100 protein-coding genes (2 of these 100 running past the window's edge) are annotated in these 115343 nt (G+C 35.0%); 44 read left to right on the top strand and 56 right to left on the bottom strand.

The genetic code is table 11. The features are described 5' to 3' along the window. The 22 genes from KCG49_RS09440 to KCG49_RS09335 form a co-directional block, all read left to right on the top strand. Positions 1-223 carry the 3' portion of a glycerol-3-phosphate dehydrogenase/oxidase gene (locus KCG49_RS09440; RefSeq protein WP_218546110.1) on the top strand. The gene continues 1343 nt to the left of window position 1, outside the view, so the window shows 223 of its 1566 coding nt (coding positions 1344-1566); its start codon lies off the left edge, out of view; it ends in the stop codon at positions 221-223. Between the two features lie 11 nt (positions 224-234). After that, on the top strand, positions 235-1731 hold the full coding sequence (gene glpK, locus KCG49_RS09435; RefSeq protein WP_218546109.1) for a glycerol kinase GlpK: 1497 nt from the start codon (positions 235-237) through the stop codon (positions 1729-1731). A 12-nt stretch (positions 1732-1743) separates the two neighbouring features. Then, complete coding sequence (locus tag KCG49_RS09430; protein WP_218546108.1) at positions 1744-2472, top strand: MIP/aquaporin family protein; 729 nt, start codon at positions 1744-1746, stop codon at positions 2470-2472. 127 nt (positions 2473-2599) lie between these two features. After that, positions 2600-5365, top strand: coding sequence for a LuxR C-terminal-related transcriptional regulator (locus KCG49_RS09425; RefSeq protein ID WP_218546107.1), 2766 nt, complete (start codon positions 2600-2602; stop codon positions 5363-5365). 299 nt (positions 5366-5664) lie between these two features. Beyond that, complete coding sequence (locus KCG49_RS09420; RefSeq protein WP_218546105.1) at positions 5665-8736, top strand: SusC/RagA family TonB-linked outer membrane protein; 3072 nt, start codon at positions 5665-5667, stop codon at positions 8734-8736. A gap of 23 nt (positions 8737-8759) precedes the next feature. Next, positions 8760-10370, top strand: a complete 1611-nt coding sequence (locus KCG49_RS09415; protein ID WP_218546103.1) for a RagB/SusD family nutrient uptake outer membrane protein — start codon at positions 8760-8762, stop codon at positions 10368-10370. A gap of 98 nt (positions 10371-10468) precedes the next feature. Continuing rightward, positions 10469-12043, top strand: a complete 1575-nt coding sequence (locus KCG49_RS09410; protein WP_218546101.1) for a glycerophosphodiester phosphodiesterase family protein — start codon at positions 10469-10471, stop codon at positions 12041-12043. Beyond that, entirely contained in the window at positions 12040-12912 is an 873-nt protein-coding gene (locus KCG49_RS09405; RefSeq protein ID WP_218546100.1) for an endonuclease/exonuclease/phosphatase family protein, read from the top strand. Before KCG49_RS09410 ends, KCG49_RS09405 begins: the two co-directional genes overlap by 4 nt. 13 nt (positions 12913-12925) lie before the next feature. Further along, a complete protein-coding gene (gene bglX, locus KCG49_RS09400; RefSeq protein ID WP_218546098.1) occupies positions 12926-15286 on the top strand; it encodes a beta-glucosidase BglX in 2361 nt (786 codons plus the stop codon). 236 nt (positions 15287-15522) lie between these two features. After that, on the top strand, positions 15523-18330 hold the full coding sequence (locus tag KCG49_RS09395; protein ID WP_218546097.1) for a triple tyrosine motif-containing protein: 2808 nt from the start codon (positions 15523-15525) through the stop codon (positions 18328-18330). 269 nt (positions 18331-18599) lie between these two features. After that, a complete protein-coding gene (locus KCG49_RS09390; RefSeq protein WP_218546095.1) occupies positions 18600-21770 on the top strand; it encodes a glycoside hydrolase family 2 TIM barrel-domain containing protein in 3171 nt (1056 codons plus the stop codon). A 9-nt stretch (positions 21771-21779) separates the two neighbouring features. Continuing rightward, positions 21780-23249 (top strand): carbohydrate-binding protein, encoded by a 1470-nt coding sequence (locus KCG49_RS09385; RefSeq protein ID WP_256259935.1) that lies wholly within the window; start codon positions 21780-21782, stop codon positions 23247-23249. Positions 23250-23270: 21 nt separating this feature from the next. After that, entirely contained in the window at positions 23271-24146 is an 876-nt protein-coding gene (locus KCG49_RS09380; RefSeq protein ID WP_218546094.1) for a glycoside hydrolase family 16 protein, read from the top strand. An 18-nt stretch (positions 24147-24164) separates the two neighbouring features. Then, positions 24165-24992 carry a PKD domain-containing protein gene (locus tag KCG49_RS09375; protein ID WP_218546093.1) on the top strand — a complete coding sequence of 276 codons (828 nt, stop codon included), beginning with the start codon at positions 24165-24167 and terminating at the stop codon, positions 24990-24992. A 123-nt stretch (positions 24993-25115) separates the two neighbouring features. Next, on the top strand, positions 25116-28562 hold the full coding sequence (locus KCG49_RS09370) for a 1,3-beta-D-glucan phosphorylase, GH149 family (RefSeq protein ID WP_218546091.1): 3447 nt from the start codon (positions 25116-25118) through the stop codon (positions 28560-28562). A 9-nt stretch (positions 28563-28571) separates the two neighbouring features. After that, a complete protein-coding gene (locus KCG49_RS09365; RefSeq protein ID WP_218546089.1) occupies positions 28572-29864 on the top strand; it encodes a glycosyl hydrolase family 17 protein in 1293 nt (430 codons plus the stop codon). 80 nt (positions 29865-29944) lie between these two features. Then, on the top strand, positions 29945-31396 hold the full coding sequence (locus tag KCG49_RS09360; protein ID WP_256259934.1) for a glycoside hydrolase family 30 protein: 1452 nt from the start codon (positions 29945-29947) through the stop codon (positions 31394-31396). Between the two features lie 13 nt (positions 31397-31409). Next, positions 31410-32828: an MFS transporter gene (locus KCG49_RS09355; RefSeq protein WP_218546086.1), complete on the top strand. Its 1419-nt coding sequence runs from the start codon at positions 31410-31412 to the stop codon at positions 32826-32828. A 14-nt stretch (positions 32829-32842) separates the two neighbouring features. Further along, positions 32843-33760 (top strand): glycoside hydrolase family 17 protein, encoded by a 918-nt coding sequence (locus KCG49_RS09350; protein ID WP_218546085.1) that lies wholly within the window; start codon positions 32843-32845, stop codon positions 33758-33760. Between the two features lie 8 nt (positions 33761-33768). Continuing rightward, entirely contained in the window at positions 33769-34659 is an 891-nt protein-coding gene (locus tag KCG49_RS09345; RefSeq protein ID WP_218546084.1) for a glycoside hydrolase family 17 protein, read from the top strand. A 273-nt stretch (positions 34660-34932) separates the two neighbouring features. Then, entirely contained in the window at positions 34933-36498 is a 1566-nt protein-coding gene (locus KCG49_RS09340) for a T9SS type A sorting domain-containing protein (RefSeq protein ID WP_218546082.1), read from the top strand. A 287-nt stretch (positions 36499-36785) separates the two neighbouring features. Continuing rightward, positions 36786-37793, top strand: coding sequence for a LacI family DNA-binding transcriptional regulator (locus KCG49_RS09335; RefSeq protein WP_218546081.1), 1008 nt, complete (start codon positions 36786-36788; stop codon positions 37791-37793). A 48-nt stretch (positions 37794-37841) separates the two neighbouring features. On the opposite strand, the gene KCG49_RS09330 is transcribed toward KCG49_RS09335, so the two are convergent. The 3 genes from KCG49_RS09330 to KCG49_RS09320 form a co-directional block, all read right to left on the bottom strand. Further along, positions 37842-38297: a hypothetical protein gene (locus tag KCG49_RS09330; RefSeq protein WP_218546079.1), complete on the bottom strand. Its 456-nt coding sequence runs from the start codon at positions 38295-38297 to the stop codon at positions 37842-37844. Between the two features lie 35 nt (positions 38298-38332). Beyond that, a complete protein-coding gene (locus tag KCG49_RS09325) occupies positions 38333-38566 on the bottom strand; it encodes a hypothetical protein (RefSeq protein WP_218546076.1) in 234 nt (77 codons plus the stop codon). Positions 38567-38663: 97 nt separating this feature from the next. After that, on the bottom strand, positions 38664-39899 hold the full coding sequence (locus tag KCG49_RS09320) for a 3-deoxy-D-manno-octulosonic acid transferase (RefSeq protein ID WP_218546074.1): 1236 nt from the start codon (positions 39897-39899) through the stop codon (positions 38664-38666). A 121-nt stretch (positions 39900-40020) separates the two neighbouring features. On the opposite strand from KCG49_RS09320, the gene KCG49_RS09315 reads away from it, so the two are divergent. The 4 genes from KCG49_RS09315 (at position 40021) to KCG49_RS09300 (ending at position 43859) form a co-directional block, all read left to right on the top strand. After that, positions 40021-41181 (top strand): DegT/DnrJ/EryC1/StrS family aminotransferase, encoded by a 1161-nt coding sequence (locus KCG49_RS09315; RefSeq protein ID WP_218546073.1) that lies wholly within the window; start codon positions 40021-40023, stop codon positions 41179-41181. Between the two features lies 1 nt (position 41182). Next, positions 41183-42202, top strand: coding sequence for a UDP-glucose 4-epimerase GalE (gene galE / locus KCG49_RS09310; RefSeq protein WP_218546071.1), 1020 nt, complete (start codon positions 41183-41185; stop codon positions 42200-42202). A gap of 7 nt (positions 42203-42209) precedes the next feature. Then, positions 42210-43490: a metal-dependent hydrolase family protein gene (locus KCG49_RS09305; RefSeq protein WP_218546069.1), complete on the top strand. Its 1281-nt coding sequence runs from the start codon at positions 42210-42212 to the stop codon at positions 43488-43490. A gap of 177 nt (positions 43491-43667) precedes the next feature. Beyond that, on the top strand, positions 43668-43859 hold the full coding sequence (locus KCG49_RS09300; protein ID WP_218546068.1) for a hypothetical protein: 192 nt from the start codon (positions 43668-43670) through the stop codon (positions 43857-43859). On the opposite strand, the gene lspA is transcribed toward KCG49_RS09300, so the two are convergent. Genes lspA through KCG49_RS09285 form a run of 3 tightly spaced genes read right to left on the bottom strand, consistent with a single transcriptional unit; the run spans position 43856 to position 46227 of the window. After that, positions 43856-44353 carry a signal peptidase II gene (gene lspA, locus KCG49_RS09295; RefSeq protein ID WP_218546065.1) on the bottom strand — a complete coding sequence of 166 codons (498 nt, stop codon included), beginning with the start codon at positions 44351-44353 and terminating at the stop codon, positions 43856-43858. The two genes, KCG49_RS09300 and lspA, sit on opposite strands and share 4 nt — an antisense overlap. A gap of 11 nt (positions 44354-44364) precedes the next feature. Then, complete coding sequence (gene fabD, locus KCG49_RS09290; RefSeq protein WP_218546064.1) at positions 44365-45258, bottom strand: ACP S-malonyltransferase; 894 nt, start codon at positions 45256-45258, stop codon at positions 44365-44367. Positions 45259-45294: 36 nt separating this feature from the next. Next, positions 45295-46227 carry a dihydrofolate reductase gene (locus KCG49_RS09285; protein ID WP_218546062.1) on the bottom strand — a complete coding sequence of 311 codons (933 nt, stop codon included), beginning with the start codon at positions 46225-46227 and terminating at the stop codon, positions 45295-45297. A 299-nt stretch (positions 46228-46526) separates the two neighbouring features. On the opposite strand from KCG49_RS09285, the gene KCG49_RS09280 reads away from it, so the two are divergent. Next, on the top strand, positions 46527-46823 hold the full coding sequence (locus KCG49_RS09280) for an isoamylase early set domain-containing protein (RefSeq protein ID WP_218546060.1): 297 nt from the start codon (positions 46527-46529) through the stop codon (positions 46821-46823). Positions 46824-46873: 50 nt separating this feature from the next. On the opposite strand, the gene KCG49_RS09275 is transcribed toward KCG49_RS09280, so the two are convergent. The 8 genes from KCG49_RS09275 to KCG49_RS09240 form a co-directional block, all read right to left on the bottom strand. Then, a complete protein-coding gene (locus KCG49_RS09275; RefSeq protein WP_218546059.1) occupies positions 46874-47713 on the bottom strand; it encodes an energy transducer TonB in 840 nt (279 codons plus the stop codon). A gap of 9 nt (positions 47714-47722) precedes the next feature. Further along, positions 47723-48589: an energy transducer TonB gene (locus tag KCG49_RS09270; protein ID WP_218546057.1), complete on the bottom strand. Its 867-nt coding sequence runs from the start codon at positions 48587-48589 to the stop codon at positions 47723-47725. Positions 48590-48595: 6 nt separating this feature from the next. After that, positions 48596-49420 (bottom strand): thymidylate synthase, encoded by an 825-nt coding sequence (locus tag KCG49_RS09265; RefSeq protein WP_218546055.1) that lies wholly within the window; start codon positions 49418-49420, stop codon positions 48596-48598. Between the two features lie 204 nt (positions 49421-49624). Further along, complete coding sequence (locus KCG49_RS09260) at positions 49625-51343, bottom strand: nucleoside transporter C-terminal domain-containing protein (protein WP_218546053.1); 1719 nt, start codon at positions 51341-51343, stop codon at positions 49625-49627. Between the two features lie 15 nt (positions 51344-51358). Then, positions 51359-51973 carry a bifunctional nuclease family protein gene (locus tag KCG49_RS09255; protein ID WP_218546051.1) on the bottom strand — a complete coding sequence of 205 codons (615 nt, stop codon included), beginning with the start codon at positions 51971-51973 and terminating at the stop codon, positions 51359-51361. A 151-nt stretch (positions 51974-52124) separates the two neighbouring features. Then, the gene (locus KCG49_RS09250; RefSeq protein ID WP_218546049.1) at positions 52125-53087 is read right to left on the bottom strand and encodes an electron transfer flavoprotein subunit alpha/FixB family protein; all 963 of its coding nucleotides are present in this window, start codon (positions 53085-53087) and stop codon (positions 52125-52127) included. Between the two features lie 91 nt (positions 53088-53178). Next, positions 53179-53925 (bottom strand): electron transfer flavoprotein subunit beta/FixA family protein, encoded by a 747-nt coding sequence (locus KCG49_RS09245; protein WP_218546048.1) that lies wholly within the window; start codon positions 53923-53925, stop codon positions 53179-53181. A 199-nt stretch (positions 53926-54124) separates the two neighbouring features. Continuing rightward, complete coding sequence (locus tag KCG49_RS09240) at positions 54125-55252, bottom strand: T9SS type A sorting domain-containing protein (RefSeq protein ID WP_218546046.1); 1128 nt, start codon at positions 55250-55252, stop codon at positions 54125-54127. A gap of 119 nt (positions 55253-55371) precedes the next feature. Between KCG49_RS09240 and KCG49_RS09235 the strand changes: the two genes are divergently transcribed. From KCG49_RS09235 to KCG49_RS09225, 3 genes are all read left to right on the top strand, one after another. Beyond that, positions 55372-56349, top strand: coding sequence for a pyruvate dehydrogenase complex E1 component subunit beta (locus tag KCG49_RS09235; RefSeq protein ID WP_218546044.1), 978 nt, complete (start codon positions 55372-55374; stop codon positions 56347-56349). Between the two features lie 78 nt (positions 56350-56427). Next, positions 56428-58938, top strand: a complete 2511-nt coding sequence (locus KCG49_RS09230) for a DUF5686 and carboxypeptidase-like regulatory domain-containing protein (protein ID WP_218546043.1) — start codon at positions 56428-56430, stop codon at positions 58936-58938. Between the two features lie 204 nt (positions 58939-59142). Next, the gene (locus KCG49_RS09225; RefSeq protein WP_218546041.1) at positions 59143-59448 is read left to right on the top strand and encodes a hypothetical protein; all 306 of its coding nucleotides are present in this window, start codon (positions 59143-59145) and stop codon (positions 59446-59448) included. Here the strand turns inward: KCG49_RS09225 and KCG49_RS09220 are convergent. Then, positions 59445-60851, bottom strand: a complete 1407-nt coding sequence (locus KCG49_RS09220) for an MptA/MptB family glycosyltransferase (protein ID WP_218546039.1) — start codon at positions 60849-60851, stop codon at positions 59445-59447. The two genes, KCG49_RS09225 and KCG49_RS09220, sit on opposite strands and share 4 nt — an antisense overlap. Before the next feature lie 84 nt (positions 60852-60935). Between KCG49_RS09220 and KCG49_RS09215 the strand changes: the two genes are divergently transcribed. After that, a complete protein-coding gene (locus KCG49_RS09215) occupies positions 60936-61364 on the top strand; it encodes an SRPBCC family protein (RefSeq protein WP_218546038.1) in 429 nt (142 codons plus the stop codon). On the opposite strand, the gene KCG49_RS09210 is transcribed toward KCG49_RS09215, so the two are convergent. From KCG49_RS09210 to KCG49_RS09190, 5 genes are read right to left on the bottom strand one after another with little or no spacing between them, the layout of a single operon-like run. Further along, complete coding sequence (locus tag KCG49_RS09210; RefSeq protein ID WP_218546165.1) at positions 61361-62794, bottom strand: cellulose synthase family protein; 1434 nt, start codon at positions 62792-62794, stop codon at positions 61361-61363. The genes KCG49_RS09215 and KCG49_RS09210 overlap by 4 nt on opposite strands. 56 nt (positions 62795-62850) lie before the next feature. Further along, positions 62851-63546 (bottom strand): glycosyltransferase family 2 protein, encoded by a 696-nt coding sequence (locus KCG49_RS09205; RefSeq protein WP_218546037.1) that lies wholly within the window; start codon positions 63544-63546, stop codon positions 62851-62853. Beyond that, positions 63543-64376 carry a toxin-antitoxin system YwqK family antitoxin gene (locus KCG49_RS09200; protein ID WP_218546036.1) on the bottom strand — a complete coding sequence of 278 codons (834 nt, stop codon included), beginning with the start codon at positions 64374-64376 and terminating at the stop codon, positions 63543-63545. The genes KCG49_RS09205 and KCG49_RS09200 overlap by 4 nt, the downstream gene beginning before the upstream one ends. Beyond that, positions 64376-65998, bottom strand: coding sequence for a 4Fe-4S binding protein (locus KCG49_RS09195; protein WP_218546035.1), 1623 nt, complete (start codon positions 65996-65998; stop codon positions 64376-64378). The genes KCG49_RS09200 and KCG49_RS09195 overlap by 1 nt, the downstream gene beginning before the upstream one ends. A 13-nt stretch (positions 65999-66011) precedes the next feature. After that, complete coding sequence (locus tag KCG49_RS09190) at positions 66012-67355, bottom strand: NAD(P)/FAD-dependent oxidoreductase (RefSeq protein WP_218546033.1); 1344 nt, start codon at positions 67353-67355, stop codon at positions 66012-66014. A 230-nt stretch (positions 67356-67585) separates the two neighbouring features. Here KCG49_RS09190 and KCG49_RS09185 point away from each other — a divergent pair, with 230 nt between their 5' ends. The 5 genes from KCG49_RS09185 (at position 67586) to KCG49_RS09165 (ending at position 72514) form a co-directional block, all read left to right on the top strand. After that, on the top strand, positions 67586-68296 hold the full coding sequence (locus tag KCG49_RS09185; RefSeq protein WP_218546031.1) for a DUF547 domain-containing protein: 711 nt from the start codon (positions 67586-67588) through the stop codon (positions 68294-68296). Between the two features lie 110 nt (positions 68297-68406). Next, positions 68407-69303, top strand: coding sequence for a transporter (locus KCG49_RS09180; RefSeq protein ID WP_218546029.1), 897 nt, complete (start codon positions 68407-68409; stop codon positions 69301-69303). Positions 69304-69337: 34 nt separating this feature from the next. Next, positions 69338-70345: a glycoside hydrolase family 113 gene (locus KCG49_RS09175; RefSeq protein ID WP_218546027.1), complete on the top strand. Its 1008-nt coding sequence runs from the start codon at positions 69338-69340 to the stop codon at positions 70343-70345. A 62-nt stretch (positions 70346-70407) separates the two neighbouring features. Then, complete coding sequence (locus KCG49_RS09170; RefSeq protein ID WP_218546025.1) at positions 70408-71670, top strand: POTRA domain-containing protein; 1263 nt, start codon at positions 70408-70410, stop codon at positions 71668-71670. A 115-nt stretch (positions 71671-71785) separates the two neighbouring features. After that, entirely contained in the window at positions 71786-72514 is a 729-nt protein-coding gene (locus KCG49_RS09165; protein WP_218546024.1) for a metallophosphoesterase family protein, read from the top strand. A gap of 4 nt (positions 72515-72518) precedes the next feature. Here the strand turns inward: KCG49_RS09165 and KCG49_RS09160 are convergent, their stop codons facing one another. The 18 genes from KCG49_RS09160 to KCG49_RS09075 all read right to left on the bottom strand — a co-directional run bounded on the left by KCG49_RS09160 (position 72519) and on the right by KCG49_RS09075 (position 87330). Then, positions 72519-73214 (bottom strand): TIGR04283 family arsenosugar biosynthesis glycosyltransferase, encoded by a 696-nt coding sequence (locus tag KCG49_RS09160; protein WP_218546022.1) that lies wholly within the window; start codon positions 73212-73214, stop codon positions 72519-72521. Positions 73215-73264: 50 nt separating this feature from the next. After that, positions 73265-74233, bottom strand: a complete 969-nt coding sequence (locus KCG49_RS09155) for a DUF547 domain-containing protein (protein WP_218546021.1) — start codon at positions 74231-74233, stop codon at positions 73265-73267. An 11-nt stretch (positions 74234-74244) separates the two neighbouring features. Continuing rightward, positions 74245-75147, bottom strand: coding sequence for a sterol desaturase family protein (locus KCG49_RS09150; RefSeq protein ID WP_218546020.1), 903 nt, complete (start codon positions 75145-75147; stop codon positions 74245-74247). A 48-nt stretch (positions 75148-75195) separates the two neighbouring features. After that, positions 75196-75744 (bottom strand): transposase, encoded by a 549-nt coding sequence (locus KCG49_RS09145; protein WP_256259933.1) that lies wholly within the window; start codon positions 75742-75744, stop codon positions 75196-75198. A gap of 53 nt (positions 75745-75797) precedes the next feature. Then, a complete protein-coding gene (arsM, locus tag KCG49_RS09140; RefSeq protein WP_218546019.1) occupies positions 75798-76766 on the bottom strand; it encodes an arsenosugar biosynthesis arsenite methyltransferase ArsM in 969 nt (322 codons plus the stop codon). A 75-nt stretch (positions 76767-76841) separates the two neighbouring features. Continuing rightward, positions 76842-77654, bottom strand: coding sequence for a purine-nucleoside phosphorylase (locus tag KCG49_RS09135; RefSeq protein ID WP_218546018.1), 813 nt, complete (start codon positions 77652-77654; stop codon positions 76842-76844). Next, positions 77647-78276, bottom strand: a complete 630-nt coding sequence (locus tag KCG49_RS09130) for a TIGR04282 family arsenosugar biosynthesis glycosyltransferase (RefSeq protein WP_218546017.1) — start codon at positions 78274-78276, stop codon at positions 77647-77649. Before KCG49_RS09130 ends, KCG49_RS09135 begins: the two co-directional genes overlap by 8 nt. Further along, the gene (locus KCG49_RS09125; RefSeq protein ID WP_218546164.1) at positions 78269-78760 is read right to left on the bottom strand and encodes a rhodanese-like domain-containing protein; all 492 of its coding nucleotides are present in this window, start codon (positions 78758-78760) and stop codon (positions 78269-78271) included. The genes KCG49_RS09130 and KCG49_RS09125 overlap by 8 nt, the downstream gene beginning before the upstream one ends. Positions 78761-78827: 67 nt before the next feature. Next, complete coding sequence (gene arsS, locus KCG49_RS09120) at positions 78828-79883, bottom strand: arsenosugar biosynthesis radical SAM (seleno)protein ArsS (protein ID WP_218546015.1); 1056 nt, start codon at positions 79881-79883, stop codon at positions 78828-78830. A gap of 78 nt (positions 79884-79961) precedes the next feature. Further along, positions 79962-80297 carry an arsenosugar biosynthesis-associated peroxidase-like protein gene (locus KCG49_RS09115; protein ID WP_218546014.1) on the bottom strand — a complete coding sequence of 112 codons (336 nt, stop codon included), beginning with the start codon at positions 80295-80297 and terminating at the stop codon, positions 79962-79964. Between the two features lie 372 nt (positions 80298-80669). After that, entirely contained in the window at positions 80670-81284 is a 615-nt protein-coding gene (locus KCG49_RS09110; protein WP_218546013.1) for a hypothetical protein, read from the bottom strand. A 254-nt stretch (positions 81285-81538) separates the two neighbouring features. Next, positions 81539-82330, bottom strand: coding sequence for a PoNe immunity protein domain-containing protein (locus tag KCG49_RS09105; RefSeq protein WP_218546012.1), 792 nt, complete (start codon positions 82328-82330; stop codon positions 81539-81541). Between the two features lie 13 nt (positions 82331-82343). Further along, the gene (locus tag KCG49_RS09100) at positions 82344-82523 is read right to left on the bottom strand and encodes a hypothetical protein (protein ID WP_256259932.1); all 180 of its coding nucleotides are present in this window, start codon (positions 82521-82523) and stop codon (positions 82344-82346) included. 84 nt (positions 82524-82607) lie between these two features. Then, entirely contained in the window at positions 82608-83420 is an 813-nt protein-coding gene (locus tag KCG49_RS09095) for a DUF1963 domain-containing protein (protein WP_218546011.1), read from the bottom strand. A gap of 162 nt (positions 83421-83582) precedes the next feature. Then, positions 83583-84329, bottom strand: coding sequence for a hypothetical protein (locus KCG49_RS09090; RefSeq protein WP_218546010.1), 747 nt, complete (start codon positions 84327-84329; stop codon positions 83583-83585). A 1-nt stretch (position 84330) separates the two neighbouring features. Beyond that, positions 84331-85110: a PoNe immunity protein domain-containing protein gene (locus KCG49_RS09085; protein ID WP_218546009.1), complete on the bottom strand. Its 780-nt coding sequence runs from the start codon at positions 85108-85110 to the stop codon at positions 84331-84333. A 70-nt stretch (positions 85111-85180) separates the two neighbouring features. Next, complete coding sequence (locus KCG49_RS09080; protein WP_218546008.1) at positions 85181-85657, bottom strand: hypothetical protein; 477 nt, start codon at positions 85655-85657, stop codon at positions 85181-85183. 5 nt (positions 85658-85662) lie between these two features. Beyond that, positions 85663-87330: a hypothetical protein gene (locus KCG49_RS09075; protein ID WP_218546006.1), complete on the bottom strand. Its 1668-nt coding sequence runs from the start codon at positions 87328-87330 to the stop codon at positions 85663-85665. 428 nt (positions 87331-87758) lie between these two features. Here KCG49_RS09075 and KCG49_RS09070 point away from each other — a divergent pair, with 428 nt between their 5' ends. After that, positions 87759-88175, top strand: a complete 417-nt coding sequence (locus KCG49_RS09070) for a DUF4890 domain-containing protein (RefSeq protein WP_218546004.1) — start codon at positions 87759-87761, stop codon at positions 88173-88175. Positions 88176-88256: 81 nt separating this feature from the next. After that, positions 88257-88583 (top strand): hypothetical protein, encoded by a 327-nt coding sequence (locus KCG49_RS09065; RefSeq protein ID WP_218546003.1) that lies wholly within the window; start codon positions 88257-88259, stop codon positions 88581-88583. Positions 88584-88625: 42 nt separating this feature from the next. Here the strand turns inward: KCG49_RS09065 and hemL are convergent, their stop codons facing one another. The 3 genes from hemL to KCG49_RS09050 are packed head-to-tail and all read right to left on the bottom strand — an operon-like array spanning position 88626 to position 91609. Next, positions 88626-89912, bottom strand: a complete 1287-nt coding sequence (hemL, locus tag KCG49_RS09060) for a glutamate-1-semialdehyde 2,1-aminomutase (RefSeq protein WP_218546002.1) — start codon at positions 89910-89912, stop codon at positions 88626-88628. Between the two features lie 3 nt (positions 89913-89915). Then, positions 89916-90731: a glucosaminidase domain-containing protein gene (locus KCG49_RS09055; RefSeq protein ID WP_218546001.1), complete on the bottom strand. Its 816-nt coding sequence runs from the start codon at positions 90729-90731 to the stop codon at positions 89916-89918. Beyond that, on the bottom strand, positions 90728-91609 hold the full coding sequence (locus KCG49_RS09050) for a 1-aminocyclopropane-1-carboxylate deaminase/D-cysteine desulfhydrase (RefSeq protein WP_218546000.1): 882 nt from the start codon (positions 91607-91609) through the stop codon (positions 90728-90730). Before KCG49_RS09050 ends, KCG49_RS09055 begins: the two co-directional genes overlap by 4 nt. Positions 91610-91719: 110 nt before the next feature. Between KCG49_RS09050 and KCG49_RS09045 the strand changes: the two genes are divergently transcribed. Next, positions 91720-95379 carry a RemA C-terminal-like gliding motility protein gene (locus KCG49_RS09045; protein WP_218545999.1) on the top strand — a complete coding sequence of 1220 codons (3660 nt, stop codon included), beginning with the start codon at positions 91720-91722 and terminating at the stop codon, positions 95377-95379. Here the strand turns inward: KCG49_RS09045 and KCG49_RS09040 are convergent. Next, positions 95369-95698 (bottom strand): hypothetical protein, encoded by a 330-nt coding sequence (locus tag KCG49_RS09040; protein ID WP_218545998.1) that lies wholly within the window; start codon positions 95696-95698, stop codon positions 95369-95371. The two genes, KCG49_RS09045 and KCG49_RS09040, sit on opposite strands and share 11 nt — an antisense overlap. 49 nt (positions 95699-95747) lie before the next feature. Between KCG49_RS09040 and KCG49_RS09035 the strand changes: the two genes are divergently transcribed. The 4 genes from KCG49_RS09035 to KCG49_RS09020 all read left to right on the top strand — a co-directional run bounded on the left by KCG49_RS09035 (position 95748) and on the right by KCG49_RS09020 (position 100311). After that, positions 95748-95933 (top strand): C1orf53 family protein, encoded by a 186-nt coding sequence (locus KCG49_RS09035; RefSeq protein ID WP_218545997.1) that lies wholly within the window; start codon positions 95748-95750, stop codon positions 95931-95933. Further along, positions 95933-97942, top strand: a complete 2010-nt coding sequence (gene hutU / locus KCG49_RS09030) for a urocanate hydratase (RefSeq protein ID WP_218545996.1) — start codon at positions 95933-95935, stop codon at positions 97940-97942. Before KCG49_RS09035 ends, hutU begins: the two co-directional genes overlap by 1 nt. Before the next feature lie 10 nt (positions 97943-97952). Beyond that, complete coding sequence (locus tag KCG49_RS09025; RefSeq protein WP_218545995.1) at positions 97953-98513, top strand: DUF4136 domain-containing protein; 561 nt, start codon at positions 97953-97955, stop codon at positions 98511-98513. A 118-nt stretch (positions 98514-98631) separates the two neighbouring features. Next, positions 98632-100311 carry a SulP family inorganic anion transporter gene (locus KCG49_RS09020; protein ID WP_218545993.1) on the top strand — a complete coding sequence of 560 codons (1680 nt, stop codon included), beginning with the start codon at positions 98632-98634 and terminating at the stop codon, positions 100309-100311. Between the two features lie 7 nt (positions 100312-100318). On the opposite strand, the gene KCG49_RS09015 is transcribed toward KCG49_RS09020, so the two are convergent. From KCG49_RS09015 to KCG49_RS08990, 6 genes are all read right to left on the bottom strand, one after another. Further along, positions 100319-101380 carry a bestrophin family protein gene (locus KCG49_RS09015; protein WP_256259930.1) on the bottom strand — a complete coding sequence of 354 codons (1062 nt, stop codon included), beginning with the start codon at positions 101378-101380 and terminating at the stop codon, positions 100319-100321. A gap of 15 nt (positions 101381-101395) precedes the next feature. Continuing rightward, the gene (locus KCG49_RS09010; RefSeq protein ID WP_218545991.1) at positions 101396-102499 is read right to left on the bottom strand and encodes a bestrophin family protein; all 1104 of its coding nucleotides are present in this window, start codon (positions 102497-102499) and stop codon (positions 101396-101398) included. A gap of 32 nt (positions 102500-102531) precedes the next feature. Further along, on the bottom strand, positions 102532-104580 hold the full coding sequence (locus KCG49_RS09005; RefSeq protein ID WP_439901099.1) for an alpha-ketoacid dehydrogenase subunit alpha/beta: 2049 nt from the start codon (positions 104578-104580) through the stop codon (positions 102532-102534). 202 nt (positions 104581-104782) lie between these two features. Continuing rightward, positions 104783-105850, bottom strand: a complete 1068-nt coding sequence (locus KCG49_RS09000) for a branched-chain amino acid aminotransferase (protein WP_218545988.1) — start codon at positions 105848-105850, stop codon at positions 104783-104785. 47 nt (positions 105851-105897) lie between these two features. After that, positions 105898-106263 (bottom strand): four helix bundle protein, encoded by a 366-nt coding sequence (locus KCG49_RS08995; RefSeq protein ID WP_218545986.1) that lies wholly within the window; start codon positions 106261-106263, stop codon positions 105898-105900. Positions 106264-106283: 20 nt separating this feature from the next. Beyond that, positions 106284-107609, bottom strand: coding sequence for a dihydrolipoamide acetyltransferase family protein (locus KCG49_RS08990; RefSeq protein WP_218546160.1), 1326 nt, complete (start codon positions 107607-107609; stop codon positions 106284-106286). A gap of 191 nt (positions 107610-107800) precedes the next feature. Here KCG49_RS08990 and KCG49_RS08985 point away from each other — a divergent pair, with 191 nt between their 5' ends. Beyond that, entirely contained in the window at positions 107801-108274 is a 474-nt protein-coding gene (locus tag KCG49_RS08985; RefSeq protein WP_218545984.1) for an Lrp/AsnC family transcriptional regulator, read from the top strand. A 106-nt stretch (positions 108275-108380) separates the two neighbouring features. Here the strand turns inward: KCG49_RS08985 and KCG49_RS08980 are convergent, their stop codons facing one another. From KCG49_RS08980 to KCG49_RS08945, 8 genes are all read right to left on the bottom strand, one after another. Further along, positions 108381-108977 (bottom strand): acyltransferase, encoded by a 597-nt coding sequence (locus tag KCG49_RS08980; protein WP_218545982.1) that lies wholly within the window; start codon positions 108975-108977, stop codon positions 108381-108383. A gap of 82 nt (positions 108978-109059) precedes the next feature. Continuing rightward, positions 109060-109812, bottom strand: a complete 753-nt coding sequence (locus KCG49_RS08975; RefSeq protein ID WP_218545980.1) for an enoyl-CoA hydratase/isomerase family protein — start codon at positions 109810-109812, stop codon at positions 109060-109062. Between the two features lie 39 nt (positions 109813-109851). Next, positions 109852-110169, bottom strand: a complete 318-nt coding sequence (locus KCG49_RS08970; RefSeq protein ID WP_218545977.1) for a GIY-YIG nuclease family protein — start codon at positions 110167-110169, stop codon at positions 109852-109854. A gap of 43 nt (positions 110170-110212) precedes the next feature. Beyond that, complete coding sequence (gene paaZ, locus KCG49_RS08965; RefSeq protein ID WP_218545976.1) at positions 110213-112711, bottom strand: phenylacetic acid degradation bifunctional protein PaaZ; 2499 nt, start codon at positions 112709-112711, stop codon at positions 110213-110215. Between the two features lie 25 nt (positions 112712-112736). Then, positions 112737-113150, bottom strand: coding sequence for a lipocalin family protein (locus KCG49_RS08960; protein WP_218545975.1), 414 nt, complete (start codon positions 113148-113150; stop codon positions 112737-112739). A gap of 62 nt (positions 113151-113212) precedes the next feature. Beyond that, complete coding sequence (locus KCG49_RS08955) at positions 113213-113815, bottom strand: short chain dehydrogenase (RefSeq protein ID WP_218545974.1); 603 nt, start codon at positions 113813-113815, stop codon at positions 113213-113215. Positions 113816-113828: 13 nt separating this feature from the next. Then, positions 113829-115064, bottom strand: coding sequence for a 3-oxoadipyl-CoA thiolase (gene pcaF / locus KCG49_RS08950; RefSeq protein ID WP_218545973.1), 1236 nt, complete (start codon positions 115062-115064; stop codon positions 113829-113831). A gap of 94 nt (positions 115065-115158) precedes the next feature. Next, a protein-coding gene (locus KCG49_RS08945; protein WP_256259929.1) for a four helix bundle protein crosses the window boundary here: on the bottom strand, positions 115159-115343 show its 3' portion. It continues 103 nt past the right edge of the window; 185 of the gene's 288 nt are visible here — the last part of the coding sequence; its start codon lies beyond the right edge, outside the window; it ends in the stop codon at positions 115159-115161.

The following is a 115343-nucleotide window of genomic DNA, read 5'->3' as shown; positions in this document are numbered from 1 at the left end:
AAAAGCTGAAGTCATTTGGGCAATAAGACACGAAATGGCAAGAACAATAGAAGATGTGTTAGCGAGACGTGTTAGGGTTCTATTCTTAGATGCCAAAGCAGCCATGGAAATTGCACCTATAGTTGGTGAATTGCTTCGAGCTGAACTAGATAAATCTAAGGATTGGAGAGCAGAGCAAATTTCAGAATTTATAAGCATTGCAGACCATTATGTATTAAAATAATATTAAAAAATATGGGAAAATATATTTTATCATTAGACCAGGGGACTACGAGCTCTAGGGCTATAGTGTTTGATAAAAAAGGCCATATAGTGTCCATGGCACAAAAGGAATTTACACAATATTTTCCCAAACCAGGTTGGGTGGAGCATGACCCTACGGAAATTTGGTCAACCCAAGCAGGTGTAGCCGCCGAAGCCATAGCTAAAAAGGGGTTAAATGTTGAAAATATTGCTGCTATAGGGATAACTAATCAACGTGAAACCATTGTGGTTTGGGATAAAACTACAGGGAAGCCAATTTACAATGCTATTGTTTGGCAAGATAAAAGAACAGCTACTTACTGTGATGAGTTAAAAAAAGATGGCAAAATAGAATTGTTTAAAACAAAAACAGGTCTTGTTATTGACTCTTATTTTTCTGGAACCAAAGTAAAATGGATTCTGGATAATGTTGAAGGAGCTAGAGCAAAAGCTGAAGCAGGCAATTTAATTTTAGGAACTATTGACACTTGGTTGGTTTGGAATTTCACAAAAGGCAAACAGCACATTACAGATGTGACCAATGCGTCAAGAACATTGATGTTTAATATCAATACAATGGAATGGGATGAAGAACTCCTAAAGTTGCTCACAATTCCTAAAAATATGTTGCCAAAAGTGAAGCAGTCTAGTGAGGTTTATGGTCATACCGAATCAACATTTTATGATACCAAAATTCCAATTTCAGGAATTGCAGGAGACCAGCAAGCTGCATTGTTTGGGCAAATGTGTACTAAGCCTGGTATGGTTAAAAATACGTATGGTACAGGTTGTTTTATGTTGATGAACATTGGAGATAAGCCAATTGTATCTAAAAATAACCTATTAACAACAGTGGCGTGGAAAATAGATGGAAAGACCACCTATGCGCTAGAAGGTAGTGTTTTTATAGCTGGTGCCGTGGTGCAATGGCTACGAGACAGTTTAAAAATTATTCGAAATTCTTCAGATGTTGAAGCTTTGGCATCATCTGTAGAGAGCTCAGATGGTGTTTATTTAGTACCAGCGTTTGCAGGTTTGGGAGCACCCCATTGGAATCAACATGCTAAAGGTACATTGTTCGGTTTAACCAGAGGAAGTACAGATGCGCACATTGCAAGAGCCGCTCTAGAATCTATTGCGTTTCAAACTATGGACATTTTAAAAGCCATGGAAGCCGATGCCGATATTTCTATAAAAGAGCTTCGGGTAGATGGCGGAGCTACAATAAATAATATGCTTATGCAATGTCAAGCAGATGTGCTAAATACCGTGACTGTACGACCAAAAGTTGTCGAAACTACAGCAATGGGAGCAGCTTTTTTAGCTGGTTTAGCTGTAGGGTATTGGGAAAACTCTAAAGAAATCCAAGATATTTGGCAAACTGATAAAACCTTTAAACCGGTAGAAGATAGAACCCAGACAGAAGTAAACATCAAGGGTTGGTACAAAGCAATAGGCGCTTTGGAGTATTGGACAAAAACAAACTAAAACAGAATTAACATGACACCATTTATAGCAGAAATCATTGGAACGGCACTATTAATTTTATTAGGTGGTGGAGTTGTCGCTAATGTTGTTCTCAAAAAGACTATTGGAAATAATAGTGGTTGGATTGTAATTACGACAGGCTGGGCACTTGCAGTTTATGTTGCTGTTGTAGTTGCTGGTCCTCACAGTGGTGCACACATTAATCCAGCAGTAACAGTTGCTTTGGCGGTTGCAGGTAAATTTCCTTGGGTAGACGTACCAATTTATATTTTAGCACAAATGTTAGGAGCAATGATAGGAGCATTAACGGTTTGGTTAATGTATAAAAGTCATTTTGAGGTTACGGAAGATGGAGATGCTAAAAAGGCGGTGTTCTGTACAGCGCCAGCAATTAGAAATACATTCACCAATTTTTTTAGTGAAATGGTAGGCACTTTTGTGTTGCTGTTTACAATCCTATATTTTACCGATGCTACCATAAACACTACCGAAACTGTTATAGGTTTGGGGTCTTTAGGAGCTTTACCGGTTGCATTTTTAGTTTGGTCAATAGGCCTATCTTTAGGAGGTACAACGGGTTATGCTATAAATCCGGCTCGTGATTTAGGGCCTAGGATTATGCATGCCTTACTGCCCATTAAAGATAAAGCTTCAAATGATTGGTCTTATGCATGGATTCCAATTGTCGGGCCTTTAATTGGTGGGGTTTTGGCGGCATTTTTAATGATGTTACTTTCTTAAAAATAGTGTTGTACATTATATAAATGTTAAATGCTAATACAAGTAGTATTGGCACTTTGTATACTCATGTTCAAGAATTATATTTACAAATAGCTGTAATACTATGCACTATCTGCTGAAATTTAAAATGAAAATTATCCTTCCTATTTTTATGTTATTCGTTGGCTTGATGTCTCATGGTCAAGAATTACCACCTATTGAAACTTTTACGACTTCCGATTATGGTGCTGAAAATCAAAATTGGATGATTTCACAAGATTCCAGGAATTTTATCTATGTGGCCAATAACTCAGGATTATTGGAATTCAATGGATATGAATGGAAAACTTATCCATCTCCAAACAATACTATTCTAAGGGCTGTAAAAATTATTGATGATGTAATATACACAGGTGCTTATGAAGAATTTGGGTATTGGGAGCATAATGAATTTGGGCAATTAAATTACAGATCCCTTATTCCTAAATTGGATGATGAAGTTTTGTATGATGACCAGATATGGAATATTATAGAATACGACAATCGGGTTGTTTTTCAGTCTGGACACAGATTGTTTTTTTATGATAATTCTACTGAGAGTTTTAGGTCAATAACTTCAGAAAATATTATATACAAGGTATTCAACATTAACAATAAGCTATATTATCATGTAGCTAATGAAGGCATCTATATTCTTGAACAAGGTAAGCCTAAATTATTGATAGATGATGACATAATTTTGGAGGATCGTGTAATAAACATGTTTAGCAATAAAGGATCTGTGGTGCTTCTTACACGTCATTCTGGTTTGTTTCAATTCAAAGAGAATAAGCTGCAACAATGGGATGTGCCCTCCAACCCAAGGCTAAGATCACTAAACATATTCAGTAGTATTCAGCTTAAAGACGGTAGCTTGGCTATTGGAACTATTTCTAATGGATTGATTAAAATTACAGAGAATGGTGAAATTGAGTACGAAATAAATCAAACCAAAGGGTTGGCGAATAATACCGTATTATCCTTATTTGAGGATAGAGATAAGAATGTTTGGCTCGGTTTAGATAATGGTATTAATTGCGTAAATGTTAATTCACCGATTAAAACATTCATTGATTATAATGGGGTTATAGGCACGGTTTACACCACTCTAATTTTCAATAATATATTGTATGTAGGGACAAATCAAGGTTTGTTCTATAGGCCATTAAAAGCTGATGAAGATTTTAAATTCATTAATGGTACGGCTGGTCAGGTCTGGAGCCTTTTTAGTGACAATGATAGAACCTTATTTTGTGGTCATCATTTAGGTACGTTTTTAATACAAGGAGGGGTAGCGAAAAAAATCAGTCCTATTTTAGGAGCGTGGAATTTTAGAACAGTTCCAAACCACAACAATCTTTTACTTCAGGGCAATTACGACGGCTTATACATTTTAGAAAAAAATAAGGATGTCTGGAGGGTGAGAAATAAAATAGAAGCCTTTAAAAATTCCTCACGCTTTTTTGAGATTAACGACTTAAATCAAATTTTAGTTAACCACGAATATAAAGGTGTTTATAAAATACAGCTAGATAGTACTTTGCGACATGTAACGGATGCCAAACGGCAATCTGAATTGGAGCTTGGAAAAAATTCCAGTCTAATCACTTACAAAGATAATATTTGGTACGCCTCAGGAGATGGTGTCTTTAAATACCTTAAAAGTAAAGAAGAGTTTGTTAAGGACAGCATATTAACCAAAATGGTTTTGTCGCACAAAGCCGTAAAGGTCGTAGTAGACCAAACCGATAAATTATGGCTGTTCTCTCAGGATAATATTAGTTTTATTGAAAACGATAATCTCACTAACCTGCCAGAATTGCATAATGTAGCCATTCCTTCAAACCTGAGAAAAGGCGTTCAAGGTTTTGAAAACATACAGCATATAAACAAAAGGCGTTATATTTTGGGAACTTCTAATGGGTATTTAACTATAAACTTATCTGAGGTTGAAAACAAATCGTCTGCTTACACTATTTATTTAAACGCAGTCAAGCTTAAAGATTTAAATAATGATACGAGGTTTTTGCATTTGGGTGAAATGGGGGATTTTAAGTATAAATATGGAACTATAATTTTTAGCAGTTCGGTACCAGAGTATAGCAGATTTACAGATGTTAATTACCAGTATAAGCTCAATGGTCAAACGGACCGTTGGAGCACATGGCAAAAATCTCCGACTATGCAGTTTGAAAACTTACCTTATGGAGATTATTCTATAGACATTAGAGCAAAAATTGAGAATCAACTTTCTGATAATGTCGTAAATTATCAATTTACCATTAATAGACCTTGGTACATATCTAATTTAGCAATTCTATTATATCTTCTTTTGCTTTTAGGTATTGGCTTTTTGATTCATAGAGCTTACAAGTTTTACTACGAAAGAATATTACGGCATGAGCAAATAAAAAATGAAAGACAGATCATACAAGTAAAGAATGATAAGCTAAGTCAAGATATTGATAGTAAGAACAGAGAGTTGGCAACATCTACCATGAGTATTGTAAAAAAGAATGAGTTATTGCGTAAAATAAAAAAAGAGCTAAAGACCAGTACAGATAAAAAAGGAGTAAAAAGTGCCATAGACTTAATAGATGCTAACCTAAAAAACAACAAAGATTGGAGATTTTTTAAACAGGCATTCAATAATGTGGATAAAGACTTTTTAGATAAAATTAAAACAGAACATCCTGATTTAACTCCTAATGATTTAAAGTTTTGTGCCTACCTAAGGCTTAATTTATCATCAAAAGAAATAGCGCCATTACTTAATATTTCAACAAAAAGTGTAGAGACAAAGCGTTACAGGCTAAGAAAAAGACTCAATTTGAGCCATGATGAAAGCTTAGTTAATTATATCTTAAAATTTTAGTCTCACTACGCCACTCTTTTTTACCTAGACTTTACCACGACAAGTATAATTTTATCACCATTTTCAGTGAGTTTACAGAAAATTAACATGCGAATGTATATGTTAGTCTTTTAAGGTTGTTTCGTTTATTTAAATCATGTATTTTTTATATCAATTTTGCAATGTCTGTTTTTTGTCGTGGTTATAATTGAGAATATGATAATGATTTGAGCTTAAATTTACGATAGCATAATGCGCTAAACTCAGTTTAATTGTTCAAGCCATTTTTTGCGACCTAACTTTAATCAAATCAATTATCCATGAAATTAAAATTTCAAAAATCAAGAATTAAGCAATGCCTATTTCTTTTTCTACTTTTTGGCTCGTTGTCATTGGCAGCACAAATAACGGTAAATGGAAAAGTGTTAACAGCATCAGATAAGATGCCGCTACCAGGAGCATCTGTATTAGAAAAAGGAACAGCAAATGGAACGTCAACAGATTTTGATGGTAATTTTACACTTTCGGTAGAAGATCCTAATGCAATATTGGTAATTTCTTACGTAGGTTATAAAACTCAAGAAATTACCGTAACTGATGGAACGATAACCGTAAGTTTAATAGAAGATGCAGAAGCTCTTAACGAAGTTGTTGTCATAGGTTATGGTACACAAAAGAAAAGTGATCTCGTTAATGCTGTGGCTTCAACCGATATGGAAAAAGCCATATTAACACCAACCTCAGATGTAAACGAAATGCTTAGAGGTAGAATTGCGGGTCTGCAAGTTGATGTAGGAGGTGGTACGCTAAGACCAGGAGGGACATCAGATATTATTTTTAGAGGACAAGGCTCTATTGAAGGTAACGTCAGTGCAATTTATGTTGTGGATGGTATCATTAGAGATGAAGGAATAGAAGATATTGATGCAGATGATATAGAATCTATAGAATTCCTAAAAGATGCATCTGCTCAGGCCATTTACGGGTCTAGAGGTGCTAATGGCGTAGTTTTAATTACTACGAAACGTGGTAAAATAGGAAAAGTAACTATCAGTTATCATGGGTTTTTAAGTACAAAAAAGATAGAGCGTAATTTTGATGTTTATAATGGACAAGAGTTTGCGCAATTAAGACGTGAAGCTGTGAGAACAAATAGAGATGACGATACATATCCCGATGATGTAGACATTTTTTCTGAGGTAGAATTAGAAAATATAGCTAATAATAATTTTGTAGACTGGGAAGATGAATTGGTAAGAAACGGTTTTGTAAATAGTCAAGCCATTAGTGTTAGTGGAGGTACTGAAAAAACTAAGGTTTTTGGAAGTTTAAATTACTTTAAGGAAGATGGGCTTATCCCAACCTCTAGTTATACAAGAAGAACATTGCGTCTTAACGTAGATCAAAAAATAAGTAACAAATTCTCAGTGAATTTCGATATCAATATTTTAAATGATGATGTTGCAAGAGCCGCAAATGTTAATGTGATTACAACTTCACCGTTAGGAAGCGCTTTTGATGAAAATGGAAATATTACGCGTTTCCCAAGTGGAGAAGAAGATACAGCAGTTAATCCATTGTGGAATTTAAGGGAACAAGATCATGATGAAAAAGGAAATGATTTTGTCGTTAATGTAACTCCAATTTGGAATATAACAAACGATCTTCAATACCAGTTAAAAGCCAATTTAACAAGACGAAATTCAGAAAGAGGTCAATACTTATCATCTCTAAGTTCTGCTGGTGACGATGTAATGGGAATCGCAAGAATTGATAATCAATTGCGCGAATCGTATTTAGTTGAGAATATTTTAAAATATAATAAGCAATTGGCAGACAATCATAGATTAGATGTCACTTTAGTGCAATCGGCACAAGAGAATAAATTTTCTCGCACATTTACAGAAGGGCAAGGGTTCTCTAACGAAGACTTAGGTTATAATGGAATTACAAGTGCTTTAAACAATGTGTTTGTAGAACGTGATGAAACTACCATTAGATATTTGGGTTACATGGCAAGGGTAAACTATACTTTAATGGATAGATATACATTTGAAGCTACCATGAGGGCAGATGGTGCATCTGTAAATGGCGAAGGTAATAAATGGAGTTACAACCCTGCAGCATCTTTTGGTTGGAAAATCCACAGAGAAAGCTTTTTAGAAGATGTAGGATATATTGAAGAATTAAAGCTTAGAGCAAGTTACGGATCGTTAGTTAATGATTTAGGACGTCCATATACATCACTTTTTACAGCAGATCCTCAACCTTATATTTTTGATAGTGAATCTGCTTCGGGTTTTTCACCTTCAACTATATTACCTAACCCAGATTTACAATTCGAAAGAATAACAACCTTAAACCTAGGTTTAGATTTTTCAGTGTTCAATAGAACTTTAGTAGGTAGTATTAACTGGTATGATGCAAGAACAACAGATTTGATATTAAGAAGAGGAGTACCTTCAATTACAGGATTTAACTCTACGTTTTTTAACGCTGGGGAATTACAGAATACAGGCTTGGAACTTGGTTTAACGGCAAACATCATTAATACTGAAGACTTTAGATGGTCAGTTTCTACAAATTGGTCTAATAACAGAAATGAGATTTTGGACCTTTACAATGATGGTGATGGTAATTCAATTACAGAAGATAACACTTTTAATTACTACGTGGGTCAGCCAGTCGGTGTTATTTACCAATATCAGTTTGATGGCATTTGGCAAGAAGGTGATGATTTTGCAAATGCACCACAAGCCAACCCAGATTCGGCATTTCCACAAGAAAATTTGGCACCAGGGGATATTAGAGTTAGAGATACAAATGGAGTAGATGAAGAAGGAAATCTTACAGGACGACCAGATGGAAGAATTACACAAGAAGACCGTATATTTATAGACCCAAATCCAGATTGGTTTGGTTCTTTATCTACGACTATTGCGTATAAAGGATTCGATCTCCTTTTGGATTTCTACGCTGTAGAAGGAGCTACTAAAATTAACCCATTCTTATCAGATTTTAACAATGGTGGAACATTGTCCGGAAAATTAAATGGAGTAAAGGTAGATTACTATACGCCAGAAAACCCTTCAAACTCCTTTCCAAGACCAAATTTTGATGCGACACCTCAGTATTTAAATGCTTTAGCTGTTAAAGATGCATCGTATATAAGGTTAAGAACGGTAAGTTTAGGCTATACACTTCCAGATAAAACATCATCCAAATTGAGTTTTGATCAAATTAGGTTTTATATTACAGCAACAAACGTATTTACAAATACAGATTATCTAGGCTATAGTCCTGAGGTTAACATTAGACCAACCTTTTCTAACGCAGATACTGGTTATCCAGATGCAAGCGCATTTACCTTTGGGGTAAGAGTTAAATTTTAAAAATTAAAAAAAAGAGCAATATTATGAAAACGACATTTTTTTATTCAAAATTAAAAGTGAGTCTGCTTTTTTCATTGATGTTAGTCTTTGTGCTAGCGTCTTGTAATGATTATTTAGACGAACAACCAAGTACATTAATTGATTCAGATTATATATTCACAACAGAAGAAGGTTTAAAGTCTGGAGTTGTGAGTTTATATAAGTTTGAAAGAGACCGTTATGATAACGCTACAGAAGATTACATGGGTGCAGTTCTTATGTCGTCTCGAAGCGATTTAGCGTTTAGTAGAACAGGCTATACAGGTTTAATGGGGCGTTATCAAAGGGGTATTTCCCCAGTAGATCAAGGTGCCAATTTTGTATCTACTTTATTTTGGAAGCATTTCTATAATATATCTAACAAAGCAACTGCCATTATTAATGCAGCAGAAGATATTGACGGTATAGATGAAGATGTGAGATTAAAAGTTATTGCTGAAGCCAAATATTTTAGAGCACATTCTTATTTCTACTTATATAGAATGTTTAATAACATTTATATAAATACAGAAACTGTGACTGTGGAAAATGCATTCGATGTCATCAATGACAAATCTTCAGAAGAAGATGTTTTTGCACTTATTAATAGTGATCTTAATTTTGCCATTGAGAATTTAGATTGGGTAGATACATTTGGTCGTGTTACCAAAGGTACAGCAAAGCATGTTAAGGCTAAGGTTGCGATGTGGCAAGGTAACTGGCAAGAAGCAAAAGATCAAGCATTAGACGTTATTGAAGATCCAGATAGCCCACACAGTTTAGTGCCTACTACAGCAGGTGTTTTTGCAGGCAATAAGGATAATTCTGAAGCTTTATTTGTCATTCAGTCAGAAGATGATTTGTTAGGAGGTGGAGATGTAACCATGATGAATGCTAATTACGTAACGCAATATTTTCAAATTCCAGGTATAGAGGAAGACATTGATCAAGGCGGAAGAGGGTTTTCTAGAGTTTTACCAAACTTATATTTATTGAACCTTTTAGAAGAAGATCCAAATGATGACAGAGATGATAATACGTATTTTAGAAGAAAGTTTTTTTATAATGAAGGTGACAATATAGGTCAAGAAATTGATATCTATAAACCTATCAGTGATGAATATCCGGAGGGTGTTCAGTACCAACGTTATTACCAAAGACTACACCCTTCTTGTATAAAATTTGCTGAAGATGATGACAATGAAGACTCTTATAGAAATAGAAGTAATATTATGGTTTACCGATTGGCTGAAACATATTTAATCGCAGCTGAAGCTATGATGATGTCATCTGGTGATCCATTACCATATATCAACGCCGTAAGATTAAGGGCTAACGCTGCGCCATTAACAAGTGTTGATCAACAAGCCATTTTAGACGAGCGCGCAAGAGAACTTGCTTTTGAGGGTCAACGTTGGTTTACGTTAAAGAGAATGGGTCAAGAAGTTATAGATTTTCAGATTACCAGTTATGCAGGGGATGGTGAATTTTTCCCAGCAAATTTAGGAGCTAAAGATCCTAGAACCAATTGGCAATCACATTATATTAATTGGCCAATAGCACAAAGAGATTTAGATTTGTTGGGTTCTGGTTACCCACAGAATGACGGTTATTAAAATTGATTGAGTTAGCAGTTTTTTTAAAGATATATAGGGCAAGTAAATCTTGCCCTTATATTTTTAGGATTACCAATCATAAACTTAAAATTGTATATATGCGCTGTTTTTTATTCTTATTCATCTGTGCCCTGTTTAGTTCTTGCAATACAGGTCAAAATTCGGAAACTATTGTTTTTGCTAATAATCCAGTTATTGCTCATCGTGGCGCATGGAAAGCGAAAGGATTTCCAGAAAACTCTATTGCAGCATTAAGATATGCCATAGAATTGAATTGCACAGGATCTGAATTTGATGTGCGCATGACAAAAGATAATATTTTAATTGTAACTCACGATGCAGACTATAAAGGTCTTATCATAGAAGAAAATACTTATGATGAATTAGCTAAGCATAAGTTATCTAATGGCGAAAAATTACCAACCTTAAGAGATTACATTGAGGCTGGTATGAAAGATAATGATTCTACAGGTATGGTCTGTGAAATCAAACCCTCTAGAATAAAAGAAAGAAGCAAGTTAATGGCAGAGAAAACCCTTGCTATAGTAAAGGAGTTAGGGGCAGAATCTTACATGTCCTACTACATTAGTTTTGGTTATGGAATTATTCAGAGGATCAAAGAGATAGACCCAAAAGCAAAAGTTCTTTATTTAAATGGCTCTAAAAACCCACAAAAATTAAAAACAGATAATATAGATGGTCTAGATTACTATCATTCGATTTTTAAAAAACATCCAAACTATATTGAAGATTCTAAGGAATTAGGACTTAAGCTCAATGCTTGGACAGTCAATAAAGCAGAGGATATAGATTGGTTGCTTGCCAATGGTTTTGACTACATTACTACCAATGAACCCGAATTGGTGTTCGAGAGGATGAAAAAGAGCCCAACCACGAAAGGATATAAATTGGTATGGAGTGATGAATTTAGTTACAGTGGGAAACCTGATTCTCTAAAGTGGAATTATGAAATTGGCTTCAAAAGAAACCAAGAAAAACAGTACTACACTAATCGTCTTGAGAATGCAAGAGTAGAAAAAGGATATCTTGTAATTGAGTCGCGCAAAGAAACGATTGAAAATACAGATTACCTTAACCAAACCCGACCTAATTGGATTAGCAAAAAACCCTACGCAGATTATACTTCAGCAAGTCTTACTACAAAAGATTTGGCAGATTGGACCTATGGGCGTATAGATATCAATGCAAAACTGCCCGAGGGGATTGGTCTATGGCCTGCATTCTGGATGCTTGGCCAAAATTGGGAAGAGATTGGCTGGCCAAAATGTGGCGAAATTGATATTATGGAACACGTTGGTTTCGATCCAGATTCTATTTTTGGCACTATACATAGCAAAGCATATAATCATATGAAAGGTACCCAAAAAGGCAAACGTGTTTATATTGAGAAACCTTATGATAAGTTTCATACCTACAGCTTAGTCTGGACGCCAGCTGATATGAGTTTTCTTTTAGATGGTAAGGTCTATAATCGTATTGAAAATGAAAATACAACTACAGACGAATGGCCTTTTAATCAAGATTTTCATCTCAAAATAAATGTAGCTGTTGGTGGCATGTTAGGAGGGAGAAAAGGTATAGACGATACAGCTTTCCCTAACAAAATGCTAGTGAATTACGTGAGAGTTTTTCAAAAACAAAACGAATCATGAAATTAAAGGGTCTATTTACAATGCTATTACTATTTACCGTTTTTACTTGTGAGAATAGTAAAACTCTAACTACTAAGGTTGGATCAAATACTGTAACGGTCAAGGTTATGACTTACAATATTCGATTAGATACTGAAAATGATAAAGAAAATGCCTGGTCTCACAGAAAAGCATTCTTAAGCTCACAAATACGTTTTTTAAGCCCTGATGTTTTAGGCGTTCAAGAGGCCTTGCCAAATCAAATAGAAGATCTTAACAAAGCTTTAATGGATTACAAGTCTTTTGGAGAAGGTAGAGATGGAGGTAGTAATGGAGAACATTCTGCTATCTATTATAATAGTAAAACATTAAAAGTTGATGTGTATGATACATTTTGGTTGTCAGAAACTCCAGATACAATGTCCAAAGGTTGGGACGCTGCCTTGCCTAGAATTTGTACCTATGGGTTGTTTTCTTCCTTAAGTAATGGGAAAAAATTTTGGGTCTTCAATACGCATTTTGACCATGTAGGGGCTAAAGCAAGAAAAGAAAGTGTAAAGCTCATTCTAAAAAAAATAGAAGATTTAAACAAAAATAATCATCCTGTAGTTTTAATGGGTGACCTTAATGTTGAGCCTGATAGCGACGTTATAAAAGCGACAAAAGAAGCACTCGTTGATGCCAAGGATATTGCAAAAATCAGTTTTGGCAATGATGGAACTTTTAATGGCTTTAGATATAATGAACCATCCAATAGACGTATTGATTATATCTTGCTTTCAAAATCTGCTATGCCTAAAGTAGAGAAATATGCAGTTTTTACGACTGCTGTAGATTTTAAATTTCCATCAGATCACTTTCCTGTTTTTGTAGAATTAATACTTAAATGATTCATTTATTATCATGAATTCATCGTCATTTTTCTTTTTCAAAATTGTAATTGCTATAAAACTCATTATAATCTTACTGATAAGTCATACGACTTTCTGCGCCCAAAATAGTGTGGTTGAAAATAAATCAAAATCTGGCACTAAAGAAAATATAACATTAATAGACAGTGTAATAGAGCGAAAAGTAGACTCCGTATTAGCCCTAATGCAACCTAATGAAAAGATAGGGCAATTAGTTCAATATAGTGGTAGCAGGGATATCACTGGCCCATCTTCATCTAAAAAGGATCAATACAAATTAGAGAAATTGAAAAAAGGAGAGGTCGGCTCAATGTTAAATATAACCTCGGTTGCATCCATTCGTGAGACTCAAAAAATTGTAATGGAGCATTCTAGATTAAAAATACCATTAATCTTTGCTTACGATGTTATACATGGTTATAAAACTATATTTCCCATTCCGTTGGGTGAAAGTGCAAGCTGGGATTTAGAAATGATAGAACGATCTGCGTCAATAGCCGCTAAAGAAGCTGCAGCATCAGGTTTAAACTGGACATTTGCACCAGTTCTAGATATTTCAAGAGATGCACGCTGGGGAAGAGTCATGGAAGGAGCTGGTGAGGATACTTACTTAACAACTCAAATTGGAGTAGCAAGAATAAATGGCTATCAAGGAAAAGACTTATCTGATGTTAGTACCGTTGCGGCTTGTGCAAAGCATTTTGCAGGTTATGGATTTGCAGAAGGAGGTAGAGAATATAATACAGCTAACATTGGTGAGTTTGAGCTGCACAATACCATATTGCCACCTTTTGAGGCTGCTGCAAAAACTGGCGTAGCAACCTTTATGAATGCTTTTAATGATATTGACGGGATTCCAGCAACTGGCCATAAAATGTTACAAAGGGATCTTTTAAAAGGTAAATGGAACTGGAAAGGGTTTGTAGTTTCAGATTGGGGAAGTATCCATGAAATGATGACCCATGGATATGCTGAAGATAAAATGCATGCAGCAGAACTTGCCATAAATGCCGGTAGCGATATGGATATGGAGTCTTATACCTACGAGGCCGCATTAAAACCCTTGATAGCTAAAAAAAAGGTGTCAATTAAAACTATTGATGATGCGGTAAGGCGTGTGTTGAGAATAAAGTTTCAATTGGGATTGTTTGATGACCCATACAAATACTGTAATAACCAAAGAGAGCAAGAAGCAATTTATACACCAGAACATTTATCCATAGCAAGAGAAGTTGCAAAAAGGTCTATCGTCTTACTTAAAAATGATAATGATTTATTGCCATTATCCAAAAACATTAAAAGTATTGCAGTAATTGGACCATTGGCAAACGATAAAAATTCCCCGTTGGGAAATTGGAGAGCCAAAGGCAAATACAACAGCGCAGTGTCGTTATTGGAGGGTGTAAAACAAGCTGTAGGTAAAAGCACAAAAATTTATTATGAAAAAGGAGTTGACCTAACTATTCCAACCGTTGAAGCTGGGGAAAATCAATTTTCACGTCCGTTGAAATTTAATAAAGATGATCGTTCGGGTATTCTTGAAGCTGTAGAAGTCGCAAAGAAAGCAGATTTTGTATTACTGGCTATAGGTGAAGATGCATACCAAACAGGCGAAGGTAGAAGCCAGACATCTATTGGTTTCTTTGGACTTCAATTAGAATTATTAAAAGCGATTAAAAAAGTTAATGATAATATCATTATTATTTTAATGAACGGTCGCCCAATGGATCTTAGTGAGCCCTCAGAGATTGTTCCTTCTATTCTCGAATGCTGGCATTTAGGTTCGGAATCTGGTAATGCCATAGCAGATGTGGTTTTTGGTGACTATAATCCCTCAGGAAAGTTGCCTATATCATTTCCACACAATGTTGGTCAAGAACCAATTTACTACAATCATAAAAATACGGGAAGACCGCCGGTAAAAAATAGAGTGACATCTTCAGGTTATAGAGATGCTCCCTCAACAGCACTTTATCCATTTGGATTTGGCTTAAGTTATACAGAATTTAAGTATAGTAATTTAAATTTGGATCAAGCGGAAATACCAATTGATGGAGAAATAAATCTATCTGTAAAGGTTACCAATATAGGTGGTAGAGAAGGACATGAAGTAGTGCAATTATATATAAGGGATTTAGTAGGGAGTCTCATTAGGCCAGTAAAGGAATTAAGAGGTTTCAAAAAAATAAATTTGAAAGCTGGAGAATCTAAAGTTGTTAACTTTAAAATAAATGCCAAAATGCTTCAATTTTATACGGCTAACAAAAAATGGGAAGTAGAACCAGGCATATTTAATGTTTGGGTTGGTGGAAGCTCACTTGCAGAGTTAAAAGAAACGTTTACAGTTTTTTGATAATAGCATTGACTAGCTGTGCAACTTTAACAGATATAAAGGTCAATTTCAAGCATATTAATAAGTAGTTTGTATTTAACCTGTTCATATTTCTCTATGTTTAGTTACTACACGACCTCTACAAATATGGGTTAATCCTTTTATTTACTTATATTAGTACCTTAACATTGTACAATAAACCGTGTTTTGTCAAAATACTAAGGCATAGGTAGAGGTTATTAACATCGTATTGATTGATGCGCTTAATCAGAAAGATCCTTCGTTTTTCATTATGTTTAATAGCACTGAATATTCAGTCGCAAGAGGTGCCTCCTATTCAGGTTTTCACTCCTCAAGATTATAATGCAGAAGACCAAAATTGGAGTGTATCACAAAGTGAAAACGATTTTATTTATGTGGCTAACAATAAAGGACTTTTAGAATATAATGGTGCTTATTGGCAATTGTACGAATCTCCTAATAATGATATTTTAAGATCAGTACACGTCGTTGAGGGTAGAATCTATTCTGGAGGTTATATGGATTTTGGATTTTGGACAAAAAATGAATACGGGGGTCTTTTTTATAAATCTTTAACTAAGAACAAAACCTTTAAAATTAAGGAAGATGAAGAATTTTGGGGTATTATAGATATAGAAGGATTCATCTTATTTCAATCTCTAGATAGAATATACATTTATAATGCATTAGATGAAAGTGTTAGGGTCATTGAGTCCGAGTCTAGAATCAACAAAATGTACAAAGTGAATGAAACCATCTATTTTCAAAAAAATGGAGTTGGCGTTTTTAAGATAGAAAATGGAAAAGAAGTCTTTGTTACCTCGTACTTAAGCACTGATAATATTGAGATTATAAATATATTCGATAATCAGAACACACTATTATTTTTAACCAAAGAGGATGGGTTTTATGAGTTTCAGAACAACAAGGTTAAAAAGTGCAATTATGCCGAAAATGATTTATCTAACGTAAGTTTATATAGTAGCACAAAACTTAGGGACGGAAGCTTTATGCTTGGTACGATATCTAATGGCATCATTCAATTAGATAATAAAGGCAATACTATTCTAAAAATCAATAAATCTTCTGGCTTAAGTAACAATACAGTACTATCGATTAAAGAAGATGCCGATGGCAATGTTTGGCTGGGCTTAGATAATGGGGTGAATGTCATAAATTTAAATTCACCTTATAAAGTTTATAAAGACAAACAAGGGACGTTGGGTACAATTTACGCCTCTGTAAAAACAAATGAAAATCTGTATTTAGGAACTAACCAAGGGTTGTTTTACAAAACGTTGGATTCACAGTCAAGTTTTAAGTTTGTTTCTGGTACAGAAGGTCAAGTATGGTTCTTAAAAATTTTGCAAGGCACATTGTTTTGTGGTCATGACAAGGGAACTTTTATAATCAATAAAGATAGAGCCCAAAAAATTTCAGAAGAAAAAGGGACTTGGAAAATAAAGGAAATTGAAGGTAAACCTAACCTTTTAATACAAGGCAATTATAGAGGTTTAAGCATTTTAGAAAAGATAACTAATAATGAATGGCAATATCGAAATAAAATAAATGGTTTTGATATTTCTTCGCGATATATTGAATTTTCAGGTGTAAATGAAGTGTTGGTAAGTCATGAGCATAAAGGGGTTTACAAAATAGAAATTGACAGTACTTATACTAACGTGTTGAATTATAAAAAAATAGCAGTAAAACAAGGTGTAAAATCAAGTATAGCAAAGTTTAACAATTCAATTTATTATAGCTATAAGGAGGGTGTTTATCGCTATAACGAAGATAAACAGTGGTTTGAAAAAGATAGTCTATTGAGTACATTTTTGAGTCAAGAAAAATACTTGTCGGGTAAACTCATTAACGATAAAAAAGGTGACAGACTTTGGGGATTCAATAATAACGAAATTATATATATCGAAACGGGTAAGTTGTCAAATAAGCCCGATGTAAACACCATATCCATTCCGAGCAAACTAAGAAGTAATAAGACCGGATTTGAGGACCTGCTCAATCTAGGTGATGGAAACTATTTATTTGGTACCACTGATGGTTATTTCATTATTAACTTGAATAAACTTCAGCAAAATTCTGATAAAATTTATTTAAACGAGGTGTCTTATGGTTCGTTTCACAGCGAATTGGTACCAATAGATTTGAATAAGGAGGATTTAGAATTATCAAACAAAAATAACAGCCTTAAGTTTAAGTATAGTGTTACCGATTATGATAAACTCTCATCTTCAAAATACCAATATAGATTATTGGGTATTTATGACGAATGGAGTGCCTGGTCAACAGATTCAGAAGTGTTTTTCGAAAACCTGCCTTATGGGAGTTATAGTTTTGAAGCAAGGGCAATAACTGGTGGTGTTGTTACTAACAATGTGCTATCTTATACTTTTTCTATTGATAAACCCTGGTACCTAAAGCCATTGGCTATTACATTATATGTTTTGTCATTCTTGTTCTTGGCACTAATTACACAGTATTTAAACATACGTTATTACAAAAAGCAAAAACATAAGCTTATTGAGAAAAAGGGACGAGAGTTAGAGTTAAAGCAGTTGGAAAATCAACGGCAATTAATGGAATTTAAGAACGAGAACTTGCAGCTGGATATTGAAAACAAAAACAGAGAGTTAGGAATTGCAACAATGAATTTAGTAAAGCGTAATGAGTTCCTTAATACTATTAAAGAAGAATTATCCAGGGGTAAATCGTTAGATGATTTTAAAAAGGTGATTAAGCTCATTAATTCAAATTTAAACGACACCAACGACTGGAAGCTATTTGAAGAGGCTTTTAATAATGTGGATAAGGACTTTATGAAAAAAGTTAAATCGCTCCATCCGTCAATTACTCCAAATGATTTAAGATTATGTGCTTATCTGCGCTTAAATTTATCTTCAAAAGAAATCGCGCCATTACTTAATATTTCACATAAAAGTGTAGAAGTTAAACGCTATCGTTTGCGTAAAAAGATGGGATTAGACCACGAACAAAGCCTCACAAACTACATTTTAGAGATTTAAGACCCATACAAAATTAATTTAGGACTATACATAACCTATACAAATTGCTTTTTCGGCAATATAATCGTGTAATTCTCAACTAAATATTAATAAGTTAGAGTCGCAAATTAAAAGGTAAATAACTAAATTATTATCAAATTTCACCTCATTTCATTGCATTGTATATTTTTTGTATAGGATAAAATTAAGAAATTGATAATTTTTAATTATATGTTTATATCCACCTACACGATATAACTAATTAACTAAACTTTTTTAAAAACAAGATTATGAAAAATTACTTTCTTAGGTTAATACTAATATGTCTTGCGCTTCCTGTCTTTGGACAAGCTGATAAAATATCGGTTCAAAAAAGTAGCGAAGGAATGAAATTGACTGTAAATGGAGAAGACTTTATAGTCAATGGAATCAATTGGGATTATGTTCCTATTGGTAATGGAATACTCGATAAAGGCATTTGGGATAAATCAGACGATGTAATCAAAGCTGCCCTAGATTCTGAAATGCTTCTTTTTAAAAATATGGGAGTCAATGCAATTCGTACGTATGGTTTGGAGCCAAAATGGATTTCTTACATCTATGAAAATTATGGTATTTATACTATGCTAAATACACAGTTTGGAGCATATGGACTAACAATTAATGGAGCATGGGTACCACAAACAGATTACACCAATCCTGCAACTCGAAAAGTATTAATGAAAGAAGTAAAAGACATGGCTAAAAAATACAAGGATACGCCAGGTCTATTAATATATATGATTGGTAATGAAAACAATTACCACCTTTCTTGGACAGGAGCTGAGACTGAGGCCATACCAATTGATGGTGTAGACCCAGGCATACGTTTAGCAGCTGAAGGACTCTACAAAGCCTTCAACGATGCCGCATTAGAAATCAAGGCTATAGATAATTCAGTGCCAGTAGCCATTTGTAATGGTGACTTACTGTATTTAGATATTGTTAAGGAATATTGTAAAGATATTGATATTTATGGCACCAATATGTACCGTGGTATATCGTTTGGCGATGCGTTTCAAAGAGTAAAAGATGAATTAAACAAACCTATTTTATTTGCTGAGTTTGGGTCAGATGCTTTTAATGCCATTGAAAATGAAGAAGACCAACTGATGCAAGCATATTATAATGTCGGTAACTGGAAAGATATTTATCAAAACGTTGCAGGTTTAGGGAAAGCAGGAAATTCTATCGGCGGATTCACATTTCAATCTAGTGATGGATGGTGGAAATGGAACCAGACCAAGGATTTTGATGTACATAATACTGTTGCAACTTGGCCAAATGGTGGTTACGAAAAGGATCTTCCCCCTGGTGGCAATAACATGAACGAAGAATGGTTTGGTATTTGTGCAAAAGGACCAACAAATGAACGAGGACTATATAAATTATATCCGCGTGCTGCATATTATGCACTTAAAGAGGTGCATCAGCTTAATCCTTATGATGAAGGTGTAGATGCAGATTTTGTTAAAAATTATTTTGACAACATCCAGTTAATGGATGCAGTACTTCGCGCAAGAGGGGATAAAGCTGCACTAGGCGGAAATGAATCACAAAAGATTAGATTGAGCCAACTAACTGCAAGGTTTACTACTTTTAATACAGGTGGTAGTTTAATTGACACACCAGAAAATGTAGATGCAACTAATCCAGAACAAAGACCAAATCAATTGGGCTTTGATCACATGCAATCTTTCTTTATTGGAGTAGAGGGCAATCCTGCATCAAATGTAAGAGCTTCAGCAAATTTCAATATTGTGGGCAATGTAGCCCAAAACCCCATTGATGAGATTTTCTATGAAACTATTACACGGCAACAGGTTGTTGACCCTACTGATAATACTACCATTGTAGATGATGGTGGAAGAGTTAACCTATATCAAGCAGAGTTTGAATGGAAAGCAAAAGAATTTGATTTAAGAGGGTTTTACCGTACAGGCCATTACCATTGGCAATACGAAGGAGATTTCTTTGGCCTCTACCCAGAAGCTAACTACGGCCCTAACTTAGATATATATGGAGGTGAAATATTAGGTTTGGAAATTGATGGTAAAGGATCCCTAGATGGTTTAAAAGCTGCTTTTGGCCCTCAATTATGGTGGGGAGCAAACCCAACGGCACTATTGAAGTACCATCGCAAGATTGGAAAATTTGATGTTACCGGTATTTATCACAGAGATTTAGAAACAGATGTAGAATTTGATGCCAATGGAAGACGTGTTTTAGACCCCAATCAGGTTCGAAGTGGTGTAATTCCACCATGGCCAATGGAAAGAGCGTCTATAGCTATTGAGAGAGAATTTGGAAAGTTTGGTGTTACAGTTGGTGGTATTTGGGGTGGTAGCCCCCTAAACGGTAGTTCCTTTCAAGATGTTGATGAAGGCCAAGTATTCGTAGATAAAATTTCTGGTAAAGATAATTGGGGCGGAAAGGTAAAAGTGACTTACGAAGGTGGTAAGTTTAATATGTATGCACAAGGTTCTGTAATGGGATTAGTTGCTAATGGTGGCGCAGATGCAACACAAACTTTTACAGGTTGGAGGCTTAAAGATTCAGGTAGTGGTAATATGACCAATTTCTTAACAGGATTTACATACTCTTTCGATAATTTTCAGGTCGCTCCAAATTTTATGTGGCAAAAACCTTTGGTTGATGCTATGCCAAATGATGTAAATGCACCTGGTAGACTTAGAAACTTTATTGACGATCCTTTTGCGGTCAGAGATGGTAATAGGGAAACTATGGGAAGTGAAATATTATTTACTTACGATCCTACACCTGGCACGTGGATGTATCAATGGGACAACGATAGAGCTGAAGATGCTAAATTTGCAATGAACTTAGGTTTTGTTTATCGTCATTTACCAACGGCAATGGATGCTCATATTGGTTTTCAGGCTGACCGTTCTCTTTTGATCTTCCCAAATTCAGCACCAGCAGAAGATTTATGGGAAATTCATACAAGAATGGTATCTAAGGTAAGTTCAGACTTAGGTCTAATAGGTAACTTTTATTATGGAAATGGACAAGCAAATGGTAGTAGTGATCGATTGATTAAACGCTTTGGTGGTGATATAAGAGCCATTTATAAAAAGATGAAGTTCGAAACGCACGTAAAAGTAAATGATTGGGGGCCTTTTGATTATCATAGAGACTTTAACTTAACGTTTCCGCTACAGTTAATGTTAGACGTATCCACTTCCTTAGGTAAACCAGACTGGTTTATTTTACCAAGCACAACAGTTGGTATAAGAGGAACATGGAGATCTTTAGATGAGTTTTCACCTAGGTATTCTCCACTTGCTACGCCAGCTAATGCGACTAATCCTAACCAACCACCAATTCTTAGTCCAGTAGGATTTCCTGATGGTACCGAATGGGAAATAAGAACTTATGTACATATCAATATTGGAAAATAAAAATAGTAAATGATGAAGACTATAAAATCAATAAAATTAAAAAGTATTTGTATTCTAGGCTTAGTTTTAATCCTGGCGTATGGATGCGAAAGAGATCTTACGGATGATGCTGTATTGGCAACATTCCCCACAGAAGGTGATATTTTTACGGATGCACCAGTTGGTTTAACCGATCAGTTTTTTAGATCTTTTGATCCAGCAGCTGGAGCTAACGTAAATGGCTTTGGGGTTGATGATGGTGTGGCTTATGAGGGTACAAGTTCTATACGTATAGATGTACCTGTGCCCAATGACCCAGAAGGAGGATTTATCGGAGGAGTATTTGAAGATCGCGGTGATGGAAGAGATCTAACAGGGTATGATGCTTTAACGTTTTGGGCTAAAGGTTCTACTACAGCTTTGATTGGCACGGTAGGCTTTGGTGATAATCTTGAAGAAAATGATTATGTAGTCACCTTAAATGATTTACAGCTCTCTACAGACTGGAGAAAATATATTATACCAATGCCAGATCCTTCAAAATTGACTCAAGAGAAAGGTATGTTTTTGTTTTCAGCAGGAACAAATAGCACTGGGGGCATGGGCTTTACCTTTTGGATAGATGAATTAAGGTTTGAAAATCTAGGAACAATAGGCCAAGAGCGACCACAAATATTCAATGGTGAAGATATTGTGCAAGAGGCCTTCATCGGTTCTAGTATTGCGATATCTGATATTGGGTACAAGGTTAACCTACCATCGGGTACAAATCAAACAGTAAATGCCTCGTCAAATTATTTTTCATTTATAACATCAGACCCCGCAGTGGCTATAATATCAGAGGAAGGTGTGGTAAATATCGTTGGTGAAGGAACAGCAACAATTACAGCTAGGATAGGAGATTTACCTGCAGAAGGCTCTTTAGAGGTGACAGCTAGTGGTCCTTTTCCTAACGCCCCAGTTCCAATGAGAGATGCTGCAAACGTAGTGTCACTTTTCAGCGATGCTTATTCTAATGTGTCGGTAAGACATTACAATGGCTTTTTTGGTGGGTCAACAACACAAGGTGGTGCAGGTTCAGATCCTAATAATGTAGATATCCAAGCCCAATTTTCTGATGGTACACCAGATAATATTATTAATTATACTTCATTAAATTTTGTGAGTATTGGAACCTATGAAACCGTTCCTTTAGTCAATATAAGTGCTATGACACATCTTCATGTAGATATAAATGTGAGAGAAACAGTAGATCCTTCAGATTTTATTAGACTTTCACTAGAAAGTGGAACAGGAATAGGCAGCACATCCTTTGGGTCATTCATTGTAAACTCGACTGCCTTAAACAACATAGACGCTAACGGTTGGGTCAGTCTTGATGTACCACTATCTAGTTTTAGCGGATTTTCAGATCCTGCAAATTTAGGACAACTGTTCTTTGTTTCAGATAACACAATAGCAGACATTTGGGTAGATAATGTCTACTTCTATAACGAATAATGATTTAACACACAGAGATTTATGAAAAATATAAAGTCAAATACATTGTTTAGAGTTAAGTGTTTAGTGGCACTAATGATTTTCACTACTATGTTTACAAATTGTGATCCAGATGAAACTCAAGAAGTGGCAAAACTAAATAATTTAGTAATGCAAGACGAGTTTGATGTAGATGGTGTTCCAAATCCATCAATGTGGACTTATGATATTGGTGATGGAACTGCAGAAGGTATTCCTGGATGGGGAAATAACGAGTTACAGTACTATACAGCCAGGCCAGAAAACGTAAATGTTGAAAACGGTGTGCTGGTGATTACGGCACGCGAAGAATCATTTGAAGGCGCAAGCTATACTTCAGCCAGATTAACCACCCAAAATTTATTTGAGCGACAATATGGGCGTTTCGAAGCGCGCATAAAATTACCTTGGGGAAAAGGGCTTTGGCCAGCGTTTTGGTTATTGGGTAATGACTGTGATCAAAACCCATGGCCACAATGTGGAGAAATAGACATCATGGAATATCTCGGGGATTCACCAACTATAGTATTTGGCAGTGCTCATGGGCCAGGTTATAATGCAGGTGATGCCATTACTAAAGAATATGAATTAGAGAATGATCGCTTCGATACAGGCTTTCACGTTTTTGGAATAGAGTGGAGTCCGAACCGTATTAACTATTACGTAGACGATGTATTATACCAAAGTATTACGCCATCAGTTGTGGAAGAAGAAGCTGTCGTCGATGGTGGTCCTGAAAATGCTGGGGAATGGGTGTTTAATCGTCCATTTTACATCATCATGAATATAGCTGTTGGTGGTAACCTGCCTGGTGCACCAAATGCCGAAACCGTATTTCCACAAAGAATGTTGGTGGACTATGTTAGAGTTTATAATTAATTTAAAAAGTAATAAACAATGAAATTATTAAAATATAAAATAACATTACTTTCCATTATCATTCTATCGTGTTCAATCATATCTTGTGAGGATAGTGACAGTGGTGTGTCTTTAATAGGCTTAGAATCGAGATTTTTGAGCGATGTTCAATTCAGCACAATAACATTTACAAATGCATCAAATGATGCCACAAGTTATTTGTGGGATTTTGGAAATGGCGATACCGATGTCATTGCAAACCCTACGGTAACCTTTGATAATGGTACATACACAGTAACCCTAACAGCATTTGATGACAACGGAAATTCAGATACATTTTCTGAAACATTTACAATAAATTGTGAAACATCAGAAAACATTGACCCTGCTAATGGGAATCTTAATTGGACGTTTTTTACAATATCGGACGATACTACATTTGATGCGTTTGGTAATACTGCAGGATTTATTGTTGAAAACCCAGTTGTAGATGCGGTTAATCCAAGCTGTAAAGTACAACGTTTCGAAAAAACAACTGGATGTTTCACTTTTGCTGGTTTGGGAGTAGCGCTAGACACACCTCTAGATTTTTCATTACCGGAAACAGGAAAAACATTCACTATAAAAGTTCTTGCAGAAACTCAGCTAACAGACGTGACATTACGTTTGGAGTTTATGCCATTTCCTAATACAGAGCCATCTCAAGATAGAGTGGCGAGTATTACACAGTTGGGAGAATGGCAAGAATTGACTTTTGATTTTACTGATGTTGCTACAGGTACATTTCAGAGTATGATTATCTATTTTGAAAGAAATGCACCTTGTGATGGTGACATATACTATTTTGATGACATAATTCAACAGTAAATACATATCAAGTTTTGTTTTAAGTCCTTAGTGACTTCTGAATTAGAAAAATAAATCACTATAATTTTCAAGATTTTGGTTGTAACTGTAATAAGTTTAATTGAAATTTTAAGTAGCTAGCTAATGCCTAACACACAAATATTAGATAATAAAGTGAAATTAGAACAGGTTTCGATTGACAATAAAGCTTATTTCAAAATTTCTAACAGTAATGAGATGCGTCCATTTTTTATGAGCATTGTCAGTGATTCTAATCATTGGATGTTTATATCGAGTAATGGAGGACTAACCGCTGGGCGAAAGAATTCTGAGTTTGCTTTATTTCCTTATTATTCAGATGATAAGATTACAGAGTCTTCAGAAATAACAGGTGCAAAATCTATTTTTCAGGTCATAAAAAATGGTGAGATATTTATTTGGGAACCTTTCTCAATACGTTTTCAAGATAATTATAACGTAAGAAGCAATCTTTATAAAAGTGTTTACGGTAACTCAATTATTTTTGAAGAAGAGAATCTAGACCTAGAACTTACATTTAGGTACGAATGGTGTTCTAGTAATGCTTATGGTTTTGTGAAAAAATCAACCCTAAGTAACAATTCAGATTTACCGGTTGGGATAAATGTTTTAGATGGTATTCAAAATGTAATACCATATGGTGTTAGCAGTGCATTGCAAAATGCGAGCAGCAATTTAGTTGATGCATACAAACGCACGGAATTAGTTGAACAAACAGGTATTGGGATTTTTGCATTAAGTGCCATTATTGTAGATAAGGCTGAGCCAAGTGAAGCTCTAAAAGCAAATATCGCTTGGTCTCTAGGCTTAGATAATCCCCAATACCTTTTGTCATCACTGCAGTTAGACGATTTTAGGAATTTTGAAAAAGTGAGCCAAGAAACAGATATAAAAGCAGAAAAGGGTGCTTACTTTATTAATTCTAAAATTCAATTGTCTTCTCAAGAGCATAAAAATTGGGTTATTATAGCCAATGTTAATCAAGATACTTCCGACATAGTTCAGATTTCTAAACAGATAAGTGAGGATAATCAATTATTAAGCAAACTTGAAAACAACATTGCATTAGGTACAAAACGACTTATTAAATTAAATGCAGCTTCAGATGGATTGCAATTAACTTCAGATAGCTTCAGAGATACGAGACATTTCTCGAATACACTTTTCAATATTATGAGAGGTGGTATTTTTGATGACGGTTATAGTATTGAGAAATGGGACTTTAAAAAATATTTGTTTAATGCCAATGCCAATGTTGCAAATCAAAATGAAGCTATTGTTGAAGCCTTACCAGAAAAATTTACCATAAGTGAGTTAAAGCAAATTGCAGAAGATAGCTCTGACAAAGATTTTTCACGTCTTTGTTTAGAATATATGCCTTTAAAATTTAGCCGCCGACACGGTGACCCAAGCCGTCCTTGGAATAAATTTTCCATTAATACAAGAAGTGAAATAGATGGCTCTAAAATATTAGATTACGAAGGCAATTGGCGCGATATTTTCCAAAACTGGGAAGCATTAGCATATTCTTATCCAGAGTTTATTGAGAGTATGATTCATAAGTTTCTAAACGCCACAACTTTTGATGGTTATAACCCTTACCGTGTAACAAAAGGTGGTTTTGATTGGGAAATTAGCGAACCAGATGATCCTTGGTCCTATATTGGGTATTGGGGAGATCATCAAATTATATATCTGCTCAAATTTTTAGAGTTTATAGAAGATTATCAGCCGGGTAAATTAAAAAGTTTACTCAATAAAGATTTATTTGTATATGCCAATGTACCGTACAGAATTAAATCTTATCAAGATGTATTAAAAAACCCAAAAGATACCATTGAGTTTGATGAAGCCTCGGATGAAGAAATTAGAGCAAAACGAGATAAAATAGGGGCTGATGGTGCATTGCTTCAATATGCAAATGGAGATGTAGTGAGGGCTAATTTTATGGAAAAAATACTGGCGACAACGCTAGCTAAACTTTCCAATTTTATACCAGAAGGTGGTATTTGGATGAATACACAGCGCCCTGAATGGAATGATGCCAACAATGCATTAGTGGGCAACGGTATCTCTATGGTAACCTTATACTATTTGCGACAGTTCTTAAAGTTCTTTGAAGGAGTGTTCAAAAATAATTCTACTTATACCATAGAAGTCGCATCAGAAATTGCAGATTTTTTCGATGCTGTTAAATCTACTTTTGTACAAAACGAAAATCTGTTAAACAATAACATCGATGATAAAAGCAGAAAACAGATTTTAGATGCTGTAGGTAATGCAGGTAGTATTTTTAGAGCAACCATTTATGAAAATTCATTTTCTGGTAATAAATCTAAACTTCGACTTGAGGATATAAAAACATTCACGCATTCGGCATTAAAGCACTTAGAGCATTCAATTGAAGCGAACAAGCGTGACGATGCTATGTATCATGCCTATAATTTAATGTCTATTGAAAATGAAAACTCAATTTCTGTTGCTTATTTAGATGAAATGTTAGAAGGACAAGTTGCCGTTTTAAGTTCAGGATATTTGAGTTCTAAAGAAAATTTAGCAGTGCTTGATGGACTTAAGCAAAGTAAGTTATTTAGAGAAGACCAATACAGTTACATATTGTATCCATATAAGAACCTAAAAGGATTTATGGATAGAAACACTATACCTGCAAATGCGGTTGAGAGTTCAGATTTATTAAAAACTTTAGTTGCGGACAATAATACACATGTAGTACAGAAAGATATAAATGGCGATTACCATTTTAATGGCAACTTTAAAAATGCCAATGACCTTAAGCTAGCATTGAAAAATTTATCAGGAACGGAATATGAAAGTCTGGCTAATAAAGAGGAATCTAAAATACTTCAAATTTTTGAAGATGTCTTTAATCATAAGGCATTTACAGGTCGCTCAGGTACATTTTATGGTTATGAAGGTTTGGGCTCTATTTACTGGCACATGGTATCCAAACTTTTGTTGGCAGTTATGGAATGTTGCCAAAAAGCAATAGAAGAAAACGAAAATGATGAAATCGTTGGTAGATTATTAGAGCACTACTACGAGATTAACGAAGGTATTGGTGTACATAAGTCGCCAGAACTATACGGAGCTTTCCCAACTGACCCCTATTCCCATACACCAGCGGGTAAAGGTGCGCAACAACCAGGTATGACTGGGCAGGTAAAAGAAGATATTCTAAGTCGTTTTGGTGAACTAGGTGTTTTTATGAAAGATGGGAGATTGGTGTTTAATCCATGTATGCTTCGTAAAGAGGAATTTTTAAATGAAACAAAAGCATTCGATTATATCGATCTTGATGGTAATACATCTCAACTAGAAATTAATAAGGGAGAATTAGTTTTTACCTATTGTCAGGTTCCTGTAATTTATAGCCTTTCAGATACTTTTAAGTCTGAAGTTAAACTAAAGCAGGGTTCAACACAGACTTTTAACAGTTTAAATCTTGATGAGGCAATAAGCCAAAAAGTGTTTAATCGTTCAGGTGAAGTAGAGCTTATCAAAATATATATTAAAGAAGATTATTTAAAATAGTATAACGTCATGAAAAAAGGAGTAATTGTAGTTTTTGTTTTATCTCTAGTATTCATGATGTCTTGTAATGAAAAGAAAAAAGACAAGTCGTCTTCAACCCAAATTAAGAAAAAAGTGACAGCAAAAGATATATTAGGTAACCCAAAGTATTTGGCCATTTCTTATGGTGGTTACCGCAAAAAATCAAGAGACAGTCAGCCTACATTATCAGAGCTAAAAGAGGATTTAAAAATCTTGTCAGCTATGGGTATTAAGATGTTAAGAACTTACAATGTTCAGCCTAAGTTACCACATGCTTCAAATGTACTAAAAGCAATTTCAGAACTTAAAAAAGAAGATCCAAATTTTGAAATGTACGTTATGTTAGGTGCATGGATTGATTGTTTAAATGCATGGACAAATAAAGAACCAAATCATAATATAGAAAGCCCAAATAATGCTGGTGAGATACAAAGAGCTGTTAAATTGGCAAATCAATACCCAGATATTGTAAAGATCATAGCCGTTGGCAATGAAGCTATGGTAAAATGGGCTACTGAATATTACGTTCAACCAGATGTTATTTTAAAATGGGTCAATCATCTTCAAAATTTAAAAAAGGGAGGTAAGCTACCAAAGGATTTATGGATTACCAGCTCAGATGACTTCGCATCTTGGGGAGGTGGGGAAGATCGATATCATGTCGAAGGTTTAAATATGTTGATAAAGGCTGTAGATTATATATCAATGCACACGTATCCGTATCACAACACACATTACAATCCAGAATTTTGGGGAGTGCCAGAAGCACATGCAGATATGCCAGATACAACAAAAATAGAAATGGCTATGGAGCGGGCTATAAAGTTTTCCCAGAAGCAGTATGATAGTGTTACCAATTACATGAAAAGTGTTGGAGTCAATAAACCCGTACATATAGGTGAGACCGGTTGGGCAACGGTCTCTAACGGTCAATATGGTGATGATGGATCTCGTGCAACGGATGAATATAAACAAGGTTTATACCATGAGCAAATACGAAAATGGACCAATAGGGCCAGAATTTCTTGCTTTTATTTTGAAGCATTTAATGAGCAATGGAAAGATGCGAATAATGCTAAAGGATCAGAAAATCATTTTGGGTTATTTACTATAGATGGTAAAGCTAAATACCCAATTTGGGACTTGGTGGATAAAGGAATTTTCGATGGACTAACCAGAAACGGCAATACGATTACAAAAACCTACAATGGTAATAAAGAAGCACTTTTAAAAGAAGTGTTGGTGCCACCATCAGAAGAAGAGATCATGGCAAAAAGATAGTGATATACTGCCTTACTACCGTTAACAATAAAAAAATGAAAACACTAAAACTGTGCATTTATTGTCTTTTAATAACGACTATGAGTTGTAATAAAGAAGAAAAAAAAGAACTGGTATTAGAAGTTTTTGAAACTTCTGCAAGTGGTAATAAGTTAACTAAACTTAACGAATTCAAAACAGTAGATTCTACTTTGGTAATTAAAATAAATCCGAATAAAAAATTTCAAACAATAACAGGCTTCGGTGGTGCTTTTACTGAGTCCTCAGCTTATCTTCTTAATAAACTAAGTAAGAAAAATAGAGATACTATCATGCGGGCCTACTTTACTGAAAATGGTGCCAATTACTCATTATGTAGAACACACATGAATTCTTGTGATTTTTCCTTATCTCAATATTCTTATGCACCAACTGAAGATAAAGCATTAAAGGATTTTTCGGTTAAGGAAGATATGGATGATCTAATTCCAATGATAAAAGAAGCCAATCGCATTTCAAAAGATGGTTTCAAATTGTTTGCTTCACCTTGGACGGCACCGCCGTGGATGAAGGACAATAAAGAATGGGTTGGTGGTAAACTATTGCCAGAACATTATCCGACCTGGGCATTGTTCTTCTCAAAATATATTGACGCTTATAAAGAACAAGGTATAGAACTTTGGGGTTTTACTGTTGAAAACGAACCGCATGGTAATGGCAATAACTGGGAGAGTATGCACTTTTCACCTGAGGAAATGACCGATTTTGTTCAAAATCATTTAGGGCCAAAGCTAGAAGCCGATGGTCATGGGGATAAAATTATTCTTGGATATGACCAAAACAGAGCTGGACTAAAAGAATGGGTAGATGTAATGTATGCTACTGAAGCATCATCAAAGTATTATGACGGAACTGCTATACATTGGTACGAAAGCACTTATGATTTCTTTCCTGAAGCCTTGCAATATGCACACCACAAAGCACCAGACAAATACCTAATAGAAACTGAAGGTTGTGTAGATTCTGAAGTGCCTAAGTGGAAAGATGATGCATGGTACTGGAAAAAAGAAGCCACAGATTGGGGCTGGGATTGGGCTTCTGAAGAAGATAAACATTTACATCCAAAATATGCGCCAGTTAACAGATACGCTAGAGATATTATAGGATGCTTAAACAATTGGGTAGACGGTTGGGTTGACTGGAATATGGTTTTAGACCGACAAGGTGGTCCAAATTGGTTTAAAAATTGGTGTGTAGCACCAGTGATTGTACATCCCGATGCTGATGAGGTGTACTTTACTCCATTATATTATACAATGGCACATTTTAGTAAATACATAAGACCGGGAGCAGAAGTACTTGGAGTAGAAAACACAGATGAAGATTTAATGGTTACTGCGTGCAAGAATCCAGATGGTTCTATTGTTGTTGTCATTTTTAATGAAGGAAAAGAAGTTAAGAATTATGCATTAAGCCTAAATGATGAAATAAAAAACATCGGTATAAAGGGACAAGCCATACAGACTATAGTGATACCAAAAGAAACTAACTAAATCAAATATAACTATGAGTTCTACTAGAGTTCCAATAGGTCAAAAAGCTGCTTTCGGAGCAGGCCATTTAATAAATAATTTAATTCCTGGCATATTAGGTGTTTTTGTTGTCATACTAAAATCTGCTGACGGTTTTGGAATGGATACAGTATTAGCAGGTCTTATAGTTGGTATACCTCGTTTATTTGATGCTATAACAGATCCGGTAATGGGGTACGTGTCAGATAATACAAGTTCAAGATTTGGAAGAAGGAGACCCTATATTTTTATTGGCGCAATATTATCAGGTGCCATATTTGCAATATTATGGCAAGTACATGATACAAATCCTGAAATGTATAATTTTTGGTACTTACTCATCTTTTCAATTTTGCTGATTTTTGGAAACACAATTTTTTCAACTCCGTTGATTGCTTTAGGATATGAGATGACCTCAGATTATAAAGAACGAACACGGTTGATGAGTTTTGCAAACATTATTGGACAAGTAGCTTGGATGTTAGTTCCATTTTTATATGTGTTAATACCTGATGGGGATCTTTTTGCTAGCCAACCAGAAGGAGTTAGAATTGTCGCTTTAATAGCTGGATTTGTAATTATCATCTTAGGAATACTTCCTGCTATCTTTTGCCGTGGGATTGATTCTAGTAAAATGGAAGGCAGAGAAGAAATTACACCTAAAGCACTTCTAAAGAGTATGGGCAAAATATTCACGGGTATAAAGCTTGTTCTTAAAAACAAACCTTTTGTTAAATTATGTTTAGCCACCTTCTTGGTATTTAATGGTTTTCAAATTGTTGCTGAATTTGGTGTCTTTATAATTAATTTTTACATGTTTGATGGCGATTGGGGTGCATCAAAATGGTGGGTAGCCCTTTTTCCAGCAGTTACAGCTGCCTATACAGCTTTTATTGCCATTCCCATAATCAATTGGATGGCTAATAAAATGGGAAAACGTAAAGCATTCATATATGCTACTTTAATTTCAATGTTTGGATATGCCTTAAAATGGTGGGGTTTTGATCCTGATAATTACTACATGATATTCTTGCCAATTCCTTTAATGGCCTTTGGAATGGGGTGTTTATTTACTTTAATGATGAGTATGACCGCTGATGTCTGTGATTTAGATGAATTAGAAAATGGTATGCCAAGAAAAGAAGGAACTTTTGGTGCTATCTATTGGTGGATGATTAAGGTTGGACAAGGTCTTGCTTTGGTGTTTTCTGGAATAATTTTAAAACTATTAGGTTATGACCCTACTGCTACAACACAAACTGCTGAAGCACTTACAGGTATGCGAATTACAGATATTGCTTTACCTGTACTGACTGCAGGACTTGCAATATGGGTAATGTGGAAATACAGTCTTACCGAAGAAAGGGCTAGAGAAATAAAAGACGAACTTGTAGAACGTCGAGGCGAATTATAAACTAAACTCATAAAATGTCATACAGAGAAGCATCATATTACAAAACTAAGGGCTATAGCCAAATAGCAACTCAAGGTTTAGACCTGTCAAAATATTCATCAGAAGACATGAAGCGTCTTTGGCGTAAAACTATCGAAGAAGGGTTTCATGGTATATGTTTTAGTATGTATGAAGATGGCCAAAAGCCCGGTGACGATATTAGTTTCGAACAGGTAGAGCGACGTGTAAAAATTTTAAGACCATATGTGGAGGCTATTCGTTCATTTTCATGTATTGAAGGTAATGAGCATGTGCCAGTAGCGGCAAAAAAACAAGGGTTAAAAACGCTTGTGGGAGCTTGGTTAAGTGACAACAAGGAAGACAACGAAAGGGAAATCGAAGGTTTAATAAGATTAGCCAAGGATGGTCATGTAGATGTGGCTGCCGTAGGGAACGAAGTCTTGTACCGTAATGATCTAACGTTAGAAGAATTGTTAGGGTATATAAAACGTGTTAAGGATGCTTTAAGAGGTTTAGACATACCTGTAGGTTATGTAGATGCTTATTACGAATTTTCACGTCATCCAGAACTGGTAGAACATTCCGATATAGTGTTGGCAAACTTATATCCGTATTGGGAAGGGTGTCCAATTGAATATGCTTTAGGGCATATGCAAGCCATGTATGGTCAGGTTGTAGATGCTGCCCAAGGTAAGCCAATCATTATCACAGAAACAGGTTGGCCAAGTGAAGGAGGGAGTCTTAAAGGTGCTGTTGCTGGCGATGTTGCTGCTATGAAATATTTTATAGACACTATAAGTTGGACTAAAGAAAATGATATTCCAATTTTCTATTTCTCTTCATTTGATGAATCTTGGAAAACAGGTGATGAAGGTGATGTTGGTGCCTATTGGGGGCTCTGGGATAAAACCGAAAAGCTCAAATATAATTAGAGGTTGTTATGTCTGTCAGAGAGGAAAAGTTTTTAGCATTAGCATCTATTGATTACGATGGAATGTCTATTGAAGATTTGCAAAAATTATTTAGAAAAACTTTAAAATCTGGTATGCATGGTTTGTGCTCTAGCCCTTATGAAGAAGGTCAAGAACCTGGTGACCAATTAACCGAGGATCAAATAAGGAGACGGTTAAAAATTATACAACCTTATACAAACTGGATTCGCTCTTTTTCTTGTACAGACGGCAATGAGCTTATTCCTAAAATCGCCAAGGAGATGGGTATGAAAACCTTGGTTGGTGCTTGGTTAGGTGATGATCCAGAAATAAATGAAAGAGAACTACAAGGTCTTATTAATTTAGTTAATGATGGCTTTGTTGATCTTGCTGCTGTTGGTAACGAAGTCATGTACAGAGGGGATTTAACTGAGGACGAGCTGTTACAGAAAATCTACTTTGTTAAAGATGCTATTAAGGCTTCCAATATTCCTGTTGGTTATGTAGATGCTTATTACGAATTCCAAGAACGACCAGCGATAACTGAGGCTTGCGATATTATTTTGGCAAACTGTTATCCTTTTTGGGAAGGATGTGATTTAGATTATTCCTTACTTTATATGAAAGATATGTACCATAAAGCTGAGCGTGCTGGTAAAGGTAAAAGAGTAGTCATTACCGAAACAGGCTGGCCAAGCCAAGGAACAAATTTACATGGGGCCTATCCATCAGAAGAGAATGCCATAAAATATTTCATAAATATACAAAAATGGTCTAAAGAAGAGGATATAGAAATTTTCTATTTTTCATCTTTTGACGAATCTTGGAAAGTCGGATCAGAAGGTGATGTAGGTGCCTATTGGGGTATTTGGGATAAAAATGAAAAATTGAAGTATTAAAAAGACCACAAGTTTTATGTATGGTTGATATTTAACAACACAACATAACCACTACAAACTATTTTATCCAAAATTTAAAATGTTGTCTAGCCTAATAATATCAAGGCTTTGGGCACACATTGTAAATCGTTAACTATAACGATGTCGTTGTATGTTTTTTGTTAAGGTGGAATTGAAAAATATTCAATATGTAATTAATACATTTATAAAACTGATAATTAATAGCATTATAAATTATCAATTACCTATAAATAACTAAAATAAATAACGATTATGAAAAAAATTACCTTTCTTTATTTTTTACTCACATCTTGCATGATGTTTGGGCAATCATTGCCAACGAATTTTGAAAATCCCTCAACAACTGCATCATTTGAATTTGGTGGTCTAGGTTTTAATAACATTGAAAACCCTGATATTAGTGCAGGTAATATGTCTGCACGAGTTCTTGAGGTTAATAAACCTGATACTGCTGATTGGGGTGGAGGTTTTGGTTTTGAAACTCCTGGAAATCCATTAATTGATTTAGCAAATGGTACTGTTTTTACTATGAAAGTTTGGGCTCCAATTGCAAATCAAAATATTAGGTTTCAAATTCAAATTGGTCTAAGTGGAGAACCAACTTATAATAGAGATGTTACCATAACTACGGCTGGTGTTTGGACTGAAGTGACTTTTGATTTCACGGGTCAACCAGGATTAACAGGAATGGAACAATATACCGTGTTAGTGATACAGCCAAATTATGAAGTTGCCTGCGAAGGTGGCGGATGTGGAACTGTGGGAGCAGGAAATGGTGGTATATGGTACATTGATGATATAGTACAAGTAGGAGCACCAGATCCAACGTGTATGGATGGTGTGCAAAATGGTGATGAAACAGGTGTTGACTGTGGTGGTCCAGATTGTCCAGCTTGTCCAGAATCATGTGATGATGGTATTTTAAATAATGGTGAAGAGCAAATCGATTGTGGTGGCCCTAACTGTGCACCATGTCCTGCGACTGATCCTACTGATGGCCCAACGGATTCGCCTTCTACCGGATTGGATTTTTATGTTTACAGTGATTTGAGTGGTAATGCAAATCAATCAGATTTTACAGATTTTATTTTTGACTCTTTTGGCGGAGGTGTTACTCGTACTCAAGAAAATTTAAATGGAAATACTGTTATTAAGTTAGAGAACTTAGATTTCTTTGGTAATGCTTTCGGCCCAGATGCAGGAGGTACACCTTTTACATTTGATGCGACTACAACATACGATTTTGTACATATAAACTATTATGCTACAACGTCAACAGCGTTTAATTTCTCTTTGGTTGATGATTCTTTAAGTGCAACTGTTTGTTGTGGTAGTGCGGAGGAGCCATTCTATAGGTTTGGTTCAGCAGCTGACGTAGGTGCTGGAAATGCAGATGCTGAGCTAATTACGGGTCAATGGGTAAGTGTATTCATTCCTTTTACACATTTTGTAAATTACCCTCCTTTAGTAAGTGGTACATGGGATGGTACAGATCTTAAGCAAACATTGTTTACCGGAAATGGTACTGTATATGTTGATAATATATTTTTCAGTACAACGAATGTTCTAAGTACAAATACTTTTGAAACAACTGAGTTTAAAGTATTCCCTAATCCAACAAATGGAAACTGGAATCTTTTAAGTTCTAATACAATAAATAATGTAGCTGTTTATGATATTTTAGGAAAACAAGTATTGACATTATCACCAAATTCTAGTGAAGTTGCTATAGATGCGTCATCATTAATAACTGGTGTTTATTTTGCTAGAATTGAAGGAGTAAGCGGTTCTAAGACCATTAAGTTGGTAAAAGAATAGAATATTATCATATATAGAATTGAGCGAAAAGAAGCGTGTTTAAAATGTAAACATGCTTCTTTTTTTGCTATACGCTTTCAGGATATATTTTATATGAAAAACTGAATGCTCAAAAGAGATGTGATGCTATGTGGCATGCACTATTTTTTTATTGAGACAACTTCAAAGAAATGCATCAATAAATAAAAAATGAACAAAGGGTTAGCGACTTAATTAATGAAACAAATGTGTTTTATTTTACTTTTACGAGACGTAAAGCTATAATCTTAATACTAAAATAGTATCAAATGACAACTCTAAAAGAATTATCTAAGCTTCTTAATATTTCTGTATCAACAGTTTCAAAAGCATTAAATGACAGTCACGAAATAAGTGATACTACTAAAAAACGTGTTAATGAACTGGCCGAAAAATTAAATTATAAGCCTAACCGAATAGCACAACAATTAAAAACCAATAAGACAAGAACTATTGGTGTTATCCTGCCAACGGTAACCAATCCTTTTTTTGCAGAAGTATTACATGGTATTGAAATGGCAGCTACCAACAATGATTATGATATAATCGTTTGTCTCTCTAACGAAACTTTGAACAAAGAAAAACGAAGTCTTGAGCTATTATCTAATGGTAGTGTTGATGGATTTATTATGGCTGTGGCAAGAGAAGGTCAGGTAAAACAGGAGATAAATCATATTCAAACAATTTTAGACAGTAAAATTCCTGTTTTAATGTTTGATAGGGTTGTAGATGAGATAAAGTGCGATAAAGTTATTGTTGATGACTTTCAATCTGTTTATGAAGTTACAGAACATTTAATTGAAAAAGAAGGTAGAAAACACATTCTTTTAGTGAGTAATATTGAAGAACTCAGTGTCGGAAAACTAAGAATTAAAGGATATACTAAAGCACTCGAAAAGTATAACTTAAAACCAAATATTTTAAAACTCGATAATGCTCTTGATGTTGAAAAAAGCATCCATACTTACTTGAGTAAAAACTCAGAAATTGATGCCATAATATCTATAGATCATATTACAGGGATTGTAGCTATCAACATGGCTAAAAAATTGGGTAGGGAGATTCCAAATAATATATCTATTGTAGGATTTGGTTACGAGCATACAGAACTATTGTCTAGCCCTAAAATCTCAATTATACATCAAAAAGCATACGACATTGGTGAAATGTCTGTAAAACTTTTATTGGAAAGGTTAAATACAGAAAATCATAAGGCACAGACTGTTATTGTGCCAAGTGAGTTGAAGCTTAGTGAGTCGTCAAAAAATTCATTATAAAAAAAGCCTGATTTTTCATCAGGCTTTTTTTATAACAAAAAGGTAAAATTAGTTCCCTTTCATTTTTTTAGCAGCTTCATCGATAGCATCATTCTTTGCTTCTTCAGCATTTTCCTTTGCATCTTTGATGTCCTCACGAGCATCACCAACAAATTCATCAGCTTTCTTCTTTGCAGCTTCTAAATTGGCCTTTGCGGCCTCAACAGCTTTTTCAGCTTTTACTTTAGCTTCACCAGTTGCTTCCTTAGCCGCTTTTTCTGCTTTTTTTAATTCTTCCTTAGCTTCATCCACAACCTTGTCGGCAGCTTCTTTAGCTGTGTCTAATGCATCCTTGGCTTCATCAACGGTTTGGTCAAATGCTTCATTTACAGTATCTGCCATGTCATTTGAAGTGCCTTTAGCATTTTCAACTGCATCTTTGGTTTTCTCCTCGGCTTCTTTACAAGAATTCAACGATAGCCCTAGAAATGCAACTAGAGTCAAACTTAAAATTATTTTTTTCATTAGTTAAAGCTTTAGTCTATTTTATTTGAGGATAATTAGTTATTGTCGTTGTCTATCTCATCAACAGCATCTTCTACTGCTTCACCAGCTTCTTTAGTCTCTTCAACAACGTTGTCAACAGCCTTACCAGCTTTTTCTAAGGCTCCTTCTGTTTCTTTTTCAGCTTTTTCAACTGTTACTTCAATTTTTTCTTCTTTTGTCTCTCTACAAGAATTTAATGATAGTCCCAAAAATGCAACTAGGGCTAAACTTAATACAGCTTTTTTCATTTTAATAGTTTTAGTGTTAATTGTTGTTAATGTACGAAAATACTAATTTTAATGAAACTTTAACAATATTTCATTGGTATTAGTATTATAATTAGGCTTATATACGTATGTAATCAAGGATTTGGATGACAGCACCTTTATTTTTTTCAATAAAGAGCTTGTTGATTTTACCTTGTTGCTCTCTTATTTCTTTGTTTGATACTAGAGTATTTATTGCAGTTTCAAATTCTGAAATATTTGTAACAGATGTCACCCCGTTTAGCTCTATAAGCTTTTTAGCCTCTGGAAACTTTTCATGGTTTTTACCAATCAATATGGGAATACCAAAAACCGCAGGCTCTAGTATATTGTGTAAACCTGTATTTCCTGCAGCTCCACCAACATACGCAATATCTGCATAACTATACACTTTACTCAAATAGCCAATAGTATCTAAAATAAATACTTTAGCTTCCGAAAGCGTTTTGTTGTTCATTTCTGAAAAACATAGTGTTTTTATTTTAAGCTGAGACTTTAAAGACTGAATGTAATTGGGCTTAATATTATGTGGTGCAATAACAAACTTTAGATCTTGGGCTGAGTTTTCATTAATATAATCTATGTAGAGTTTATCATCTTCTGGCCAAGTGCTTCCAAGAACAATACATGTTTTGTTGTTCTTAAAATCTTCTATAAAATTGACTGTATTATTAATGTTTAATTGATTCGAAACACGATCAAAACGTGTGTCACCAGAGACAGAGACATTATCATACCTTATGCTTTTAAGCAATTCTTTAGAGTTTTTATCCTGCGTAAAAATATGGTTGAAAGCAAATAAGGATGATCGCATAAAATCGCCATACCATTTAAAAAAGCTCTGATGTGTTCTAAAAACAGCTGAAATGAGTATAGTATTTAGGTCTCGCCTTTTTATTTCTGATAAGAAATTTGGCCAAATTTCATACTTCACAAAGATGATATAATCTGGATTTACGATATCCAAAAAACGTTTGGCATTTGTTTTAGTATCTAGGGGAAGATAAACTACGACATCAGCAACCTTTGTGTTTTTTCTAATCTCATAACCCGATGGTGAAAAGAAGGATAAAACAATTTTATAGTCAGTATACTTGGCTTTTAGAGCCTCAAAAACTGGGAGACCTTGCTCGTACTCTCCAAGCGAAGCACAATGAAACCAAAAGGTTTTATCGTTTGGTTTTATAGAATTTCTTAATTTTTGGAAAGTTTCTTTCCTTCCATCAACACCTAATTTTAATTTTGAATTAAAGAGCGATAAAAGCCCAATGACAAAATGGGCTATATAAATTCCTATGGAGTAGAGTCTTCTCAATAGTAAAGATTTGTGCTAAAATACATTACTTTCAATTAATTGCATTGGCATAGCGATTACAATTTTGTATTTTCGTTCAAGACTTAGATCTAAGTCGTATATATAAATTATAATCTTCCGAATGAAAAAAATTCAAATGGTTGACCTTCAGGGTCAATACGCAAAAATTAAAGCTGTTGTAGACCCTTCAATTCAAGAGGTAATGGATAGCGCAGCATTTATAAATGGTCCAAAAGTACATCAATTTCAAAAAAATCTTGAAGATTATCTCGGTGTAAAAAATGTTATCCCGTGTGCTAATGGAACGGACGCACTTCAAATTGCCATGATGGGTTTAGGTTTACAGCCAGGTGATGAAGTTATTACGGCAGATTTTACATTTGCAGCAACGGTAGAGGTCATAGCTTTATTGCAGTTAACGCCAGTTTTAGTTGATGTAGACCCGGTAAGTTTCAACATTGATGTTGATGCAATCGAAAAAGCCATTACACCAAAAACTAAAGCAATAGTGCCTGTTCACCTATTCGGATTGGCAGCAGATATGGATGCTATTATGGCATTAGCTAAAAAACATAACTTATATGTCATTGAGGATAATGCTCAAGGCATAGGAGCCGATTATACGCACAAAGATGGTTCTAAAACAAAAACAGGTGCAATAGGTCATGTAGCTTCAACATCCTTTTTCCCATCTAAAAATTTGGGATGTTATGGTGATGGTGGAGCTATTTTTACCAATGAAGACGATTTAGCGCACACTATAAGAGGTATTGTAAATCATGGTATGTATAAGCGTTATCATCATGATGTGGTTGGGGTAAACTCCAGATTAGATTCTATACAAGCGGCAGTTTTAGATGCTAAACTTCCACACTTAGATAGTTATAATGCGGCAAGACGAAATGCGGCAAGAAAATATTCTGAAGCTTTTAAAAACCATCCCAAAATTACGACTCCTAGTGGAAGAACTAGCTGTAAAGGTATCTGTGATACTTGTGATTGCCATGTGTTTCATCAATACACTCTAAAGCTAAAGGATGTAGATAGAGATGCTTTAGTAGCACATTTGCAAGCGCACAATATTCCTTGTGGGGTTTATTATCCTATTCCATTGCACCTCCAAAAAGCTTATGCTGACGAGCGTTACAATGAAGACGATTTTAAAGTTACCAATCAATTGGTAAAATCTGTAATTTCTCTACCAATGCATACAGAATTGGATGATGAGCAAATTGAATTCATCACAACTACAGTGCTTAATTTTATAAACAGCAATGCTTAATATGAAGATTTTAGTTACTGGTGGCTTAGGCTTTATCGGTTCGCATACCGTTGTAGAATTACAAAATGAAGGCTATGAGGTCGTCATTATAGATAACTTAAGTAACTCATCCGTTGAGGTCTTAGACGGTATAGCAGCCATTACAGGCAAAAAACCCTATTTTGAAAAGCTAGACCTTAAAATCAAGGGTGATGTTAAGTCATTTTTTAAAAAACATAACGACATTGTTGGAGTTATCCATTTTGCAGCAAGCAAAGCTGTAGGCGAAAGTGTAAATAATCCTTTAATGTATTATGAAAATAACATTAATACTTTGGTGTATGTGCTTCAGGAGATGAATCAGCTCAATCTGCAGAATTTTATATTTAGTTCCTCATGCACAGTTTATGGTCAGGCAGATGAATTGCCTATTACTGAAAATGCACCAGTAAAACCAGCTGAATCTCCTTATGGAAACACAAAACAGATTGGCGAGGAAATCATAAAGGATACCTGTAAAGTTAATGAGAAACTTAATTGTATAGCACTACGTTACTTTAATCCCATCGGTGCACATCCATCAGCCGAAATAGGTGAATTGCCAATCGGCGTACCACAAAATTTAGTGCCATTTATTACACAAACTGCTATTGGAATACGCGAGCAGCTTTCTGTTTTTGGAGGAGATTACCCAACACCAGATGGTACCTGCATTAGAGACTATATCCATGTTGTAGATTTAGCAAAAGCACATGTTGTTGCTTTACAGCGTTTAATATCCGAAAAGAACAATTCAAATTTTGAATTTTTCAACCTTGGAACCGGAAAAGGAAGCTCAGTTTTAGAAGCTATTAAGTCATTTGAAAGTGTTTCAAGTAAAAAGTTAAACTATAAAATAGTGGCAAGAAGAGCGGGAGATGTAATTTCAGCTTATGCAGATACTAATAAGGCTAATGATGTTTTAGGTTGGAAGACCCTATTAACACTTGATGATGGCATGAATTCTGCGTGGAAATGGGAACAAAAAATCAGGAATAAATAAACATAATATGAAACCATTTATCAGAATTCTAGTATTGTTAATTTCGTTTACAGTAACTGCTCAAAATACTTATTTGCATTGTGGAAAGTTAATTGATACTAAATCCGGAAAGATACTTACCGAGAAAACTGTTGTGGTTTCTGTAAATAAAATTATTTCGGTTGAAGATGGTTATAAAAATCCAAAAAATTCTAATGATAGTATAATCGATTTAAAGTCTAAAACCGTAATGCCTGGTTTAATAGATATGCACGTACATATTGAGTCAGAAACCAATCCGAAAAAGTACCTTCAGGCTTATACGCAGAATGATGCAGATGTAGCTTTAGGTTCAGTGAAATATGCTGAAATAACTTTAATGAATGGGTTTACAACCGTAAGAGATTTAGGTGGATCTGGTGTAAATGTATCACTCAGAAATGCAATTAATGCAGGTAAGGTTGATGGGCCAAGAATTTTTACAGCAGAAAAAGCTTTAGCTACTACAGGTGGTCATGCAGACCCAACTAATGGCGCAAAGAAAAGCCTAATGGGCAATCCAGGGCCAAAGGAAGGTGTTGTTAATGGTGTAGAAGATGCTAAAAAAGCAGTAAGACAGCGTTACAAAAATGGAGCAGACTTAATAAAAATTACAGCCACAGGAGGTGTATTGAGTGTTGCCAAAAGTGGACAGAACCCTCAGTTTACCATAGAAGAAATTAAAGCCATTTGCGATACGGCCAAGGATTATGGATTTCATGTTGCTGCGCACGCTCATGGAGACGAAGGAATGCAACGTGCAATTTTAGGTGGAGTAAAAACCATAGAGCACGGCACTCTAATGAGTGCAGAAACTGTGGAACTCATGAAGAAACACGACGTATATTTAGTGCCGACCATAACCGCTGGAAAGTTTGTGTCTGAAAAAGCAAAAATTAAAGGTTACTATCCAGAAATTGTTGTGCCAAAAGCCTTAGATATTGGCCCTAAAATTCAGGATATGTTTGGTAGAGCTTACAAAGCTGGTGTAGGTATAGCCTTTGGTACTGACGCTGCTGTTTTTTATCATGGAGACAATGGAAAAGAGTTTGGCTATATGGTCGAAGCTGGTATGCCAGCTATGGAAACCATACAGAGTGCGACAGTTACTAATGCCATGATTTTAAAAATGGAAGATCAATTAGGACAAATTAAATCAGGTTATTTGGCAGACATTGTGGCTGTTGATAATGATCCAACGAAGGATATATCTACTATGGAAAACGTCACTTTTGTGATGAAAAATGGTAAGATTTATAAAAATCAGTAATTTTTTGAATTGTAAATCTTTTAACGATTTTTTGTCTCCCTTGTGAATCTATTAAAGGTTTGAGATATTGATTTTCAATATGATAATCGTAAAAAAACTTAACCCTATTTTAACACTTATTTCTTGGCATTGGTTGTTCGTCTTTGTTGTTTTGTGCCTAATGATAATTGAATAAGCATGAAATTGATAAGCATAAAAAGAGAGACCAAGCAAGAAGGTCGATTTTCAAAACAAATGGGTGTATTGTCTACAAAAGTCACCTATATAAAAAAACAATTCTTAAATATTCCGATTAAAACACTCCATAAATATCGCGAAACGTATTATGGAGAGGTTAAAGATTGCGAAGACTGTCAACTGGCACGTTAAGCAGATTTTCCTTCTTTTTTATTAAGCACACCACTGAAAAGTAGCATTATCATACCTGTGGTTACAGAAAGATCAGCTACATTGAAGATGCCTGTTTTTATACTGTCCGTAATTTTAATAAAGAAAAAGTCGGTGACTTCGCCAAAAACAATGCGGTCAAAAACATTAGCAATACCACCGCCGATAATACAGCAAAATGCTATTACACTTAGGCGATCTAATTCTTTTGTTTTTACAATATAGTATATCACATATATGAGTACAGCAGTAGGTAAAATTAAAAGAAAAATAAGGCGAAGTGTAGGATTCATGTCACTTCCCATACCAAGGAAAGCGCCTTTGTTTTCAACCCAAATCAATTGAAAGTAATCTTCAATAACATCAATTTGACCTCTAGCTCCTTGTACCATATTATTTCTTACGATAACTTTAGAAATTTGGTCAATAGCAATATTGAAAACTATAAGTAGCGTAATAAAGACATTTCTATTCAAAGCAGGTAAGTTTAGGCGTTAGTTTCAAACATTGCTGAAGCAGTTTCTGCTTCTCTGTTTATTTTTTTAACTAAGCCTTGTAAAACTTTCCCAGGGCCAACTTCGGTAAAATGGGTTGCTCCGTCAGTAATCATTTGCTGTACTGATTGAGTCCAGCGCACAGGGGCAGTTAATTGGGAAATTAAATTAGCTTTTATTTCATTTTCGTCAGTAATAGCTGAAGCCGTTACATTTTGGTATATTGGGCAATTAGGCGTACTAAAAGTTGTGTTTTCTATGGCAGCTGCAAGTTCTTCTCTTGCGGGTTCCATCAATGGAGAATGAAACGCTCCACCAACAGGCAATACTAAAGCGCGTCTTGCACCTTCTTCTTTTAGCGTTTCGCAAGCTTTGTTTATCGCATCAATTTCTCCAGAAATCACTAATTGACCAGGGCAATTATAATTGGCAGCAACCACAATACCTTCTGTCATGGCACAAACTTTTTCCACAATATCATCATCTAAACCCAAAACAGCAGCCATAGTACTTGGTTGTAACTCACAAGCTTTTTGCATGGCTTGTGCGCGTTGAGATACTAATTTTAAACCATCCTCAAATGTTAAAGCACCGGCAGCAACTAAAGCAGAAAATTCTCCTAGTGAATGACCAGCAACCATATTGGGTTTAAAACTTTCACCTAAGGTCTTTGCTAAAATCACCGAATGTAAAAATATAGCAGGTTGTGTTACCTTAGTTTCTTTAAGATCTTCAGCAGACCCTTCAAACATCACGTCAGTAATGGAAAAGCCTAAAATATCATTCGCTTTTTCAAATAACTCTTGTGCTAACGGGGAGTTTTCATAGAGGTCTAAACCCATTCCTGAGAATTGTGCACCTTGACCCGGAAATATATATGCGTTCATTTTAATTTCAATTTAATGCTGCAAAAATAGGAATATTTATCGTCTTTCGTAAGTTATGAACGAATAGGCATAATCGTGATTTTCGTCAGCATCATGTGTAATTCTACTCACTTCTTTCCATTTACCGGAATCAATCTCAGGAAAGTGCGTGTCCGCACCATCAAAAGTTGAGTGTACTCTGGTGATTTCAAGTTTATCAGCTAAGTGCATAGATTGCTTATAGATTTGTCCGCCTCCAATAATGAATGGTTGTGCGTCTGTTCTTGCTGCATCAAGTGCATCTTCGAGATTATTGACTACAATAACTTCACTTGGTACTTTATAATCGGGTTGCCTTGTAATGACGATATGTGTACGATTGGGAAGTGGTTTTGGGAAGCTTTCAAAAGTTTTTCTTCCCATTATGATATGATGCCCAGAGGTTAATTTTTTAAAACGCTTTAAATCATTGCTCAAATGCCATATAAGATCATTGTCTTTACCAATAGCATTATCTTCCCCCGCTGCTACAATAATAGTTAGCTCACTGGAGTTTTTTTTTTCTTCAGTTTTTGCTTCTGTATGGGTTTCGTTATAAGCTTGCGATTGTGCTATTTTCCTTTCTTCTTTTAGAAAGCCTTCTTTTAACTTGTCTATACGTTGTTGTTGCTGATTTACTAATTTTTCGAGTTGCTGTTTCTCCCAAGCTTTACCCATAAATTTATTGGTAATGAATACACTTATAAAGTGATAAGCAAATAAAAACAACCAAGCTAAAATGGTATACACAAACCAATTAACACCTGCAATGGTAAAATCCTTTCCAATACCTAAAACCGTGTTGGCTAAAACTAAAAAGACTGCACCAATTAAAAACACAACGAAATGAACGTACAAACGCTTTTTTTGTCTAATGCGCTTTTGTGCGTATTCTATGAGTTCTAACTGGTCTTTATCTATAGTCGAAACTTGTTTTTTCTTTCCGAACATAATCATAATTTAATAAGATAAAGATACCCTTTTTTCACTAAAACTGAATTGTATTTTTTTAATATGAAAAACATGTGCTTTTCGAAAACGATATAGTTGATAATCAATGAAAAAAGCATCTAAAAGATGTTGTTAATCCATTAAAATTCCAACAAAAATATTGCAAAGTTTAACAGAAAATAACTCTAAAATTATCAAATTGATAATTCTTTCATTTTTAGGAAGTTAAATAATATGTTGTCATTTTTTCTTTTATACTTTTGTGCTGTAAAACTAATTTTATTTTTAACTAATTTATTATGGCAATTAAAAAACAGTATTTAAAAAGTAAGCCAGTTTGTAAGGTGACATTTTCTGTTCCTGCAGAGGAGGCAAAAAGTGTAGCTGTTGTTGGAAGCTTTAACGAGTGGAATACTGAGGCTACTGAACTAAAAAAATTAAAGAACGGAACTTTTAAAGGTACCGTTGACCTAGAAAGTGATAATTCTTATGAATTTAGATATGTTGTTGACGGAACTTACGTTAACGATGAACAAGCAGATGCTTACGCTTGGAACGATTTTGCGGCAGCAGAGAACGGTGTCTTAAATTTGTAATAGTTATACAAATTAAAAAAAGTAAGCGTCTCGGTTTGAGACGCTTTTTTTTAGTTGTTAACTCTAAATATAATGGGAAGTGCGTAAGGTACAATTACAGGTTTTTTACGCTGGTATCCTGGTTTTTTTAATTTTGGAATTTTCTTTATAACTCTTATAGCTTCTTCTTCTAATGCCTTATGAGGGCCTCTTGCAACTATATTAGTAACATTCCCTTTTTTATCAATCTTAAACATAACAAAGATGCGTTTTACACCAGGCGAAAGTCCTAACTTGCTTGCGAGATTTGGGTTAAAGTTTTCTGACACTAACTTTTTCACCTTTTCGTTCATGCATTTTTTTAACTCTATATTGTCTAATCTTTTGTTAGATCCCTTATATACAGGAACCTTTTCAATATAACTAAAAGGAACTTCTTCTGGTGTATAACCCAATATTGGTACTATAGAATCATTGGTTTTATCTAATAAAAAACCAAATAATTTTTGAACTCTAGATGATACCCCATTGTCGTAATCATCTAAGACTGGCTTTACATTGGGAATACTATCTAAGAAGTATTTCATTTTGTTATTTGAAAAGTCTTTTACCGTTGTTGAGACATATGAATACTCTTTGTCTATAGCACCTTTTTCATTATACATTATGCCAGTATGTACTACAATGGTATCTTTTTCTGCATTAAAAAATAAGGTGTCCTTAACCTTCCTCAGGTTTAGATTCTTTCCTATTAATTCTTGGAGTTTAATTTCATAGCATCGTTCTTTATCATCAATATCATCACAGCCTTCAAAAATTACAAATGGTCTGTTGTAAAATTCTGGATGTTCTTGTGCCCAAGTAAACTGAATGGCAATAAACAAGATGGTAAATAATCGAATGGATTTCATGGTTTTTATTTAAAAATAAATGGTCATTAAAAGACTAAAAGGAGTATTGACCGCCTTTCCGTTCTTAGTACCTGGTTTCTTGAATTTTGGAAGACGCTTGGTCACTCTAATAGCCTCTATAGCAATAGCCCTATGATTAGCTTTGGCATTAACTTGCTCTACTTTCCCTTTTTTATTAATGATAAAATCAAGTCGAAATTGTGTTGATTTTTCCTGAGGTAGTGCTACATCCGCTATTCCTAAATCAAAACTCATTTTAATGAAGTTCATTATTTTTCTCTTGGAGCACTTTTTTAACTCCTCATTGCTCGACTTTGTTTCACATCCTCTAAAAACCGGATAAGAGAAATTATCTGAATCCTCATTTTCGTTCTCAACTTCTAAAACTATTGGTAAAGAGTAAGGCACTTTTACAGGCTCTCCTCTTTGGTAGCCAGGGGTAAATTTTGGAATAAGTTTTAAAACCCGCAGCGCTTCATTTTCTAGATATTCATCAGGGGCTTTTGCTATACTATCGATTAGAGAACCGTCTTTGTCAATATAAAATTGGAGAGATATTCTAGCCTTACCAGATGGTACTTTTGAGTCGTTAGGAAGTGTGGTTTTAAAATGGGTTTTAAACAATTCTGCGATTTTTTGGGACATACAGTTTTTTTTGGCTGCATTATCCTTTTCTTTTTCGCAACCTTTATAAACAGGAATATGCTCAATGATTTTGAATGAAGTTGTATCTTTTTCCTTTAATATAAGATGATGCTTTTCTGAAAAAACAGTCTCTTTAGACATAGAATCTAACTGAGATTTAGTATAGGTTCTTTCTTGGCAAAATGACAAGTTGCTTATTAATAAGAAGCAAAGAATTAGTAGGATTTTCATAGTTTGTTACACAGCAACAACACCTTTAATATGTGGATGCGGATTATAGTCGACTAAAGTGAAATCTTCAAACTTAAAATCGAAAATATCCTTTATCTCTGGATTGAGAATCATTTTTGGTAAAGGCCTTATATCTCTCGACAATTGTAATTCAAGTTGTTCCAAATGGTTATTATAAATATGTGCATCACCAAAGGTGTGGATAAAATCGCCTGGTTGGTAACCACAAACCTGTGCCATCATCATAGTGAAAAGTGCATACGATGCAATATTAAAGGGTACACCCAAAAATATATCTGCACTGCGCTGGTAGAGTTGGCAAGATAGCTTGCCATCTGCAACATAAAATTGAAAAAAAGCGTGGCATGGAGGCAAAGCGGCTTTGCCGTTGGCTACATTTTCTGAAAATGATTTTGAGGTATCTGGTAATACAGAAGGATTCCAAGCAGACACTAACATTCTTCGGCTGTTAGGATTGTTTTTTAGTGTTTGGATAACTTCTTTAATCTGATCAATATCTTCGCTCGCCCAATTGCGCCACTGATGCCCATAAACTGGACCTAAGTCACCATTTTCATCAGCCCACTCGTTCCAAATTCGTACACCATTTTCTGTTAAGTATTTTGTATTTGTATCACCTTTTAAAAACCATAGCAATTCATAGATAATAGATTTAAGATGTAATTTTTTTGTGGTTACCATAGGGAAACCTTCACTTAAATCAAAACGCATCTGATAACCAAAAACACTTTTGGTACCAGTACCTGTTCTATCTCCTTTTTCGTTACCGTTTTCTAAAACGTACTTTACTAAATCGTGGTATTGTTTCATGGCATTTCCCGCAAAAGTGGGAATCTCTTTAAGTTAAACTAAAATCATATAGAGATGAGATACTGAATAAAATTCGGCATAACAGCAAACGAAAATATAAAAAAGCTACAAATCATTAAGACTTAAAGCTTTGTATAATATTAAAAGTTATTAACGAATTAAAAGCAAAGAATGGGATTTACCCTCTGGGGAATTATAGGGCTTTTATCCAATAATCATACCAGCAATAGTTGCTGAAATCAAAGAAGCAATAGTACCGCCAATAAGAGCCTTCATGCCAAATTTAGATAATTGCTTACGTTGCCCTGGTGCAAGAGAACCAATACCACCTATCTGTATACCAATAGAGGCAAAATTTGCAAATCCACAAAGCATATAAGTCGCCATTATGATTGACTTTTCATAAGTAAGATGAGTGGCATTTGATACGTTCTTTAAATCTGCTAATTGAATATAACCCACAAATTCACTGGCAGCTAATTTAATTCCTAATAGTTGCCCCATCATCATCATATCTTCTTTTGCTACACCAATTAGCCACATTAAAGGCGCAAAAATAGTTCCTAATATAGCTTCAAGAGAGAAATTTTGATAGGGAGTATTTGCGACCATCCAATCGTTAATACCAGTAATGCTTCCGAATTTTAATAGACCATAGTTAATCATGGCGATAAATGCTACAAATACTAATAACATAGCACCAACATTTACAGCTAATTTTAAACCTTCAGTAGTTCCGTTAGCTATGGCATCTAAAATATTGGAGCCAATTTTTTCTTGTGAAACAGTTACATCAGTATTGATGTTTTCTGTTTGCGGAAATAGTATTTTGGATATTACAATGGCTCCAGGTGCTGCCATTACCGAAGCGGCTAATAAATGCTTTGCATAAACTAAGCGTAATGCTGCATCATCACCTCCTAAAAAGCCTATATATGCTGCAAGTACAGCACCTGCAACCGTTGCCATCCCGCCAATCATTACTAGCAGAATTTCGGACTTATTCATTTTTTCTAAATACGCCTTAATCAATAAGGGAGCTTCAGTTTGCCCAAGAAAAATATTACCAGCAACACTTAAGCTTTCTGCACCAGATATCTTCAGTAATTTAGACAGTAGCCAGCCAAAAGCTTTAACTACTTTCTGAATAATTCCTAGGTAGAATAAAACAGATGTTAGCGCAGAAAAGAATAATATGGTTGGTAATACTTGAAACGCAAAAATGAATCCGAATGTATCCATATCTACGACTAGGCCTTCAAATAAAAATTGACTTCCGGCCTTGGTAAAATCTAGTACTTTAATAAATACTTTTCCAATTGATTCAAAAGCAATTTTAACAAATTCTATTTTCAAAACCCCAATCGCTATTATAAGTTGAAGGGATAAACCAATACCGACGGTTTTCCAATTAATCGCCTTACGATTACTGCTAAATAAAAAAGCAATAAAAATTAAAGTAACCATGCCTAAGACACCTCTCCATAAACTGTTTATAGAAAAGCCTTGGCTTGGAATAATGTCATTGTTATTTGCAGTTGTACCCACTATAACAGATGTCTCCAGTGTTTTAGGATCTTTGAATTTATATAAAATGTCCCTTTCAGAAAAAACTAATGTAGAATCTGTGAGCTCTTGAATTTTGTAACGTCTTATGGTGTCATTTGGTTGACTGTAATAAAAGATCAGGAGGTTATTCTGTAGCATATAGTCTCCTTCTGCATTAAGGTTGTTTTTCCCCTCAAGGGAATACTTAAACTCTCCACTAATAAATTTAATAGTGTCACTTTTTGATATATTGAAAAGTGACTCACCATCAGTGTTTTCAATAGCATCAAATTGCCATGTTTTCTCAAGCTCTTGTGCCGTAATTGATGAATATCCAATAAAAATAGCTATAAGGACCTTGAAAAAATGATTCATATAAGGATATGTTAGTTAACGTTTAGAAATTTCGTCTCGTATTTTGGCCGCTTTTTCATAATCTTCATTATTAACGGCTTCTTCTAAGAGGTTGTGAAGTTCTTCTAGAGATTTTTCGGTATAGCCTTCTTGCTCAATAGCTGCAGCTTCAATTTCTTCGGCAATGAGATCATCTACAAGTATGCTGTCTTGTTCTTCGTCTTCTTTTTTCGGATTGACTTTAAGGTAGATACCTGCTTTATCCAAGATGTTTTTATAAGTGAAGATAGGAGCTTGAAAACGCAAAGCCAAAGCAATGGCATCACTGGTTCTGGCATCGATAATTTCTTCAATTTTATCGCGTTCACAAATTAAACTTGAGTAAAATACTCCATCTACCAATTTATGGATGATAACTTGCTTGACGATAATATCAAACCGATCTGCAAAGTTTTTAAATAAATCGTGAGTTAAAGGACGAGGAGGACGAATTTCTTTTTCTAAAGCAATAGCAATAGATTGTGCTTCAAAAGCACCAATAACGATGGGTAGTTTTCTATCACCATCAACTTCATTGAGAATCAAAGCATATGCACCATTTTGAGTCTGGCTATATGAAATGCCTTTAATATTTAAACGAACTAAGCTCATAAATTATAAAACACAAAGAACTGTTTAAATTTGGACTTTACCAACTGCAAAAAGCAGATTTGGATATTTTTCTCAATACTTTCGATAAAATGTTAACTGAGATTGAGAATTCTAAATTTAAACAGCCCTTTTCTATTACAAGGTAATAAAATTATGCGTTTTGCGCTTTAAAAGCTTTCAATTTTTCTATCAATTGCGGCACTACTTCAAAAGCATCACCAACAACACCATAGTCAGCAGCTTTAAAGAAAGGAGCTTCTGCATCTGTATTGATGACCACTTTTACTTTTGAAGCGTTGATACCTGCCAAATGCTGAATGGCTCCAGAAATACCTATAGCGATATATAAATTGGAAGCTACAGGTTTTCCTGTCTGGCCAACGTGCTCGCTATGAGGTCTCCAACCTAAGTCAGATACAGGTTTAGAGCACGCAGTTGCTGCACCTAAAACTCCTGCAAGTTCTTCTATCATTCCCCAATTTTCGGGACCTTTTAAACCTCTTCCGCCAGATACAACAGTTTCCGCATCAGCGATACTCACTTTATCCGTTGCTTTATCAATTGATTCAACACTTACACCAGAATCTGGTAATGAAGGTGAAAAATCTTCGACGGCAGCATTACCTCCAGATTCAACCAATCCGAATGAATTATTTGATAATCCAACAATTTTTACGTCAGTTGTAATTTCTGTATTTGCAAATGCTTTATTGGTAAAAGCTGTACGTTTTACTGTAAAAGGAGACACACTTGAAGGTGCTTCAACAACATTTGAAACATAACCTGCGTCTAAATTGACTGATAAAAGCGGGGCTAAGTACTTGCTGTCTGCACTAGAGCTTAAAACCACGACTTTGGCATCTTCTTGTTTTGAAGCTTCAGCTATAGCAGCAGCGTATTTCTTTGCATTGAATTTATCTAACGTATCATTTTTTATAGAAAGCACCTTTGATGCCCCATAATTGCCTAAGCTTTCGGCATTATCTGCATTTACAGCAACTGCGGTAACCGAGGTTCCCATTTGGTCAGCAATAGCTTTTGCGTAAGACACAACTTCAAAGGCTGCTTTCTTAAATTTTCCGTTTTCTGATTCTGTATATACTAATATTGACATCGTTTTATTTTTTTTCATTCCTGCAAAGGCAGGAATCTAAATATGTTATTAATTTAAGTTTGTGGATTCCTGCCTTTGCAGGAATAACAATCTAAATGACTTTAGCTTCATTATGAAGTAAGTTTACCAATTCATCTATATTATCGGCATCAACTAATTTTACAGCACCTTTGGGAGCTGGTTTTTCAAAACTGACAGCTTTGGTCTCAGCATTTACATCTAAAGGTTCAACGACATTCAATGGCTTCTTTCTTGCCATCATAATACCTCTCATGTTAGGGATGCGAAGATCGCTTTCTTCGACCAATCCTTTTTGCCCGCCAATAACCAATGGTAAAGTTGTACTTACAGTTTCTTTTCCACCATCAATTTCTCTAACAGCTTTTGCATTTGTGCCATCTACTTCTAGACCAATACAGTTAGTTACAAAGTTAGCACCTGTCATGGCAGCTAACATACCCGGTACCATACCACCATTGTAGTCAATAGATTCTCTACCTGCAATGACCAAATCATAACCACCATCTTTTACCACGTTGGCCAACTGTTTAGCTACAGCAAAACCATCTGTGGCTTCGGTATTAACTCTAATAGCTGAGTCGGCACCAATGGCTAAGGCTTTTCTGAGCGTAGGCTCTGTTTCTGCTCCACCAACATTTACAACATCTACACTTGCTCCTTGCTTTTCCTTAAACCACATGGCACGTGTTAACCCAAATTCGTCATTAGGATTGATTACAAATTGCACACCATTGGTATCGAATTTGGTGTCACCATCAGTAAAGTTAATCTTTGATGTTGTATCAGGTACATGACTAATACACACTAAAATCTTCATAGTTTTATTTTAATTTTATTAAATAATTTTTTGTAAAAAACGACTATAACGTTTTCGTTAACAGTAGATTTTTATCTGAATTTTTCAGAAATTTCAAAGCTTTTTTCTTTAAAAAAGATTGCGGTAGCGAAGATAATTATTTTATTCCGAATATTTACTATGCACGCATAATAAATTTTTAAAATTTTGAATGAGTATCCTAATTTAGGATAAGCTTAAAGACTTTATATTTATCGTTGCCATTAGATATTTTTATGAAGTAAAGTCCAGCTTCAAAAATTGAAATATTTACACTATTGTTTTCAAATTTATTGGTAACAAAAACCGATTGACCTGAGGTGTTTATAATCTCAACTGAAAGGATTTGATTATCTGAATTGGAAATTAGCAGATAAGGATTATAGGGTATTTGATAAGGCTTCATCTTATTTAGATTTTCTTCGTCAATGGAAAGATCTGCTTTAGAAAATTCAACAATATGTTCACCAAAGAAAGCATGAGATCTAGAGAATTGTACTTTTTCTGAAGCAGAATCAACTGTAAATAAAATGTTACCGTAGGCAGGATCATAAGGCGAGCAAGCAATATCTAATAAATCAAATACAGTAGCTTCTATATTGTGGCAAGGTTCAGAAAAATTGCTTTCTGTTGCCGTATACGGATAGGATTCCCAAAGTTGTAACATGTTCTCTGGATCGACATATCCACTAGGGTTTCCTCCTTTTAATCCAATTGAGAATGAATTTCCACACGATGTTGCTTCATCACTCTCCATATACAATATATCATTTACGGTATTATAATTAAAACTAACTTTAAAATTAAAATTTTCGGGAACATCATACAATGGACAGTCCCAACAATCGTCAGCGTCAGAAGTAGTTCTGTATTTGGTAACGATAAAAGTGTTATTGTTTAGTAATGCGATAAGGTCAGCACTAATTGGTATCGTAAGAGGTATCTCGGTCTGAGAGAAATCTTCAACAAAGATAGTCATTGTGGTTTGGGGAACTTGTGTAATAATAGGTTCAATGATGTCTTTTGAATTCATGATGATGTCATAATATTTTTGTAGTTCTTCAGAACCAGTCGGAAAGGATTGATTGAAATCATAAATCTCATAATCTGCAAATATATCAGTTATGTATTGTTGTGGAAAATTCAAATTAACTGTACCATCATTATTTGAGGTCACAATGGGTACATCTATAGTGTTTTCTATTTTCAGCTTAAAGTTTTGTAAAGAACAAAGTATGGCTTCTTGTCCATTTGTTAAACAAAAGCATAACAAAAAAAAGAGGCATGAGATGCACTTTTTATAAATCATTGTATTAGATTGTTTGGCAACAATGAAAGTTAGTAATTTTTTCTATAATTTCGACACAAAATAAATATAGATTTCTTTTTAAGAATTCTTATTTTTGCTATTCGTTTAAAAACAAGATAATGAGGACAATTCAATTTAGAGAAGCTATCTGTGAGGCCATGAGCGAAGAAATGCGTAAAGATGAAAGCATTTATCTTATGGGTGAAGAAGTAGCAGAATATAATGGAGCATATAAGGCATCAAAGGGAATGTTAGATGAGTTTGGTGAAAAGCGTGTTATCGATACACCAATCGCCGAGCTTGGTTTTGCTGGTATTGCTATTGGTTCTACTATGACAGGTAATCGCCCTATTGTAGAATATATGACTTTTAACTTCTCGTTGGTTGGGATTGACCAAATTATAAACAACGCAGCTAAGATTAGACAAATGTCTGGAGGACAATTTAAGTGTCCAATTGTATTTAGAGGACCAACAGCTTCTGCAGGTCAATTAGCAGCAACACATTCACAAGCTTTTGAAAGTTGGTTTGCCAATACTCCAGGACTTAAAGTAATTGTGCCTTCAAACCCTTACGACGCAAAAGGCTTATTGAAATCGGCAATTAGAGACGATGATCCAGTAATTTTTATGGAAAGTGAGCAGATGTATGGTGATAAAGGTGAAGTGCCCGAAGGTGAGTATGTTTTACCAATTGGTGTTGCAGATATAAAGCGCAAAGGCACTGACGTTACAATTGTATCGTTTGGAAAAATTATAAAAGAAGCCTACAAAGCAGCAGATGAGCTAGAAAAAGAAGGCATTTCTTGTGAGATTATAGATTTACGAACCGTGCGCCCCATGGATAGAAACGCTATATTAGAATCTGTTAAGAAAACAAATCGATTAGTAGTTTTAGAAGAAGCATGGCCATTTGGAAATGTAGCAACGGAAATTACCTACTTAGTGCAATCTGAAGCTTTTGATTATTTAGATGCTCCGGTTGTAAAAATTAATACAGCAGATACACCAGCCCCATATTCGCCAGTTTTATTAGAAGAATGGCTGCCAAACAGCAATGATGTAATTAAAGCTGTAAAAAAAGTTATGTACAAATAAATCGCAATTTTTTGCGTTATACAAACTTCATCAAGTAAAGTGTAAGTTTTGCACGATAGTTGATGAAGTTTTTTTAATATGAATAAGAAACTACTTACGCTTATATTATTTTTTGGATGTTTAGCTGGCTACTCTCAAACGAAAGTTAGTGGTTACGTGTATGACGAAAATAATGAACCCATTCCCTTTGCTAACGTACTGTTTAAAGGATCTACAGAGGGTACGATTACCAATGAAGATGGTAAGTTTTATTTAGAGTCTGATGAAACTTGGAGTACATTGATGGTCTCTTTTTTAGGATATGAAGTTTTAGAGATTTCGCTAACTAAAAAAGTAAATTATAATTTAAAGTTTACGCTAAAGGAAGAGGCTTCTACGCTGGGAGAAGTCGTTATTGTTACTGGTAAGCAATCTAAAAAAGCTTCTGAGAACCCGGCAATTCGTATTCTTAAGAAAATATGGGAACGCAAACGGCAAAATGGATTAAAACAGTTTAAGCAATACCGATACGATCAGTACGAAAAGGTAGAATTTGATCTTAACACCATTGATAGTGCTTTAATAAAAAGTAAGCTCTTTAAAGGTATGGAGTTTGTTTTTGAGAAAGTGGATACGTCTTCTGTAACAGGGAAAACATACTTGCCAATATTCTTAAATGAGTCTGTAAAAAAGTTATATGGAGACAATGTCATTAATGAAAAGCGTGAGGATTTGGTCGGAAATAAAAATTCGGGTTTTAGTAACAATCAAGTAATTATCGATTTTATTGATGATTTATATTCAGATTATGATATCTATGATAATTATTTAAAGTTTTTCGACAAGAGTTTTGTGAGTCCTTTAAGTCGTACAGGAATTCAAACTTATAATTATGTATTATCCGATAGTGCTTACATTGATAACAAATGGTGTTACAATATTATATACTATCCAAGGCGAAAAAATGAACTGACCTTTAAAGGAGATTTTTGGGTGGCAGATACCACTTACGCCATTAAGGACATTAATATGCAGGCGTCTAAAAGCGCAAATATAAATTGGGTTAAGGAAATCTACATAGAACAAGAGTTTGAAGTTTTAAATGATTCAGTTTTTTTAATAAAGCGTGATTATTTTCTGTCTGATTTTGCGTTGAATAAAAAGGAAAAATCCAGGGGCGTTTATGGTAAGCGAACCACACTTTACGATAATTATAAATTCGATCAACCAAAGGATAAAAAGTTCTATGATAAGGTCGTATATAATTACGATGCAGATGTTTACAATAGGGAAGATGATTTTTGGAAAAAGAACAGGCTCGAAGCACTTAATAAAGACGAAAAAGGGATTTACAAAATGCTAGATACCCTAAAAACCGTAAAGAAATTTAAGCGTCTTTATAACTTAGGAAGCATTTTGGCATCGGGCTATGTAGAGTTTCCTAGTATTAATTTTGATTATGGACCTATCTTTTCAACTTTTGGCTTTAATGAAGTAGAAGGTTTACGATTACGAACTGGTGGAAGAACCTATTTTGGCCCCAATGATTTATGGAGGCTTGAAGGGTTTTTAGCCTACGGCTTTAGGGATGATAAATTTAAATACGGAATCTCAGGGAAGTGGTTGTTAGATAAACGGAGTCGATTTACAATTTTTGGAGGGCAGCGCCGCGATGTAGAACAAATAGGGGCAAGTCTAACTAGTTCAACGGATGTTTTAGGCAGAAGTTTAGCCTCATCAGCAGTTGTGGGAACGGGTGCTAATGATAGACTTACCAATATAAGCCTAACAAATTTCGGGATGTCCATTGAACCATTGCGGAATTTTGAAATCCGATTGGACGGAAGCTTTAGGCAACTCAGATCGGCCTCACCAACTTTTAGTTTAGATTTCAATGACCCAGAATCCCCTACGGGAATTTCTTCTGAAGTCGATCAGTTTGAAAGTCGATTGTCTTTAGCCTACTTTCCCAAACGGGAGATGACTGGTTTTGGGGTAGAACGAAAAAACAAGAATGATGATTTTGCTAGGCTGTTTGCACAAGTAAGCCGAGGTGACCGTAATTGGTTTGATAGTGATTTTAATTACACCAAAGTACAATTTTCATATATACAGCCATGGCAAGTTGGTGGTTTTGGAAGATTAACGACCTCTGTTGAGGTAGGAAAAACTTTTGGTGAAGTACCATTGGCATTGCTAAGTGTGGTGCCTGGTAATCAAACGTACTTCTCCATCTACAATACGTTTTCTCAACTCGATTTTTATGAGTTTGTAACTGATACGTACACCTCAATGCATATAGAGCATAATTTTAATGGTCGCTTATTTTCGCGTATCCCATTTTTAAAGAAGTACAATCTTAGGGCTATTGCAAGTATAAGAGGTGTTTGGGGTGAACTATCTGATGAAAACATAGCCTTGAGTACTACGGGCAACCCAGTAGAATTCCCTTTAATAGCGCCAGATTCTAGAGTTTACTACGAATATAGTATAGGTGTTGCCAATATCTTTAAAATACTACGTATAGACTTTAATTTTAGGGGTAACTATCTCGATAACCCTGATGCCAGAAGATTTGGTATTACGGGTAGCTTTGGGTTTTATTTTTAAAAATTTCTAGTACACAACACATTTATTTTAGTAATTTACACTTAGATATTTAATCATGTCGGGTGATATTGGCCAATGCCTTTTAAATGTCCATTATGTAATTTCATAATATTAATTTAATGCAATTAGTTAAGCAATACTTAGTAATATTGTAGCGTCATTAATTTTTGCGTACCTTATAAACATGTAAATCTACCTAACAAGATGAACAAAAAAGACCAGCACCTAAAACGTGTCATAGTTGATTTTAAAAAACTGACACCAGAAATTTTAGCGTTATTAGTAGAGCGTTATCCAGATGGATATGATGATATTCATATTATTACCTTTAAAAATGCCAAGGATGAATTTATAGAAGCGGTTGAGGTTACTACCGAAGATACTAAATACTTGGTTAAAGTAAGCTCTAGGTTAGCAGTTACTATGGCGAATTATGATGAAGATGATTACGAAGATTTTGAGGATGATGATCCAGATGCCGTACAACCTCCTGAAGATTTTGAAGCCTAGATTTTAATTCGCTTTTTTAGCATAACTTCCCAAATAAAAGCAGAAAATACAATGAGGTATTCTAAGCCAATAATCCACAGATTTTCTGATTTATCTGAAGTTCCGATGGATATATAAGAAAGGTAACTTAATATTACAATGAAACTCCAGACCAAAGGAAATCGGTAATTGGTAAACACACAAAGTGCCAATAAGGTTGCAATATACCAAGGATGAACCGTTGTGCTTAAAAATAAATATAGTGTAAATGCCAATAGTATAGAAGTGGTTAGTTTGGGAATTGAATCATTGCGTTTAAAAAAGGAAAAACCTAAAATGATTAGCACCGAAACCATAGGCAAAATTTTAGCAATAATGGCAATTTCATTATAGCCCGTGATGCTGTAACCAATTGCCCTAGCTATATAATAAATACTGGCATTAAATTCAAAATTACCAAACCAGAGTCCAACAGTTTTAGAATAGTTATTTATAAATTCCATTGAAAAAAACGGAAGAAAAAGCAGCATTATAGTTATGCTCACAATTGTATAAAATGACATTAATTTTTTCATTTCTGTGAAGTCTGGAATCCATCTTTTTAACTCATTGTTTTGCTCACCAAACGAAGTCGAAGTGAACCACCAGAAAAACAAAGGCAAAAACATCAGTGGAATCAATTTTACCGAAATAGAACACGCTAAAACAACAGCAGCCCATTTCCATTTGCCAGAATGCAATAAATATAAGCACCACACCAAAAAGAAAACCATAACACCTTCAAAATGAAGATTGCCCGTCAATTCAATAATAATAAATGGATTCAAGACATACCAAAAGATCCTATTTGAAGGCAGTTTTAAACGCTCTAGAAGTTTCTTTCCAAAATATAAAGTGCCAATATCTGCTAATATGATTATGATGCGCAATACCATTGCCGAACCTAAAATACTCTTCCCCGCAAATAAACTAGCTATAAAAAAGCACAGTTGGTTTAAAGGCGGATAATTTGTAAAGTGCATGGCGCTAAGTCCACCCATGCCATTGTATAATTCTTGAGCTTGTACTACAGGAATTTTCCCATTGTGAATAAATGAATCTGGTGTATGTAGATAGGGATTAAACCCTTCAAAAATCATACGCCCATCCCAAATAAAGCGATAAAAATCTTGTGATAAATTAGGAATCGAAAATAGAAATAATAATCTAAAAAGTATGGCCGCTATTACTATCATTCTGAAATAGAAACCAGAGGTTTTTATAATCTGAAAAGCTAAAACAAATAATGCTGTATAAAGAAATAAAAGTTTTAGGGCTTCAGTTCTTTCTAATCCATAGGCGAACCATAGGTATAGAATACAACTGATTAAGATATAAACTAGGGTAGGTCTTTTGTATTTAAAACTGTTGGCTAATCCAAGCATAAACTCAAAGATAGAATTATTTAGAACTGAAGAATAGTCGGATATAAAAAAGATTCATAACTTTAATTCATATAATATTTAAAAATGAGCCATTCAATTTACTTCAATTTTACGATAAGAAGTGATAAGGAAAGTGTTTACAAAGCGGTTTCAGAACCAAAACACTTGGTAAATTGGTGGCCGTTAAAATGTTCTGGAACTCCACAAGTAGGGCAAGAGTATAATTTTAATTTTACTGATGACTATGATTGGTATGCTAAAGTTGAAAGTTGTAAACAAGACGATTATATCCATTACAAAATGGTAAAATCTGATGATGATTGGAACCCAACAACTTTTGGATTTAAACTAAAGGAAAAAGAAGATGGTACTTGTCTTGATTTTTTTCATAAGGATTGGCCTAAACGTAATGACCACTTTAAACATTCGTCATTTTGCTGGGCAATGTTATTGAAAGGTTTAAAAGACTATTTGGAAAAAGGTGCTGTTATTCCGTTTAAAGATCGAAACTAAACTTTGCTGCTCAAGGATTTAAAGAATACATAACCAAATCCTATAAATAACATTAAATGAAAAGGGAACAATCCAAAATCACCTCCTTGATCTCCAACTATAAAAGCACTGTATAGCCCAAAACCAAAGTAAAGCATCAAAATGCCTTCAATAATAACGTTAGGTGATGGTTTTTTTCTAAGATACTTGTTGTTTTTCCAGTTGTCCTTAAACTTTCTAATATTAAATTTTGGCGTGCGCACAAATTCGCTCTTTTTTCCTATGTGACCTTCTATTACTGCTATTGAGTTATGTAGTGAAAAACCCATGGCAATAGAAAAGAAAGTAAAGAACATACCTATATAACCAAAAAACCTCTTAAATCCACTACCGTAAATGTTTTTGTACATAAACCAGTAGCAAACAAAGAAAATAATGGTGCTCATTACAAAGAAGCTCATTACGTAAAAATAATCTCGTAAATGAGCATATTCATTTTTTATGTACAGCATAGGGATGCTTAAAATGGCCACTGTAAAAATGCTTAAGAACATGGTGCTATTTAACAAATGTAATAGTCCGTGTATTTTAGTTTTTGCAGAAATATTTTTAGATTTTATAACGCGCCAAAGCATCTTTCTAAAATTCTCAGCTCCACCTTTGTTCCAACGAAATTGTTGTGAGCGTGCAGCACTGATAACGATAGGTAATTCTGCGGGAGTCTCAACATCTTCCAAGTATTTAAATTCCCAATTTTTAAGTTGTGCCCTATAGCTTAAATCTAAATCTTCTGTTAGCGTATCTCCTTCCCAATTACCAGCATCTAGAATACATGTTTTACGCCAAACACCAGCTGTACCGTTAAAATTAATGAAGTGTCCTTTGCAGTTTCTTCCTACTTGCTCGAGAGTAAAATGTGCGTCCAATGCAAAAGCTTGGATCTTAGTGAGTATGGAGTAATTTCTATTAATATGTCCCCAACGTGTTTGTACAACGCCAACTTTTTTATTTTTAAAAAATGGAATGGTACGTTTAAGCCAATTGGGTTGAGGTAAGAAATCGGCATCAAAGATGGCAATAAATTCACCTTTTGCAATAGCCAAACCATCTTTTAGTGCACCGGCTTTAAAACCCTTGCGATCTGTTCTCGTAATGTGTTTTATGTCTAAGCCAGTTGCGGCCAGTTTATCGATATGCGCTTTCGTGGTGTCTATGGTTTCGTCCGTTGAATCATCCAATACCTGAATTTCAAGTTTTTCTCTTGGGTAATCGATTAAGGAAATATTATCAAGCAATCGCTCCATAACATACATTTCATTATATACAGGAAGCTGAATGGTTACATAAGGAATTTCATTTGAATTGGACAAATCGAAAGTATCACAGATTTCCCTTTTCTTTTTTGAAGATAAATAGTTGGAAAGCAGATTTAATTGCGCCAAAGCATACATAAAAATCAGAATGATTGCTATGGTATATATTACAATTATAAAATAGTGTAAATAAATCACTTAAAACTGTATTTAAAAATCCACGATAAGATTTTAACGCCTGCAAAGATAGCACCTTTTATGGTTCCTGAAACTTTTGAGACACCAATTCTATTTCTGTAATTAACGGGGATTTCCCTGTAACTCAGCTTTTGTTTTAGTGCTTTTAACTGCATTTCTACAGTCCAACCATAGGTTTTGTCTTCCATGTTTAGAGCTAAAAGTTTATCATATTTTATAGCCCTAAATGGCCCTAAATCTGTGAATGATGACCTGAAAAACAATTTCATTAAGGTGGTTGCAAGCCAGTTTCCAAATATCTGAGGCCCTGTCATAGAACCATCTTCACGTAGGGCTTTAGTTCGCGCTCCCACTACAAAATCTATATCATCTTCAATTATAGGTTGAACAAGTTTCGTCAGCTCATTTGGGTAATCACTATAATCCCCATCTAGAAATACGATAATGTCTGGTCGTACAGTATAGTCAAAGCTTGCCACGTATTCCATGCCTTTTAAACAGGCATAACCATAACCTTTTCTTTCTTCAACCAAAACTGTTGCACCAGCTTTTTTGGCATTGGATTCAGTATTATCGGTTGAATTGTTGCTCACTACAATAACCTCCTCAACAGTTTTAGGAATATCTTTTATAACTTTAGAAATGGATTCTTCCTCATTAAAGGCAGGAATGATGACTACGATTTTGGTCATTGACTTTTTAAATCAGATAGTTTATTTTCTTTTTTGAATGATTTTAAATCCGTCCATTCTTTAATTCTCTCGCCATTGGAATATTTAACCGCAGAAGTCAATTTTTCATTTTTATACATTAAGCAATAACCATTTTTTTGATTATAACTGAGTTGGCACTTATGATTGATTTTTTCATTCTCATCATAAAATAACCACCAGTTTTGCTTCTTGCCATCTACGAAATGTCCTTCGGATGTTTTTTTGCCATTGGCGCTGTAAAATTGCCAATAATTTATGGTATTCCCTAAATTGTATTCACCTTCTTTTTGTAATTGCCCATTTGTATGGTGAAATTTCCAATAGCCGTGCTCTTTTCCGTTTTTAAAATGCCCTTCTTTTGAAACTTTTCCATTGCTGTGAAAAGATCTCCAAAAATCAGTTTTTAAGCCATTAGAAAAGAACCCTTCTTCTTTTAATTCTCCGTTGTTGTAATAAAACTTCCAATGCTCTATGCGTTTGTCTTTTTTATAATGGCCTTCTTCAATGCAAGTATTATTTTTAAATCTTTTCCAAAACTCTGTTTTTAATCCGTTTTTAAAGTGGCCTTCTTTTACAAGTTGCCCTTTGGCATTGTAAAATTTCCAAAAGCCCTCTTTTTTATTATACCTATAATGGCCTTCTTTTGAAAGCTGCCCATTTTCATGGTAGAATTTCCAATAATCTGTCTTTTGATTATTTTCAATCCAGCCCTCTGAATTCATTTTGCCATCCTCAAATGTTTTTTTTTGATAAAGCTTCTGTCCAAAAGCTAATGAAGATATTAAAAAGAAGATAATAGTTAATCGCATTATTTCTGATTTACAAGTTCCATGAGATCTACATCGTTACCCAATAAGATCTCAGTCGGATTAATGCGTCCTTTCATACTATCATTTTCTAATTTTAACACACCTCTTGGGCAAACTGCCGAACAGATACCGCAACCGACACAGCTAGAACGTATAATGTTTTCGCCTTTCTGTGCATAAGCTCTTACGTCAATACCCATTTCGCAATATGTAGAACAATTACCGCATGAGATACATTGTCCGCCGTTGGTTGTGATTCTAAAACGTGATTTAAAACGTTGTACCAAGCCTAGGTAAGCAGCTAAGGGACAACCAAATCTACACCACACACGATTACCAAAAATTGGGTAGAATCCTGTGCCAATAACACCAGCAAACCAAGCGCCGATTAAAAAGCTGTAAGTGTCTTTTATCCATTGCGAATTTATTCCTAAAAATGACTGAGCACCTGTAAAATAGCAGTATAACGTTACAACGGTCATTATAATAGAAATCAACAGAACCGAATGTATTACCCAACGCTCTAACTTCCATGCTTTTAGGCTTTTGTCAGAATGTTGGCGATAAGGATCACCTAAGGTTTCGGCAAGTCCACCACAACCACAGACCCAGCTACAATACCAACGCTTTCCGAAAAAGTAAACCATTAAAGGCACAATTATAAGCGTTAAAACAGTGCCCCAAACCAATATAAACAGTCCTATTGCCCCGCTTTCAGTAAGGTTTTTAATATTCCATTCAAAGAAAAAATCATAATCTAAGGGAAAAGCATTTTTAAAATCATAACCTGGCATGTTTAGGCTAGTCATGATTTCTGGAATCAGAAATGCAAATACAATCTGAAAAAACAGCACTGAAGTGGTTCGTATAATTTGATACTTATTATGGCGGTATTTTATATACATGCGTACAGCCATAACCACCATGATTACACAATATAAAAACCCGTAAACAAACCATTGGCTAGCATCACCACCATTGAGCGAATTACTGATGGGATCGAGAATAAATGTCCAATTTACCACATAATCTGGCATAAAATAAAGCAGTAAATAAAACGCAACGAGATATACCAAGACTAACCAGGCGATCCAGCCACGATTCGTAGCCGACTTGTGATAGATACCATCATTTTTTATTCCTGGAGCTCCAAGCAAAATAAGATTAGGTAAAATGTATAACAATGCTCCAACAATACCTAGCCCAAAAGTGAGCCACCACATAAGCACAGCATTTTCCTTCACAAACCCAGAACCCGCCTTTTTTGCCAAGTTGTAACTAATGGTGTGGGGTTTGCCATGAATTTTATACTGGTATTGTTCTCCTTTTTTATCCCAATTCTTTTCAGCATCATATTTTTTGATTAACTCATCATAGTGATTGTTTGATGCCTCATAGGCATTTCTCACACGAGTGGAAAATTCAAAAATGTTGAGTTCTTCTTCTGTTACTAAAGCTTTTTCAAGTTCAGTCTTAATAATATCTCCTTTATAACCTTGTGTTTCTATATATTCAGCAACTTCTTGTTTGGTTAAATTGAAAGAACCAGTAAAGATAGATGCGGTGAAAATGACTAAACCTATAAGAAAAATAGCTAAGCCTATGTATTTAATTGTTTTCATAGTTGTATGTTATTTAGGCGAAGATTTTTTTCCAAGATTTTTTACTAAGGCTTATGTTACTTGCTGTAGTTTTATTGTAATGCTCAACGACTGATTTTTCGTGAAGTTTATAAAATTCGGGATCAAAGTTCGCCGCAGATAAGTGTTCAATCACTTTATCAACGTTCCATTTTTCTGTTAAAACTTTGTCGAAAAACTCATGTCGCATACGTATGCCAAAGGTGTTGATGCCCAAGAATTCTTTTGTGTCTTTATGAAATGCTATAGTAATACATTTAGTGTCATCTGTATGTTTCCAATGAAAATGTTGTTCGTATTCTGGTCTGCCTTTAGAACCAAACACCCAACCATAAGTTTGGTATTCTATATCTAAAAATTTAGCTGAATTAAACCAATGCCCTGGTTTGTATTCAATACGATTTCCACATAGCGTTTGCGCTAAGGTTTCGCCCATCATGCGACCTGTGTACCAAACTGCTTCTATTGGTCTTCTGTTACCGATAGCTTCGTGTTGCTCAGCACAATCACCAATAGCGTAAACGTCTTGTATATTGGTTTCTAGATAGCGGTTCACTTTTACACCGCGACCAGTTTCTATATCAGAATCTTTTATAAAATCTATATTTGGCGATACGCCAGCAGTAAGCCCAACGACATTGCACGGAATTTCCTCACCAGTCTCTTCAATAATTACCGATTTTACTTTTCCGTTATCGTCAGATTTAATTTCCTTTAAATTGGTTGAAAGCCGTAAATCAATGTGGTGATTTCTAATATGCCTATTTATCATGGCACTTTCTCCTTCGGGTAAAACACCATTCCAAAAACTAGATTCGCGGACTAGAAACGTTACAGGAATACTTCTACTATTTAGCATCTCAGCCAATTCAATACCTATTAATCCTCCGCCAACAATCACGGCACGTTTACAAACTTCTTTATTAGGTGCATGTTTTTCAAGATTTTCTAAGTCTTGTTTATGGTACATCCCCATAACACCATCTAAATCTTGTCCTGGCCAACCAAATTTATTCGGTTTACTTCCTGTGGCAATGACAAGTTTATCATATTTTAATGTATCGCCATCCGCAAAATGAAGTGTCTTCGATTTCGTTTCTACCGTTTCTACATAACCTTTTTTAAGATTAATTCTGTTTTTTTTCCAAAACCAATCCTCGTAAGGTTGTGTGTGCTCAAATTTCATATGTCCCATATATATATACATGAGGGCGGTACGAGAGAAGAAATAATCCGTTTCGGCAGAAACAATGGTGATTTTTTTGTCTGACAATTTTCTAACATGTCTGGCTAAAGTAACACCAGAAATACCATTGCCAATAATAACGATATGCTCCATAATTTATGCCCGAGAAGTCGGGTAACTTTTGATTGCTAGTTAAGTTGTCTGTCGAACTTAAAGGTAAGAACTTAATCCTGACTTTCAATTTAGATAGATTTTAAATTAAAAAGGATTTGTAAGGTTTTATAATTAATTAAGACGGTGAAAATCTTTTTTTCACAATGTAAGTTACCTAACATTTTATGCGACATAAGTGCCATTACTTTGTGGAATAAAATATAGAAATCATGAAAAAACACCCTTTATATGTTGCATTATTGTTTATGGGTATAATCAGTGCTCAAGATTTAGAAACCTTCTTTTTAAAGACAAATGTATTTTTAGAAACTCATGTTAAAAATGGAAAAGTGGGTTATGGAGCCATACATGAAGATCAATCAACTTTAGACGAAATTTTAAGGATTGCTAAAGATATTTCAATTGAAACTTCTGATGCCAAGAACTACCAGGCATTTTGGATTAACGCCTATAATATTGCTACTATAAAAGGTATTATAGATAACTACCCGACAAAATCACCATTAGATAATAAAGGATTTTTTGACAAGACCAAATATAGTTTAGGTGGAAAGCACATTACATTAAATGACATAGAAAATAAATTGCTTAGAGCAAAGTTTAAGGATGCACGCTTTCATTTTGTGTTAGTTTGTGGCGCTGTGGGTTGTCCACCACTAATTAACAAAGCTTACTTGCCAAACATATTGAATTCTCAGTTAGATACTCAAACTAAAAAGGCATTGAATGGTAATTTTTTAAAAGTAAATACAAAAAAGAAAAAAGTAGAAGTCTCTGAAATTATGAAATGGTATAAAGAAGATTTCACCATGGATGGAATGACCGAAATCGATTTTATAAATAAGTACAGAACAGAGCAAATTCCTGATAACTACAAGTTGGGTTATTTCACTTACAACTGGAGTTTAAATAAGCAATGATTTTGTCATTCCGATGGAAATAAAATTCTCATTAATAACCTACTAAAACTAAAAACAAACAGATTTTACACTGAGCGCAGACAAAGTGTGGGAACATAAAAACAGCAATAATGAAAAAGATAAGTATACTAGTATTTGTGTTAATAATCTCTTTTACAGGGTTTTCTCAAGAAGATGAAGACTCTCAAAAAAGTGTAATTCAAGAATACACACCATCGATTTTACTAAAAAAAGGACAATGGGATATAAAATGGTTTAATAACCTTTATACTGAAACTCGTGACCTGTTTGGTCCAAGTGGAGAGGAACAAGACATTCCCAGAAATACCTTTTTTACATCAACAGTTGATATTTTTACTGGTATTTCAGATAATAATCGAATTAATATGGGTCTACTGTTAGAATTTCGTTCTAACGCCATTGGAGGTAGAGATGCTTTAGATGTGTTTTCGTTTGATGGTGAGCGTGGTTCTGCGCGTTCGGGCTTTACATCATTTGCACCAGCCATCAAGTTTAATCCCCTAAAAAATGTGAGTAATTTTACCATTCAGACTGCATTTCACATTCCTCTAATTGATAATGAAACAGAGGATGGAGTTTTCTTAGACCAAGGCGGCTTTATTTTTCAAAACCGATTCTTTTACGACTACAGTTTTGCTGGTGGTGATTGGCAATTATTTACAGAGCTAAACACAGAATATAATTTTGGTGACCAGGATAGCTTTGCTTATAATAGCCTACGTTTAATACCAGGCGTGTTTTTGAGCTATTTTCCGAGCTCTAAATTTACTGTACTTGGTCTGGTACAACATATACAATTGGTTTCGTTTGGAGGAAATGATGATGGGTTTAATGATTTTAGCCAAGATGCAACTATTCTTGGTGGTGGTGCTAAATACCAATTAACTGACGAACTGAATATAGAGTTCTTATATTCAAATTTTATTAGAGGCAACGACACAGGTTTGGGGCAAACATTTAATATAGGTTTAAGAGCTTTGTTCTAGGATTTATATAAATTAGGATCTTAATAAAACTCTTATGAGAATTTTTAAGTGCCTATTTTTTTGTGTTTTACTCATTGCGTTATCCGCTTGTAATGGACAAGAGGAAAAGATTAATGGTATCAGTTTTGTCGCTGCAGCAATTGAAGCTGACCGATCTCATGTTAAGCCAGTCGTAAATGTTAATGCTAATTTTGCCGCAATAATGCCCTTTGGGTTTATAAAAAACCTAGAACATCCAGATATTGTTCATAATACAGATAGACAATGGTTTGGTGAAACCAGAGCAGGTGCCAGACAGTATATTGAAGAGCTGCGCAGGCAAAATATTAAAATAATGATAAAACCCCAGATTTGGGTTTGGAGAGGTGAGTTTACAGGTAATATAATGATGACTTCTGAAGACGATTGGAAAGCGCTCGAAGATTCATATACGAGCTTTATTCTTGAATATACAGAACTAGCAAAAGAGACGAAAGCAGAGATATTTTGTATAGGAACGGAACTAGAACTATTTGTAAAATACAGACCAGAGTATTGGACTAATTTAATTGCTAAAATTAGAACTATATATAAAGGTAAGCTCACCTATGCTGCTAATTGGGATGAGTTTAGACGCACACCATTCTGGGATCAGCTAGATTATATAGGTGTAGATGCCTATTTTCCTGTAAGTGATGAGAAAACACCAACTTTTGAAACCTGTTTGAAAGGTTGGAAAACTCATAAACCGATTATTGAAAAAATGGCTAAAGAACATAAGAAACCCATTCTATTTACTGAGTATGGTTATAGAAGTGTTGATTATGCTGGTAGAGAGCCATGGGTATCTGACCATAAAATGACCGATGTTAATTTAGAAGCTCAAGTCAATACAACAAAAGCACTCTATGAAACCTTTTGGAAAGAGGATTGGTTCGCAGGAGGTTTTATTTGGAAATGGTTTATAGAATACGATAAAGTTGGAGGTGAAGACGACTCAATGTTCACACCTCAGAATAAGCCTGTAGAGAAAATTATCCGAACCTATTATAAACCAGAATAATAAAATTTAAAAATTAGTAAGGTTATGTGAGGTTAGCGACAAAGTGTAGTAATAGCCATCACATGAAACACCTTTCAGTTTTATTATTTCTATTGGTATCTTTTGCTAATGCCCAAGAGTATAAAGTTGCTGATTTAAAAATTCAAGGAAACAAAAAACTAAAAACATCATTTGTAAAGAAAATTGCTTTTATAAAGTCAGGTGTCGTATTAGACTCCTCTCTTATTGAGGAAGATATTAGATTACTTAAGCGTTTGCCATCTATTGCTCATGCGTCTTATCAAGTGTTTCCTGCTATTGAACCTAATGAGTTTAATGTGTTTTATAATATAGAAGAGAATTTCACAATCATTCCATCTGCCAATGTATACACCACCAATGATGACGAGTTTGCCTATCGACTAGGATTATATGAGTTTAATTTATTTGGGCAAAACATTACTTTTGGGGGCTTTTACCAAAAAGATATTTACGATTCTTATGCGATAAATTTCAGAGCTCCCTTTTTATTTTCAAGGAAATTAGGATTGGCTGTCAATTTTCAAAATTTAACGACACAAGAACCTGTGTTCTTTGATAATACTACAGCAGACTATCGTTACAATAATGAGTCCTTTGAGGTATTAGGTTTGTATCAATTCAATTTTACAAATCGTTTAGAATTTGGGGTTAATTTCTTTACTGAAGATTATGAGTATAAGTCTGGTGCTACGAATCCAAATGTACCACAAGCGTTAGTGGTAGATAAAATGTTGTACAAACTGATTTATGAATACAATAATCTTAATTACGATTATCAGTATGTAGAAGGCTTCCGAAGCATCTTTAATTTTCAATATGTGCATTCTACAGATGATGATATGTTGCCAGATTTTTTAATTGGCTGGAATGACTTTCAATACTTTAAGCGATTTGGAAAACGAGGAAATTGGGCGAATCGATTACGACTTGGACTGGCAACAAACGATGAAACGCCTTTTGCACCGTTTGCCGTGGATAATAACTTAAACATTAGAGGTGTTGGTAATCTTATAGATCGTGGCACAGCGGCAATAGTTTTAAATACAGAGTATAGGTATACCTTATATGAAAAAGGCTGGTTTTCACTTCAGGGCAATGCTTTCGTAGATGCCGGAAGTTGGAGAAATCCAGGTGGTGACTTGGGTGATTTTGCGGATTCTCAAAACTTAAGAGTTTATCCAGGTTTGGGACTGCGATTTATTCACAAGAAAATATTCAATGCCATTTTTAGAATCGATTATGGTGTTGGTGTTACACCGGACTCAACACAAGGTTTGGTGTTTGGTATAGGGCAGTATTTTTAATGAGACCCAAAACAAACAAGAGCTATACCCATAGGTGATTTTACTGGTTGAATTAATGCCGAACTTGTTTCGGTATCTCAGTATCTTATCCTTAATTTTGTGAAAATTAAAATTTATGCGAACACTAGCGATAGGGGATATTCATGGAGGATTAAGAGCACTAATTCAAGTTTTGGAGAGAGCTCAGTTTACCACAAATGATACACTTGTTTTTTTAGGAGACTATGTAGATGGTTGGAGTGAATCTGCTCAGGTTATCACATACTTAATTGAGCTTTCTAAAACCAATGAATGTGTTTTTATAAAAGGGAATCATGACGTTTGGAGTGAGGAGTGGTTGGCTTCTAGCTTTATAAATGAAGTATGGTTTCAACATGGAGGAAAAGAAACCATAGAAAGCTATACTGGTTTCTCGGAAGAACAGAAAAGAGCACACCTTAATTTTTTCGAAGCTATGCCTTTATATCATATCGATAGTAAAAATAGACTATTTGTTCATGCTGGGTTCACGTCGATGCATGGAGTAGAGCGGGAGACTCATAAAGAGACTTTTTATTTTGACCGTACTTTGTGGGAAATGGCGCGTACTATGGACAAGCGTATACAAAAGAATTCAGAATTATACCCAAATCGACTTAAGCACTATTCTGAAATTTATATAGGTCATACTCCAACATTATATTATCATACATACGAACCGATGAATGCCATTAATGTTTGGAATATTGATACTGGCGCTGCTTTTACAGGAAAATTATCTGCGATAGACATAGAAACAAAAGAAATCTTTCAAAGTGATCTTTTGAAAGATTTATACCCAAATGAAAAAGGCAGGAATAAATAATCAATCAAGAAATATACTTCTTATAATAAGCCAACATCTCATCAGCTGAAGCCCCAAACCAACGCTTTACATAAATAACCCAAAAATGATATTGCAATTTCCAGACACCTACTTTTTTGTATAGCCTGGCTGAGGTTCTTATTTTTTTGTTTATGACTACAAATTGCTTACGTTTATACAATTCGTTAATTAAGATATTGTCTTCGTAAATGATATAGTCTTCATCATAGCCACCAATGTCATCAAATAACTCTCGTGTTATAAACTGACTTTGATCACCACCTCTGCATGCGCGCCAAGAAAACTGAGTTAGCCAACTTGCTAAACGTAGCCACCAATGATTGCTATCAAATTGCATTCTAAAGCAGCCCGCATTATTGCCTTTATTAACTTCTCCAATAATAAATTTATCATATCGATTTGGGGGAAATGAATCTGCATGAAGAAAATAGAAAATAGTGCCTTTTGCTTCTTTTGCACCAAGATTCATTTGTTTAGCTCTCCCTTTTTCTGAGTCTAAAAGGGTGATATTTAAATCTAAGTCCTCAATTACTTTTTTTGTTCTATCAGTGCTCCCTCCATCTACTACTATAATTTCAGAGATTGAATCTAAAGACGCATTATCAATTAAGTGAAACAGTAAATCTTTTATTGTTGCTGACTCATTTAAAACAGGAATTATTATTGAGATTCTATTCATAAATTTTGTGATGCTGAATTTATTTCAGCACCTAAGAATAATGAGATTTTTTAATCATTTAGATCCCAACTGTAATCTTTAAAACTTTTTTTAGCATTGTTAGAAATTGTAACCTCTGAATACTGATTTAAAAAGTCAATCAGACTTCCATTCTGTTTAAAGTCTTTAGCAAACCATTTAAAAATTTTTGAAAGCTTTATTCTGTCCTTTGAGAGTTCATTTTTAGACGTATCAGAGATAAATTCTTGCGTGGCGTTAGTAAGTTGTTCTTCTAAATTGCTTGCTGTAAATGCTTTATTCTGAAGCTTAGGACAAGATTCTGAAGCACAAACTATGGCAAAATGAATGCGTGGTTCATCCATATTTCTTAAAATGCTGTGCTCAATATCGTTAAGATTTTGCCATTTGTTTCCAAATTTCCAGAGGCGTTGGTCCCATGGGTCTTTGATGTCTTTTATACTTTCTAAAGGATAATTACGAATGATTAAATCTATGGTTAGGGCATTATAAGCATTAATCCAATAAGCAAGTTTTTCTTCTTTTGAAAACTCATTAAGTTCTGGGTAAAGCAAGGTTAGGACTTTAATATAGCCTACTAAATCGTTGTAAGAATTTTTAAATCCTTTATAATCCACCTTACCTTCGTCTGATACATGTTTTTGCAAAAGGTCATCGAACAAGTCGTGTAAATACCCTTCGGGCTTAGATGTGTTTTGATAAAAAGTGAGTTTTTTACTTACCGAATCGTTCTGTGTTTCAGCGTTTAGGTTTTCAAGGGCTTCTTTAGCATTTTCATAGCTTTCAACTTCAACTATAGTATTTCCATTGTTATTCACAACTTCAACCATTTCAGTAGTTTTATCAGTATCATTTTTGGATTCTGAAATTTCAATATTTTTTGGAGTTTCTGTTACAATTGCAACATCTTTTGTTGATTTTGGTTGCGTTTCAATAGTTTTTTTTGTTCCACAACATGAAGTTATAAACAATACTAATACTAAAATTGAAAGATATTTCATGTTTGATATTTCTATTCATTAGATTCCCGCTTTCGTGAGAATGCAGGATATAATTCCTGACTTACGAAATCCTTGGGAAATGTTTCATCACCATCAAAGCCTAATTCAATATCTCTGCCATCGTAAGGCACAAAATCAGTTTTAAATAGATAATCCCAAAGACTTAAGGTTAGTCCAAAGTTAACGCCATACCTTACATGTTCTGGTAAACCTTTGGCATGGTGCCAAATATGCATTTTAGGATTGTTGAAGATGTATTTTAAAACCCCATAGCCCCAACCTAAATTGGCATGGTTTAAATGCCCAATGGCAATACTAAAGAAATACACGATGGCTACATCTTGCGCATCAAATCCACCGATAAGTGCAATCGGGATATAGAGCAGTGATTTATACACAACAGGCTCCATCCAATGATAGCGAAGATGAGCAGCAAAGCCCATTTCTTTTACTGAGTGATGAACTTTATGGAAGTTCCATAAAAACGGAACACGATGTAAAAGCCGATGTGTATTCCACTGTACAAAATCTGAAACCAGAAAAAATATGAGTAAGCCCAACCACTTTGGCATGTTATCAATATCAAAAAGTTGAATGCTGGAAATAGATAAACCAACACCACTTAAAGCATCTTTAAATAGTTCTGATACTGTGTTGGATAGTGCAATTAAAACTATGAGATTTAACAAAAAGAAATTGAAAAACATATAAAAGGTGTCGAGCCAAAAATCTTTTCTAAATATAGCTTGTTGTTTTCGCCAAGGAAAAGCAATTTCTAAAACCCACACTATAAAGGAAATAGCGATAAGGCCATAAAAAAAATTGTCCCAATGATTGAGATCAATCAGTTCATATTTGAGATAATTCCAGTAATCGGAATAGGATTTTTTTATGATGTCTAGGTATTTCTGCATATTATAACTAGACCTTTCAGGTTTTCAAAACCTGAAAGGTCTCAATTACTATAAAGATAAAGTATTATCTTCTAAATTGTGAGTTTTTAATTTGTGAACGGCTATAAAATTTTCTTTATCATTAAAAAGATCAATGACTTTATTCGAATCTACCAATTGATTAATGTTATTGACTATTTCTGAATAAGATAAATACTTGTATTTCTCGAAATGGGTGTTTAAATTGTGCTTTAACGGATTGAGATGTATATAAACTATCAAGTTTAAAAAATAATTTTCCTTCTCAATTCTTATTCTTTTGAACGGTTTTTGAAAGAGACTTCCTGATCGATTATACCTTTTATTAATTGCTTTGGTGTATGCATTCATTAAATTTGAAAAGGCTTGGGAAGGGTTCTCAACTTTGTCATTTACTTTTAACACTAAATGAAAGTGATTAGGTATCAAACAATAAGCATAAATATTTGAAATTGGTTTGATGTACTTTCCCAATAGTTTTAGAAAATAATCATAGTTACCTAAGTCAAAGAAAATATCTTTTTTATTATTGCCTCTGTTGTAAAGATGATAATAATGACCAGATTCCAGTTTTTCCATAGTTTTAAATTCAGACCTTTTCAGGTTTTCAATGCCCGAAAGGTCTTGCGCAATCAACAACAACCTCCACCGTCATAATGGTAAGTAGATTCACTAATAAATATATCATTTCTATCTAAGTTAGCCAAAACACCTGCTGTTTTATCACAAATAGCCAAGGGCTGATTTTTTAATAAAACATGCCCAGCTTTATCATCAAAATAATCCTCATCTCCAAAGTAAATTGCTGCTTTTCCTGTAAAAACACAAGGGCCATCTTCTGGCATTGGGTCTTTAATAGCAGCAACTTCTATGGATTCTATATAAATTAATTCTTCTGTTGGATACGTTTTAGGATCTAGAATTCTATAAGGTTTACGTGCTCTAATTTCAATCGTTCCAAAACCTGCGTCAGTCAATGCTTTAACGTATTCTGCAATTGGTAAACTGCCGCTTAAGCAAAGTGCTCTAAGACGTTCGTCGTTTCGCAATACGTCATTCATAGGTTGTTCGCAAGTAGGATCGCTCATAACCAAACGGCCATGTGGTTTTAACACACGGTACATTTCGGCAATGGCTCTTTTTAAATCATCAGCTTTAAATATATTGAACAAACAGTTCTGAGCCGCTACATCTATACTGTTATCTTCAACAGGTAGATTCATGGCATCTCCGTTTTTAAGTTCTACAAACTCAGATTTGAACCAGTCGTTTTGCGCTTCAGCTTCTTTAAAATTTTTGCGAGAAGCTTCTAACATTTCATCAACAACATCAACCCCAATTACACCTCCTTTTTGTCTATTGAAATAAGCGAATTGAAGCAGCTCCATACCTCCACCAACGCCAACATAAAGCATTTTGGGATTATTGGTTAAATCGCGTGCATGAACCGTAGAACCACAGCCATAGTTCATCTCTTGCATAATTTTAGGAATCTTTAATCCGGGTAGTTCCCAAATAGGATTTGTGGTACAACATAAGCCAACATCTGGTATGAGTGCAGCTTCTTTATATATGTTATGTGTGGTTTCTAAGTAACTCATTCTTTTAAGTATTCAGTCGCAGTCACAGTTACAGTAATGGTAAGACCGAAAACTGTGACTGCAACTGTAAACTATTTATATGGTTTTTATCAATTCTTTAAACAATGTTATCATGTCTGGTTCTGCTTTGGTTGCCATAGCGATTATCTCGCCAATATCAACGGGTTTGAGATTATCTGGGTCGCATTCATCCGTTAAAACGGATACTGCAGCAGCTTTTAACCCCAAATGATTGGCTACTATAATTTCAGGAACTGTACTCATGCCAACAGCATCTGCACCTATGATTTTTAACATTCTATATTCCGCTCTGGTTTCTAGTTGAGGGCCAACGACAGAAGCATACACGCCTTTATGTAATGTTATATTATTAGCTGTAGCTATGCTTTCGAATTTTGAATTTATTGCATCATCATAAGGTGCGCTCATATCTGCAAATCGTTCTCCTAATTCTGAAACACCTTTAAAAGCTAAAGGAGAACTGCCTTGTAGATTGATATGGTCATCAATTAGCATTAATTCTCCTTTCTTAAAGTCTAAATTAATGGCACCTGCAGCATTAGAAACCAACAAGGTTTTTACACCTAGTTTTTCCATAATTCTAACAGGAAACGTGACATCTTGGAGTGTGTAACCTTCGTACACATGAAAACGGCCTTGCATTACAACGACCTTTATTCCCTCTAAATTTCCATAAATCAGTTTCCCTTTATGAAACTCAACAGTAGCAGTCGGAAAATTTGGGATGTGGTTATAACTTGCTTCGGCAATAATATCAATCTCGTTGATAAGTTGACCAAGCCCAGTTCCTAAAATGATACCAACTTCGGGATTGTCAAAACCTTTGCCCTGAAGATATTCTGTACTTTCAGTAATAAATTTAATCATTAAGTTGCTGTATTTTTTCTTGTAGTTTTTTGTTCGATTTATAAAAGTCTGAAGCAATTAAATCTTCATACGTGTCAATATCATTTAGCGTATTAAGAATGCCAACTTTAGTTTGTTGTTTTTCTAGTTCTTTAAGTGTTATTTCTAATAGATTGGATTGACTCCAAGGCTTGTTTACAAAAACAGATTCTTTAAGTTGAGATAAACCGATGAGGTAATAACCACCATCTTCTGCTGGGCCAAAAACAATGGTATTGTTTTTTAAAGCGTCAATACCTTTTTTGATATGAGATGAATTAATATCTGGCAGATCCGAACCGATCAACACGATGCGTTTATAACCTGCTTCAAAACCATCCTTAAATGCATTTAGCATACGTTCGCCTAAGTCAGCACCATTTTGAATGGTTTTAAACGTGTTAGGCCATTTGGTGTCGACAACCGCATTGGAAAAATAGATACGAGTGTCCACATCTACTTCTAATGTTGCTTTTTCGGTGATTTTCACCAATTCTGAATAGACCTCAAAAGCACCATAATCTCCAATGGTTTTGGCCAATCTTGTTTTTACAGTTCCTAATTTTATGTTCTTAACAAACACAATTACAAGTGCATCAGTCATATATTTTATTCCCTTTTAAAAGCCATTGGCTCCAATCTTTAGAAAATGCATGTACATTCTCTGTTTCTCCTTCAGAATTATAGACGGAGAAGTCATTATTTTTCCATTCAAAAATACCACCAAATAGGTTAAAAACATTTGTGTATCCACCTTTTTTGAGTTTCTCAGCGACATCTTCTGAACGAATGCCTAAAGAACAATACACCACGATTTTAGTTGACTTATCTGTAATTTGCGTTTTAACTGTTTTAATATCGAATTTATCGTGCCCAACGTGAATGGCATTTTTTAAATGGCTCGTTTTATATTCGTTAATTTCTCTGGCATCTAAAAGTATAGCTTCCGTTTTTGGCATTGCTAATTCTTGTACGGATATGTATGGAATGCTTTCAGAATTGTATTTTTTTAATAAGTCGGAAAGCGTTTCTTGGGCATAAGAAATGGAAGAAAAACAAGCACACAAAAATAGAATGAAATTTCTCATACGAGCTTGAAACGACGAATTGATTCTGTTTTTGATGGTGAACTGCATACTGTAACTGTTTACTTTTTTAGGCTACACTTCCTTGACAACTGCTTCCTGCGCCAGCAGTACAACCATAGCAATGTTGCGAAATTACAATGTTTCGACCCTCAAGAAGATCTTCGTTGTATTCTGAAATATGCTTCACCTTACTGTTTACGGGCAATTCTAACATTTGATTAAAATCACAGTCGTATAAATAACCATCCCAACTTATAGACAATGTATTAGTACACATAACGTTGGCAACAGCTGCTGGATTATAAGCCTCAACCAATTGATACATATAATCTTCATAGTTTTCCGAAGCAATTAAGTAATCTAAGAATCGACTAATTGGTAAATTAGTAATGGCAAATAGATTATGGAATTGTATGCCGAAATCTTCTATCAATGCTTTTTTAAAATCTTTCTCCATTGATGCTTGGTCACCAGGTAAAAATGCCCCTGAGGGATTGTAAACCAAATCTAGTCGCAAATTACTATCTGGTATGCCATAACCCACAGCATTTAGTTCTTGTAATGCTTTTATGGACTTGTCAAAAACACCATCACCGCGTTGTTTGTCCGTTTTTCCACGAGTCCAATGTGGCATAGAGCTCACCACATGCACATTATGCTTTTTGAAAAACTCCGGTAGGTCGTAATACTTTTTATTAGCACGAATTATAGTGAGGTTAGAGCGTACTATAAAATCTTTAATGCCAGCTTTTGCAGCTTCCTCAATAAACCATCTAAAATTGGGGTTCATTTCTGGTGCGCCACCAGTTAAATCTAACGTGTGTGCTCCCGTATTTTTAATAACTTTCAAACATTGTTGCATAGTTTCTTTAGTCATAATTTCCTTTCGGTCCGGACCAGCATCTACATGGCAATGCTCGCAGACTTGGTTGCACATGTAGCCCACATTGATTTGAAGTATTTCGAGTTTCTTCGCTTTTAAGGGAAATTGATCGGTTTCAGAAATCTTAGCTTTAAACGTAGGCAACTCTCCATCTTGAAAAATACCATTAGAAAGTATTTCGAGCTGTCTATTGCTATTTGCTAAATCGCTTTTGCGTTTATGTAGGGACTTTGTAGCCATATCTCGATTTAAGAATTACGATTTACCATTTACGAATTGCAACACTGCGAATTCATAAATTAGCAATCTTCAACAGAATTATCCGTCTAGTTTATTAACTTTATTCATCATTTGCACACCATGCACTAGCGTGGCTCCACTTTTTATGGCAGCGCCAACATGTATGGCTTCCATCATTTCTTCTTTGGTTACGCCTCTTTGTAGTGTGTCTTTAGTATAAGCATCTATACAATAAGGACATTGTTCTGTGTGTGCTACAGCTAAGGCGATTAATGCTTTTTCACGTGCAGTTAATGCCCCTTCTTCAAAGACTTTTCCGTAATAATCAAAAAACTTGTTTCCAAGTTCTTCACTCCATTCTGTTATATTTCCGAATTTTCTAAGGTCGACAGGGTCGTAGTATGATTTAGACATGTATTTTACGATAATTCTGTTTATAAAAATACCTACGCATAAGTAGGTCTTGAGTTTTAATTAAAAAATCAATATAGTACTTTTTGTCGAAGTTAATTCTTAAAGATTACAGAAAAATTGGAAAAATTGGAATTCAAAAGCTATTCTTGCTTTAAAAGGAAATAGAATCATTATTTCATCATACACTATTATTGCATTAGGATTCAAATTATTAAAATCATCATACTTATTTACGATTAAATCGTTATAAGTATGATGGTTTGGTTGATTTTATCCATGCAGCTACGATGATACCATTTAAAGCCTTATTCATAAAAAATATACTGCCAGATTTAGTAGCTTTTGAATGACCTCATTATTACGTAGCGTTTTCTAATTACAAAGATTAATTTCTGATGTTTTATGAATTTCCACAATTTCATTGGACAGCTCAACTAAAAAACCTCTGTTTGTGGTGTCAATTTCTTTAAAGGCCTTTATAGCCTTAAAATAGTTTGAGTAAATTAGGTCTTTATCAAATTTTACAAAGACAATATTGAAAGACGAAAACAGTTCTTGCAGCTTTTCAGTATTCTCCATTGTCACAATATCCGTATCTGTCATAAAGCCTTCGTTTGTCAATAAAGTACAGGTATAGGATTGTTCTTCTAGAGCCTCATCTATAGCCTCTTGATTGTCCGAATATATTTTGTGCAGATTGTCAAAATACCAGTTGGGCATTGGTGGTGGGGGTGGAGGAATAACATTTAGTTCACCAAGCTTTCTCAGGCTATCATTTAACCTATTGTTGTTTTCAATCTCCTTATCTGTAAGTACTTTTTCTAGCCTTTTGAATTTAAAAAAAGATTGATAGTTTATCCAAGACATACCTCTTAAAATATCCTTATCCTCAATGGTATTTGTTTTATAGTAAAGTTGTTTAAAATGGACACTTGCCAATTGAGTTTTAATAATATCTAAAGTACTGTAATTTGCATTTTTATCCATATATAAATGTATCTTAACACTTGGTTTTAACCAATCGGGTAGTTTATAGCTTAGATAACTTAATTTTTTAGCAATAGCATAAACATTTATAAGTTCTTTTTCTAAATATACCTTATCCTTTGCATCAATATATATACTAAAAAAAGGGGTGGTAGTTCTTATTTTTATCTCATCATTGCCTTTGGGGAGGTCAATGGATTCAGCTTGTGCCCTTAATAACTAAAGAATTTACAAGCACTAAAAAACATAAAAATTTAGTTCTGCATTTCATGGCTTAACATATCTTTTGGGTAATATTTATTATCTCTAAAACTACTATCATCCAAACCTTTTATTTTAACGATGGCAGCAGCTATAAAGCACCAATACCCCGCATAGGTGTTATGCGGGGTATTGTGCTGATTGTATAGTGGTGTGTTTTTAAAAGAGGCGTACCATTCGTTTTCTAAAAAGTACTTAAGTTCTTTTTCGGCCGTGTTTTTATCGGTTTCCTTAATAATAGTTTTTAAACGTCCATACATCTCATTGATTCCAAAAAACTCCTCATAACTCTCCTTTTCCATTGGTTTTCTATTTTCATCAAGAGAAGAAATTAAAAAATTGAATATAAAATCTTTTACTCCATCATTATCTATAAACTTTATTATTGGAATAGCATCCTTTAATTTGATATTAGATAATATAGAAATTGAAAGTAAGTCGATTAAAAAAATATAATTTGACTGTCCATATTGTTTCAAAAAAACCCCTCTGTTTTTCTGTGAGGGTATTATGCCTGAATGATTTTTATACCAACTCTCGTCCAATAGTTTGATTGCGTTCAGCATGTCTACTAGAAGTTCGTTGGTGAACATATTATCGCCTCTAGAATATTTAGCAATGACCATCCTTAAGTAATTATTGCTCATATCATATTTTACAATAGGTATTCTGTCTTCTTTTATGCTGTTTTTACTAAATTTTTCATATCGTTTTTCTTGACTTTTCTTTAATCGGTCTATAAAGTCATTAAAATAGTCTTTATCTTTTATTGTGTCTCTAACCATAATTTATTTTGCTTTAAGGTGTCCATACTCCGATGATGTTGCCTGAACTGTCTAATTGTTTGTATGTTACAGAACCATCTGGCAATATTCTTGCCACGACTCTTGTATAACCATCGTCAAGAATGTCATTGGCCAAATCTTGTCCAACTTCATTTACCAATCTATTATTGCCTTGTATCCAAGCATCGCTCATTTGTTTAGTACCATCAGATAAGGTACTTAATTGAGATGTATTGTATTTACTTTCAACAATAATGTATTCAGTAGAAATTTAGTATTATGTAGATTGATAAACCAATTCAATATTATTGAAAATATTGTTGACAATATCTTGCTTTTTTATTCCAAAGTAGAATACACCATCTCCAAAAACCTCAGTAAACTTTATATCTGATACGTCTAGTTGTAACAATAGAATGAATTCTTCTTCTTCTTTTCGAATTTTTAGTAATTCTTTTTCGGAAAAATTATAATTAAGCCTAAGAGAATTGATAGCCCAATGCAATGAAACTGTACCTTGTATAGCTTGAGGGTTTCCAAAAAGCTGGCTGCCTTCAGAATCTAAGGTTAAATTATTATATGTGTTTATGAAATCTTGTATCTCCTCTATTTCTTCATCTAATTCAAAATTATCTTTCTCTACTTTCTCCATTACATAACTTTGATAAGAAGGAAAGTTATAATGAGAGAAAAATTCGAGAAATAGCTCATCAAACACTAACTGATTACTGTCTTTATGTTTCGAAAAATCTTTGTGGTATGGTAGGCTAAACACTTTAAAGTCTTCTTTTTTTATGGGGTAACTTAAATTAGGGTTTATAAAGAAATAAAGAATTGTTCCTTTTTTAAGGTATTTATATTCATCAAGAGATTGAAATTCATCTACGAAAATTTGACAGAGAAAAGATAATGGCTTTTCTAAATATTCTTTAATATCAAATCTTCTTGGTAGTAATGGAGCACCACCAAACTTGGATATACTTTTATGTTCACTTTTCCTTATGCCTATATTCGATTTAATTAGGCTTAATAATAGATGATGGTCACTTTTATATTCCTCAACTATGTGCTTTTTTACTATTTCGTACATTTACTAAATGGCTTAATAAAATATCATTCAAAAATTTACCGTTTCTGTCCATATCCAAGTTTGATTTATAGTTCCGCCTAAGTGTATGCCTTCACCTCTATTTTTATTAGGTAAAATTCCGTCATGGTGTCCATCGTTGTTATTATCAATTTTTTAACTTAGTTAATCAGTACTTTTTATTGACACGGCAGAATAGTACGTTATTTTGTCCCTCAAAAAATCTGAATAGTATTTGATCTCCAAGGGGTAATACCGCTCTAAAAACTCCTTTCTCAATTGTATTGGGTGATAAAGACTATGAATGTCGTTTGTGACATACATTTCCTTATAAGTTTTTATCCCAGCGGTATCGCTCGTTGGGTCGTCTTCCACTACCAGTACTTTATAACAATCAAAGCCGTGAATTACTTTGGTACTGTCTTTATATATCATCTCTTTATAGGGAAGATCGCTTGTATGGAATTTATACTTTTTGGTCTTAACAATTTTATTGGTTTTTTTATTATACTTGGTATAATCTTGGGTCAATGTATTGATTATGACCTTGTACTTTGTAAATTCTCGTTCAAAATTGTAAGTGACCAATGTGTCAGTGTACTTATAAGTAAAGAAATTGGGCTTATAGTACGAGTTGCTTCGGGTGTAATCGTCTCTTGGGTCAATTAACTTTTTCATCAATGGCCCAACAGCTGGCCACGATGTGTCCTTGGAATGAATGGAGTCCACTGCTTTGCCATAGGCCTCCAACTCGTTGTCAAATCGTTCTTCGTCTTCTATTTCTGTAACGATCTTAAAGACTATTTCTCCATTGAATTTCTTTTTTTTGGAGTCTGGGGAATCCACCGCAGCCGGCTTACAGCCCATAAGTGCCGATATAGCCAAAAATAAGATAGGGGCAAGCTTTTTCATATCAGTTGTTTAACATATCTTTTGGGTAATATTTATTATCTCTAAAACTACTGTCATCCAAACTTTTTATTTTAACGATGGCAGCGGCCACAAAGCACCAATACCCCGCATAAATGTTGTGCCGATTGTTGTGAAGGTCGTACAAAGGTGTACCTTTAAAAGAGGCATACCATTCGTTTTCTAAAAAGTACTTAAGTTCTTTTTCGGCTATGTTTTTATCGGTTTCCTTAATAATGGTTTTTAAACGTCCTAAACGCTCGTTGATATGAAAGAACTTTTTGTAACTCTCTTTTGTTACATCAGGTATATTGTTGTCTAAATACTGCATTAAAAAGTTGAGTAAAGAGTCTTTTACATTATCCTTAATTATAATATCCATCAACTTTTTTAATTTTTCGTTGTCTTCGTTTATGAGAATTCCTAATGACAAAAATTCTGTAGTAGATAAATACATCGAAAGAGTGTATTGGTTAAGAATTATTGTTTCTTTCCCCTCGCTGTAAATAAACTTCCCTTGATTCTCTTCCCAGTTATCATAAATCAAATCTATGGTGCGATTGTAATCGTTAGCTATTGAATTTGAAAACATATTGTCACCTCTAGAATATTTTGCTATCAGCATATTTTTATATAAGCCAATAGTAAAGTTTATGACTGATTGGATGCGATCCTTTTTTATTAAATCATTTTTATATTTATTAATATTCTTATTTATAAGTTCATTTTTTTTCAAAATAAAATCATCAAAATAACTTTTGTCTTTAATTGTGTCTCTAACCATGTTTGGCTTGTTTGGGAGTTTATAGGTTTTAAAAACTTGTTAGAAAATGGCATTGAAGTTAGTTGATATACTATTTCTTAAATAAGAGACGGTTTCCAGAGTCAGGATCTCCGATAGATTTCCATAATATCAGCCCGAGATCTTTTTTGTCATAAAGTTGAAAAACTAGCGACCTATTCCTGTCTTGATTTATTTTGAATTCTAATTTTAGATCCCAGAATTCTTTATTGGATGACTCTCTAATAGTCCATTCCCCGTCAACATCTATGAAGTCCGTTTCAGTTAAATTTCCAAAAGTATCATGGTTAGGGAAATTCTCTAAGAGAAATTTACCTTCTTCCTTCAGTACTAGAAGTGTTTTTTCAGTAAATGATTTTTCTTGTTCTTTTATAAAGGAATAGCTAAAACTGTCTAATTCCCATTCTCCTATAAGTTTCTGTTTTTCGGGCTTCACTTCAACTCTTTTCATTGAGCTTTCGCCAATGGGATTGAAAAAATGACATGAAGCAAGGATTAGAAAAACAAATGTGTAATTGATTTTTTTCATTATTATTAATTTACCGTTTCTGTCCATGTCCATATTTGATTAATATTACCTCCAAGATTTATTGTATTTTGGTTGTTCCTTGTCGTATTATCGAAAACTCCATCATGTATGCCATCTCCGTCATTATCAATTCTTAACCTTGTCGCAGAATCCCAGCTGGAGGTGTTTGTAACTTCAAAAGTTAAAGTATAACTACCGTCATTATTTTGTGTTATGGTAACGTTAGTGATGTATGAACCCATAAAAGATGTTGCCATGTTTCCATTTTGCATGCCATCATAGAATTCACCTTGTCCATATGTCCATGGATTAGAAACAGACGGGTCATCTAAATCATTATTATTGATTTTGTTTAGTGCTAATTGTCTTGCTTGGTTTACCCCTTCCTGTTGTTTTAGACTTTCAGTTGTAGTATCATCACCATCAAAGTTAATCGTATCTTGGTCATAATCACCTAATTCAAACAACCAAATACCAAACAAATCGAACCAATCCATAGTTTGTGGATCAGTATCAAAGGCATCATCTGCAATTTCTTTAAATTCATCTACCACATCGTTAATATAAGAAATAGATGCGGGATAATCGTTTGCAATTTCAGATAACTTTTTATAAATTTTGTGGGTCAACTCTGCTGTTGAAGTTATGCCATTGGCGACTGCTTGTCGCAGCAGATCTTTCCAATTGTCTGTTATATAAAAATCTATCATTGCCAAAACAAAACTTCTAGCCTCAGCCGAACTTTCATTATCCTGTAGATAATCAAATAAAGACTGTACAGTATCTGCGTTATTGGGGTTGTTGATCCAATTAGATTGAGCAGTGGTCAGTTCGGGCTGTAAAAAATTGGTGAGTATGCTGGCAACACTAGAGCTTCCGTCAGGGTTTATTGGCGAGGTTACAAAACTGGGGTGTCTTGTTGAAGATCCACTGCTAACAATGCCTCCACCGCCAGTATTTAGGTTGCCAGTACCGCTCGGCGCTCCATCGCCAGCCCCCAAGTTACTGCTACTGCTACCGCCTCCACCGCCAGAACCATTTCCAAAACTGTAAACTTCTGTAATTATATTTGGGTGTGTGCAACCTTCATCGGCATGGGTTTCATGGCAAGTACAGTCCGTTTCATAGGTCACAAATAAAGTACCTCCAGATTTTTGTTCATATACATTAAGTTGAGAAGTGTCAAAAGCTTCTACCACAGTTTTTTGGGATAGATCTATATACTGCCCATTATCAATCTGTGCCCTTTCTTGTTCATTTAACTCATAGGTGACAAAAAATGCCTCGTACTCTTGGTTATCATGCGAGGACAGTACCATATTGTTAATGTTGTAATTAATTTGGTCGTTGCCAATGGAGAACGTATAAGAGTGGTAAGAACCGTCTTGTGCTTCTATGTAGGTGGCTTCGTTTAGATTGAGGTCAAACACAACACCGTTATATCTTCCTTGTGCATTTTTTTCTGTGTGCTGTAATGTCTCCGCTATGGCATCCAATTTTTGTGAAACAGAGATATTACCCTGTATATCCTCATTGTATACTCTAGATAGTTTGTACTTACTTTGGGTATTTTCTTCTGTTGTAATATGTTCTTTTTCACAACTGTTGAAGAATAGTGAAATTCCAAGGATTAGAATTCCGATGCTGTAGAATGGTCTTAATTTGCTAATCATTTTCATACGTTTAGGTTAATGTTCATATCGTTAATTTGGGGCAATAGCGCCTTTATCACATTTCTATAAATGAGATAGCAAAATTGTACGATTTTACATAAAAATGATTCTACATCGGTTAGGGATAACCTTGCTTCTAATTATAATGGCTTGTCTCTATTAGAGATAGCGAGTCAAATCTAAAAAAAATAGTTAAGAACAAAAAAATAAAAAGTAAGAAATTTCAATTAGTATTAAATTACTGAAATGCTATAGCCATTTTAAAGGTTTAACGATGGCTTTCATAGTTTTATGCTTGGTTAAAAAATAAATTTGAGAAAAACAGCCTTTATGAAACCACACAAAAACTCATAAAATCTATTCAGTATTAAGATTGAAAATTAAAATTGTTTATTTTTAGCTTCTGTAAATGCACCAAAACAACGATTATGAAAAATTTAGTATTGATTATTATTACCTTTTTTACATTAAATGCTGTAGCGCAAGAAAAAAGCAAGGTCGTAAAAAAGAACCAGACAGAAATGCTTGCTGAAAATGAGACCAATAGGCTAACAAAGCAATTAGATTTAAGCCCTGATCAGCAAAAGAAGGTCCATGTTGTTATGCTTAATCACTTTAGTGAAAAATTAGAAATGAAGAAGGAAATGAAGCAGAGTGTTTCGTCTAAAAAAGCGATTAATAAAAAGGAACTTGGAGAAGTAATGGTAAAACAAAAGCAAGTACACTCCGAAAAATTAAATAATCAGCTAAAGGAAATTCTTTCCGAGGAACAGTACAAAAACTACAGTGAAATGAACTTGAAGCAAAAAAAAGCTAAGCACAAGGCTTTAAAAAAGAAGTATTAATTTTTTTTTGTTACCACCAAAAACGCACATTTTTAAATAAAATTATTATTTTAGTGTCCTATAATAATTAATTAGATTACAATGAAAAAGATATTTACATTATGTTTATTTGCTATTGCAATGCTTATAGGTACGCAGACTGTATCTGCACAAAGCACTACAGTTAATGAGATAAAGGCTGATGCAGAAAAAAAGACAGAATCTCTAAGAAAACTTATAAGCTTAGAAAAGACCCAAATGGATGATGTTTATTCTGTGTTAGTTGAATATGGTAAAGCAACTACAATGCAAAATAACCCAGACAATAATTCTTTAGAAAAAGCAGAAAGCACGCTTATGTCTAAAATGAAACAGATTTTAACAGAAGAGCAATTCGATCGTTATATGGCTCTTGAAAAAAAGTCTTAAAAAATTTTAAAAAAAGCTTCACTATTCGTGAAGCTTTTTTTGTTATAAACTTTTAGCGACCTCTTCTACAGCAGCAATAGTTTCATTTAAATCTTGGTAGGTTAGTGCATCGGTTATAAACCATGTTTCAAAAGCACTTGGTGCAATATAAATACCTTTATTCAGCATACCGTGAAAGAATTTTTTAAAGGTATCATTATTGCCTTTTGCAGCACTCTCAAAATCCACAACAGGTTGTTCAGAAAAATGAACAGAAATCATAGAGCCAATTCTATTGACAGTGTGAGCGACGTTGTTTTTATTTAAAGCCTCGGTAATTCCATTGTGTAGGTACTTTGTCTTTTCTTCTAATCGATTCATTAAACCTTTATCTTTGGCAATGGCATTTAACATAGCAAGACCTGCAGCCATAGCTAATGGGTTTCCACTGAGTGTTCCCGCTTGGTATACGGGTCCGACCGGAGCCATGTGATTCATAATCTCATTTTTTGCCGCAAATGCACCAACTGGTAGTCCACCACCAACGACTTTGCCAAAACAGACAATGTCTGCATTTACACCTTTAAGCTCTTGTACTCCGCCTTTGGCCAATCTAAAGCCCGTCATTACTTCGTCAAAGATTAAGAGTATATCATTGTTACTGCAGATAATCCTTAGCTCTTCTAAGAATCCTTCTGCGGGAGGAATACATCCCATGTTACCAGCAACTGGTTCAATTATAATGGCAGCTATTTCGTTTTTGTTAGCATTGACAAGCGCTTTTACATTGTCAATATCGTTGTATCGAGCCAATAATGTGTCTTTTGCAGTGCCTTGGGTAACACCTGGGCTATTGGGCGTCCCAAAAGTAACAGCTCCACTACCTGCAGCGATTAAAAATGAATCGCTATGCCCATGATAGCAACCAGCAAATTTTATGATTTTATCTTTTTTTGTATAGCCTCTAGCTAGTCTAATGGCACTCATGCAAGCCTCAGTACCAGAATTGACGAATCTAATTTTGTCAATATTTGGAACCATTGAAACAGCTAATTTAGCAATTTCTGTTTCTATAGCGGTTGGCATACCAAAAGATGTACCTGCCTTTGTTTTTTCAATTACCGCTTCTACAACAGGTGGATAAGCATGACCTAAAAGCATTGGTCCCCAAGAATTGATATAGTCAATAAATCGGTTGCCATCTTCATCATATATATAAGCACCTTTTGCAGACTTCGCAAAAATAGGTGTCCCACCAACAGCTTTAAAAGCCCTTACAGGAGAGTTTACTCCGCCAGGGATAACGTTCTCTGCTTCTTTGAATAAAGCACTACTTCTTTGATATAACATAAATTAATTCGGAATCATAATTTCTTGACCTATGGACAAGTTATTAGAGCTTAGGTTGTTTAAATTTTTAATAGCATCTACAGTTGTATTGTAGCGTTTAGCTAATGAGTACAGTGTGTCGCCTCCCTCAATAGTGTATCTTATAACGCCACTGTTAACACGTACTCTTTTTACGTCTTTATTTCTTAATACGTCAGTATCATATTCATATAATTTATAACGCTCAATTAAACTAATGAGTTTCTGTGGATACTTTCTGTCGGTTGCGTAACCAGCAGCTCTTAAACCTTTTGCCCAACCTTTGTAATCATCAGGTTTTAATTTAAAAAGGCCGGCATAGCGTTTTCGGCCTGTTAAAAAATCGGAATGATCCTCATAAGAGGATTCGGCTTTTTTGTATTTTCTGAAACATTCATGTTTGCGGTCATCATCATGATAGATTTTTGCTCCTTTCCATCCGTGGCATTTAATTCCAAAGTGATTATTGGCCTTAACTGCTAAGCGTCCTCGACCTGAAGCTGATTCTAATATACCTTGTGCTAAGGTAATACTGGCAGGAATCTTTGATTTTCGCATTTCAGCTTTTGCTATGTCTGCATATTGAGCAATATAACTTTCGGTAGATGTTGGCGGTTTGGTTACTGTTTTTTCAACTTTTTCAGAATTCTTTTCAGAATTGGTTTTTTCAGTGTCTTTAACAACGACTCTTTCGATTTTGTTTTTGTCGTTTTTTTTCTTGGTAACAATGCCTTTTTTTGGCCCGCAACTAAAGATAGATATAGCCAATACCAGTATAGGATACTTGAGTTTTAAATTCATTTTATTAAAGGCAACCCTTTTTGTTTTAATTTTAAATTCATCCCTTCAATACCTTGCAGACCTCCAGTGTGGATTGCTAATACTTTTGAGTTTTCTGTAAAAACCCCTTTTTTAACTAAATCTAAGATTCCGTACATCATTTTACCAGTATATATAGGGTCTAACGGAACGTTATGCTCAGTTTTGAAGGTGTTGATAAACGTAATCAATTCTTCATTTATTTTACCATAACCACCAAAATGGTAACCGGTAATTAATTCCCAATTGTCTTGTGTTGCAAATTTACAAATATCTTGTTGTAAAAAATCACCTTTCAAAGCAGGAAAACCAAATATTTTTTGATGCGGGTGTGATGCGTTTATCAACCCAGAAATCGTGCCACCTGTACCGACACTGCAGCAAATAAAATCAAATCTAGTGTCGCTGTTATTAAGAATTTCTTCGCAGCCTTTTACAGCCAAGGTATTAGTGCCACCTTCTGGAAGCAGGTAAAAATCACCATATAGGGCTTTGAGATGTTCAATAAATTGAGCATCTTGCTTGTTTCTATATGCCTTTCTACTTACAAAATACAATTGCATACCACATTGTTTTGCAAACTTTAATGTTGGATTAAAGGTTATCTGGGATTCTAGTTCTTCGCCTCTGATTACACCAATGGTTTTAAGACCATACATTTTGCCAGCATAAGCTGTTGCTGCAATATGGTTAGAATAGGCGCCTCCAAAAGTTAAAAGCGTAGATTTTTTTTGCGATTTTACAGCTTCTACATTGTATTTGAGTTTTCTGTATTTATTGCCCGAAATGTACGGATGGATTAAATCTTCGCGGCGGATAATTAATTCAATACCAGTATGTTTGATGATTTCATCGGTCATTTTTGAGTTTTGTCGGTCATTTTTACATTTTAGCGAATAATAAGAAATTTAGAGCATTCTTTTGGTGTAAATGTTAATTTTATTTACTATGACCCTAATTTTTTTAAGTTATGATAAAAAAAATACTCTTTCTCATAGCATGCGCACTCTCTACTTATGCTTTTTCTCAAGCAAATAACTGTAATAACAATGCCATAGGAGAACTGACTGTAGGTGATAGTTGCAATTTTCAATCTTGGGATAGTAATAACAATAGCGATTATTGGAATGCGGCAGATACTAATGGCAATTGTAACGAAGAAGACTTAGATGATGCTTGGGGCTGGTTCAATGCTACCAGTACAAGCACAACGGTTTCTTACCAACCCTATACAGAAGATGCGATTTTAACCCTTTTTGAAGGTAATTGTAATACAAATGCAACAGCTGTTGCCTGTTCCGACGATGGTTTTGATGGTGATGCGGAGGTCGTTACATACGCTACTACAATTGGTACAAGATATAGGGTGAGAATTCAAAGATATAACAGTAATAATAACATGAGTGGGGCCATTTGTGTCTATAACAGTAACGATGATTGTGGTAGTGCAACAGTATTAATCCCAGGTACACCATGCGTTTCTACATTGTCTAGTAATGTCGGTGCAACTTCATCCTTAACAGGTTGTACTGGTTTTGCTGATGCTGATGTTTGGTTTCAATTTACAGCATCAGATACAGAACAGACAATTACCGTAAGACCCGGTAATATTGACGATGCTGTCTTTGAAGTTTTTGATGGTAGTTGTGGAGCTCTAAATAGCTTAATCTGCGTAGATGATACATCTAATGATTTGGAAACGACGACTCTTACAGGATTAACTGTTGGGAGTGTATACTTCATAAGAGTCTATAACTTTTGGGGAAATATATTTGATGATGAAGGAAGTTTTTATATCTGTGTTACAGAACCTTGTGTGCAGGGTCCTGGTACTGGCACAAGTGATTTTGGCTGTGCGGCAGTAGACGTTATGGACAGTACAGGTAATGATACTGTGGAGATTACTTGTAATAATATTGGTAGTACTGTAGCTTTAGAAGCTAGCTATTTAGAATTAGGTGATACGAACTCTTATACTTCTGAAGTTATACCATACAATCCTCCTTATCAATTTGGCTGTCTAACCAACCCGGTAAGTATAAATGATGATGATGTATGGTCACCACAAATAGACTTTTCTTCAAATAATTTTGATTTTTGTTTTTATGGTCAGTCCTATAATTCTTGTGTTATGAATTCTAATGGAGTGATATCATTTGACACTAGTCTAGAAAACTTGTATACTGGTTGGGAAATCAATAATGCTTTACCTTCAACGGCTAATTCTACAGATTATTTAGGTGGCTCACCTATTGACTATTTCTTTGGGCCATCTATTTATGGTGTACATCATGATATAGACCCAAGAGCAGGTGGTGAGATTGGGTGGGAATTTGTGGATTTAACTACAAACGGAAGTACCTGTAGGGCTTTAGTGGCATCATGGCATGATGTACCTATGTTTGCAGATCCGACCATACTTTATTCTGGTATGATAGTGCTTTATGAAAATACTAATGTTATCGAAGTCTATATTGAAGAAAAAAATATGGATGTTTTTGATGCCTCATATAATGATATTTGGAATTTTGGAAATGCACAAATTGGTATTCAGAACGCAACAGGTACCCAAGCAGAAGTTGTAAGGGATATTGCTGATGGTGATTGGACAGCAACAAGTCAGGCATGGAGGTTTGCACCTTCTGGCACATCAATAACAAGTTTGATATGGTTAGAAGATGGGGTGCATAATACGGCTTACGATGATGATGCTACTATCTCAGTTAGTCCTACAGCTACTACCACTTACACCGCTGAAGTAACATATAATTTATGCAATGCTTCTGTGATTACTAGAACTGATGACTTCATTATTACGGTAAATCAAGCTAAGGTTTGGAATGGCTCTGTTGATAACAATTGGTTTGTAGATAATAATTGGACACCTTCAGGAGAGCCTACCATTAATGATTGCGTTATAATACCAGATAACACTTCAGTGCCAAATAACCCGCTTGCTAATCAATTGGTCGCTCCCATACCTTTGCCACCAACTACACCGGCAGAGGCTAGAAACTTAACGTTACAAGCTGGTGCTTATCTAGAAATTGAGACCAATACAGAATTAATCGTGAATGATTGGGTAAATGTAGAAAGTACAGCAATATTGAACCTTAAAAGTAGTTCAAGTTTAATACAAGTAGATGATTCTGCTTTAAATTCAGGATCCATCCACGTGCAGCGTTCTCCAAATTTTGATGAAAGCCCTGTAGGAAATACAGAATATATATATTGGTCTTCACCAGTAGAAAGTTTCTCAGTTAATAATATTTCTCCATCATCTAACCTAAGGTATGATTGGATACCTACGGTTACAGGTAATGGTGTAGGCAATCACGGAGAATGGTCTAGCTCTGCGGGAACAATGGCAGATGGAAAAGGCTACATAGTGAGGGGCTTAGGTGGAACACCAAATACGATACCTGCTACTACGTATCCCGTTGCAAATAATATGGTACTATTTAGTGGTGTACCGAATAACGGAGTTATTACAAAACAAATTTTTCATGGTAATTATGATGCTGGTGATTATATGGGTAATGGAAATACAGCAACAAGCGCAGATGATAATTGGAACCTAATAGGCAACCCGTATCCTTCGGCTATTTCAGCTAATGCCTTCACAAATTTTAACACAAATATTAACGGTACTATTTATTTATGGCCACATAGCTCGGCTCCATCAGCAATAATTGATGATCCATTTTATGAAGACTTTGTGTATAATTACGATACTAATGCTTACATAGAGCACAATAACACGGGTTCTAATCCGCCGGGGACCAATGATTTGTATATAGCCTCTGGTCAAGCATTTTTTGTGTTAATGAACCATGCGGCAACATCTGGCTCTAATGTGACCTTCAATAATAGTATGCGTGAGTTTAATGTATTGGCATACAGCAACAATGATTTTTACAGATCCAATTCTGAAGAACAGAATACTAATGTAAACAACAAGCATAGAATATGGTTAGATTTACTATCTCCAAATAACAATATCAATACTATTTTGGTAGGTTACGTTCAAAATGCTACAAATGATTTTGATAGACTATATGATGGCTATGATTTTAGTCAAGAAAGCTACAGTTTCTATTCGCTGTTAAATGAAAAAGCTTTGTCTATTCAAGGTCGAGAATTGCCATTTGAAGATACCGATACTGTACCATTGGGAATAGTGTCAGCCGAAGCAGGAAGTCATACCATAGCAATCAATACAGTTGACGGATTGTTTAATGGTCAAGAACAAGATATATATTTAGAAGATACAGAACTGGACATCATTCATAATCTCAGAGTTTTCCCTTACTCGTTTCACTTGGATGCCGGAACGCATAATGACCGATTTATATTGAGATACAATAATTCTACTTTAGGAATCGATGATTTGGAGGTGCTAAATGGAATTCAAATTTTCGAAGAAAACAATAAGATTGTAGTTAAATCTAATTTTGAAACTATTGAAGCTATTGAAGTATATGACATATTAGGAAGAACACTTTTCTCTAATAAACCGATTAATTCTAACCGATTTAGTATAAAAACCATTGAGCCTAGTGAAATAATATTGTTCTTGAAAATAAAATTAGTTGATGGCAAACAGAAAATCGCAAAGATTATTTTCTGATATAATTTATAAAATTAAAAAAAGGCCTTGATTTTAAATAATTAAGGTCTTTTTCATTTGTATAAGCCTCACGCTCAAAAGAAATATTTAGATAAGCTAATTTCCATTCTTTATATTGAATAAGTCGAACTAAAAATTCAAAACTATAGACGATAAAAAATGGTATAATGAGCAACTCAATTTGTTGTCTCATGTGTATTTTTTCATGATTCAAAAGTGCTTTATTGCTTTTCAAAGCTTTATGCTTTAAAAACACAAAAGGGAAAATCGTTAGCCCTATATAGCCTCTTGGCACCATATATTTTGAAATTAAAATCACGGTTTAACCAATTCAAAAATCAAACCAATTTACATTATCTTTGTGAAACATGAAGAAATATGTCCCAATAGAAGACGGAGATTATTACCTAACACCTGAGGGTTATCGCTGTTTTACAGAACAATATCACTTAAAAAGAGGCTATTGTTGTGAAAGCGGTTGTAGGCATTGCCCATATGGATTTAACTCTTCGACAATGCTCAGGACAAAGAAGGATAAACTAAAAAATAAGTAATGCAAGTAACTAAGTTATCATTTAAAGATCAGATATTAGAAGGTATTCCGGGTACATTGCCTCAACCAAAACCTTATGATTCATCTATAAACCATGCACCGAAACGTAAGGCGATTCTTTCTTCTGAAGAAAAAAAATTAGCACTTAGAAATGCATTGCGATATTTTAATAAAAAGTATCATGAGGTTTTATTACCAGAGTTTAAGGATGAGCTAGATACCTATGGACGTATCTATATGTATCGTTTTAGACCTGATTATAAGATGTGTGCAAGACCAATTGATGAGTATCCTGCAAGATCAAAACAAGCTGCAGCTATAATGCTAATGATTCAAAATAATTTGGATTATGCTGTGGCACAACATCCGCACGAGCTGATTACTTATGGTGGTAATGGTGGTGTATTCTCTAATTGGGCGCAGTACAGGTTAACAATGAAGTATTTGGCCGAAATGAATGATGAGCAAACTTTAGTGATGTACTCTGGTCATCCCATGGGTTTATTTCCTTCCCATAAAGAAGCACCTAGAGTTGTAATTACCAATGGTATGATGATTCCTAATTACTCCAAACCCGATGATTGGGAAAAATTTAATGCATTGGGTGTTACACAATACGGTCAAATGACAGCAGGAAGCTACATGTACATTGGTCCTCAGGGAATTGTGCACGGTACGACAATAACGGTTTTAAACGGCTTTAGAAAAATAGGAAAATCGCCAAAAGGCAATCTTTTTGTCACCTCTGGTTTGGGTGGCATGTCTGGTGCACAGCCAAAGGCTGGTAACATAGCAGGTTGTATTACGGTTTGTGCTGAGGTTAACCCAAAAATTACACAAGTTAGGTTAGACCAAGGTTGGATAGATGAAAAAATTACAAATTTAAATGAGCTTGTTGAGCGTGTTAAGAAAGCAAAAGCTGATGAAGAAACAGTTTCAATCGCATATTTAGGGAATATTGTAGATGTATGGGAGAAATTTGATGAAGCTAATGTTCATATTGATTTAGGAAGCGATCAAACCTCCCTCCATAATCCTTGGGCCGGTGGCTATTACCCTGTTGGATTATCCTTCGAGGCATCTAATGATATGATGGCTAATGAACCAGAAAAGTTTAAGGAAGAAGTTCAAAAGAGTTTACGAAAACATGCTGATGCCATCAATAGGCATACAGAAAAAGGCACCTATTTCTTTGATTATGGCAATGCTTTTTTATTAGAAGCTTCTCGTGCAGGGGCAAATATTATGTCTAATAATCCTGAATTGGGAAGAGAGTTTAAATACCCAAGTTATGTGCAAGATATTATGGGGCCTATGTGTTTTGATTATGGTTTTGGACCTTTTCGTTGGGTTTGTGCCTCGGGAAAGCCAGAAGATTTAGCAAAAACTGATGAAATTGCCTGTAATGTCCTTGAGAATATCAAGAAAAATTCACCTCAAGAAATACAACAACAAATGGCTGATAATATTCAATGGATTAAGGGGGCACAAGAAAACAAACTCGTTGTGGGTTCACAAGCCAGAATATTATATGCCGATGCGGAAGGCCGGATGAAAATTGCTGAAGCATTCAATAATGCTATTAAGAAAGGAGATATAGGTTGTGTAATTTTAGGAAGAGATCACCACGATGTTTCTGGTACGGATTCTCCATACAGAGAAACAAGTAATATTTATGACGGTTCACGATTTACAGCAGATATGGCTATTCATAATGTTATCGGAGATAGTTTTAGAGGTGCCACTTGGGTAAGTATTCATAATGGAGGTGGAGTAGGTTGGGGAGAAGTGATTAATGGCGGATTCGGCATGGTTCTTGATGGTACTAAAGAAGCATCATCACGATTAAAACAGATGTTATTTTGGGATGTTAATAATGGTATCTCTAGACGAAGTTGGGCAAGAAATGAAGGTGCGGTTTTTGCCATAAAACGTGCCATGGAAGTTGAGCCTAATTTAAGTGTTACATTACCAAACTACGTTGATGACGATTTGTTAGAAACAATTTAAAAAAAAGCATATGAAAAAGTTACTCAAATTTACACCGATTATAGTTTTTGCTATCCTTTTGTCATCATGCAGTTCTATACGAGTTGCGGCGGATTATGATAGAGAAACAAATTTTGACCAGTACAAAACTTTTGCATTCTTTAAACCTGGTATTGATGAGGCTGAAATAAGTGATATCGATAAACGAAGAATCTTAAGGGCGATAGAAGCAGAACTCATGGCCAAAGGTATGACCAAGTCCGAAAATCCAGATATGCTTGTTAGCATTTTTACAAAGTCTAACCAGCGCGTTGATGTTTATAACACCGCTTGGGGCTTTGGAGGCTGGGGCTGGGGAGGCTTCGGCGGCTGGGGCTGGGGCTGGGGTCCTGGACTAGGCTGGGGAGGAAACCAAGTTTCTACCCGAACCGAAGGTATGCTCTTTATAGACCTTATAGATACCAATAAGAAAGAATTGGTTTGGCAAGGTTCTGGAACAGGTTACTTAGTTACCAAAAACATAGACAAGAAAGAAGCCCGTATTAAAGAATTTGTTTCTAAAACTATGGAGCAATTTCCTCCAGCTAGATGATAGCAACTTTAATTACAAAACACTAAGCACCAATTTATGGTGCTTTTTTTGTCAATAATTTTGAATTAGGCCATAAATCTAAATACTCTATCTTTGCCGACTTTTAAGAATAGATATTATGATATTAGGCCATACCACAAGAAAAAACTTTACACAAAATCCAAAGAATGATATTCTTTCGGGTTTAACAGTTGCTTTAGCATTAGTTCCAGAAGCTGTAGCATTTGCTTTTGTTGCTGGTGTTGACCCTTTGGTTGGACTTTATGGAGCGTTCATGATGGGAATCGTCACTGCATTATTTGGCGGACGACCAGGAATGATCTCTGGAGCTACAGGAGCTATGGCAGTAGTGATGGTACACCTTATTCAAAAAGGTAATGAGGTTGGGTTAACGCTAGAAAACCCAGTTGATAACCTTGGTACGCAATGGCTCTTTATAACACTTCTATTTGTAGGTGTAATTCAAGCCTTGGCAGGGATATTTAAACTTGGAAAATTTGTAAGGCTCATTCCACATCCTGTAATGATGGGGTTTGTTAATGGTTTAGCTATTGTAATTTTCTTAGCACAGTTAAAGTTGTTTCCAAATGCAGTCCCGAAAGAAATCTCTTTTCTAGATAATACATCTGAATGGTTCTCTCATTTGTTTTCTAATGGGTCTTTCTGGAAAATGATGTTATTTATAAGCTTAACCATGGGTATTATGTATGGTTTGCCTAAGCTTACTAAAAAAGTACCAGCAGCTTTAATTGCCATTATAACTGTGGCATGTATCACTATTTTTGGTGGTATTGAGATGGGTACCGTCGGTTCATTTATAGCTGATGGTGGCGGAGAAGGACTACAAGGATCATTGCCTTCATTTCAAGATCAGGTATTTGGATTTTTCGGAACGCTCTCTGGGCATTGGGGCTTAATTTTATCCACAGCCTTTATTCTTGCTGCAGTGGGCTTAATTGAGTCTTTAATGACTCTCAACCTTATTGATGAAATGACAGAAACTCGAGGAAACGGAAATAGAGAATGTATTGCGCAAGGTGGTGCAAATATATTAAATGGCCTGTTTGGCGGAATGGGTGGTTGTGCCATGATAGGGCAATCCATTATTAATGTAGATTCTGGTGGTCGTGGACGTTTGTCTGGTGCGGTGGCTGCAATAGCATTGCTTTGCTTTGTATTGTTTGGGGCACCTCTTATTGAACAAATACCAATTGCGGCATTAGTTGGGGTAATGTTTATGGTGGTCGTTGGAACTTTTGCATGGTCGAGTTTTAGAATCATCAGAAAGATTCCTTTGTCTGATGCTATAGTTTTAATTGCGGTTTCGGCAATTACGGTTTGGAAAGATTTGGCAATTGCGGTTATTGCTGGTGTTATAATTTCTGCATTAGTATTTGCATGGAAAAATGCAACTATGATTAGAGCTCGTAAACGCATTCAACCAGACGGTACAAAAACCTATGAAATTTGGGGGCCTCTTTTCTTTGGATCCATTCAAAATTTTAATTCAAAGTTTGATGTTAAAAATGATCCTGACAAAGTAGAAATAGATTTTGTTGAATCTCGAGTGAGTGATCATTCGGCACTAGAAGCGATTTTCAATTTGGTGAATAAATATGAAGCTGAAGGAAAATCAATAAAACTAAAGCATCTTAGCGAGGATTGTAAAATATTGCTCAGAAAGGGAAGTCCTAAGTTTGAAGACGTTATTGTAGAAGACGTGGACGACCCAAGGTACCACTTAGCTGCTGACCCTGAGAAATTCACAAAGCCACTGTCTGAATACAAATTGGATTAAACGCTAATTACATTTGAACGTTTTTGTCCTCTGGGAATTGACTTGGAATATTTTCCAAATCTTCATCCAACATTTCCCTAAGGTTAATTTCAATACTTCTTGAGATAGTAGAAATAGGGACATCATTAGGGTTGCCTTCAAAAGGGTTCTCACCAACTCTTGCCATACGTTCCATAGTATGAAATGCCCAAGAAACCACTGCGCAGAACGGGACGGCAACCCAAATAAAATAGTTTCCGATCATGTAAAAACTACCAGTCATGGATTTACCGATTTCAGCAAACTCGGGTATTAAACCAAAAGGAAGAAGAATTGCGAACACACGTGTTAAATATAACGAGAGACTTGCGTACTGTCTTGGGTACGGAAAATTTTTAATACGTTCAGATTTACCTTGATGTGTAAAAAGTGTTTCCAATACATTCTCTAATTCTAAAAATGCGAATTCCCAAATTAAACCAACTTTTTTTAGTTTCCTTATATGGGCAGATTGTAGATAAAGAACTGCCGTTTGCTTATTGGATTTGCTCATTACATAGTGCCGTTCTTCATCAGATAAATAACATTTAAGATTATCATCTAATGTAGACACTTCTTCTGGTATATGAATCATCTTACGCCATTCGCGGTTGGTTTTTGAAGTATGCTGTGTTTCCCAAGATTTACGTTGTCGCATAGAATAGCGAAGTGCAGTCATCCAAGCAATATGTCTGTAGATGAGAATACGCTTTTCTTCCTTAAGTTCTTCTTTTGGGATTGGTGGAGATTTATGGTCATTATTAACCATATCCTGTACTTTCATTCCCCAAGTACGTGAGGTGTTTACTATAGCTCCCCAAATCATTCGCGCTTCCCAAATACGTCCATAAGCCGAGTTATTTTGAAAACCAACCATAAAAGCCACGGCAGTACCAATTAAGGCGACTGGCGTCCATGGTACGTTTAAAAAGGTAAATCCAAATACTTTGTAAAGTACCGTAATAATTCCGGCATAAAAAAGATAAATGATGGTTTCACCTCTGGTCCAGAGTATCATATCTCTGACCGTATAACGTTTTTTTGTTAGCATAGTTTAAATTTAAGTTTACATAACAATATCATTCTTCCATTCGTAAGGTTGAGGAATATTGGTATCATCAATAAGCTGTCTAATATCAATTTCAATACCTCGGCTCATATTGGTAATTGGCACATCATTAGGTCCGCCTTCAAATGGGTTTTCGGTATTTTCCCCAATAGCTTCCATGGTATGGAATACCCAAGCCAACAAGGTACTGAATGGAATGGAGAACCAAACAAAATGCTGAGCAATAAACTCTTGAATTTTGTGTAAGGCTGAAGTATGAGACTTATGGTTTGCCAGATCTGCAATAATGTGTTCGCCAATGGATTCAAAACCTTCCATAATTCCAAAAGGCAAAAGAATAATAAATATCCAAACAAACATGTAGTTTAATGTTGCGAATTGTCTTGGGTAGGGAAAATTTTTAATGCGTTCACTTTTACCCTGTAAAGTGTAAAATTCCTTAAGCATGTTTGCCATTTCCATATGACGGAAATCTTCAATCAGCCCTTGTTGCATTAACTCTTTTAAGCGTCTGGATTGTACACCTAAAAGCTGAGAAGCTCTATTTCCCTTGGCGAAAACTTCGTGATATTCTTCTGCAGAAATATAACCATCTATAGCATCTTCAATTGGTATAGTATCTTCATGAACCAAATAATAGTTTTCTCTAAATTCTCGGTTAGATTTAGTGGCCTTTAAGTGTTGCTCCCAAGGTTTATCTGCTCTTAATTGATAGCGCAGAGCCGTAAGCCAAGCAATGTGCCTATGTACCAGTTCTTTATGAATATTGTGAAGGTGATCATCAGAAACCTTTTCCTTGCTATGATCATTATTAATAAAGTCTTTGACCATAATTGTCCAAGTACGTGAAGCATTAACAATACCTCCCCAGATTTTTCGTGCTTCCCAGAGTCGGTCGTAAGATGCATTATTCTTAAAGCTAACAATGAATGCCACGGCTGTACCTAAAACACCAAGAGGTAACCACGGTACATGCAACCATTTTAGACCAAGAATATCGAATAAAACAACAGGAATCGTAGCTAAAATAAGAAACAAAAATATATGTCTACGTGTCCATTTAATAACACCTTTAACAGGAAATATGCGTTTTGTATACATGAAAAATTTTATATCATGTAAGATACAAAAGACTAGTAATTAAGCAAATCTTCTATTTTAGCTTTTACTTTTTCTGTTGAAGGAATCATGGCCTGCTCTAAAGTGGAGTTTAATGGAATTGCCGGCATATTTTCACTACCAATAGTCATAACTGGGGCATCAAGATATTTAAAGCACTCTTCTTGAATTTTTCCAGCTAAGGCTCTTGCAAAACTATTGTTTGAAGGCTCTTCGGTAACAACCAAACACTTTCCTGTTTTCTTAACAGATTTCATAATGGTATCTTCATCTAAAGGAAATAATGTTCTTAAATCAATTATTTCAATCTGATCTCGCATTCCGAGTTCGCCTGAAGCATTGTATGCCCAATGCACGCCCATTCCGTAAGTTACAATAGTTAGAGTTTCAACATGGTCTTGTTTCCAGATTTCTTGTAATACCCAAGCTTTTCCAAAAGGTAATACATAATCTTCGCTTGGTTCAACCGAAGTTGCCGTTTGTGTACCTGGCACTTTAGACCAATACAAGCCTTTATGTTCTAAAATCACAACAGGATTGGGATCGTGATAAGCAGCTTTCATCAAACCTTTTAAATCGGCTCCATTACTTGGGTAAGCAATTTTAATTCCTCTAATATTTGTAATGACACTCTCTACCGAAGATGAGTGATAAGGCCCGCCACTTCCATAAGCACCAATGGGCACACGAAGTATCATACTTACAGGCCATTTGCCATTGGATAAATAACAACTTCGACTCACTTCAGTAAACAACTGGTTTAATCCTGGCCAAATATAATCCGCAAATTGTACTTCGACGATGGGTTTTAGCCCAACGGCACTCATGCCAACGGTTGAGCCAACAATGAAGGCTTCTTGTATTGGTGTGTTAAACACGCGGTCATCACCAAACTTTTGTGCCAATGTTGCGGCTTCCCTAAACACACCACCTAATCGTCCTCCAACATCTTGTCCGTAAAGTAAACATTCTTTGTGTTCTCGCATTAGCTCTTCAACAGCAAATAAAGCACAATCTACCATTACTACTTTATCGGCACCTTCAGGTTCACGAGTTCCTCTTTCTTCTGTTATAGGTGTTGGTACAAAATCATGTGTAAATAAATCCTCAGTTTTTGGATCCTCGGCTTGTAAAGCCTTTTTAAAATCTGAAGCTACTTTTTGCTTAGCTTCATTTTCTATGTAGTTAACATCTAATTCTGAAAATCCGTTATTCAAAAGCTGCTGTCTTAAAACGGGATACGGGTCTCGAGAACGTGCTTCATCTAGATCATCACGGTACCATTCCATGCGAACACCAGAAGTATGATGATTTAACAAAGGTACTTTAGCATGTATTAAGAAAGGCCGACGTTCTTTTCTAATAGTATCAATAACTTTTTCAATGGTGTTATAACTGTTTATAAAATTTGCACCATCAATTGAAATGGCTTCTAAGCCGTGGAAGCCTGCTGCATATTCTGCTGCATTTTGTGCTCTGGTTTCGGCTTCATTTGCTGAAATATCCCAACCATTATCTTGTACTAAATACAAAATAGGCATTTGCTTAAGAGCTGCCATTTGAAAGGCTTCTGCAATTTCACCTTCCGTGACTGATGCATCACCTAACGAGCATACTGAAATTGGATTCTCAATTGAAGTATCATTTAATCCTTGTAATTCTTTGTATTGCATTCCCATGGCAACACCAGTTGCAGGAATGGCTTGCATACCAGTCGCTGAAGATTGATGTGGAATTTTAGGCTTATCATCATCCTTTAAACTTGGATGCGAATAATAGGTTCTTCCTCCTGAAAATGGATCATCTCTCTTTGCTAATAACTGTAGCATTAAATCATAAGGCTCTAAACCAAATGATAATAACATAGCGTCATCTCTATAGTATGGAAATGCATAATCTTGAGGTAGGAGTTGCATACCTAAAGCGACTTGAATGGCTTCATGACCTCGAGATGTGGCATGTACATATTTGGAAACTTGCTTAAAATTTTCTTCATATAATTCTGCCATGGCTTTTGCTGTGCAGAGTTTTGAAAATCCTTTTTTTAGTATGTCTTTGTTCATATCTTTCATTCCTGCTAAGGCGGGAAACTATTTTTAATTATTCGTTTTATAACAGATTTCACATCAAATGCGGAATGACAAAACGTTTACAAATGCGTTAGCGATTGAACGGTCTGTTTGAGCTCCTCGCAGAGAGCAAGTAGTGAAAGCGCGACCATCTGCACTGAGCTTTTCGAAGTGTTGTGGTAACGCCCAAATTACTCTAAACCAGTTCCTTTCTTGTTTTAAGCATCCAACCAAACTTATCTTCTAATTGACCTGTTTTAATGGCATTTAAAGTGTCATTGACTTCTAGTCCTACAGGGCTTTCATCAGATACATGGATGGTTTCTCCTTCTAAACCTATGTCTTGAATGTAGGCAATACCTACTGCTGTTCCTGTTCCGAAGGCTTCTTCTAAGGTACCATTGGTTGATGCTTCTTTTATTTCGTCGATCGTAATTTTTCGTTCTGTAACCGAATAATTCATTGCACTAAGCATATCTATAACACTAGCTCTAGTGATACCGTGCAGTACAGAACCGTCTAGTTCTGGTGTAATAAATTCTCCATTAATTTTGAAGAAAATATTCATTGTACCAACTTCTTGAATGTATTTATGTTCAGCTGCGTCTAACCATAAGACTTGGTCATAACCTTTAGATTTTGCTAATTCCGTCGGACGAATTGCCGCTGCATAATTCCCAGCGGCTTTAGCTTCGCCTGTTCCGCCCGAAGCTGCTCTAATAAACTGCTTCTCTGCCCAAAGCTTTATGCGCTTACTGAAAAATGGACCTGCTGGTGATGCCATAATAATGAACTTATAATGCGTAGCAGCGCGCATGCCAATAAAAGGCTCATCGGCATACATAAATGGCCTTAAGTAAAGTGCACTTCCTTGTTGTGGTGGAATCCAATTATGCTCTAAACTTACCAATTCTTTTAGGCCTTCAACGAATAAATCTTCTGGAAAATTTGGCATTCCCATGCGGTCTGCACTTTTGTTTAACCGTGATGCATTTTGTTCTGGCCGAAACAACATAGGTTCACCTTCGGTATCTTTGTAGGCTTTCATGCCTTCAAAAATGGCTTGCCCATAATGCAATGCCATTGCTGCGGGATGTGTTGGAATCATTCCCATCGGTACAATCCTTGGATTTATCCATTTTCCATTTTCGTAATCACAAATAAACATGTGATCTGTAAATGTGGTTCCTAAAGGGATATTGTTAAAGTCTAGATGATCTACTCTAGATTTTTCTACTTTGGTAATTGAAATATTGTAATTCATTCTATTTTGTATTAATGAGACATGAAACAGGATAGACGAAACACGACTCAATCATTGTGATTTAAGGAATCTATAAAGTTTGAAATTTTACTCTGAATTTTCTGAATCTTATTCTGCAAGTCAAGAAACTTATTTTCTTCAATAAAATTTTGACGAAAACATATAATAAGTTGTGTTTCCCATTCAAAAGCAGACCCAAGACTATTTTCTAAAAACTGAATAAAATGCTTATTGGTTTTTTTACTGATTCCTTCAGATATATTTGACGCAATTGAAACTGAACATCGATTCATCTGACTTCTTAATCCATATTTCTCATAGTCAGGCAATTTATGGGCGATAGAATAATTATCATCAATCAAGTCCATTGCTTCAATCCAAATATGTAATTTCTTAAAATTATGTCTTTTCATACACGTCCTGTTTCTTGATTCTAAATATCTCTTTCAATATCAAACTGCTCAAAATAGTCGGCAACTCGACGTACAAAACTTCCACCAAGGAAACCATCAACCACGCGATGGTCAAAAGACAAGGACAAATACATCATACTTCTTATGGCTATTTCATCTCCATCTTCGGTTTCAATTACTTCTGGTCGCTTTTTAATAATCCCTAAGGCCAAGATGGCAACTTCTGGTTGATTGATTATTGGTGTACCCATAACGCTCCCAAAGGTTCCGACATTAGAAATGGTAAATGTGCTACCTTTTATATCATCGCCAGAGAGTTTGTTATCCCTTGCTTTGTTTGCCAGTTCGTTAACATTTTCAGCAAGCTGTTTTAAATTTTTTGTATCTGCTTTTTTAACTACAGGTACAATAAGGTTTCCACTTGGCAATGCTGTGGCCATACCAATGTTAATATCTTCTTTTACAATAATATTATTTCCGTCTACAGAGGCATTAATATTCGGAAAGTCTTTAATCGCTTTTGCAACAGTTTCAACAAATAATGGTGTAAATGTGAGTCGTTCTCCGTACGTTTCTTGGAATGCCGTTTTATTAGCATTACGCCAATTCACCATATTGGTTAAATCCGCTTCCACATAAGCCGTAACATGAGGTGAGGTATGTTTAGAATATACCATATGATCCGCAATCATTTTACGCATGCGATCCATTTCAATTATTTTTCCTTTGCCTTTATCGAAATTTAATTGCGGAATGTGATATGCTGTTGGATCTTTTTGAGCAACGGGTTGGGCGAATTTATAGGGTCTTCCATCCTCAATGTATTGAAATACATCACTTTTTCTTAAACGACCTTTATTTCCTGTTGCGGGAATTCGAGCAAGTTCTTCAAAACTAATGTGATGCTTTTTTGCAATTGAAATGATTAGTGGTGAAAAGAACGTATTACTGTTTGAAACTGAAAATAAATTCGATTGAGAGATTTCGACAGCACTTGTGCTGGGCGAAGTCGAAGTTCTCGATGTGATAGATGGTTTCTTTTTAGGCTTTCTTTGCTTTTGATGTGTCTCGACTACACTCGAAATGGAATCAGGTTTTTTGGACTTGGATTTTGAAGAAGAGCTGCCGTCAGCTTTAATTATGGCAATGGTTTCACCAATTTTGATGACATCGTTTGCCTTGTATAAAATTTCTTCAATAACACCAGAAATATTAGATGGTACTTCTGAATCCACTTTATCGGTTGCAACTTCTAATAGCATTTCATCCTCTTCAATTGTATCTCCTACATCTTTGAACCAAGTGATGATTGCGGCTTCAGTAATACTTTCCCCAAGTTTGGGCATTTTAAATTCGAAATTTCCCAATTCCTTTCTATTTGAATTATAAGAAACAAAAATAAGGAATAGGGTAGTTTGTTATTGTTAATTACTTCTAAATTAGATATAAAAAGAATATTTATCTGTATTGTATGGTTTTTTAAGTTTTTTATTCTTTTATATTTATGCTTTGGATACTCAAAACATATAATTTTCTTATGGCCTATTCACTTGACAAAATTGACCTACAATTACTAGAGATTCTTCAAAAGGATAGTAATCAGACCACTAAGCGCATTGCGGAACAATTAGGTATGACGACCTCTCCAGTTTTTGAACGTATTAAAAAACTTGAAAAAGAGGGTTATATCAAAAAGTATGTTGCTGTTTTAGACAATAAGAAAATAGGATTGAAGCTTACGGTTTTTATTGGTATTGCTTTACAGGGGCACACGAGGAGTTATCTTGAAAAATTTGTGAAAGAGATTAATAATTTTCCTGAGATTGTAGAATGTCATCGTGTTAGTGGAAATTTTGATTATTTACTGAAACTCGTTGTTGAAGATATAGAAGCTTATGAGACGTTCATTATTTCAAAATTAACGCTTCTTCCTTATTTAGGCAACGTGCAGAGTTTGATTACACTGTCTACAGGTAAAGAAACAAACGAGATAGATTTAAGTAGAATTTAACAAAAACGTTATTGTAAGGACGAAAGATATGGCAATCTGTTCATTTTGAAAACACCCCTAAAGTACCACTTCGGCAAGCTCAGCACATCGCCCCAAGGTAATAATTCTATTTTTTGAATGTTTCTCTCAAAGTTTTATAAACATCATCCTGAACTTTCATATTATCAGGTACTTCTCTTAGTGGATCAACCTCACGCAATGATTCATGGCAATCTTTTGGCAATTGTTGATAGAGTTCAGTCCCTTTCGTTTTCCACGCCATCATTTCATCACTGACTTGCTTGACTATTTTCGCAGGATTTCCAACTACTAAACTGCGCTTTGGAATTATAGTTTCCGCTTTTATAAAAGCCATCGCGCCGACTATAGATTCATCTCCTATTTCTGCATCATCCATGATGACTGTATTCATTCCAATAAGGCAATTTCTTCCTAAATTAGCTCCATGAATGATCGCTCCATGACCTACATGAGCACTTTCTTTAAGTGTAATTGATTTACCCGGAAACATATGTACCGTACAGTTCTCCTGAACGTTGACACCATCTTCTAAAATGATTTGCCCCCAATCTCCTCGAATTGCAGCTCCTGGACCTATATAACAGTTCTTGCCAATAATAACATTGCCAGTTACTGCAGCCAATGGGTGTACAAAACTACTTTCGTGAACAACTGGTGTATAGCCTTTGAATGAATATATCATTTTTATTGAGCATGTCATTTAGAGCGTGAGCGTAGAATCTCAGCAAGAGATTGCCACGTCCTGCGTCCTCGCAATGACAATTCTATTTATAGGTTTTTAATTTATTTTTTGTGAAATCAGAAAGGACCAATCGTCCACTTGTTTGCGCTCTTTCTGCTAGAAGGTCATCCCAGTCATCAGTGCCTTTCCAGAATACTTTTTTCATTTCTAGCATGGCTTCTGTATTGTACGTACATAAATGTTCAGCTGTTGCCTTTACAGCTTCATCCAATGCTTCAGTACTTTCATATACATGCGTATATAAGCCTTTTTGTTTGGCCCATTCCGCTGGATAAAATGAATTAGCATCAATTGCGATTTGCGACATCGCACTTAATCCCATTTTACGTTCAATAGCTGGACCGACCACAAATGGTCCGATACCAATATTAAGCTCGCTCAATTTAATTGCAGCGAATTTAGTTGCCATACAATAATCGGTTGAAGCCGCTAGTCCAACACCACCGCCAACAGTTTTGCCTTGTATGCGACCAATAATAAATTTAGGGCATTTGCGCATGGCATTAATCACATTGGCAAATCCCGAAAAGAAGACTTTTCCTGTTGCTGCATCATTGATGTTTATAAGTTCGTTAAAACTTGCACCTGCACAAAACGTTCGGTCTCCGCCACTTTTTAAAACGATAACTTTTATTGCATCATTTTGTCCAGCTTCAGTAATTGTATTCGCTAATTTTGCTAAAATATCTCCAGGTAGAGAATTGTGTGCAGGGTGAAAAAACTCAATGTATGCTACTTCGTTTTCTATGGTTTGTTTTACGTATGGTTGTGTCATGTTATTAGTATGTCAATGCGCACCCGTTGCGCATTCGTATTAAATATTGTTCCTATTATATTTGGTTAAATCCCAATCTTTACTCAAATCTTTCCAATTAGGATTTATGGATTCTATTTGATTTATCTTCCATTGTTTTTTCCATTTTTTAATGGTCTTTTCCCTTCGTATTGCTATTCTCATATCGGAATGCTCTTCAAAATATACTAATTTTTTAATATTATATCGTCCAACATGTGTTCCGTAAGTTGCTACTTTATGCTCACTTATTCGTCTTTTAATATTATTAGTGACACCAACGTAAAAAATATGGTTTCTTTCGTGGGTTAAAATATAGGTGTAATATTTTTCAGACATTGCATTTCAATTAGAGCGAATGCGCAACGGGTGCGCATTGACTTTACAAGAGACCGAATTGCTCGAAATGATGATTTAAATGCTTTCGCTCTAACAAATACCATTCATATTTATTTAATTCTCCAAATACCATATTATTCAATGTAGCGTCTGGATTCTCTTTAAAGAATTCTAAATAGGCTTCGCGTTGTGATTTAAATTTTTCAATAGCAGTTGCTAAATTTTCGTGTTTTAAGTCATCAAGTGTATCTTTTTCGAGTAATGGAAATTGGCTGTTTTTTGGAAACTTATCATAATTCCAAAGGCTGTTTTTTACCTTTTCCAAAATCTTTTCAGGTGTAGAGGTTTCAAAATCTTGAATTTCTCCTGCAGCAATTTCATAGGTGTATTCTAAATGTTCAACCATGTGTTGTGGTGTCATGATTCCCCATTTTGGTTTCATGTCTTCAGAAAGTTTTGATAAACAGTTATCAATCTTTTCATCTGTCATTTCTACGAAGGTTTCTTGCTTTTTCTGAACCATAGTAAGCACAGTCGCTAAAGCTACTAATTCATCCTCTGCATCAAATATTTCAGCAAACCATTTTACAATACCACTTGGATGCTCCGCTGAAGCGACATCTCTATCAATTTTTTGCTTACAAGTTAAGCGTACATAAATTGTATCATTGTGATACAACGGTCTTAAAAAACGACATTCTTCTAATCCATAATTCGCTGATACTGGTCCTTTATTTGGATACACAAATAATCCGGCGGCAGCTGAAATAATAAAATAGCCATGAGCGGTTCGTTTTTCAAAAATACTTCCATCTAAAGACGTAATATCCGTATGCGCATAGAAATGGTCCCAAGTTACATTGGCAAAACTTATGATATCTGAATCCGTAATGGTACGTTTATGAGTTTTCATGGACATACCAGTTTCAATATCTTCCCAATGGTATTTAAATGGATGTTGCTCTGCTTCTTTATATTTTGCGTTAGCTTGATAAATACCAGTAATTTCTGTAATTGTTGTTGGTGAACCTTGGATTGCTGTACGCTGTAAATAGTGCTTTATACCACGCATTCCTCCCATTTCTTCGCCACCACCAGCGCGTCCTGGACCACCATGAACTAAATATGGTAATGGTGAACCATGGCCTGTACTTTCTTTTGCGCTTTCTCTATTAAGTACTAAAATACGGCCATGATGAGATGCTGCATTCACCACATATTCTTTAGCGATTTTATCGTCATTAGTGGCAATGGAAGACACTAGAGAACCTTTGCCCATTTGAGCTAATTTTACCGCTTCCTCTAAATTTTTATAAGGCATAATGGTACTTACAGGCCCGAAAGCTTCACGCTCATGAATCACTGTATTTTGAAATGGATGATCTGCCCTTAATAAGATTGGACTTATAAATGCTCCTTTTTTAGCATCAGCACCAATAGTTTCAATTTTATCTAAATCTCCATAGACGATCTGTGCTTCTTTTGCTAAATCGTTTACCGAATCTTTAACGGCTTGTACTTGTTGACGACTTACTAATGAGCCCATTCTGACTTCTTTTAGCCTTGGGTCTCCAATAGTAATTTTATCTAAGGCTTTTCCCAATGCAATTTGAACATCTTCAACTAGATTTTCGGGTACGATGATTCGTCTAATCGCTGTACATTTTTGTCCAGCTTTGACTGTCATTTCTTTTCTGACTTCTTTGATGAACAAATCAAATTCTGGTGTTCCGGGAATGGCGTCTTCACCTAAAATGGAAGCATTTAATGAATCAGCTTCCATAGTAAATGGTACAGATTCTTGAATTAATCTTGGGTGGGCTTTTAATAAACGACCTGTTTGAGCAGAACCTGTAAACGTAACTACATCTTGAGATTCTACGGTGTCTAAAATAGTTTTTACAGTTCCGTTAATAATTTGAAGTGCGCCTTCTGGAAGAATACCAGAATCGATAATAGTTCTGGCAACAGCTTCTGCTAAATACGATGATGATGGTGCTGGTAATACCACAGCAGGCATGCCTGCCATCCAATTAACAGCGCATTTTTCTAACATGCCCCAAACGGGAAAATTAAACGCATTAATATGCACCGCTATACCTTTTTTAGGCACCATAATATGATGTGCCATGAAGCGTCCTCCACGAGATAAATCGATAGCATCACCTTCTACATGAAAAGGTTGATTTGGGAATAATTTACGTAAAGATGCATTAGCAAATAAGTTACCGAAACCACCTTCAATATCTATCCAACTATCTACTTTGGTAGCTCCTGTACGATAACTTAATTCATAAAACGCGTCTTTTCGTTTTGTAAGGTATAATGCTAATTTTTTAAGCATATTTCCTCGTTCCTGAAACGTCATCTTACGAAGTTGTTCGCCACCTTTAGTTCTTCCGTAGTTTAAAATTTCAGGAATATCTAAGCCTTCAATAGCTATACTCGTAAATGCTTCGCCTGTTATAGCATCACGAACTGGTGTGCCGTCTTCTTTTCCTGTTGTCCAGTTACCTTGAACGTAGTGTTGAATCTTATTCACAATCTATTCCTATTTTAATTGGTTTTTATACTTTATTCATTTTCATTAAAAAATAGTCGTCTTTTGCATTTATTTTAAATAAAATGTTTTCATCACTTTTTGTAATAAAAATTTCCAGTTCTTTTTCCTCATTGTTTTCTATTAAAACAGATACTTGATTGGCATCTCCTGAAAGTCGCCAGACTGAATTATTTACAACAGAGACAATCATTGAAAAGAAGCTATTCGCATGAGAAGTTTCTAGTTTAAATGTTTTGTCTTCATTAAATGTAAAACTTGCATTTCTAAAACTATCTGTCATTAAGCTAAAAGGTGGGTTTTCTGGAGACTTCTCCATATCAACAACTTCCCATTTACCTTTTATAGATTCATTATTAATAATCTGAGCATTTAATACGAGATTAAAAAGGATGAATACAATTAACATATTATTTTTCATACTACTTATTTTATGGCATCATTTTTAGATGATGGATTGACACTGTTAAATACATTTTCTACTTATGCCGTTATTCTTAAAATTCTTCCTGTGATTCTTCCCTCGATAGACTTAACATAACCGTCTACAATTTTGTGCATTGGTACTGGTGTATTTCCTGGAAAATAAGCTGCATACTTTTCAAATGAGTCTTCGACTAAATCCGAACAAACTACATTGATACGTTTACCGTCTTCCAACTCTAAAGCAACGGCTTTAGCAAAACTATTTATAGCACCATTGACCATTGCTGCACTTGTTGTCATATCAACAGGGTCATCTGCTAGTATTCCTGTAGATAATGTTATAGAACCATTTGAATTGAGATAATCCTTACCAATGCGAACCACATTGACTTGCCCCATCATTTTGCTTTTAATACCTATGTAAAAGTCTTCTTCGGTTAAATTATCTAGTTTATCCCATTTGGCATCGCCAGCAATAGCAACGATAGCATCTAGTTTACCAACAGAATCAAACATGTTTTTAATGGATGATACTTCCGAAAAATCAACGGTTACGTCTCCAGAATTTCTTCCTGCTATAATGACTTTGTGCTTTTCCGAAAGCTTTTCTGAAACTTTCTTTCCAATAGTTCCATTTCCGCCAATAATTAATACTTTCATTGTCTTTACTTCTTTATGCTTTTTCTATTACACAAGCATATCCTTGTCCAACACCTATGCACATCGTTACCAATGCGTATTTTTTATTTTGCTCATGCAATTCTAATGCTGCTGAATACGCAATTCTTGTACCTGTTACTCCCAGTGGATGGCCAATGGCTATTGAGCCACCATTTGGATTTACTCTTGGGTCATCATCTGCTAAACCCCAAGCTCTTGTACAGGCTAATGCCTGAGCTGCAAATGCTTCATTAAGTTCAATTATATCAATATCGTCCATAGTTAGACCTGCTTTTTCTAAGGCTTTATTAGACGCTTGAACAGGCCCAATTCCCATAATTCTTGGTTCTACACCAACGACAGCCGAACTTACGATTCTAGCTAACGGTTTTAGATTGTATTTTTTTACAGCATCTTCTGAAGCAATTATCGTAGCTGCTGCTCCATCATTTAGACCTGACGCATTTCCAGCTGTGACGCTTCCTCCTTCTTTTTTGAAAGCAGCTCTTAACTTACCTAATATTTCTATTGATGTGCTTGGTTTTATAAATTCATCTTTTGAAAATTGGATTGGGTCTTTTTTTCGTTGAGGAATTTCAACCGTTACGATCTCTTTTGATAGTCTCCCATTTTCTTGAGCCTTAGTCGCTTTCATTTGACTCCAATACGCAAACTTATCTTGGTCTTCTCTTGAAATATTATATTTTTCAACCAAATTCTCTGCAGTCATTCCCATACCATCTGTTCCATACAACTTGTGCATTTTAGGGTTGATAAAACGCCATCCAAAAGTGGAATCGTACATTTTAGAATCTCCTCCAAAGGCTGTAGATGGTTTCGCCATTACATATGGACCTCTGGTCATATTCTCAACACCGCCAGAAATAAACACATCACCATCTCCTGCTTTGATAGCACGATTAGCGTGAATGATTGCTGACAAGCCCGAACTACATAACCTATTGACCGTTTCTCCAGGAACTGTAAAAGGCAAACCTGCTAACAACGATGACATTCTTGCAACGTTACGGTTGTCTTCTCCGGCTTGGTTGGCACAACCCATTATCACATCATCATAAGCTTCTTTAGGGATGTTTGGATTTCGTTTTACAACTTCTGATATCACTAAAGCCCCTAAATCATCTGTCCGAACCGCAGATAATGTACCTTTATAATTTCCTATTGGTGTTCTTATTCCGTCGATTATATAGGCTTGAGGTGTGAGGTGTGAGGTGTGTTGTTTGCTCATGATTTTCTGCTTATTCTTTTTAAAATGGTATTTCGTAATGATGTAATCATCTTTGATAATTCGGTTATTATTTTTCTGTTTTCTTCGTCTTCGTCTATTGAATATAGTTTTGCATTTGCACTTTTGAGCTGCAAGAAACACACTCGTGTGCACTATGCCAAGCATTACCCAAATAATTATAAAATTGTTTATCTGTTCTGGATGAGCTTTCAGAGATATTTAAAGCAATAGAATCTGCAGCTCTTTTGAATTGAGAAGTTATTTCGAAACGCTCTTGTT

Source organism: Winogradskyella luteola (assembly GCF_019203985.1).
GTDB classification, from domain to species: domain Bacteria; phylum Bacteroidota; class Bacteroidia; order Flavobacteriales; family Flavobacteriaceae; genus Winogradskyella; species Winogradskyella luteola.
The sequence above is the reverse complement of the archived record's forward strand: the minus strand, read 5'-3'. Positions and strand labels throughout refer to the sequence as shown.

What these genes read in the sequence shown, in the direction of transcription:
- glpK (WP_218546109.1), top strand. Translation starts at nt 235, where the DNA reads ATGGGAAAATATATTTTATCATTAGACCAGGGGACTACGAGCTCTAGG.
- KCG49_RS09430 (WP_218546108.1), top strand. Translation starts at nt 1,744, where the DNA reads ATGACACCATTTATAGCAGAAATCATTGGAACGGCACTATTAATTTTA.
- KCG49_RS09425 (WP_218546107.1), top strand. Translation starts at nt 2,600, where the DNA reads ATGAAAATTATCCTTCCTATTTTTATGTTATTCGTTGGCTTGATGTCT.
- KCG49_RS09420 (WP_218546105.1), top strand. Translation starts at nt 5,665, where the DNA reads ATGAAATTAAAATTTCAAAAATCAAGAATTAAGCAATGCCTATTTCTT.
- KCG49_RS09415 (WP_218546103.1), top strand. Translation starts at nt 8,760, where the DNA reads ATGAAAACGACATTTTTTTATTCAAAATTAAAAGTGAGTCTGCTTTTT.
- KCG49_RS09410 (WP_218546101.1), top strand. Translation starts at nt 10,469, where the DNA reads ATGCGCTGTTTTTTATTCTTATTCATCTGTGCCCTGTTTAGTTCTTGC.
- KCG49_RS09405 (WP_218546100.1), top strand. Translation starts at nt 12,040, where the DNA reads ATGAAATTAAAGGGTCTATTTACAATGCTATTACTATTTACCGTTTTT.
- bglX (WP_218546098.1), top strand. Translation starts at nt 12,926, where the DNA reads ATGAATTCATCGTCATTTTTCTTTTTCAAAATTGTAATTGCTATAAAA.
- KCG49_RS09395 (WP_218546097.1), top strand. Translation starts at nt 15,523, where the DNA reads ATGCGCTTAATCAGAAAGATCCTTCGTTTTTCATTATGTTTAATAGCA.
- KCG49_RS09390 (WP_218546095.1), top strand. Translation starts at nt 18,600, where the DNA reads ATGAAAAATTACTTTCTTAGGTTAATACTAATATGTCTTGCGCTTCCT.
- KCG49_RS09385 (WP_256259935.1), top strand. Translation starts at nt 21,780, where the DNA reads ATGATGAAGACTATAAAATCAATAAAATTAAAAAGTATTTGTATTCTA.
- KCG49_RS09380 (WP_218546094.1), top strand. Translation starts at nt 23,271, where the DNA reads ATGAAAAATATAAAGTCAAATACATTGTTTAGAGTTAAGTGTTTAGTG.
- KCG49_RS09375 (WP_218546093.1), top strand. Translation starts at nt 24,165, where the DNA reads ATGAAATTATTAAAATATAAAATAACATTACTTTCCATTATCATTCTA.
- KCG49_RS09370 (WP_218546091.1), top strand. Translation starts at nt 25,116, where the DNA reads ATGCCTAACACACAAATATTAGATAATAAAGTGAAATTAGAACAGGTT.
- KCG49_RS09365 (WP_218546089.1), top strand. Translation starts at nt 28,572, where the DNA reads ATGAAAAAAGGAGTAATTGTAGTTTTTGTTTTATCTCTAGTATTCATG.
- KCG49_RS09360 (WP_256259934.1), top strand. Translation starts at nt 29,945, where the DNA reads ATGAGTTGTAATAAAGAAGAAAAAAAAGAACTGGTATTAGAAGTTTTT.
- KCG49_RS09355 (WP_218546086.1), top strand. Translation starts at nt 31,410, where the DNA reads ATGAGTTCTACTAGAGTTCCAATAGGTCAAAAAGCTGCTTTCGGAGCA.
- KCG49_RS09350 (WP_218546085.1), top strand. Translation starts at nt 32,843, where the DNA reads ATGTCATACAGAGAAGCATCATATTACAAAACTAAGGGCTATAGCCAA.
- KCG49_RS09345 (WP_218546084.1), top strand. Translation starts at nt 33,769, where the DNA reads ATGTCTGTCAGAGAGGAAAAGTTTTTAGCATTAGCATCTATTGATTAC.
- KCG49_RS09340 (WP_218546082.1), top strand. Translation starts at nt 34,933, where the DNA reads ATGAAAAAAATTACCTTTCTTTATTTTTTACTCACATCTTGCATGATG.
- KCG49_RS09335 (WP_218546081.1), top strand. Translation starts at nt 36,786, where the DNA reads ATGACAACTCTAAAAGAATTATCTAAGCTTCTTAATATTTCTGTATCA.
- KCG49_RS09330 (WP_218546079.1), bottom strand. Translation starts at nt 38,297, where the DNA reads ATGAAAAAAATAATTTTAAGTTTGACTCTAGTTGCATTTCTAGGGCTA.
- KCG49_RS09325 (WP_218546076.1), bottom strand. Translation starts at nt 38,566, where the DNA reads ATGAAAAAAGCTGTATTAAGTTTAGCCCTAGTTGCATTTTTGGGACTA.
- KCG49_RS09315 (WP_218546073.1), top strand. Translation starts at nt 40,021, where the DNA reads ATGAAAAAAATTCAAATGGTTGACCTTCAGGGTCAATACGCAAAAATT.
- galE (WP_218546071.1), top strand. Translation starts at nt 41,183, where the DNA reads ATGAAGATTTTAGTTACTGGTGGCTTAGGCTTTATCGGTTCGCATACC.
- KCG49_RS09305 (WP_218546069.1), top strand. Translation starts at nt 42,210, where the DNA reads ATGAAACCATTTATCAGAATTCTAGTATTGTTAATTTCGTTTACAGTA.
- KCG49_RS09300 (WP_218546068.1), top strand. Translation starts at nt 43,668, where the DNA reads ATGAAATTGATAAGCATAAAAAGAGAGACCAAGCAAGAAGGTCGATTT.
- fabD (WP_218546064.1), bottom strand. Translation starts at nt 45,258, where the DNA reads ATGAACGCATATATATTTCCGGGTCAAGGTGCACAATTCTCAGGAATG.
- KCG49_RS09285 (WP_218546062.1), bottom strand. Translation starts at nt 46,227, where the DNA reads ATGTTCGGAAAGAAAAAACAAGTTTCGACTATAGATAAAGACCAGTTA.
- KCG49_RS09280 (WP_218546060.1), top strand. Translation starts at nt 46,527, where the DNA reads ATGGCAATTAAAAAACAGTATTTAAAAAGTAAGCCAGTTTGTAAGGTG.
- KCG49_RS09275 (WP_218546059.1), bottom strand. Translation starts at nt 47,713, where the DNA reads ATGAAATCCATTCGATTATTTACCATCTTGTTTATTGCCATTCAGTTT.
- KCG49_RS09270 (WP_218546057.1), bottom strand. Translation starts at nt 48,589, where the DNA reads ATGAAAATCCTACTAATTCTTTGCTTCTTATTAATAAGCAACTTGTCA.
- KCG49_RS09265 (WP_218546055.1), bottom strand. Translation starts at nt 49,420, where the DNA reads ATGAAACAATACCACGATTTAGTAAAGTACGTTTTAGAAAACGGTAAC.
- KCG49_RS09260 (WP_218546053.1), bottom strand. Translation starts at nt 51,343, where the DNA reads ATGAATCATTTTTTCAAGGTCCTTATAGCTATTTTTATTGGATATTCA.
- KCG49_RS09255 (WP_218546051.1), bottom strand. Translation starts at nt 51,973, where the DNA reads ATGAGCTTAGTTCGTTTAAATATTAAAGGCATTTCATATAGCCAGACT.
- KCG49_RS09250 (WP_218546049.1), bottom strand. Translation starts at nt 53,087, where the DNA reads ATGTCAATATTAGTATATACAGAATCAGAAAACGGAAAATTTAAGAAA.
- KCG49_RS09245 (WP_218546048.1), bottom strand. Translation starts at nt 53,925, where the DNA reads ATGAAGATTTTAGTGTGTATTAGTCATGTACCTGATACAACATCAAAG.
- KCG49_RS09240 (WP_218546046.1), bottom strand. Translation starts at nt 55,252, where the DNA reads ATGATTTATAAAAAGTGCATCTCATGCCTCTTTTTTTTGTTATGCTTT.
- KCG49_RS09235 (WP_218546044.1), top strand. Translation starts at nt 55,372, where the DNA reads ATGAGGACAATTCAATTTAGAGAAGCTATCTGTGAGGCCATGAGCGAA.
- KCG49_RS09230 (WP_218546043.1), top strand. Translation starts at nt 56,428, where the DNA reads ATGAATAAGAAACTACTTACGCTTATATTATTTTTTGGATGTTTAGCT.
- KCG49_RS09225 (WP_218546041.1), top strand. Translation starts at nt 59,143, where the DNA reads ATGAACAAAAAAGACCAGCACCTAAAACGTGTCATAGTTGATTTTAAA.
- KCG49_RS09220 (WP_218546039.1), bottom strand. Translation starts at nt 60,851, where the DNA reads ATGCTTGGATTAGCCAACAGTTTTAAATACAAAAGACCTACCCTAGTT.
- KCG49_RS09215 (WP_218546038.1), top strand. Translation starts at nt 60,936, where the DNA reads ATGAGCCATTCAATTTACTTCAATTTTACGATAAGAAGTGATAAGGAA.
- KCG49_RS09210 (WP_218546165.1), bottom strand. Translation starts at nt 62,794, where the DNA reads ATGTATGCTTTGGCGCAATTAAATCTGCTTTCCAACTATTTATCTTCA.
- KCG49_RS09205 (WP_218546037.1), bottom strand. Translation starts at nt 63,546, where the DNA reads ATGACCAAAATCGTAGTCATCATTCCTGCCTTTAATGAGGAAGAATCC.
- KCG49_RS09200 (WP_218546036.1), bottom strand. Translation starts at nt 64,376, where the DNA reads ATGCGATTAACTATTATCTTCTTTTTAATATCTTCATTAGCTTTTGGA.
- KCG49_RS09195 (WP_218546035.1), bottom strand. Translation starts at nt 65,998, where the DNA reads ATGAAAACAATTAAATACATAGGCTTAGCTATTTTTCTTATAGGTTTA.
- KCG49_RS09190 (WP_218546033.1), bottom strand. Translation starts at nt 67,355, where the DNA reads ATGGAGCATATCGTTATTATTGGCAATGGTATTTCTGGTGTTACTTTA.
- KCG49_RS09185 (WP_218546031.1), top strand. Translation starts at nt 67,586, where the DNA reads ATGAAAAAACACCCTTTATATGTTGCATTATTGTTTATGGGTATAATC.
- KCG49_RS09180 (WP_218546029.1), top strand. Translation starts at nt 68,407, where the DNA reads ATGAAAAAGATAAGTATACTAGTATTTGTGTTAATAATCTCTTTTACA.
- KCG49_RS09175 (WP_218546027.1), top strand. Translation starts at nt 69,338, where the DNA reads ATGAGAATTTTTAAGTGCCTATTTTTTTGTGTTTTACTCATTGCGTTA.
- KCG49_RS09170 (WP_218546025.1), top strand. Translation starts at nt 70,408, where the DNA reads ATGAAACACCTTTCAGTTTTATTATTTCTATTGGTATCTTTTGCTAAT.
- KCG49_RS09165 (WP_218546024.1), top strand. Translation starts at nt 71,786, where the DNA reads ATGCGAACACTAGCGATAGGGGATATTCATGGAGGATTAAGAGCACTA.
- KCG49_RS09160 (WP_218546022.1), bottom strand. Translation starts at nt 73,214, where the DNA reads ATGAATAGAATCTCAATAATAATTCCTGTTTTAAATGAGTCAGCAACA.
- KCG49_RS09155 (WP_218546021.1), bottom strand. Translation starts at nt 74,233, where the DNA reads ATGAAATATCTTTCAATTTTAGTATTAGTATTGTTTATAACTTCATGT.
- KCG49_RS09150 (WP_218546020.1), bottom strand. Translation starts at nt 75,147, where the DNA reads ATGCAGAAATACCTAGACATCATAAAAAAATCCTATTCCGATTACTGG.
- KCG49_RS09145 (WP_256259933.1), bottom strand. Translation starts at nt 75,744, where the DNA reads ATGGAAAAACTGGAATCTGGTCATTATTATCATCTTTACAACAGAGGC.
- arsM (WP_218546019.1), bottom strand. Translation starts at nt 76,766, where the DNA reads ATGAGTTACTTAGAAACCACACATAACATATATAAAGAAGCTGCACTC.
- KCG49_RS09135 (WP_218546018.1), bottom strand. Translation starts at nt 77,654, where the DNA reads ATGATTAAATTTATTACTGAAAGTACAGAATATCTTCAGGGCAAAGGT.
- KCG49_RS09130 (WP_218546017.1), bottom strand. Translation starts at nt 78,276, where the DNA reads ATGACTGATGCACTTGTAATTGTGTTTGTTAAGAACATAAAATTAGGA.
- KCG49_RS09125 (WP_218546164.1), bottom strand. Translation starts at nt 78,760, where the DNA reads ATGAGAAATTTCATTCTATTTTTGTGTGCTTGTTTTTCTTCCATTTCT.
- arsS (WP_218546015.1), bottom strand. Translation starts at nt 79,883, where the DNA reads ATGGCTACAAAGTCCCTACATAAACGCAAAAGCGATTTAGCAAATAGC.
- KCG49_RS09115 (WP_218546014.1), bottom strand. Translation starts at nt 80,297, where the DNA reads ATGTCTAAATCATACTACGACCCTGTCGACCTTAGAAAATTCGGAAAT.
- KCG49_RS09110 (WP_218546013.1), bottom strand. Translation starts at nt 81,284, where the DNA reads ATGGATAAAAATGCAAATTACAGTACTTTAGATATTATTAAAACTCAA.
- KCG49_RS09105 (WP_218546012.1), bottom strand. Translation starts at nt 82,330, where the DNA reads ATGGTTAGAGACACAATAAAAGATAAAGACTATTTTAATGACTTTATA.
- KCG49_RS09100 (WP_256259932.1), bottom strand. Translation starts at nt 82,523, where the DNA reads ATGAGCGATGCTTGGATACAAGGCAATAATAGATTGGTAAATGAAGTT.
- KCG49_RS09095 (WP_218546011.1), bottom strand. Translation starts at nt 83,420, where the DNA reads ATGTACGAAATAGTAAAAAAGCACATAGTTGAGGAATATAAAAGTGAC.
- KCG49_RS09090 (WP_218546010.1), bottom strand. Translation starts at nt 84,329, where the DNA reads ATGAAAAAGCTTGCCCCTATCTTATTTTTGGCTATATCGGCACTTATG.
- KCG49_RS09085 (WP_218546009.1), bottom strand. Translation starts at nt 85,110, where the DNA reads ATGGTTAGAGACACAATTAAAGACAAAAGTTATTTTGATGATTTTATT.
- KCG49_RS09080 (WP_218546008.1), bottom strand. Translation starts at nt 85,657, where the DNA reads ATGAAAAAAATCAATTACACATTTGTTTTTCTAATCCTTGCTTCATGT.
- KCG49_RS09075 (WP_218546006.1), bottom strand. Translation starts at nt 87,330, where the DNA reads ATGATTAGCAAATTAAGACCATTCTACAGCATCGGAATTCTAATCCTT.
- KCG49_RS09070 (WP_218546004.1), top strand. Translation starts at nt 87,759, where the DNA reads ATGAAAAATTTAGTATTGATTATTATTACCTTTTTTACATTAAATGCT.
- KCG49_RS09065 (WP_218546003.1), top strand. Translation starts at nt 88,257, where the DNA reads ATGAAAAAGATATTTACATTATGTTTATTTGCTATTGCAATGCTTATA.
- hemL (WP_218546002.1), bottom strand. Translation starts at nt 89,912, where the DNA reads ATGTTATATCAAAGAAGTAGTGCTTTATTCAAAGAAGCAGAGAACGTT.
- KCG49_RS09055 (WP_218546001.1), bottom strand. Translation starts at nt 90,731, where the DNA reads ATGAATTTAAAACTCAAGTATCCTATACTGGTATTGGCTATATCTATC.
- KCG49_RS09050 (WP_218546000.1), bottom strand. Translation starts at nt 91,609, where the DNA reads ATGACCGATGAAATCATCAAACATACTGGTATTGAATTAATTATCCGC.
- KCG49_RS09045 (WP_218545999.1), top strand. Translation starts at nt 91,720, where the DNA reads ATGATAAAAAAAATACTCTTTCTCATAGCATGCGCACTCTCTACTTAT.
- KCG49_RS09035 (WP_218545997.1), top strand. Translation starts at nt 95,748, where the DNA reads ATGAAGAAATATGTCCCAATAGAAGACGGAGATTATTACCTAACACCT.
- hutU (WP_218545996.1), top strand. Translation starts at nt 95,933, where the DNA reads ATGCAAGTAACTAAGTTATCATTTAAAGATCAGATATTAGAAGGTATT.
- KCG49_RS09025 (WP_218545995.1), top strand. Translation starts at nt 97,953, where the DNA reads ATGAAAAAGTTACTCAAATTTACACCGATTATAGTTTTTGCTATCCTT.
- KCG49_RS09020 (WP_218545993.1), top strand. Translation starts at nt 98,632, where the DNA reads ATGATATTAGGCCATACCACAAGAAAAAACTTTACACAAAATCCAAAG.
- KCG49_RS09015 (WP_256259930.1), bottom strand. Translation starts at nt 101,380, where the DNA reads ATGCTAACAAAAAAACGTTATACGGTCAGAGATATGATACTCTGGACC.
- KCG49_RS09010 (WP_218545991.1), bottom strand. Translation starts at nt 102,499, where the DNA reads ATGTATACAAAACGCATATTTCCTGTTAAAGGTGTTATTAAATGGACA.
- KCG49_RS09005 (WP_439901099.1), bottom strand. Translation starts at nt 104,580, where the DNA reads ATGAACAAAGACATACTAAAAAAAGGATTTTCAAAACTCTGCACAGCA.
- KCG49_RS09000 (WP_218545988.1), bottom strand. Translation starts at nt 105,850, where the DNA reads ATGAATTACAATATTTCAATTACCAAAGTAGAAAAATCTAGAGTAGAT.
- KCG49_RS08995 (WP_218545986.1), bottom strand. Translation starts at nt 106,263, where the DNA reads ATGAAAAGACATAATTTTAAGAAATTACATATTTGGATTGAAGCAATG.
- KCG49_RS08990 (WP_218546160.1), bottom strand. Translation starts at nt 107,609, where the DNA reads ATGCCCAAACTTGGGGAAAGTATTACTGAAGCCGCAATCATCACTTGG.
- KCG49_RS08985 (WP_218545984.1), top strand. Translation starts at nt 107,801, where the DNA reads ATGGCCTATTCACTTGACAAAATTGACCTACAATTACTAGAGATTCTT.
- KCG49_RS08980 (WP_218545982.1), bottom strand. Translation starts at nt 108,977, where the DNA reads ATGATATATTCATTCAAAGGCTATACACCAGTTGTTCACGAAAGTAGT.
- KCG49_RS08975 (WP_218545980.1), bottom strand. Translation starts at nt 109,812, where the DNA reads ATGACACAACCATACGTAAAACAAACCATAGAAAACGAAGTAGCATAC.
- KCG49_RS08970 (WP_218545977.1), bottom strand. Translation starts at nt 110,169, where the DNA reads ATGTCTGAAAAATATTACACCTATATTTTAACCCACGAAAGAAACCAT.
- KCG49_RS08960 (WP_218545975.1), bottom strand. Translation starts at nt 113,150, where the DNA reads ATGAAAAATAATATGTTAATTGTATTCATCCTTTTTAATCTCGTATTA.
- KCG49_RS08955 (WP_218545974.1), bottom strand. Translation starts at nt 113,815, where the DNA reads ATGAAAGTATTAATTATTGGCGGAAATGGAACTATTGGAAAGAAAGTT.
- pcaF (WP_218545973.1), bottom strand. Translation starts at nt 115,064, where the DNA reads ATGAGCAAACAACACACCTCACACCTCACACCTCAAGCCTATATAATC.